The 114,659-nt window shown below is 64.3% G+C and carries 109 protein-coding genes (2 of these 109 running past the window's edge); 30 read left to right on the top strand and 79 right to left on the bottom strand.

The genetic code is table 11. From position 1 onward, the window contains the following. The 31 genes from QQS53_RS08275 to QQS53_RS08125 all read right to left on the bottom strand — a co-directional run. On the bottom strand, positions 1-365 hold the 5' portion of the coding sequence (locus QQS53_RS08275; RefSeq protein ID WP_472775383.1) for a hypothetical protein. The gene continues 316 nt to the left of window position 1, outside the view; only the first 365 of its 681 coding nucleotides appear in the window; the start codon lies at positions 363-365; its stop codon lies beyond the left edge, outside the window. After that, on the bottom strand, positions 365-829 hold the full coding sequence (locus QQS53_RS08270; protein WP_472775382.1) for a phage gene 29 protein family protein: 465 nt from the start codon (positions 827-829) through the stop codon (positions 365-367). Before QQS53_RS08270 ends, QQS53_RS08275 begins: the two co-directional genes overlap by 1 nt. Before the next feature lie 13 nt (positions 830-842). After that, a complete protein-coding gene (locus tag QQS53_RS08265; RefSeq protein ID WP_472775381.1) occupies positions 843-2,447 on the bottom strand; it encodes a Gp37-like protein in 1,605 nt (534 codons plus the stop codon). A gap of 16 nt (positions 2,448-2,463) precedes the next feature. Then, on the bottom strand, positions 2,464-3,246 hold the full coding sequence (locus QQS53_RS08260) for a hypothetical protein (protein ID WP_472775380.1): 783 nt from the start codon (positions 3,244-3,246) through the stop codon (positions 2,464-2,466). Between the two features lie 15 nt (positions 3,247-3,261). Further along, positions 3,262-7,926 (bottom strand): tape measure protein, encoded by a 4,665-nt coding sequence (locus QQS53_RS08255; RefSeq protein WP_472775379.1) that lies wholly within the window; start codon positions 7,924-7,926, stop codon positions 3,262-3,264. Positions 7,927-7,950: 24 nt separating this feature from the next. After that, positions 7,951-8,283: a hypothetical protein gene (locus tag QQS53_RS08250; RefSeq protein WP_472775378.1), complete on the bottom strand. Its 333-nt coding sequence runs from the start codon at positions 8,281-8,283 to the stop codon at positions 7,951-7,953. A 23-nt stretch (positions 8,284-8,306) separates the two neighbouring features. Next, positions 8,307-8,711: a hypothetical protein gene (locus QQS53_RS08245; RefSeq protein ID WP_472775377.1), complete on the bottom strand. Its 405-nt coding sequence runs from the start codon at positions 8,709-8,711 to the stop codon at positions 8,307-8,309. A gap of 86 nt (positions 8,712-8,797) precedes the next feature. Further along, positions 8,798-9,526 carry a phage tail tube protein gene (locus QQS53_RS08240; RefSeq protein WP_472775376.1) on the bottom strand — a complete coding sequence of 243 codons (729 nt, stop codon included), beginning with the start codon at positions 9,524-9,526 and terminating at the stop codon, positions 8,798-8,800. A gap of 681 nt (positions 9,527-10,207) precedes the next feature. Then, entirely contained in the window at positions 10,208-10,573 is a 366-nt protein-coding gene (locus QQS53_RS08235; RefSeq protein ID WP_472775375.1) for a hypothetical protein, read from the bottom strand. Continuing rightward, positions 10,570-11,076 (bottom strand): hypothetical protein, encoded by a 507-nt coding sequence (locus QQS53_RS08230; protein WP_472775374.1) that lies wholly within the window; start codon positions 11,074-11,076, stop codon positions 10,570-10,572. The genes QQS53_RS08235 and QQS53_RS08230 overlap by 4 nt, the downstream gene beginning before the upstream one ends. A 232-nt stretch (positions 11,077-11,308) precedes the next feature. Then, on the bottom strand, positions 11,309-12,577 hold the full coding sequence (locus QQS53_RS08225) for a phage major capsid protein (RefSeq protein ID WP_472775373.1): 1,269 nt from the start codon (positions 12,575-12,577) through the stop codon (positions 11,309-11,311). Positions 12,578-12,580: 3 nt separating this feature from the next. Continuing rightward, positions 12,581-13,801, bottom strand: coding sequence for an HK97 family phage prohead protease (locus tag QQS53_RS08220; protein ID WP_472775372.1), 1,221 nt, complete (start codon positions 13,799-13,801; stop codon positions 12,581-12,583). Positions 13,802-13,803: 2 nt separating this feature from the next. Further along, positions 13,804-14,157, bottom strand: coding sequence for a RapZ C-terminal domain-containing protein (locus QQS53_RS08215; protein WP_472775371.1), 354 nt, complete (start codon positions 14,155-14,157; stop codon positions 13,804-13,806). Beyond that, positions 14,154-15,410 (bottom strand): phage portal protein, encoded by a 1,257-nt coding sequence (locus QQS53_RS08210; protein WP_472775370.1) that lies wholly within the window; start codon positions 15,408-15,410, stop codon positions 14,154-14,156. Before QQS53_RS08210 ends, QQS53_RS08215 begins: the two co-directional genes overlap by 4 nt. Before the next feature lie 20 nt (positions 15,411-15,430). Continuing rightward, on the bottom strand, positions 15,431-17,083 hold the full coding sequence (locus QQS53_RS08205; RefSeq protein WP_472775369.1) for a terminase: 1,653 nt from the start codon (positions 17,081-17,083) through the stop codon (positions 15,431-15,433). Between the two features lie 37 nt (positions 17,084-17,120). Beyond that, complete coding sequence (locus tag QQS53_RS08200; protein WP_472775368.1) at positions 17,121-17,450, bottom strand: terminase small subunit; 330 nt, start codon at positions 17,448-17,450, stop codon at positions 17,121-17,123. Then, the gene (locus QQS53_RS08195; protein WP_472775367.1) at positions 17,450-17,827 is read right to left on the bottom strand and encodes a hypothetical protein; all 378 of its coding nucleotides are present in this window, start codon (positions 17,825-17,827) and stop codon (positions 17,450-17,452) included. The genes QQS53_RS08200 and QQS53_RS08195 overlap by 1 nt, the downstream gene beginning before the upstream one ends. Further along, complete coding sequence (locus tag QQS53_RS08190) at positions 17,817-19,190, bottom strand: DNA methyltransferase (protein ID WP_472775366.1); 1,374 nt, start codon at positions 19,188-19,190, stop codon at positions 17,817-17,819. The genes QQS53_RS08195 and QQS53_RS08190 overlap by 11 nt, the downstream gene beginning before the upstream one ends. A 216-nt stretch (positions 19,191-19,406) precedes the next feature. Next, positions 19,407-19,697 (bottom strand): HNH endonuclease, encoded by a 291-nt coding sequence (locus tag QQS53_RS08185; RefSeq protein ID WP_472775365.1) that lies wholly within the window; start codon positions 19,695-19,697, stop codon positions 19,407-19,409. An 81-nt stretch (positions 19,698-19,778) separates the two neighbouring features. After that, positions 19,779-20,363 (bottom strand): hypothetical protein, encoded by a 585-nt coding sequence (locus tag QQS53_RS08180; RefSeq protein WP_472775364.1) that lies wholly within the window; start codon positions 20,361-20,363, stop codon positions 19,779-19,781. A gap of 10 nt (positions 20,364-20,373) precedes the next feature. Next, positions 20,374-20,850 carry a RusA family crossover junction endodeoxyribonuclease gene (locus QQS53_RS08175; protein ID WP_472775363.1) on the bottom strand — a complete coding sequence of 159 codons (477 nt, stop codon included), beginning with the start codon at positions 20,848-20,850 and terminating at the stop codon, positions 20,374-20,376. 31 nt (positions 20,851-20,881) lie between these two features. Then, entirely contained in the window at positions 20,882-21,703 is an 822-nt protein-coding gene (locus tag QQS53_RS08170) for a hypothetical protein (protein ID WP_472775362.1), read from the bottom strand. Between the two features lie 177 nt (positions 21,704-21,880). Beyond that, positions 21,881-22,054 (bottom strand): hypothetical protein, encoded by a 174-nt coding sequence (locus tag QQS53_RS08165; protein ID WP_472775361.1) that lies wholly within the window; start codon positions 22,052-22,054, stop codon positions 21,881-21,883. Positions 22,055-22,443: 389 nt separating this feature from the next. Then, positions 22,444-22,722: a hypothetical protein gene (locus QQS53_RS08160; RefSeq protein ID WP_472775360.1), complete on the bottom strand. Its 279-nt coding sequence runs from the start codon at positions 22,720-22,722 to the stop codon at positions 22,444-22,446. Positions 22,723-22,848: 126 nt separating this feature from the next. Next, a complete protein-coding gene (locus tag QQS53_RS08155; RefSeq protein ID WP_472775359.1) occupies positions 22,849-23,091 on the bottom strand; it encodes a hypothetical protein in 243 nt (80 codons plus the stop codon). Between the two features lie 2 nt (positions 23,092-23,093). Next, complete coding sequence (locus QQS53_RS08150) at positions 23,094-23,228, bottom strand: hypothetical protein (protein WP_472775358.1); 135 nt, start codon at positions 23,226-23,228, stop codon at positions 23,094-23,096. A gap of 99 nt (positions 23,229-23,327) precedes the next feature. Then, a complete protein-coding gene (locus QQS53_RS08145) occupies positions 23,328-23,768 on the bottom strand; it encodes a single-stranded DNA-binding protein (RefSeq protein WP_472775357.1) in 441 nt (146 codons plus the stop codon). Positions 23,769-23,772: 4 nt separating this feature from the next. Beyond that, entirely contained in the window at positions 23,773-24,756 is a 984-nt protein-coding gene (locus QQS53_RS08140; protein ID WP_472775356.1) for a recombinase RecT, read from the bottom strand. After that, a complete protein-coding gene (locus QQS53_RS08135) occupies positions 24,753-25,685 on the bottom strand; it encodes a YqaJ viral recombinase family protein (protein ID WP_472775355.1) in 933 nt (310 codons plus the stop codon). Before QQS53_RS08135 ends, QQS53_RS08140 begins: the two co-directional genes overlap by 4 nt. Then, the gene (locus tag QQS53_RS08130; protein ID WP_472775354.1) at positions 25,666-25,920 is read right to left on the bottom strand and encodes a hypothetical protein; all 255 of its coding nucleotides are present in this window, start codon (positions 25,918-25,920) and stop codon (positions 25,666-25,668) included. The genes QQS53_RS08135 and QQS53_RS08130 overlap by 20 nt, the downstream gene beginning before the upstream one ends. A 964-nt stretch (positions 25,921-26,884) precedes the next feature. Beyond that, entirely contained in the window at positions 26,885-27,109 is a 225-nt protein-coding gene (locus QQS53_RS08125; RefSeq protein ID WP_472775353.1) for a helix-turn-helix domain-containing protein, read from the bottom strand. 162 nt (positions 27,110-27,271) lie between these two features. On the opposite strand from QQS53_RS08125, the gene QQS53_RS08120 reads away from it, so the two are divergent. From QQS53_RS08120 to QQS53_RS08105, 4 genes are all read left to right on the top strand, one after another. After that, complete coding sequence (locus QQS53_RS08120; protein ID WP_472775352.1) at positions 27,272-27,706, top strand: hypothetical protein; 435 nt, start codon at positions 27,272-27,274, stop codon at positions 27,704-27,706. Then, a complete protein-coding gene (locus QQS53_RS08115; protein WP_472775469.1) occupies positions 27,657-28,076 on the top strand; it encodes an ImmA/IrrE family metallo-endopeptidase in 420 nt (139 codons plus the stop codon). The genes QQS53_RS08120 and QQS53_RS08115 overlap by 50 nt, the downstream gene beginning before the upstream one ends. Continuing rightward, entirely contained in the window at positions 28,073-28,444 is a 372-nt protein-coding gene (locus tag QQS53_RS08110; protein WP_472775351.1) for a hypothetical protein, read from the top strand. Before QQS53_RS08115 ends, QQS53_RS08110 begins: the two co-directional genes overlap by 4 nt. 572 nt (positions 28,445-29,016) lie before the next feature. Next, a complete protein-coding gene (locus QQS53_RS08105) occupies positions 29,017-29,769 on the top strand; it encodes a tyrosine-type recombinase/integrase (protein ID WP_472775350.1) in 753 nt (250 codons plus the stop codon). Positions 29,770-29,789: 20 nt separating this feature from the next. Here the strand turns inward: QQS53_RS08105 and ilvC are convergent, their stop codons facing one another. From ilvC to QQS53_RS08090, 3 genes are all read right to left on the bottom strand, one after another. Then, positions 29,790-30,794: a ketol-acid reductoisomerase gene (gene ilvC / locus QQS53_RS08100; RefSeq protein WP_472775349.1), complete on the bottom strand. Its 1,005-nt coding sequence runs from the start codon at positions 30,792-30,794 to the stop codon at positions 29,790-29,792. 77 nt (positions 30,795-30,871) lie between these two features. Then, the gene (gene ilvN / locus QQS53_RS08095) at positions 30,872-31,387 is read right to left on the bottom strand and encodes an acetolactate synthase small subunit (RefSeq protein ID WP_070769661.1); all 516 of its coding nucleotides are present in this window, start codon (positions 31,385-31,387) and stop codon (positions 30,872-30,874) included. A gap of 2 nt (positions 31,388-31,389) precedes the next feature. Beyond that, the gene (locus QQS53_RS08090) at positions 31,390-33,225 is read right to left on the bottom strand and encodes an acetolactate synthase large subunit (RefSeq protein WP_472775348.1); all 1,836 of its coding nucleotides are present in this window, start codon (positions 33,223-33,225) and stop codon (positions 31,390-31,392) included. Positions 33,226-33,640: 415 nt separating this feature from the next. On the opposite strand from QQS53_RS08090, the gene QQS53_RS08085 reads away from it, so the two are divergent. From QQS53_RS08085 to QQS53_RS08070, 4 genes are all read left to right on the top strand, one after another. Further along, entirely contained in the window at positions 33,641-34,249 is a 609-nt protein-coding gene (locus tag QQS53_RS08085; RefSeq protein WP_472775347.1) for a PH domain-containing protein, read from the top strand. 96 nt (positions 34,250-34,345) lie between these two features. Beyond that, positions 34,346-36,199: a dihydroxy-acid dehydratase gene (ilvD, locus tag QQS53_RS08080; RefSeq protein ID WP_472775346.1), complete on the top strand. Its 1,854-nt coding sequence runs from the start codon at positions 34,346-34,348 to the stop codon at positions 36,197-36,199. Positions 36,200-36,248: 49 nt separating this feature from the next. Next, a complete protein-coding gene (locus tag QQS53_RS08075) occupies positions 36,249-37,535 on the top strand; it encodes a glycosyltransferase family 87 protein (RefSeq protein WP_472775345.1) in 1,287 nt (428 codons plus the stop codon). Between the two features lie 186 nt (positions 37,536-37,721). Further along, positions 37,722-38,723 (top strand): HNH endonuclease signature motif containing protein, encoded by a 1,002-nt coding sequence (locus QQS53_RS08070; RefSeq protein ID WP_472775344.1) that lies wholly within the window; start codon positions 37,722-37,724, stop codon positions 38,721-38,723. Between the two features lie 160 nt (positions 38,724-38,883). On the opposite strand, the gene QQS53_RS08065 is transcribed toward QQS53_RS08070, so the two are convergent. Then, entirely contained in the window at positions 38,884-40,101 is a 1,218-nt protein-coding gene (locus QQS53_RS08065; protein WP_472775343.1) for a DoxX family protein, read from the bottom strand. Between the two features lie 148 nt (positions 40,102-40,249). Between QQS53_RS08065 and QQS53_RS08060 the strand changes: the two genes are divergently transcribed. Continuing rightward, positions 40,250-41,332: a glutathione S-transferase family protein gene (locus QQS53_RS08060; protein WP_472775342.1), complete on the top strand. Its 1,083-nt coding sequence runs from the start codon at positions 40,250-40,252 to the stop codon at positions 41,330-41,332. 6 nt (positions 41,333-41,338) lie between these two features. On the opposite strand, the gene QQS53_RS08055 is transcribed toward QQS53_RS08060, so the two are convergent. Beyond that, entirely contained in the window at positions 41,339-42,214 is an 876-nt protein-coding gene (locus QQS53_RS08055; RefSeq protein ID WP_472775341.1) for a LysR family transcriptional regulator ArgP, read from the bottom strand. 69 nt (positions 42,215-42,283) lie between these two features. On the opposite strand from QQS53_RS08055, the gene QQS53_RS08050 reads away from it, so the two are divergent. Continuing rightward, entirely contained in the window at positions 42,284-42,994 is a 711-nt protein-coding gene (locus tag QQS53_RS08050) for a LysE/ArgO family amino acid transporter (protein ID WP_472775340.1), read from the top strand. A gap of 47 nt (positions 42,995-43,041) precedes the next feature. Here the strand turns inward: QQS53_RS08050 and QQS53_RS08045 are convergent, their stop codons facing one another. Together QQS53_RS08045 and gatB are read right to left on the bottom strand one after the other, a co-directional pair. Next, positions 43,042-44,466 (bottom strand): YkvI family membrane protein, encoded by a 1,425-nt coding sequence (locus QQS53_RS08045; RefSeq protein WP_472775339.1) that lies wholly within the window; start codon positions 44,464-44,466, stop codon positions 43,042-43,044. Between the two features lie 362 nt (positions 44,467-44,828). After that, entirely contained in the window at positions 44,829-46,334 is a 1,506-nt protein-coding gene (gatB, locus tag QQS53_RS08040; RefSeq protein ID WP_472775468.1) for an Asp-tRNA(Asn)/Glu-tRNA(Gln) amidotransferase subunit GatB, read from the bottom strand. A 65-nt stretch (positions 46,335-46,399) separates the two neighbouring features. Here gatB and QQS53_RS08035 point away from each other — a divergent pair, with 65 nt between their 5' ends. Then, positions 46,400-47,191 carry a DUF4261 domain-containing protein gene (locus tag QQS53_RS08035; protein ID WP_472775338.1) on the top strand — a complete coding sequence of 264 codons (792 nt, stop codon included), beginning with the start codon at positions 46,400-46,402 and terminating at the stop codon, positions 47,189-47,191. Between the two features lie 45 nt (positions 47,192-47,236). Here the strand turns inward: QQS53_RS08035 and QQS53_RS08030 are convergent, their stop codons facing one another. Both QQS53_RS08030 and QQS53_RS08025 read right to left on the bottom strand, forming a co-directional pair. Beyond that, on the bottom strand, positions 47,237-48,268 hold the full coding sequence (locus tag QQS53_RS08030) for an ATP-dependent 6-phosphofructokinase (protein ID WP_472775337.1): 1,032 nt from the start codon (positions 48,266-48,268) through the stop codon (positions 47,237-47,239). Positions 48,269-48,278: 10 nt separating this feature from the next. Continuing rightward, entirely contained in the window at positions 48,279-49,715 is a 1,437-nt protein-coding gene (locus QQS53_RS08025; RefSeq protein ID WP_472775336.1) for an MFS transporter, read from the bottom strand. Between the two features lie 94 nt (positions 49,716-49,809). Here QQS53_RS08025 and QQS53_RS08020 point away from each other — a divergent pair, with 94 nt between their 5' ends. Further along, on the top strand, positions 49,810-50,133 hold the full coding sequence (locus QQS53_RS08020) for a hypothetical protein (RefSeq protein ID WP_472775335.1): 324 nt from the start codon (positions 49,810-49,812) through the stop codon (positions 50,131-50,133). 75 nt (positions 50,134-50,208) lie between these two features. Here the strand turns inward: QQS53_RS08020 and QQS53_RS08015 are convergent, their stop codons facing one another. Further along, positions 50,209-51,276 carry a siderophore-interacting protein gene (locus QQS53_RS08015; RefSeq protein WP_472775334.1) on the bottom strand — a complete coding sequence of 356 codons (1,068 nt, stop codon included), beginning with the start codon at positions 51,274-51,276 and terminating at the stop codon, positions 50,209-50,211. A gap of 169 nt (positions 51,277-51,445) precedes the next feature. On the opposite strand from QQS53_RS08015, the gene QQS53_RS08010 reads away from it, so the two are divergent. Beyond that, positions 51,446-52,462, top strand: a complete 1,017-nt coding sequence (locus QQS53_RS08010) for a formamidase (protein WP_472775333.1) — start codon at positions 51,446-51,448, stop codon at positions 52,460-52,462. A 110-nt stretch (positions 52,463-52,572) separates the two neighbouring features. Here QQS53_RS08010 and QQS53_RS08005 read toward each other — a convergent pair whose 3' ends face one another. From QQS53_RS08005 to QQS53_RS07990, 4 genes are all read right to left on the bottom strand, one after another. Next, the gene (locus QQS53_RS08005) at positions 52,573-53,481 is read right to left on the bottom strand and encodes an META domain-containing protein (RefSeq protein ID WP_472775332.1); all 909 of its coding nucleotides are present in this window, start codon (positions 53,479-53,481) and stop codon (positions 52,573-52,575) included. Between the two features lie 102 nt (positions 53,482-53,583). Beyond that, entirely contained in the window at positions 53,584-55,077 is a 1,494-nt protein-coding gene (gatA, locus tag QQS53_RS08000) for an Asp-tRNA(Asn)/Glu-tRNA(Gln) amidotransferase subunit GatA (protein ID WP_472775331.1), read from the bottom strand. Then, complete coding sequence (gene gatC, locus QQS53_RS07995) at positions 55,078-55,374, bottom strand: Asp-tRNA(Asn)/Glu-tRNA(Gln) amidotransferase subunit GatC (protein ID WP_368519703.1); 297 nt, start codon at positions 55,372-55,374, stop codon at positions 55,078-55,080. It lies immediately after the preceding gene. 163 nt (positions 55,375-55,537) lie between these two features. Next, positions 55,538-56,347, bottom strand: a complete 810-nt coding sequence (locus tag QQS53_RS07990; RefSeq protein WP_472775330.1) for a sulfite exporter TauE/SafE family protein — start codon at positions 56,345-56,347, stop codon at positions 55,538-55,540. Between the two features lie 208 nt (positions 56,348-56,555). On the opposite strand from QQS53_RS07990, the gene QQS53_RS07985 reads away from it, so the two are divergent. After that, the gene (locus QQS53_RS07985; protein ID WP_472775329.1) at positions 56,556-57,242 is read left to right on the top strand and encodes an ACT domain-containing protein; all 687 of its coding nucleotides are present in this window, start codon (positions 56,556-56,558) and stop codon (positions 57,240-57,242) included. On the opposite strand, the gene QQS53_RS07980 is transcribed toward QQS53_RS07985, so the two are convergent. After that, positions 57,239-58,009 carry an HAD family hydrolase gene (locus QQS53_RS07980; protein ID WP_472775328.1) on the bottom strand — a complete coding sequence of 257 codons (771 nt, stop codon included), beginning with the start codon at positions 58,007-58,009 and terminating at the stop codon, positions 57,239-57,241. The two genes, QQS53_RS07985 and QQS53_RS07980, sit on opposite strands and share 4 nt — an antisense overlap. 62 nt (positions 58,010-58,071) lie before the next feature. Continuing rightward, complete coding sequence (gene ligA / locus QQS53_RS07975; protein ID WP_472775327.1) at positions 58,072-60,150, bottom strand: NAD-dependent DNA ligase LigA; 2,079 nt, start codon at positions 60,148-60,150, stop codon at positions 58,072-58,074. A gap of 107 nt (positions 60,151-60,257) precedes the next feature. Here ligA and QQS53_RS07970 point away from each other — a divergent pair, with 107 nt between their 5' ends. Next, positions 60,258-60,929, top strand: a complete 672-nt coding sequence (locus tag QQS53_RS07970; protein WP_472772059.1) for an exonuclease domain-containing protein — start codon at positions 60,258-60,260, stop codon at positions 60,927-60,929. A 147-nt stretch (positions 60,930-61,076) separates the two neighbouring features. Continuing rightward, entirely contained in the window at positions 61,077-62,231 is a 1,155-nt protein-coding gene (locus QQS53_RS07965) for an AAA family ATPase (RefSeq protein WP_472775326.1), read from the top strand. Here QQS53_RS07965 and QQS53_RS07960 read toward each other — a convergent pair. Together QQS53_RS07960 and mnmA are read right to left on the bottom strand one after the other, a co-directional pair. Further along, a complete protein-coding gene (locus tag QQS53_RS07960) occupies positions 62,228-63,172 on the bottom strand; it encodes a uroporphyrinogen decarboxylase/cobalamine-independent methonine synthase family protein (protein WP_472775325.1) in 945 nt (314 codons plus the stop codon). The two genes, QQS53_RS07965 and QQS53_RS07960, sit on opposite strands and share 4 nt — an antisense overlap. 62 nt (positions 63,173-63,234) lie before the next feature. Then, positions 63,235-64,320: a tRNA 2-thiouridine(34) synthase MnmA gene (mnmA, locus tag QQS53_RS07955; protein ID WP_472775324.1), complete on the bottom strand. Its 1,086-nt coding sequence runs from the start codon at positions 64,318-64,320 to the stop codon at positions 63,235-63,237. A 159-nt stretch (positions 64,321-64,479) separates the two neighbouring features. Between mnmA and QQS53_RS07950 the strand changes: the two genes are divergently transcribed. Next, the gene (locus QQS53_RS07950; protein ID WP_472775323.1) at positions 64,480-65,325 is read left to right on the top strand and encodes a spermidine synthase; all 846 of its coding nucleotides are present in this window, start codon (positions 64,480-64,482) and stop codon (positions 65,323-65,325) included. Here QQS53_RS07950 and QQS53_RS07945 read toward each other — a convergent pair. The 9 genes from QQS53_RS07945 to QQS53_RS07905 all read right to left on the bottom strand — a co-directional run bounded on the left by QQS53_RS07945 (position 65,306) and on the right by QQS53_RS07905 (position 76,231). Continuing rightward, entirely contained in the window at positions 65,306-66,460 is a 1,155-nt protein-coding gene (locus QQS53_RS07945; protein WP_472775322.1) for a glycoside hydrolase family 25 protein, read from the bottom strand. The genes QQS53_RS07950 and QQS53_RS07945 overlap by 20 nt on opposite strands. Before the next feature lie 56 nt (positions 66,461-66,516). Continuing rightward, entirely contained in the window at positions 66,517-68,877 is a 2,361-nt protein-coding gene (locus QQS53_RS07940; protein ID WP_472775321.1) for a bifunctional lysylphosphatidylglycerol flippase/synthetase MprF, read from the bottom strand. After that, a complete protein-coding gene (locus tag QQS53_RS07935) occupies positions 68,870-70,081 on the bottom strand; it encodes an alpha/beta hydrolase (protein ID WP_472775320.1) in 1,212 nt (403 codons plus the stop codon). Before QQS53_RS07935 ends, QQS53_RS07940 begins: the two co-directional genes overlap by 8 nt. 60 nt (positions 70,082-70,141) lie before the next feature. Then, positions 70,142-71,278, bottom strand: coding sequence for a cysteine desulfurase family protein (locus tag QQS53_RS07930; protein WP_472775319.1), 1,137 nt, complete (start codon positions 71,276-71,278; stop codon positions 70,142-70,144). A 1-nt stretch (position 71,279) separates the two neighbouring features. Continuing rightward, on the bottom strand, positions 71,280-72,227 hold the full coding sequence (locus QQS53_RS07925; RefSeq protein ID WP_472775318.1) for an electron transfer flavoprotein subunit alpha/FixB family protein: 948 nt from the start codon (positions 72,225-72,227) through the stop codon (positions 71,280-71,282). Positions 72,228-72,267: 40 nt separating this feature from the next. Next, positions 72,268-73,065, bottom strand: coding sequence for an electron transfer flavoprotein subunit beta/FixA family protein (locus QQS53_RS07920; protein WP_472775317.1), 798 nt, complete (start codon positions 73,063-73,065; stop codon positions 72,268-72,270). Between the two features lie 84 nt (positions 73,066-73,149). After that, the gene (locus tag QQS53_RS07915) at positions 73,150-74,337 is read right to left on the bottom strand and encodes a THUMP-like domain-containing protein (protein ID WP_472775316.1); all 1,188 of its coding nucleotides are present in this window, start codon (positions 74,335-74,337) and stop codon (positions 73,150-73,152) included. Between the two features lie 85 nt (positions 74,338-74,422). Beyond that, positions 74,423-75,250, bottom strand: a complete 828-nt coding sequence (locus QQS53_RS07910; protein ID WP_472775315.1) for an NUDIX hydrolase — start codon at positions 75,248-75,250, stop codon at positions 74,423-74,425. Between the two features lie 63 nt (positions 75,251-75,313). Further along, positions 75,314-76,231 carry an ABC transporter ATP-binding protein gene (locus QQS53_RS07905; protein ID WP_472775314.1) on the bottom strand — a complete coding sequence of 306 codons (918 nt, stop codon included), beginning with the start codon at positions 76,229-76,231 and terminating at the stop codon, positions 75,314-75,316. A 58-nt stretch (positions 76,232-76,289) separates the two neighbouring features. Between QQS53_RS07905 and QQS53_RS07900 the strand changes: the two genes are divergently transcribed. Both QQS53_RS07900 and glgB read left to right on the top strand, forming a co-directional pair. Then, positions 76,290-78,308: an alpha-1,4-glucan--maltose-1-phosphate maltosyltransferase gene (locus QQS53_RS07900; RefSeq protein ID WP_472775313.1), complete on the top strand. Its 2,019-nt coding sequence runs from the start codon at positions 76,290-76,292 to the stop codon at positions 78,306-78,308. Between the two features lie 77 nt (positions 78,309-78,385). Next, entirely contained in the window at positions 78,386-80,551 is a 2,166-nt protein-coding gene (gene glgB / locus QQS53_RS07895; protein WP_472775312.1) for a 1,4-alpha-glucan branching protein GlgB, read from the top strand. 36 nt (positions 80,552-80,587) lie between these two features. Here the strand turns inward: glgB and QQS53_RS07890 are convergent, their stop codons facing one another. From QQS53_RS07890 to rho, 19 genes are all read right to left on the bottom strand, one after another. Next, positions 80,588-81,571, bottom strand: a complete 984-nt coding sequence (locus QQS53_RS07890; protein ID WP_472775311.1) for a tetratricopeptide repeat protein — start codon at positions 81,569-81,571, stop codon at positions 80,588-80,590. A gap of 44 nt (positions 81,572-81,615) precedes the next feature. Beyond that, positions 81,616-81,921, bottom strand: coding sequence for a thiamine-binding protein (locus QQS53_RS07885; protein WP_472775310.1), 306 nt, complete (start codon positions 81,919-81,921; stop codon positions 81,616-81,618). Between the two features lie 39 nt (positions 81,922-81,960). Then, on the bottom strand, positions 81,961-82,245 hold the full coding sequence (locus QQS53_RS07880; RefSeq protein WP_472775309.1) for a hypothetical protein: 285 nt from the start codon (positions 82,243-82,245) through the stop codon (positions 81,961-81,963). Between the two features lie 48 nt (positions 82,246-82,293). Then, positions 82,294-82,986, bottom strand: coding sequence for an endonuclease NucS (gene nucS, locus QQS53_RS07875; protein ID WP_472775308.1), 693 nt, complete (start codon positions 82,984-82,986; stop codon positions 82,294-82,296). Between the two features lie 122 nt (positions 82,987-83,108). Further along, positions 83,109-83,627: a DUF2550 domain-containing protein gene (locus QQS53_RS07870; RefSeq protein WP_472775307.1), complete on the bottom strand. Its 519-nt coding sequence runs from the start codon at positions 83,625-83,627 to the stop codon at positions 83,109-83,111. Positions 83,628-83,849: 222 nt separating this feature from the next. Next, positions 83,850-84,221: a F0F1 ATP synthase subunit epsilon gene (locus QQS53_RS07865; RefSeq protein WP_472775306.1), complete on the bottom strand. Its 372-nt coding sequence runs from the start codon at positions 84,219-84,221 to the stop codon at positions 83,850-83,852. 10 nt (positions 84,222-84,231) lie between these two features. Beyond that, a complete protein-coding gene (atpD, locus tag QQS53_RS07860; RefSeq protein WP_070769004.1) occupies positions 84,232-85,677 on the bottom strand; it encodes a F0F1 ATP synthase subunit beta in 1,446 nt (481 codons plus the stop codon). A gap of 3 nt (positions 85,678-85,680) precedes the next feature. After that, the gene (locus tag QQS53_RS07855; protein ID WP_472775305.1) at positions 85,681-86,670 is read right to left on the bottom strand and encodes a F0F1 ATP synthase subunit gamma; all 990 of its coding nucleotides are present in this window, start codon (positions 86,668-86,670) and stop codon (positions 85,681-85,683) included. Positions 86,671-86,726: 56 nt separating this feature from the next. After that, positions 86,727-88,367, bottom strand: coding sequence for a F0F1 ATP synthase subunit alpha (gene atpA / locus QQS53_RS07850; RefSeq protein ID WP_472775467.1), 1,641 nt, complete (start codon positions 88,365-88,367; stop codon positions 86,727-86,729). 81 nt (positions 88,368-88,448) lie between these two features. Continuing rightward, positions 88,449-89,267: a F0F1 ATP synthase subunit delta gene (locus QQS53_RS07845; protein WP_472775304.1), complete on the bottom strand. Its 819-nt coding sequence runs from the start codon at positions 89,265-89,267 to the stop codon at positions 88,449-88,451. A gap of 6 nt (positions 89,268-89,273) precedes the next feature. Beyond that, positions 89,274-89,843, bottom strand: a complete 570-nt coding sequence (locus tag QQS53_RS07840; protein WP_368519677.1) for a F0F1 ATP synthase subunit B — start codon at positions 89,841-89,843, stop codon at positions 89,274-89,276. 44 nt (positions 89,844-89,887) lie between these two features. Beyond that, positions 89,888-90,127 carry an ATP synthase F0 subunit C gene (locus QQS53_RS07835; RefSeq protein WP_290225885.1) on the bottom strand — a complete coding sequence of 80 codons (240 nt, stop codon included), beginning with the start codon at positions 90,125-90,127 and terminating at the stop codon, positions 89,888-89,890. Between the two features lie 105 nt (positions 90,128-90,232). Further along, on the bottom strand, positions 90,233-91,021 hold the full coding sequence (atpB, locus tag QQS53_RS07830; protein ID WP_290225883.1) for a F0F1 ATP synthase subunit A: 789 nt from the start codon (positions 91,019-91,021) through the stop codon (positions 90,233-90,235). Between the two features lie 529 nt (positions 91,022-91,550). Continuing rightward, positions 91,551-91,928 carry a hypothetical protein gene (locus tag QQS53_RS07825; protein WP_472775466.1) on the bottom strand — a complete coding sequence of 126 codons (378 nt, stop codon included), beginning with the start codon at positions 91,926-91,928 and terminating at the stop codon, positions 91,551-91,553. Between the two features lie 116 nt (positions 91,929-92,044). Further along, positions 92,045-93,208 carry a glycosyltransferase family 4 protein gene (locus QQS53_RS07820; RefSeq protein ID WP_472775303.1) on the bottom strand — a complete coding sequence of 388 codons (1,164 nt, stop codon included), beginning with the start codon at positions 93,206-93,208 and terminating at the stop codon, positions 92,045-92,047. Further along, positions 93,208-93,876, bottom strand: coding sequence for an L-threonylcarbamoyladenylate synthase (locus QQS53_RS07815; protein WP_472775302.1), 669 nt, complete (start codon positions 93,874-93,876; stop codon positions 93,208-93,210). Before QQS53_RS07815 ends, QQS53_RS07820 begins: the two co-directional genes overlap by 1 nt. Before the next feature lie 52 nt (positions 93,877-93,928). Next, positions 93,929-94,801 carry a peptide chain release factor N(5)-glutamine methyltransferase gene (gene prmC, locus QQS53_RS07810; protein ID WP_472775301.1) on the bottom strand — a complete coding sequence of 291 codons (873 nt, stop codon included), beginning with the start codon at positions 94,799-94,801 and terminating at the stop codon, positions 93,929-93,931. A 2-nt stretch (positions 94,802-94,803) separates the two neighbouring features. Then, the gene (prfA, locus tag QQS53_RS07805; RefSeq protein WP_472775300.1) at positions 94,804-95,880 is read right to left on the bottom strand and encodes a peptide chain release factor 1; all 1,077 of its coding nucleotides are present in this window, start codon (positions 95,878-95,880) and stop codon (positions 94,804-94,806) included. Then, on the bottom strand, positions 95,880-97,745 hold the full coding sequence (gene rho / locus QQS53_RS07800) for a transcription termination factor Rho (protein WP_472775299.1): 1,866 nt from the start codon (positions 97,743-97,745) through the stop codon (positions 95,880-95,882). The genes prfA and rho overlap by 1 nt, the downstream gene beginning before the upstream one ends. A gap of 594 nt (positions 97,746-98,339) precedes the next feature. Here rho and QQS53_RS07795 point away from each other — a divergent pair. The 5 genes from QQS53_RS07795 (at position 98,340) to mobA (ending at position 103,755) form a co-directional block, all read left to right on the top strand. Continuing rightward, positions 98,340-100,124 carry a long-chain fatty-acid--CoA ligase gene (locus QQS53_RS07795; RefSeq protein WP_368534147.1) on the top strand — a complete coding sequence of 595 codons (1,785 nt, stop codon included), beginning with the start codon at positions 98,340-98,342 and terminating at the stop codon, positions 100,122-100,124. Positions 100,125-100,211: 87 nt separating this feature from the next. Beyond that, a complete protein-coding gene (moaA, locus tag QQS53_RS07790; protein WP_472775298.1) occupies positions 100,212-101,327 on the top strand; it encodes a GTP 3',8-cyclase MoaA in 1,116 nt (371 codons plus the stop codon). 22 nt (positions 101,328-101,349) lie between these two features. After that, the gene (locus QQS53_RS07785; protein ID WP_472775297.1) at positions 101,350-102,624 is read left to right on the top strand and encodes a molybdopterin molybdotransferase MoeA; all 1,275 of its coding nucleotides are present in this window, start codon (positions 101,350-101,352) and stop codon (positions 102,622-102,624) included. A 36-nt stretch (positions 102,625-102,660) separates the two neighbouring features. After that, entirely contained in the window at positions 102,661-103,140 is a 480-nt protein-coding gene (moaC, locus tag QQS53_RS07780; protein WP_472775296.1) for a cyclic pyranopterin monophosphate synthase MoaC, read from the top strand. A 3-nt stretch (positions 103,141-103,143) separates the two neighbouring features. Next, complete coding sequence (gene mobA / locus QQS53_RS07775; RefSeq protein WP_472775295.1) at positions 103,144-103,755, top strand: molybdenum cofactor guanylyltransferase; 612 nt, start codon at positions 103,144-103,146, stop codon at positions 103,753-103,755. Here mobA and QQS53_RS07770 read toward each other — a convergent pair. Continuing rightward, positions 103,705-104,181 (bottom strand): molybdopterin-binding protein, encoded by a 477-nt coding sequence (locus QQS53_RS07770; protein ID WP_472775294.1) that lies wholly within the window; start codon positions 104,179-104,181, stop codon positions 103,705-103,707. The two genes, mobA and QQS53_RS07770, sit on opposite strands and share 51 nt — an antisense overlap. Positions 104,182-104,429: 248 nt before the next feature. On the opposite strand from QQS53_RS07770, the gene QQS53_RS07765 reads away from it, so the two are divergent. The 6 genes from QQS53_RS07765 to QQS53_RS07740 all read left to right on the top strand — a co-directional run bounded on the left by QQS53_RS07765 (position 104,430) and on the right by QQS53_RS07740 (position 113,980). Further along, the gene (locus tag QQS53_RS07765; protein ID WP_472775293.1) at positions 104,430-105,764 is read left to right on the top strand and encodes an MFS transporter; all 1,335 of its coding nucleotides are present in this window, start codon (positions 104,430-104,432) and stop codon (positions 105,762-105,764) included. Positions 105,765-105,794: 30 nt separating this feature from the next. Further along, positions 105,795-109,535 (top strand): nitrate reductase subunit alpha, encoded by a 3,741-nt coding sequence (locus QQS53_RS07760; protein ID WP_472775292.1) that lies wholly within the window; start codon positions 105,795-105,797, stop codon positions 109,533-109,535. Then, the gene (gene narH / locus QQS53_RS07755; protein ID WP_472775291.1) at positions 109,535-111,127 is read left to right on the top strand and encodes a nitrate reductase subunit beta; all 1,593 of its coding nucleotides are present in this window, start codon (positions 109,535-109,537) and stop codon (positions 111,125-111,127) included. Before QQS53_RS07760 ends, narH begins: the two co-directional genes overlap by 1 nt. Positions 111,128-111,139: 12 nt before the next feature. After that, positions 111,140-111,943 carry a nitrate reductase molybdenum cofactor assembly chaperone gene (gene narJ / locus QQS53_RS07750; RefSeq protein WP_472775290.1) on the top strand — a complete coding sequence of 268 codons (804 nt, stop codon included), beginning with the start codon at positions 111,140-111,142 and terminating at the stop codon, positions 111,941-111,943. A 9-nt stretch (positions 111,944-111,952) separates the two neighbouring features. Next, positions 111,953-112,741: a respiratory nitrate reductase subunit gamma gene (gene narI, locus QQS53_RS07745; protein ID WP_472775289.1), complete on the top strand. Its 789-nt coding sequence runs from the start codon at positions 111,953-111,955 to the stop codon at positions 112,739-112,741. Positions 112,742-112,978: 237 nt separating this feature from the next. Beyond that, positions 112,979-113,980 (top strand): HNH endonuclease signature motif containing protein, encoded by a 1,002-nt coding sequence (locus tag QQS53_RS07740; RefSeq protein WP_472775288.1) that lies wholly within the window; start codon positions 112,979-112,981, stop codon positions 113,978-113,980. Between the two features lie 159 nt (positions 113,981-114,139). On the opposite strand, the gene QQS53_RS07735 is transcribed toward QQS53_RS07740, so the two are convergent. After that, on the bottom strand, positions 114,140-114,659 hold the final stretch of the coding sequence (locus QQS53_RS07735; RefSeq protein ID WP_472775287.1) for a multicopper oxidase domain-containing protein. It continues 884 nt past the right edge of the window; only the last 520 of its 1,404 coding nucleotides appear in the window; its start codon lies off the right edge, out of view — the gene reads right to left on this strand; its stop codon occupies positions 114,140-114,142.

Raw genomic sequence — 114,659 nt, 5'->3', positions numbered from 1 at the left:
TAGGAAACAATTTGGTGGAAACGCAGATCCCACAGCCCTTTATCTAGTAACTCAATTCCGAAACCAGATACACGACAACCGCGCATAGGACCTAGCTGAGTGGATAAATCCAACACGCCGGTACCGGTTTGCCGGCGAGAAAGATACGTAGAACCATAATCCAGTAGGGGGGAAAGAAGATCAGTACGATCCATCAAGTCCTTCTGGCCATCCCGGATTGGTTCAATCCGTTCACCAAAGAATTGCTCCAACAACTTCCCGAAGGAATCCCCGAGTCCTTGAGCGGATCCGCGGAGAGTATCCAGCCAACTAACCGGGGTGTTCGGGGTGGAGGTAGTTGAGCCGCCGGAAAGATCGACGCCCACTAGTGATCGCCCCCTCCGGCTTCACCGTTTTTATCGTCACTGTTACGTAACTCAGTGGTATGTGAGTAAGGGGCCATTTCGTCAATTTTACGTTTTTCGGCGGCCCGATCCGCGTCATTCGCGGCTTCCACCATAGAAGCCACTTCAGCGAGATACGCCGCGCGCTCTTCCGCCGACATCGACCGGATATCTTTTTCTTCCACGGTTACCGACACGGTCATCCGATCATCGCCGGCGGGAATCCAATCACCCGGCTCCCACGGCGCTCCGGACGTACCTAGAGCGTCGTACTTAATTTCTGGCTCCTTTACCGTCCCGGGCGTGCCCATACCTAGCTTTGAACAATGATCCGCTAGAAGTTCGGCAACATCAAGGTCGAAACGGGGCACGCCGGGAACGTTGAAGAATACGTAAGACAGCTGGTTGCGATCGGGGTCTTTGTGATACGGGTACGGGTCAACCATTGTTGGCACTCCTTTACATGATGAAAGTTTTGACGCGGTCCACCGCGTTAGAAATTGACTTCAGGGACCGGGAATAACCCCGGGCCCAGGATTCCCGCGCGCGGGGGTCGCCAAGTTGTACGTGTTCGTTCCAGCCGTCTCCCACGGACCACGACAGCGTGACTTCTTGCACGTAGGTGGCGAAGATGATCCCGCGGTGTTCCAGGCCTTGCTGGTCGCCGGCGCGGAAATCCCGCCCCCACCTGAAGGCCTTTTGAGAATCAATATTGAAACCAACTGAAATCTGGCCGGCGCCTTGGTGTAACATTTGGAAACCTTGTTGAAATGCCGATAGGGTCCAGCCGTCGCCGGAGCCGACTTGATCCAGGTAGGCAAACCGGCCGTGTTCCGCGCGGCGGACACTATTTTCAAATTCTTGCCACGCGAACAGTTTGTCTTTCGTCATATCTCCCACGGCTTCCCCTAGGAAAGTGCCGGCGGCGATTATCAGCGGCCCAAACACCGGGACAGCGCCGGCCAGCGCGTGCGCAAGTCCCTGAAAAACCGCCTTACTTGACGCGCCCAACAGCTTGTTGATCACTTCCGGGGACCGGCCGCCAACAATCACGTGCGAGTATTCAGACTTCACTACCGTAAATTCGCTCGTGACATTCGCCATGTGTTCTGGGCGCCACACAACCCACGGCAACACCCCGGCCGCCGTGGACTTGGTATCAGCAAGGCCAACATAGGGAGAATTCAGGGAACGGTCGAACTTCCGAACGAGACCGCGGAAGAAATCCAGCGCCCCACCGGTAGTAGACGTATCGAACTGACGCGGGACAACATCAATCCACAATGTAGGAAGCCGCAAAGTTACATGCTCCGGCGCGGGTTGCGGGTCCCCGGGAAGCCACATTTCCACCGTTAGCATTAGGCCGGCGGCGTCGAGAGTTTCAGCGAAAAAATCCGCCGCTAAATCAAAACGCGCGTCCAACACCGTGTTTTGCGTGGAAGTGGAAGCATGAACCGGGTTTACGATAGCCGCCCACTGAGAGGAGTTTACCCGGGCCCAGGACTTTCTAGACCACAGATCCCAACCAGTAATCGCCCGCGGCTGGAAAGCCCGCATAAGGTTAACCAGAAGGTACTCCTTGATAACGCGGAGCGAATCACCGGACCGGAAATCACGGTATTTCAGTTGCAGGGCCAGCGGCGTGTTCGGGTCTGCGCGACACGCGATTGATTCCACATACCGATAAAGGCTTTTTGCTTCCAGGGTTACGGTTCCGAATTTATCCGCGCCGGCGTCGTCGCTAATTCGCGCAACCCGATAGACTAGCCGCTCGGCCGGGCCGCCGGGCCCTTCCGCCACAATCCAATGAGACGTATCCACAAGACGGTTCCAGGTTTTTTCCGGCGCGTCCACATCAACATGAAGATTGAGGAGTTCATCCACAACATGATGATCTCCGCGGAAGGTGAACCGCGCAACGGACGTTTCATTCACCGCTTCAGTCAGTTCAATATCCAGCGCGCCGTGTAAGTCAACGATCGGGTCCATGTTCTTATCGCACAACCAAAACCCCCAACCGTCGCCTTGTTCGTGCGCAGAATCGCGGATGTTTTTCCAATCCATTCCGCCTCCCCTTTTCCTATGACCACGGGTTCAAAATTCGTTCTTCCCAATACAGCGTGACGCCGTCCCCGGGGGAAAAAATGGCCTCTTCGCCCGGGTCGACGCGCCCATAAACCGGCTGGCCGCGCATATTTTGACGCGCTTTAGTATCAATCCGCCCCGCGGAATCCCGCACCGGAAAACCGTAACCAGGATTAGTGGATAGTGTGTGAGTTCCAGACACGGCGGGAAGCGACACTTCAGAGCCGGACGGGAGACCGATCGTCCGTCCGGAGCCGGACCACATGACACGCGGAAACACAGGTAGGTCGCCCCGGTTACGGATGACTTCCCGCCGGCCCGATCTAGATTGGGTTTCACCCGTGTAGTACCCGTCAACACCTAAAAGGGAGATCGATTGGGTAAACCCGGAATTATGGGCGTACGGAGATTTTTCCGGCTCCCCCGGCGGGGTATCCAGTACCACGGGCAACGACCATTCGCGGTGGGTACCATCAGTGACCACTAGTCGGGCCGGCCGAGTGTAGGACAAAGACCGGAGGAACTGGTTATACCAGTGCCCCGGAGACCGGCCATTGTGCGAAAGGAAAATAAGGTCAAGGGAGCCGGCAATTTGCTTCAGCGCCACCCCGCCGACATCGACCCCGGCCCCGTCGGAGCGGCCCACCAAGTTTCGTTCGAAAGCGCCCACTAGGCCGCTGGGCGATTCCAGCACTACCGGGGCCGCGGAGCGATTCCCGGTAATTGTCCAGTGTGTGCCGTCGACGCCTTCCAGGCGGGCTATCACCATGGGGTCCACTAGCCTATTTCCTTTCTACACAATCCCAGACACGCCGGCGGTCACGCTGGCGGTCTTATCCTTTTCGAGCTTTTTCACACGAATATTTGTATCGCCCAATTCGGTAGACAACTTGCCCATGGCTTCATTGAGCTGCTCGGTCGTTAGCGATTCACCGGACACCTCGATAGTGATTTGCTTCCCCCCACTATCCGGCGGGGTTACGGCCATATCATCATCGCCTTCCGGGGTATCCGGAGCCTTGACCGGTTCAGCCGGGGCTTGGTTCTTCACCGGCTCTAGCTTCGAGCCAATGACACGGCCATCTTGGTCCAGGATTTCGTGATCCGGCAGGATCGTGGACGATACCGGAGCAATCCAGAAATCAACGTCCCGGCGCCGGAGCTCGGAATTCGCCATATCGCGGGAAATATCCAGCACGTCCCCAAGCGACTGCTTCAGATTGCCGCCGACAATCCCATCAAGGCCAACAAGGCCCAGGAAATCATCGGCGTAATCATTAATCGCCATTGAACCGTAGTGGCGGGCGAAGTCCTCCGGGGCCCCCATACGGCCGTGTTTTTCCGTGGCGCGGGCCCAATCCCAGAAACCCCGCTCGGCCCGGCCGACAGCAGCGGCCCCGGAAACCACGGCTTTAGCCCAATCTTCATTTCGAAGAACACGGGCCAACTCGCGGTATCCGTAATCGTGATTGCCGCGGCGGGCGGCATTAAGCTCGCCGGCGATCTTTTCCATGGATTCCACCGCCGGCCGGAGGTAGGCATTTTGCTTCAGATTTCCCTTGAGGATTTCCCACTGGGCCGAAGAAAAAACGGGTTCCGGTTTGCCGGACATGTTGTTCACGATCGTTTGACCGGGCCGGACCCAACCGCCGTTATCAAAAAGGGCGGATGGAAGATCCGCCGGCAACACGCCGCCGGACTTCCAACCGTGCCCCTGGCCTACAACGCCGGTATTCCAGCCGTGTTTATCGCGGAAATACCGGACAGCAAAATTCAAGTGGGCCCACGGGTCGCGGCGATCATCAGGAAGCCGTGGGTCCCGATAGGCTTGCCACGTTGTAGGAATCGCCTGCGTAAGTCCAACACCGGCGGCTTCACCGGTGCCATTAATATCGACGATTTGCTGTGCGATATTCGGATCGCCGCTCGATTCCGATCCGATTTGCCTAACAAGAGCGTCGACAAGTTCAGGCCTCGGTTCTTCACCTTGGTAGCGGAACGCCTCAATCAGCATACCGCGCCATTGTTCACCGCCGCCGCCACCGCCGCCGGTAAACGCCGAAAGAAACTTTTTAGCCTGTTCTTGAAGAAAACCAAGCATTTTCCCGCCGGCCGTCTTGAGGAATTCAGCCGGGATTTTACCCCACTTGCCGTGTGTATCCGATCCCCAAAATCCGGGGATTTTATCAACAACACGATCCCACATTCCCTTGACCATGGCGCCCGGGTCGAAGAAACCGCCGCCGCCGGACCCGTCAGATCCACCTTCGAAAACACCACCGCCAAACGGCATTGTCGGAGGTACGTTCATGGCCCAGTGAACGTGGTGGTGGTGGGGGCCGGCGTTACCCATGGTGTAGAACTGGCCGAAAGCGCCTACATTTTGGCCGTTTTTGATATTGCCGGCCCAACCCGGGGAATCATAAATCAGCTCCAACGAATTCGGGTAGGTTCGGGCAATATCACGGGCTAGCGCAAGCTGCGCCGGGGTGTTTCCACCGCCGTTTGAGAAATCCGCGGCCAGACCACGTCCATGGTTGCCAGGATCGCCCGGGCGTAGACCAGACGTCATTGTCAATTGTGGGTATTTTTGTTGCACAATTCGGGTCATTGCCCCAATGATTCCGCCGCCGGCGAACTTACCTAGGTCGACAATCCCGCCGCGGGCGAAGGCCGCCGAACGTTTATCGTGCTTTTCGACCGGGACAGCGTCCTCCCAATTGCCGGCTCGGGCGGCCCGGTTCATCCGGTTAATTTGCTTTTCGCCACCCATGGCGCGCGTCCACTCCGGAACCATGATGGACTCGCCACCGGACAGTTCGAGCGCGCCGCCGGTAGGAGACCAGAATTTATGTATATCCCGCCGCGGAGAATACCCCGGCGTGACACCACCACGGGCAAAACTAAGCGTGACCGGGCTAGCCTTCCATTCATCTTTGCCAATCAGGTCCGCAATCGAGTTCCACGCCTTCAGAAGGCCGTTGTTCCACACGGTTTCAACAACAAATTTTACCGGGGCGGAAGCAACGGATTTCAGCTTGTCCCAAATCACCTTGATTCCATCAACAGCGGTTTGGAACGCGGACTTCACCGCCTGCAAACCACGGTCGATCGCGGGGAACACGACACCGACGATCCAATCCTTAACGATCGTAATTTTGTCAGATAGCCAGTCCCACTTATCCCCAATCCAGGAGATAATCGGGGAAAACACGTTATCCCACAACCAGCGTAAAGCGGCTTCCAGGGCGGGCCAGACAACCTGGGTCACGAAGTCGACGCCGATCCGAATGACACCGACAACCCAGTTCCACTTGTCCCCGATCCACGTAAAGATTGGGGACAACACGTTGTCCCATAGCCACTGAGCCGCGGCCTGCAGGGCGGGCCACACAATCGTTGTCAGAATAGTCACGCCGGTTTGGATACCAAAGACGATCCAATCCCAACCGGTTTTGATTGCAGAAAACACCGGCTGCAGGACGGTTGTCCATAGCCACTGGGCGGCGGCGGCCAGCGCGCCCCACACCGGCTGGATAATATTTGTCCAACCAAATTGGAACGCGGCGCTAAGAATATTCCACGCCGTTAACAGGCCGCCGAACACCACAGTGCCCAGAACTGCGAACAGCACTTGGCCGGCTATGACTAGGGCGTCGAACACCGGCTTTATGATGTTAGACCACGCCCAACCGATACCCTCTACTAGGCCGTTCCACAAAGTGCCGATGAATTCCAGGGCTGGTTGGATTGCTTCCACTACCCAGTTCCAGCCGTCGACAAGGGAGTCCATTATTGCGGACCACCATTTTTGTCCCGTTTCGGTCTGAGTGAAAAACCACACTAGGGCGGCCACAACCGCGGTAATGGCGGTCACTATCTTCATCATCGGGTTAGCGCTAATGACGAGATTCAGCGCCTTTTGCGCCCCGGCCTGCAGTTTAGTTACGGTGGTCCAAATCTTCGTGGCCTTGACCATTTGGGAAATCCAGGCCACAAAACCGCCTGCCATGGCGATCTTCTGCTGCAGGACAAGGAGTTTGTAGGCGCCGGCCAGGACGCCGACACCAACCGCTAGGGGTTCAATCCAATCCCGGTTCCGCCGGCCCCAATCAACAAGTTTTTGGACCCAATCCACCACACCGGAGATTACGGGGACGAATTGCTGCTCGAAAACATCAATCGCAAGATAAACCCAATCGGTAATTACCCTCGCGGATTCACCAATATACGGGGCCAATTTTTCAAAAATAGCGCCCGCCGCATTATTAAAAGCGGCCTTCATGTTCGTAATCCGGCCAGACGTGGTCTCCGCCATCTCCCCCATAACGCCGGACATGGAAGCAACCTCGCCGGCAACGCCGCTTGAGCCTTCCAGGATCCCGGCAGTAAGGGTATCGATCGCGTCCTGGGCTTCAACGGAGCCGGAAGAAATCATTTTTTGCATTTCTTCCGCAGTCACGCCGTATTCATTCGCAAGAATCTTCAGGCCTTGAACGCCACCCTCGGACAGAGAGTTAATCGTTTCCATGGAAATTTTGCCGGAAGCCGCCGCCTTACCGAAAGCGGACGCCATCGAGTTAAGGGCGTCTTCACCCTTACCGGAAGCGGAAGCCGCTTCACCAAGCGCGGTCATAACATCCGAGACTTTATTGGCTTCCACGCCGAAAGCGATCAGGTTTTTGCCGGCGCCGGCCCATGAATCAAAAGAGTAAGGGGTTTTGAGGTTGGACTCAGTGAGTTCATCCATAACCGTTTTGGCGGAATCAGCGGACCCCATCAAAATACCTAAAGATTTCGTAGTGTCCTCGATCGAGGTGACCTTATCGAAACCGGCCTTGATAGTATCCCCAATTCCACGGATACCGACGAAAGCGCCGGCGACTAGGGTGGCCTTTTTCGCCAAATCGAACAGCCCGCCGGCCAGCCCCTTGCTTTTGCCCTCCGCGTCCGCCATACCATCACCGGCACGCCGCGCGGAATTCCCGGCGCCGTCGGCCTCGGTAGCGAAATCGCCCATAGCGTCAGCCCCAACACCGGTAGCCCGGGAAACTTCATCAGTTTTTTGCTTCAGTTCCCCCTGCGCCTTTTGGTGATTACGGGTAGCGGTTTCCGCGGCCTTGACAGCCCTTTCTTCATCGCGCTGCGCCTTTTCGTAATCCGCCGTGGCTTTCGCCACCTTCGACGCTTTAGCAGAAGAATCTTCTAAGACTTCCGCGAGTTTAGTTTGCGCAACGCGGGTTTTATCCGCAGCGTCCGCCGCCCGGTCATGGGCGCGCTCTTGAGCGCGAGCGGACGTTTCTACGGCCTTTTCCGCCCGCTTGACTTCCTTTTCCATTTGGTCCGCGTAGGACCGCCCCGCGGATTGGCCAGCGCGCGCGGAATTCTTCTTCGTTTCGGCAAAAAACTTGTCAAAACTAGGCAGGATAGGAACATAAACGGCGTCGCCAGTAGCCACGGTAAAACCCCTTTTCAGATTGCTTTATTGAGTAGGCGCGGACAGCTGAAGCAGATAATCGACCGCCGCGGATTCATCGCCGGAGTCCACCCGCCCAACACGGGTCGTGTTGTCATCCTCTTCCCACGGGGTTGCCGGCCATTTGAATTTATCCTGGTGCTTTTTAATACGCAGAGACGATCGCCAATATGAACCATGGTGGTATATTTCGCCCACCATGGCCCACAGAACGGCGTCGCGCTGGGTCCAGGTACGGCCGTTGTTCATTGCCCTATGAAGCGCGGAATCATCAGGAAGGCCAGACAACAGCACCGAAAGCCGGCGGGTTGTGATTTCCCCGCGGAACCATTCGCCCACGGGGTCCCCGCCGTAGGTGGCGCTTAGCGCCGCTTCGACCGCTTCCGGGTATTCTGCGAGTTCCGGCGGGTAGGGTTTTCCGAATTACCCTTGTTAATTTCACCAATGACCATTTCGATTAGGACTAGCGGGTCCTGGCCGGCCTTGTTACACGCGGCGATGAAGTCATCAGACTGCTCGCCTAGCACGAGATCGGCCATTTCCGCGCGAAGATCCGGAAGCGAAATCGCGTTGTTGTTAGCGTCCTCTTGCAAATCATTGAGGCGGTCATTCCAATCCGCGGACTGGAGCTGCGGAACGGCAATCTTCCAGTCCGTGCCGAAACCGGGAACAACGGTGTACGGGCCATCAACGCCAAGTGATTCTTCACGCTTGGCAATCAGCTGTTCAAAACTTCCAAAATCGCGAAGGTTCTTCTTCTCAGCCATGGTTTTAGGTTCCTTTCAAAAAGTGCTTAGGTTCAAGGGGTAGGGCCGCGGGCGAACCTAAGAAAATTCCCGCGGCCCATTATTTTTTACTCCTCTTCGCTACCGTCCGCGGATTCAATTCCCGCGCCGGGGCGGGGTTCCGGAGCAGCGGCACCGTCGACCGGATCGGACCAATCGCCCAGATCGTTTCGAGCGTTAGCGCCGGACAGCGTAGTACCGGCGGTCCCCGGCTTCCACCCCTCCTTGTACCGGCGAAGAATCGAGTAACCCAGCTCGTTATCGACGTTCGCGCGCCACGTCATCGGGTAGCCGGTGAGCTCTCCCTTTTGGTACGTGACATCAGAACGATCCGTGATGGACGCGTTAGGAAGCCAGAAACGGCGGTGCTTGTCGCCATCGAGAAGGTCGAAAGCGATACGGAAGCGGAAGTCCTTAGGCAGCTCGCCACCCTGTACGAATTCAACGAATTCTTCCGATTCATCGTAGGTCATATCTTCTTCGGGAACGCCGTACCGCATTGCCGTAGCAAGCCCTCCCACGGTCCACAGAGTTCCCTGGAACGTGAATTCCTGGGAAGTAATGGATTCACGGATTGGGGAATTGGTCTGCCACGGCGTGAACTGCGCGTTTTCTTCATTAATCGTCTCGGTCAGGCCTTCATCGGAAAGCCAACCCATATTGACATAAGGGGCGGAATAGGCGCCCATTCCTTCCGGCTGGTCGGTGCCAAGTGGCGCGTAGTGAACGGTTCCGGTGGCGCCCAGGAAGAGGAGCTGCTCGTTAAAATTGGGGTGAGTGAGATCGACCTTAAACATTGGTTTTCCTTTCGATTGGAAAGTGGGCGGCGCTAGGCCGGAACAATAAGTTCCACGGTCATGCCGTAGCGCCGGAGGTTGGGATTTCGATCCGGAAGGCGGATAGCACGGGAGACGTCCACCGCGCGCGCCATCCCCCGCCGGAATTGGTAGAGGTGATTACGCAAACCGCTAAGCACACTAGCGGCTTGCCCGTTGAGAGAATCGCCGGGGGAAAAATACACATCAACATCGACCCCTACCTGGTCTAGTCCAAGGTTTTGCATACTAGGGGCCCGGCCCGGGGGGCCGGCCGCGGAGAGGTGTACCGCTGGAAGCGGACCGGATTCAAACAAGTGCGGAAGTTCGATATCGACCGCGCCCACGGGCGTGAACGTGGCGATATAGGGCACTAATTCGCGGTAAATATCCACTGAAAATCAGTACCCCCTTGTTGTTCTTCGTAAAGCGTTTATCCGCGGGGTATCTTCATCCCCTCGTTCTTCCGCCCGGGACGAGGACACCACATCAGCGAAAAAACGGCCGCCCGGACGTGTCCCGGTACGCACCGAATAAGTGGCCTTGCCGCCTTCCGATCGGGAAAGGCGGGTAGCCTGTCCGGCGACTTCCCGGGCAACTTCCGTAACCCGTTCTTGAATCTTTTTCGCCTGGTTCAGCTGCCGGAAAAGCGGCGATGATTCCCTAGCCATGGATAGCCTCCAATTCCGCTTCCAAATGATGAACAGTCCCCGGCTTCCACGGGTCCGGCCACCGTTGCGGAGCCCCGGCCACTTGCAGAACAAGCGTGCCGCCGACCCGGACCTCGTCGGCGGCTTCCAGCCCGGGGATATCAGTACCCGGCGGAGTCACCAAAAACGCAGTTACCGTTACTTGGGGTCGTTCTACCCCGGCTTCCCGGGTGGAAGAATGTTGAACAGACACACCAAACGGGACCGGCTCCCATGAATCACGGGAAGGGTCGCGGACCGGGCGGGAAGAATACGGGGAGTCCACCCAACCCGGTTTCTTGATTTCCAGGCGTTGATTAAAAATCAGGCTGGTCATCATGGCCGCGGCCCCAACTTATAGGAATCAATGATCCTCCATTCCGCGGATTGCGGGGTCGCCGCCCCGGGCGCCCCTACCGAAATACGCCCAACCGAATACGACGATTGGGGCTGGGACGCCCGCCCGGCGATAGACCGGGCAATCCCGGTAATATCAGCCGGCGAATCAAAACCATGGAAGTACTCAACGTGAAGCCGCCGCGGACGATTATCCGCCCGCGGGCGTACCCCGCCGGCGAAAATCATTCCGGTTTCATCAAACGAGAAATCAGCGATTTCCCGCCCATCAACGACTAGACGGGACACATCGACCAACCGTTGAGTTGGCAGAATAATCAGCGGGTCGCCCGGGATGAATTCATCAAGGACGTCCTCCTTGACCGGCCAAATATGCCACCCGCACAAAGTGCGAATGACATTGACCGCTTGGTCTAGTGCCGATTGGGAGGGGCCGCCCTCGGCCGCAACAAGGCCGTGGTTTTCTACCCCGTGTTCGATTCCCATACGGGCCACCCCTTCCATGATTGTCACTTTTCTTCAGTAGTGGATTTCTTGCTAGCTCGCTTCCGCGGAGCCCGCCGGCGGGACGGAGCGGCGGTCTTAGTTTCCACCGCGGCCGGCTTCACTTCCACCGCGGTCGGGTATCGATCCGCCGCGGTATCCGGGTTCAGCATAAGGACTGTTTCTGCCCCGCCGGCTAGGACAACGCGGAACGGGCGAAGTTCGCGGCGCGCCATTAGGCCGCCTCTTCACCGGTATCGCCGGCGCCGGAACCGCCGAAGTCCAGGGTTCCGGTCACGAAAGCGGCCGGGCGCGGGACCATCAGGCCCAAGCGCTCCTCCGCACGGAGCGTAACCAGGTTCTTTTCGAAGTCATCCTGGTTAGAATCGCGGGCGTCGACGCGCAAGCCGCCCTTGCGAAGAACCGTGGCGCCCTGGCGGAAGGCGCCCAGAATGTAGTTTCCGCGTTCCACCGCGCGGGTTGCGACAGTGGTCAGGCCCCACACGGCCGGGTTCAGGGTAATTCCTCCCTGCCCGTATTGCCCCTGGAACGGACCGCCGGCCAGGTACTGGCCGTTGGCGTCCTTGGCCTTGCGAAGTTCCAGGTAATCCGCCGGGTGGACCAGGAGAGCATCGGCGTCGAGTGGGGTGGCGTCCGGGACCTTGGCCTGAGCTTCCAGGATTCCATCGAACACGTTGCCGGAAATATCCAGCTTTTGCACCCCTTCACGGTTAAACAGGCCCAGCAGGTTCGCGCCTTCACCGTCGCCGCGGAGCAGCTGCTCTTCTTCCTTGACTGAAAGATCGTAAACAAGCTGCTGGTTAATCCAATCGGCGATGAACCCGTAGTCAGCAAGCATTTCATCGGTGATCTTGGACAGAACCGCGACCTTGGAAACACCTTCAGTGACGAGCTCAAACGGGGAGTATCGAACGTAGGGCTTGCGGGCGCCTTCCGCCACCGCTTCCGGCCCGCCTTCAGCAATGCGCTCGGGGTTTTCAACAAGATAGGAAATCAGCGCGCCGGACAGAGACGCGGACCCCATCAGGTCGGCGGCAACGAGACGTTCACGCCGCTGGTTAACAATCGCGCGGGAATATTCGGTAGCGAAACCCGGCGCGCCTTCCGGGAGGCCGGACACCGCGGCCGGGTCGGCGGCAGCCTTGAACTCCGGCGTCTGGACGTTGATACGGCCAGAATTGCCGAAATCGCGGATGGCGTGGCCGGCGTGCTTGACGAAGAAGCCGCCAAGCGTACGGGCGTCCGGGCCGGCGGAATCGCCGGAGTCACCACGATCCGGGTCCAGTTCCGCAATCGCCTTAACCATACGGGCGGATTCATCAATCGACTTGATCTCCCGGTCGATTTCAGCAATTTCATCGTGCTTCGACTTCACGGCGTCCAGCTGCTTTTCTTCCAGACCTTCCGCGTTATCGGAAATGATCTTCTTAGCGCTAGCCAGCAGCTCCTCGCGGCGGGCCAGCAGATCGGACTTCTTGTTCATGTTTCAATTCCTTTCAGATAGGAGAACAACGGCGCGAGCAAGGCGCGCGCGCCGGACAGAATCGTCGGTATCTTCAGCCCCCGCGGACTTAGCCGATACCTGGGTCAGATTTTCAGCGGCGGCGGCCATCTTTTCCGCTACCGCCTTCCGGTCAAGCGCGGAAAGGTTCACGGCCTGCTTCTCAGCGGTCGCCAGCATTTCCGAAACCGACTTCACATCGAGAACTTCAGCTTGGTCGTTGGCGCCCACGGGCACCACGGAGCACTCGAATAAATCGAGGTTGGTAATTTCCCAACATTCTTGGCCGTTGACCGTTGCCGGACCGCCTTCCTTCACGCGGAAAGCAAACGACATTTCGCACAACCGCCGCTCCTTTAGTAGGCGGTAAACCTGGGCGGCTTTCGGGTTGTCCAGGTCCAGGGCGGCGGTTACGCGGAGACCGTGGGAATCTTCCACCGCGCTGGTAATCGTGCCGATATTTGAGAACGGATCTCCGAAATCATGTCCGTATAGCAAGGGTATTTTCCGCCCGGATGTTTCCCACTTTTCCAGCGTTTCAGAGAAGGCGCCGCGGCGGATCACGTCGCCGTAAGAATCCACGTTGTCAAAAACCGCGGCGTAGCCTTCCAAAGTTCCGGGGGCCGCCGGCTCGCCGGTATCGCCGGGGGTTTCTCCGCCGCCGGCGGGCTGGCTGGTATCGCCGGGATTCTCCGGCGGGGTTTCAGTATCCGGACCGGAGTCCGGGGCGCCTTCATCGCCCGGGGCCTTTACCCAGACTTTAAAATTTTTATGCATTGAATCGCCTTTCGTATCATCAGGAATCACCGGCGGGTTGGCGTACCAATTTTCAATTTGTTCCAGGGTGTAGTCCGGCCGGCCGTCGCGTATCGCGCGGGCTAGACATTCTTCCCGCCCCGGATCTATGAGATGAAGCTCGGCGCCTACCCCTAAGAAACGGCGGATTGTTTCTTCGGAAGGGGCGGAATTAATGACCCACAGATCGGATTGCACGGTTTCCGGGTCTAAAATCCAGCCGTACAGGCCGCGCCGCATTGCCAACACGACATCGATTACCGCCGGGGTGGAATCATGCGAACCAGGGTCTTTCCCGCCCACGGTGGAAGCGAGACGATCGAAATCGAACCGCGGCACGCCTTCCGCTGCGGAGTTCGCGACGAATGATGATTTGCCGGCACACGGCGGCCCCATTACGAGATGGATCATTGTTAGGCCTCCTCGACTAGATCACGGTGGATAATGTGGACATCAAGGCCGCGGGAGCGGAGTATTTCGCCTACGAATTCAGCGGAAAAAACCGAACGGTGCCGGCCGGCCGAACAAGCAAAAACAACATGAACACAGTCGGCGTCCCTCCCCATGATTTCGACCGCTACCGCCACCGCCGACAGAAACGGCTGGACTAGCGGGTTAGCCGAACAGATCAGCTCCCCTACTTCCGGCCGGGTTCCGGGCGTGCCGTGGCACACGGGGGACGGGTCCGGGAGCGGAAAGCAATCCACTAGGTAGTCCGAGGCCGGGGCGGGGCCGTTCGAAAGACCTACGGAGTTGAGGATTATCATTCTTCATCCCCCGCTTCCGACGGGGTGTTCCCGCCGAAGTCCGTGTTCAGCGGGCGGGCGAGTTCATCGCCGGCGTCCAGCTTAGGAAGATTGTTCTTTTCACGGGCCTCATTCACAGTCATCCAGGGCGCGCCCACGGCCTGGGAAGTGACCGCGGCCTGTTCTTCGAAACGGGCGCGGAGGCGTTCATCAAGGTTAAATTCAACATACGTTTCACCCGGATATTCACCCAACAGGGGGACCAGGTAAGCGTTAATCGATAATTCAATTCCCTTCATGATTTGAAGCAGACTATCCCCATATAGGGATTGCCGGAATTCCTTGACGTTCGAGTAATTCGCGTTATCCAGAATTCCCACCATGGTCGGGTTCACATGAAAAACTTGAGCCACCGTTTCCAGCGAAAGCTTCGTTTGTTCGACCACCTGCTCATCGGAAGCGGATAGGTGGTGGCCTTCGTACTTCATGCCATCTTCAAGTAGAGCGATACCGCCGGCGCCGGACCCGGCGGCGGCGAATTGGTGGCGAAGATCAGCTTTAAATTTCGCGCGCTCCTTCCTATCCCATTTGGCTTCCATGGGGCGAGTAATAAACCCGGACATTCGGGGGCCGCGCGCCCACAACTGCGATTGGTAGTCGGAACGGGCAACATTTTGCTTAAGAACGTCCTTCAGCGCGTGGATCGGGGACGATCCGGTTTTCAGCGATGAAGGGTTATACCCGTGATAGCGAATCAGGTTAGCCGCGGGGATGAAAACGGAATCTCCACGGTTGTGATCGTGGATTGAGATACCCGAAAAAGTCCACGGGTCCGAATAATGCCGCTTGGAAACCCAACGTGGTGGAATTGGCAAAATTTGGGTATCGCCGTTATCACCGGCAGCGACTAGCCAGATCCATTCATCATAAAGGCACAGGTCCATGACGGAACGGTGGATCAGGTTCATCATCAGACTGGTTTCAGATGAACGAATCATCAAACCGGCTAGCTCGGTATCGCGTACACGGACCCGGCCGCCATCCGCCTGCCGGCGGTACACATGAAGCCCAACCGTTGATACCTGCCGGGCGATATAATCAGTGACCGTCCGCAAATGGGGTTGCTCTTTGTAGAGCTGTTCGACCGGCATAGAATCAATCGTGAAATCGAAAACATCAAGGTATTCCAGCCCGCCGCCGGCCCGCACAGAGATATCTCGGTCCTCCGCCCGGGGCGTGTCCCGCCACGGCAAAAAACGATCCAAAATGCCCACGGGGGCTCCTTCCCTAACTATCAAATGATGAATGAATCATCATCGAAATCTTCGGAATCTTCGACATCATCGAAATCTTCCAATTCATCGAAATCATCTTCATCAAGGTCGAAATCATCGGAATACGCCGACACGAACTCTTCTTCCTTTTTGTGGCCTAGCCACCAAGCAATATTCGCGGCGATAAACGGCGCCGGGTTACCTACGGATTTTTCACGATCCCAGATGAACACGTCGCCTAACTTGCGGTCGCGCACACCAACCGCGGCCGCTTCCAGCCGGCTAGGCACCTCGGGGCTTTCCGGCGCCCGGCCGGAATGACCAACACGGCGCTCCCGGATAGCGGAAATGAAACCGAGTACGGATCCGGTCATATCAGCGCCCTGCCATTGTGCGATTTCGATATCCGCGTCCACCATCAACGGAACTAGCGCCGCTCCCGGACAACCGCGCACCTGCATACCAACCCGGCCGGAAAACCACGTTTCCCGCCGGGCGTTCAGCCAGCCGGGGACCCAATCGTAGCCAGCGCGGGCGGCAACAAGCTCGACGTTCCACCCGCCGTTGTCGGATTGCCACGCCACAGACACCGCCGCGCCCTTCCCCTCCGGGGCAACATCGACACCGGCGAATATTTCCGCACCTTCCGGCACCGAGATATTCGGATCGGAAAGTTCCTCCCACAAATCTTCAGTGATTTTACCGGGATCCAGGGATTCGACCCACTGACACAAATATTCAGTACGGAAATCATCAGGAGTTGAATCTTCGTCTTCAGGATCAACCGCCGCTTTCGCTAACGCGCGCATATCATCGCCCGTTCGGTTCCCGTACCCCAAGGACGGATTGGCTTGCGCCCAACCGCGCGGGTCGAAAATGCCAAGCCCGGGTTCCGCCGACCATTCAGCAAGCATTAACCGCTCGCCATCAGTATGCCCGCTTTCAATAGCCGCTAACGCGATATTTCGGAGACGGCGAAGAACAACAGACTCGGCGGATCCGGCGTTAGAAAAACACCAAATTTGGTTCCGCGGCCGTTCCGCAGTGGTAGGCTCCACCGCCGCCCACATCGAGTTGGATTTATGTTCGCGCAACTCGTCCATGAACACCGCGTCGGCCGAATAAGAACGGCCGCCGCCATTATTCGCCACCGTGTACCAAGCCGGCATAGTTCCGGCCACATCAAGGACATGTTCCAAATCTTCCGGCACGGAAGCCAACTCGATCTTGTTAGAACCGTTAGCCGTACGCATATACGGAACCCACTTACCGCGTTCCATCCGGTATGGCAAATAACGCGCCATGGACGGCACACGGCGCGCCATGTTGAACGCGTCCGCAAGGGTATCTTCCGCAACCGTTAAATTTTGTGCCGTTGAAATCATTTCCGCGGCCCCGTCGTAAAAAAGCCTCCACAATCCGAGGACGCACATCAACAGTGTTTTGCCGTTTTGCCGCGCAACAAGAACACAAATCTGGCGAAATCGGTAATCGTAGTAGCGGGCCGGCGGGGTATCAGGATCGAAATCCTTATGACCCGGAATAGTCTCCGGAATAAGTTCCAGAGCGTGGATAAACAACCACTTCTGCCACGGGCGGAGCTGTAGGCCAAGTTCTTCCTCAGCGAAAGCAATTACGGCGAAACCAAACGACGTTTCCGGGGTTAGTTCCACCCGCGACGGGGTGTATAGGCGCGGCTCGGTACAGCCTTTAAGCGCCTCGCCCACGGTACCGCCGCCGCGCTTCTAGCTCATTCTTGTATTCCTTTTCCACCTTCTTAGCCACCTTATCGTTTTCTTCACGAACCTCCGCGGATTCACGGGACGCCGGTGTGCAACGCAACTCCCCCATTGCCTTAAGCAAATGGGGGCCAAGGTATAAGGCTTTTGTCATGTCTTGGCCGCCAGCCTCGATCCCCTTGTCGATCGCGTGACCATACCGGAGCGCCAAGTCTACGGCAGCTTCATCGCAATCAAGGATCTTATCCCCACGGGCGGCCACGGACCGCGCGATCGACGCAGACAAACTAGAGTCATCCACTAGCGATCACCTTCCTTCTTTCGATATGCGTTTTTTACCGCGGCCAAATCGACCGCAACATCCTCCCCCGCCGGCGCCGGGCCGCCAAGCTGGCCTAGCAAATGGGCCCGTTGCCCCGTAATCTTCAGCGCCTGACCAACCGCGGTAGAATCACCGCGCGCCGCCATCTTCCACACCCCGGAAAGCAGCACATCAAGGCGGGCTAACTCCAAGCGTGTTTGAATATCCTGCGATTCAGACGTAGCCCGAACGAGATAGTCAGACACCGCCGCCTCGACTTCATCCACCGGGAGCTTCAAACGGCCGGCAATATCCGAATAGCTAACCCCCGCGGTCCGAAGCATTGCCGCGCGGTGCGATTGTTCATCATTCAGCACAGAAATCCACCTCTTGACCATCAAGGACCGGCAATTGGCCAGTGTGTTGCTGCCAGCGGCGGCAAATAACATCAACATACCGCGGGTCAATTTCCGATAGCCGCGCCCGGTAACCGCCATGATGGCACGCGATCAACGTTGAGCCAGAACCGCCGAACAAGTCCAGGACGACACCGCCGGGCCGGCACGAATTACGAACCATTTGAAGAACCAGATCAACCGGCTTCATGGTCGGGTGTTCCGAATTCTCGTTAGGCATGTCAACAAAAATCGTTGAGAACTGGGAATTATCCCCAAACCAACGATCCCCGCCCCGGCCCAAACGGCCCTCGCCACCCGGCACGAACCCGTACAACACCGGCTCATGATTCTTCCGGTAACCGGCGGCTACTTCACCTTCAGCTTCAGGCCCGGCCGGGTCTTCCCCTTCCTGGCCGGGCACGCTACCGAACATAACCGGTTCATGCTTGTATTGGTAGTCCGCCCACGACATCGAATGATTATTCTTCACCCAAATCAGGTTTTGCCGAAACAGGATACCTGCCCCGGTTAAAGCCAATTCGAAAGTGACGCGCTCGGTATCCGCGTGCGCGACATAAACCGGGGCCCCCGGTTTTGCAGACAACGCCAACGTAGCGAAAGAATCACGGAGCAGATCCGGTAAACCTTCCCGCCCATCATTCATAATCGTTTCATTAGCGCGACGCTTAGCCCGAGTGCCGTCGCCGGCGTGCCGCGCCGAAGAATCATACGAAACCCCGTACGGCGGGTCCGTCCACACACAATCAGCAAGACCATCAAACAACAAGTTTTCCGCCACCCCGGCGGAATCCGTTGAATCACCACACCACACACGATGTGGGCCCAACTCGAAAATATCGCCCGGACGTGAAATTGGTTCAGTAGACGGCACCGGCGGAGCTTCATCCCGATCCGTTAATTCTTCCGGGTCACACTGGCCAGCCACCAATTCATCTAAATCATCATCAGAAAACCCGGTACCTTCCAGCGATTCCAAATCAGACAACAAGTCAGCAAGCACTTTATCGTCGTATCCGCCCAAGTCAGCAAGGCGATTATCCGCAACAACGATCGCGTTAGCGGTGTCATCATCAACATCCACTACACCGCATTGCACCGTTTCCCAACCCAGGGAGCGGATAGCCGCCAAAGTATGATTGCCGGCCAACACTTCCATGGGGCGGCCCGTATACGCCCCGCGGTTTACCACAATTGGGCGGTATCGTCCGCGGGCCTTCAGCGATTCCGCAATACGGGCGGTATCGCCGCGGCGCGGGTTACGCACGAAAGGCGTTACTTCATCTACCGGAAGATCCGCGTATTCAATCCGTTCAACTTTCAAGATTTCACTTTCCTAGGTTCAGCGGTTACCGACCGCCGGCGCTACCGGCCACGGGCGTCGGGACGGCGGGGCCGGATTAATCAGCTGTGGATCTTAATTAACGCGCGCGCGATAGGGGCGGGCCTCGGCGCGCGGGGAGAGAGACCCTAGACGCCCCCCTCCCTATGGGGCCTGATTTGGATTTCGTGATTTTCAAGCCCCCTGCCCCCGGGGTGTTTACCAGTTGGCGCTGCGTTTTCCGAGCGGTAGCGGGGCGTCGCGTTTGCCGCGGGAGCGGTTACACGATGAATGGGCTGGGCGGAGGTTGTCCCAGTCTAGTGCTAGTTCGGGGTAGTCGGCGCGCGGGTAGAAGTGGTCTGGTTCGAATGAATCCCGATGGAGTGAGGGGGCTTCATAGTTGATTGGTTGTCCGCATAGCCAGCATGGGGCTTGTTGTTCGTGGCAGTGGTGCCGGTATTGCTTGCGGAGTTTTTTGCCGGCGCTGTGGTCCCAGCGGTCGCTTGCCATTAAGCGGCCCCTTTCTTGTTGGCATGGGGCGGCTGCGGTTGTGATTGTACCATGTTCCGTTACATCGTGTGTTGTTGCTGGTTAGCGTAGTTGGGGGCCTGGTTCTAGCTGGGTGAGGACTTCGTTTAGATTGTAGGTGTTGTGTCCTTGTTGGTTGGGGCGCCGGTTTATTTTTCCGCGGGCGGCCCATGTGCGTAGGAGGCTGGGTGTTATGTGGTAGCCGCGGGCGGCGGCGGCTGCGCAGATTACTTTTGCGCCTTGCCATGGCGTGTGTGTGTTGGTTGGTTGGTGGGGGTTGTGGTTGGTGGTGCGGTGGATTGTTGTGAGTTGGTAGTCGAGTTCTTCGTCCAGGACTTGGAGGTAGGAGTCATCTAGGTGTTGGATTTCTTGGTGGTGTGTGGTGAGCCATCCGAGCATGGCGGGCCATGTGCGGTTTAGGTTTTTCCCGGGGGTTATGAAGCGGCGGGCGTCGTCGACGTATTCGTATAGGCGTTGTTCTAGTTCTATGCAGGTTTCGATTGCGCGGGCGCGGCCGGGGGTTGCGGGGCCTAGTCGGCCGGTGGAGTTCATGGTTCGTTCGTCTCGGATTTTCCCGGTGGCGGTTTTGCAGGCTTCTAGGTGTCGGTAGGCGGTGTGGAGGTTGTGGAGTTTGTGGGCGAGTTCCATGTTTCCCTTTTTATTGGTTTTGGTGTTGGGTTGTTTTTTGTTCGACGTATATGTGTGCGCCGGTTTGTTCTCCGGGGGCGGCCCGCCGTTTTTGTAGGTACATTTCGTTGATTTGGTTGTCATCGGCGAGCAGGCCGGATTGAGTGAGGGCGTCGCCAACGGCGCGGATCAGCTTGTCCAGGTCTGGTTTTTGCACCATAGGTGGCGCCGGTTTTGCCCCCATGGCTTTTGTTCGTGGAAGCACGAATTCCACGGCTAGGCACACAGGGGTCCCGGTTGGGATTTTATATCGTTGTGCTGCGGCGACAAGGGCGATTGACTGTCGCCAGGCGGGTAGTTTTTTTGAGCTTTCGACCAGGACGGCGCGGCCGCCGCGCACGTAGGCGCGCTTGGATCCTTGGGCGGCGGGCACGCCGGGGACGAAGAAGTTAACGGCGTTGTGTGCCGTTTTAAGCGGTTGGGATTTCGTTTTGGGACTGGGACCCATGGGGTACCCCTTTCGTTGATTGGCGGGCGTGCTAGACGGCATGTCGGGTGTTGCCTGAGTCGAGCCACGGCGGCAATTCGTGCGAGCACCGGCGGGCAACGCCATCGTCGACGCGAATCCCGTTCGAATCGCAGACCGGGCACGAATCTATTTCCGCACGTCGGCGCGCCTTTTTATCGGCTTGAGCTGCGGCGGAAGAAGCTTCATCGGCTTCCCGGAGCGCCTGGCACGCCCGGCACGGCGGCACTTCACCGGCAGGCAACCCACGGTGGCGCGGGCACCGAAGGCGGTCGGCGTGAGCCGCCGCCAAGTCATCCAAATTTTTTGGGGAGGGCGCCGCCGGGGACGGCTCACCCCCGCGCGCACTATCGTGCTGGTACCTACCCCCCTCCTCTAAAGGTTCGGGTCGGGTCGGGTCGGGGTAATGCGAACAGGTCTGAGGCCGATCTATGCGAAGTTCGCGCGAACGTTCGCTATTTGTTCGCGCGAACATTTTTTCCTTTTCGCTGGTAGAACGTTTTTTATCCCTCGCGGCGGCCATTCTTTCGCGCGCCTCTTGACGTTTCGCCGCGACGTCGTCGCGCGTTGGTTGAAAGCGCCGCCAATTGACGAAGGCGTATCGGCGCGCGCTCGGCGGCGCGTCATCGGCGCGCCAAAGGCCCGCCGCCACCAACTTTTCGGCTTGCTTTCGAGTACCCCCGATCGCCCTGATTTGCTTATCCGTAATCACCCCATCAGTGAGGTACCGCGCGCAGTAGGACCCGGCCGATACCCACAAGCCGCGGGCCGCCATATCAAGCCCTAAAACTTTTGGGTGGCCGTAGAAATTGTCGTCGACCTTGAACCAAGTCATTTCGCTTCTCCTTCCAGTGAGGCAAATAGGCATATAAGTGCGTCAAGTAGTGCCGGGCTTAGGTGGTTTAATCCATTCATTCGCGCTACTTCATCCATTAGTTTGCGCTGTTTTATGGTGGTTCTAAATTTGTGCTTCATAGTAAAAAGGCCCCGGGGAGGGCCCCGGGGCATACAGCTAATCGTGAGGGAACATCTCATACAGGCGCTCGATATCCTTATCCAGTAGGCGGATACCGTAGGCGCGGAAGGCGTGGATCATTTCTTCAGCGGTTACCCCGGCGGTGATTTCACGGGCGGCACGATTGACCGCCTCGACCGGGGCGCCATGGACCTTTTCAGTCTCGTCCATCATTCCACCCCCAACGTAATACCGAGCGCGCGGCACCATCAGACACCGGGACAGCAGTGACAGGGTCACTCGGGTAGGCGCTTCCAGACGATAGGACATACCGTCGGCCGGTGGGGGCCAGCCCGACGGGGTGCACCCGCCAATTTCCGGATCCACGGAAATACACCAGCCACCGGCCGAGTTCATCCGGACCGTCGAGAACCACGCCCGTGGTGCAATCTGCAACGACGACTTCCAACAGGAAGTGAGAATCGAGCTCGTAGAGCTCACCCGGTAGGGATTCCAGGTCATTCGAGGGGGGCGGGAGCACATCAGAAATCGCGGCGTAGGCTTCCGGCGGGATATCCGCTGCATTCAGTGCCTCCCACGCCCGCTGGATACGGGAGGGACTAATCATCGCCAACCGCCTTTTCCAAAGAGTTACGTAGACGGGAGTATTCGTACCGGTCCGCAATAGCTTGGAGAACGTACTTTAGTAGCGGCCCGGACTCTTCATCGCCGGATTCCGCGCACACCATGGCCAGAAGATCGCCCAGCGAAATCGCGACTAGGGGCGCGACTTCGTGGATTGACATATCATCGACGGATAGGGACGCGGCCCCCTCTTCCCCATCAAAATGCAGCGTGAAGCTACCGGAAAAAAGTTCGTAATCGCAGAATTCACACATCGGGCTACACCCCTAAGATTTCACGGAGCAGGAATAGAGCGATATAAACCGGATGATCCGGGTCGGCTAGGCCGCCGTCTGGGGTAGATACGACAGAAAAAACAAGTTCCAACATTGGAGACTCCTTTAGACGTTGAGTTTTTTGACCAATCCGGCGCGAACCGCTTTGCCTTGCTTGGTCCATTGCCAGCCGGATTTAGAGATTTCAGACTTGACTAGGCAGTCGTGCTCCCACAACCAATCAGTGATTGACGGGTCCATTTCGCCCGGGCTGGCAGTGGCGTAGATTTCGTTTTTCACGCCGCGCGGCATAACCCGAAGCACTTGGTGAGTTCTAGGGGTTCCGGGAAGGTAGACCATTTTTGCCATGACTATCGCCCCTGTTCGAAATCTTCGATTACGTTTTTGAGCATGTCAGCGGAATCAAAAAACGCTTCTTTTTCATGCGAGGAGGACATTCCGCCCATGTTTTCGTAGTCCAGCTTGAGCTGGCGCAGACGTTCCATGAGGCGCGTGAAATCGGTTTTGTGTCGGTACATAGAAAAAGCGCCCCGGGCTAACCGGCCGGGGCACACGGGTAGTTGGGGACGGACAACTTCAGGTGTTTAGAACGGGGGTCCGGCGTTTTCCGCCGGCTTAGTTTCCGGCGGTATCGACCCGGACGCGGGAGACGGGGCGGAAACTAACTCTTCCAGAGAAAGGGCAACAAAATTTGCAACGAATTCCAGGCGGGAGCGCTGCTGGCCGTTGTGTTCGAACTTTCGGGTCACGAATTTTCCGCGCACGACAACGTTGGAACCGCGGGTTAGGGAATTTTCGATCCAGGTAGACCACTGGCGGGGCTTCCTCCCCCTATCGCCTGGGTCGTCCCACACGACTACATCAATGAAGTTTTGATTTGTCGTTGACCACTGGCGGGAGTCGGGGTCCCATTGTGAATTGCTTTGTGCCAGAGTGAAGTTCACAACCCGGGTTTCTGAATTCGGGATGAAGCGGATTTCCGGGTCCCGGACTAGCCGCCCGCCGCGGTATTCGATATCAATCACGGAGTTAGTCCTCCTCGTTGCAGTTTTGCCATTTTTCGCGCCCGATTTCAGACACGTAGGCGAATTCTTCGTCGTTGAGCGCGCCCTCGGACTTGAGTGATTGCATGAACTCGCCAATCGCCGCGCGCGTGTTCAGGCCGTTGAGCGATTCCAAGACCGCGGAAATGATTTCATTATCAGCGGATTCCGGGAGTTCGGGGCGACTACCCGACGCGCCGGTGCTGTCGCCTGTTTCTTCCGGGGCGGTTTCGGTTTTCCCGGCTTCCAGCGCTTGGGTCAGGCCGGCGGCCCCACGACCTGGGGTGTCCATCCGGCGGGCGGTGTGCTTTACCCGGTTGTCGGCCTGCCCCATTTCTTCATCGATATATAGGCCGGCGGCCTGGTCGGTTACATCTCGGATGGCTTGAGCTTTCGCGCACTTGGCCAGCATGTGCGGCCCGAGTTTTTCCCACATGGAATTGGGCTTACCGTTTGCCTTAGTCACGCAAAACTGATCCCACGTGGCGAGTCCGTATCCGGTGCGTCCGCCTAGTTTTACTTCGACTTTTGCCGCCGGGGGGTTGCCCCATTTTTTCAGCCAAAACGGGTGTTCTTTGCCATCTTCGGAATAGTAGACCGCTTCACCGATTGAGCAGTCGACGCCGGTGGCTTCAGCCGAGCGGAATAGGATTTTTCGCAGACCATCAATCGACGTTTGGACGGTCCATTTTGTCTCCCAACGTTCCGGCTCGCCGCGGTAGCCGCCCGTTTTTGTTTTACGCCCCACTAGGTAGATTTCCTTGAGAAATGGGTCCAGGCCGGAGCGGTCGGCCACGGCCTGCAGCATATCGATATCATGGTCTGAGGCTTCATCAAGGCCGCCTAGCGCGCGGAGCTGACCGCGCTCTTCATCAGTGTATTTCGAGATTTCGCCCGCGCGGTAGACACCGCGGTCGGCGCTGGTGCCTACCGTATCGCCGACGGCGGCGTGTTTTTCAACTTCAGTCATTGTTGGATTCCTTCCAGGTTGGCTTTCTTGTTGATTTGGACGTAGGGTGTTCCGCCGGTTTTCGCCCGCCGGTCGGCAATTTTTACCCCGCCGACAACAGCGCGCTGGGCGTTTCCCATACGGGAAGCGAGTTCGATTTTGGCGGCGCGGGCAGCTTTTTTCGCTTCATCTTCACCGACAGCGGAGTCCAGGACATGGACCGCAAAATCTGTATCCAGCTCGACTTCTTCACCACGTTCAATATCCGGGTGCAGCCCCCGGACCGTTTCGTAGCAGGAGGTTGAATCATCCAGCGGGGGCTCGTCCCCGGTTTTTGTGGATTCCCAAATTTCAGCTAGCCGGTCCACTACCCCGTTAAACAGATCTTCGTTCCAGGGGACGGGGTGAATTTCCGGTTTTTGAAACGGGCCTAGCACCACAATCGACGCGGAGTGAATTCCGGAAACGCCCATTTGGAACAGAACCTGGGTGTAGTAATCCGCCGGGATAGAGTCCGGCTCGCCCGGAGCGCCCCAATCATCAAGAGAATTAGCGGTTTTACATTCTACGATCCAGAATCGCTCCGGGCTTGTCGGGCCTTTTCTGCGGTTCAGGGCGCGGCGGTCTAGGGTAACCAGGTTGGGGAACGGAAGGTCTTTTCGCGTGTAGGCTATTTCGACTTTTCCGCCGGCGCGGCGTGAATTCAGTTGCCATCCGGGGTTGTTTGCTAGCCACCATTCAGCCAGTGACAGCTCCGCAACATGCCCCCATAGTGCGCGGTTTTCGTTCATTTCCGGCGGTGGCACATTTCCGGCTAGGGAGTGCCAGGCCGTGTATTCGGATTCAAAACGCGATACGCCCAGCAGGGCGGGCACTTTCGAGGCAGTGATTGTTTTTTGCCACTGTGTTGTTCCCGGGGCGGGCGGGCGCTTAACGATTTCTCCAAGCAATTTTTGGGTCCTTCTTTATGGCGTTGAGTAGGGACTTCGCTTTTTCGGGGTCTAGGCCCGGGCCGCCGGCGTCTGCGGCTTCATACACCGCGGAATAAAGTTGTGTGATAGCAAGCTCGCAAGCCTGAAGCCGGCGGGCGTGGACTTTTTTCCATTCCGAACGCAGTGCCAGCGCGGCGCCGAGTGCGATACCGGCAACGAGTAGGGCGACGACAGAAAAGGTAGTTGGTGTCATGAGGCTTCACCCGCGGCTTTCGCGACCCGGGCTCCTAGCGGGGTGAGCCGTACCGGTGTCCACTTGCTGGTTTTGAATTCGAGTTCGACCAAATCACGGGCCGATAATTCAAGTAGGCGTTGCTGGTTTGTTACGCGCCGGCCGGCGGCTACGTAAAGCAAGGTTGCGGCCATGATTGGGGATAGCTGGTTGGATATTTCTTGAGGGGTCATAGGGCGATCACTATTCCTAGTGCTAGGGCGCTGCCGAACACCGCTCCCAGAAGGTAGTCGTATTTATGCGGGTACATCGGGGTTTACCAATCGTTCGATTACAGATTTTGGGAATACGATCCGGCCGGCGCGGGCTTCCCGGCCGCCGATTGTGATGGGGTGGAGCTGGGAAACGCTCTCCGGGTTTTCGCGTACGGCCCGTGCCAGGGCGGTTTTTGACACGCCTAGGATGTTTGCCGTTTCCAGCAAGGAATATGTTTTGCTAGACTTCATCTGGGAAAATCATTTCCTTTCTTCTGTTGGTAGTTAAGAAACAAGCCCCGCGGCTCGGCGTAGTGCAGACACCGGCCGGCGGGGTTTCGTCATGTTCCAGTGGGAGGGACGGCGACAGCGCGCCAAGCGGATCGTGCGAATTCCGCCGTAGTGGTTTGCTTGCCGGTTGGACAAGGCGGGCCGGGTACCGGTTAGCCGCCGCCCCTGGTGCTTCCGCCGGGGATTGAACCCGGACCGTGGTGTAATACCCCCGATCGCGATAGACGATAAGGACTTCACGGGCGTGACCAACACGCGGAAGCTGGGATTTATTACGCGCGCCGCCGTTCCTGCCCTGAGGTGCCAGTCCAGGGCGTAAAAGCCGTTTTGGCCATATCACGGGCGCATTACACTATGAATTTTTCACACAACACGCGGATCCCCTTGGGGGTTCCGTAGTACCCGGCGCTGGAGTCGAACCAGCGTTGTTCCCTTCCGGGTTACGCTGCTTGTTTTTCGTTCAGCGCGTAAATCATGGAGTCCAGCGGGAGGCCGGTTAGGCTGCGGATTTTTATTAGCGTTGCGATTGACGGCGAGGTCCGACCCTTGCGGAGGTTGCGGATCGAGCTACCGGTCATTCCAAGCCGCGCGGCTAGCTTTTCATCGCTGGCTATACCGCAGATTTCACGCGCCTTATCTAAAATTTCAGGCTTTAAGCGGTACACGGCGTTTCCTTTCCTTTTTCGACGCGCCGTTTTGGCGCGATAACGCCATTATTGCACCGCTAGTGCATTAACGCAACCATAGACACGCGGATTATATAAACGCGCTGGTCACGTATGGCGCAAGATTTGCGCGTGCCGTGTCTATAGACTAGAATTTTTGGCATGGACCTACATGAATGGATTGACAAAATCACCGGCGGCGCCGCCGCCCAGGACATGGCCGGAAAAGCCGGCGTCCCCAAGCGGACCGTGCAAAATCAGCTAGCCGCGGGAAGCATGTCTATCGGGAATATCGTGAAAATCGCTGCGGCCTACGACTACAACCCCCTGCGCGCACTTATCGACTGGGACATCGTGGAGGAACACTGGGCCTACAGGCCGGATATCAAAGCTGCGTTGCGGGCCGCTAGCGAAGATGAACTGGCCGAAGAAATCCTTTCGCGCCTGTCCCGCCTGCCGAACGGCGGGGCGCTAGAGACCCCTCTTGACGAATTGGCTGCCCGCCGCGGTGACTACGACACCGAAGTTCCCATTGACGCGGTTGCAGATGAATCGAGAGAGGAAGGCGGCGGGATTCCCGATGATTACATTGAATAGGCTGCTCGATATCGCCGCCGGCGCCGGCCTTGAGGTCCGGGAGCACAACGGCGGCCCGAAGGGCTGGTTTTCGCCAAGCGCGCGGGCTATCAGTATCCGCCGGGGTCTTCCCGTCGCGCAGTACCGAAGCACTCTAGCCCACGAATTGGGGCACGCCCACTACCAGGATAGGAAAGTAGACGATCCGGTATTGGCAGCTCGGCAAGAAAAACGCGCGGATGAATACGCCGCCCGCCTACTTTTATCCGGCGTTGACGTGGAAGCCGCATTTCACCTACACGGCGGGCACCTATCCCCTGCCGCGTACGCACTTGAGGTATCCGAACACCTACTTACCGTCTTTCTAGAGAAAGAAAGGTTGGCGGCATGAACGAGAACGAGCATAGGCAGGCGGAGTGCTGGATACAGAATCAGATTCGCGGCCAATCCCGATATATGGAGATTGCCGGCGGCGGACTATCCGCCGTAGCGAGAATCCGTGAAATCCGGCTAGCGAAAAACGGCCGGTCTTTGGAAGTTGAGGTAACGATCCCTCCCACGGCGCCGCGGCACCGGGAGATCCTAGCCACCGTAGCGGATTGGGTAGGAACGTGGATTGCCGGCGGCGGGGATATCCCGCAGGTTGTACTTCAGCGCCTTTTGGTGATTTACCCGGTGGATCTACACGGCGGGATCGGAAGGTTTAAGGCCATGAACGAGATACCTATATGGCGCCGTCATAAGGCGGCCGCTAAATAGGAGAAAGGCCCCTACCCGGTGGAGTCTACCCAGGTAGGGGCCGATAGCGGAGTAAATGCCCAACAACCCCGCCGTTGTCCGCGGCAGCGGGGTACAAGCGCGTGAACCCTAACAGGATCACATGAACAAGGATACCAGAATTGGCAGTACAAAAAAGAACAACCGCTAGTGGGGCCGTCCGCTGGATTGCACGGTGGAGGGAGCCTAATGGAAAGCAGCGCTCGAAAAGTTTTGACACGCGGCGGGAAGCCAAAATTTATGTTGACGAACGGGAGCGGGAGCGCCGGCTGGGGCGGCTTTTGCCGGGAGATTTCGAAAAAATGACCGTTGGAGATATTTACCGGGGTTGGCTTTATTCCCGCCCGCTTAGGCCAGCCAGCCTACAGCTTTACCGCCATACGCTGACCCATAATTTGGTTCCGCTAGTGGATTGGCCGGCGCGGGAAATTACGGCGGCAGCGGTTACCCAGTGGCATTCCCAGCTCCTTTCCGGCCGGCCGTGGATTAGCCCCCGCGATACCGGTCTTGCGGAATCCACCGCGCGCAGGTGCGTCAGACACTTACGTACGGCGATGAAATGGGCGGTTGAATCCGGGTATATCACTAGCAACCCGGTTAAAGTTCCGCGTGGAAAAACAGGCGTTGAACCGGACGATATACCCACTATGGAAGAGATTAAAACCGTGATTGACCGGGTACGCGCCGGCGGGGCCAAGTACGACAATCCGCGGCGGCCCGGCGAGCGCGCCGTCCAGGAGCCGGACCCCGTTTTGGCCGATATGATGACGCTAGCCGCTTATACAGGTATGAGGATTTCAGAACTGGCCGGGTTGCAAGGCCGGGAAATTGACGTTGACCGCGGAGTTATCCGGGTACGGAAGCAACTGGGGAAAGAGCTGCCGCGCCGGCGCGTAGAGCTTAAAACGCCGGCGGGCCGCCGGGATATCCCGATAGCCGGGCCCGCGCGCGACTTATGTACGCGGCTCGTCGCCGACCGTGGCGGGGACGAACTGATTTTTCTTTCAAGCCTAGGGAATCCGGTGAGGACTGGAGCGCTAGCGGCGAAAGTAAAACGCGCCGCGGTGCATGAATCCGCGCCACGGGTCCACTTCCACGCCCTCCGGCATTTCTTCATTTCTTCATTAATTACCGCCGGGGTCCCAATCCAGGATGTTGCCCAGGTTGCCGGCCACGGCTCGCCCACGGAGACGCTAAAGACGTACACCCACGTTGTGGCGGGCGCGCGGGACCGGGTTAGCGCGGCGATTGAATCGACGATCGGAAGGGGGATCGGCGGGGGATCACCGCGGCTTAGGGCCGTGTGATACCCCGACTACCAGGGGGTTTAGTGCAGTTCGACCTTGACCCAGCTCATCAGGTCGCGCAGCTGCGCGCCGGTCTTTTCAATCTGGTGGTCGGCGAACTCCTGGCGCAGGCCCTCCAGCTCCTTGTTGCCGCCCTCGACGTTGGCGATCAGGCGCTTGGTAAAGGTTCCATCCTGGATATCGGACAGGATCTCGCGCATGCGCTGCTTGGTGCCCTCGTCGATGACGCGCGGGCCGGACAGGTAGCCGCCGAACTCCGCGGTATCAGAGACCGAGTAGTTCATGTTGGCGATGCCGCCCTCGAACATCAGGTCCACGATGAGCTTCATCTCGTGCAGGACCTCGAAGTAGGCCATCTCCGGCTCATAGCCGGCCTCCACCAGGACCTCGAAGCCGGTCTTGATGAGGAACTCCGCGCCGCCGCACAGGACGGCCTGCTCGCCGAAGAGGTCGGTGACGGTCTCGGCCTCGAAGGTGGTCGGGATGACGCCGGCGCGGGCGCCACCGATGGCGGCCGCGTAGGACAGGGCCAGATCCTGGCCGTTGCCCTTCGGGTCCTGCTCGACGGCGATCAGGCAGGGAACGCCCTTGCCGTCCAGGAACTGGCGGCGCACCAGGTGGCCCGGGCCCTTCGGGGCGACCATGCCGACGGTGATGTTGTCGGCCGGCTCGATCAGGTGGAAGTGGATGTTCAGGCCGTGGCCGAAGAAGAGGGCGTCGCCGTCCTGCAGGTGCGGCGCGATCTGGTTGTCGTAGATCTCCTTCTGGGAGGTATCCGGCGCCAGCAGCATGACCAGGTCGGCCCACTCGGCGGCCTCGGCGACGGAGGTGACCCGGAAACCGGCCTCCTCGGCCTTTTCCGCGGACTTGCTGCCGTCGCGCAGGCCGATGGTGACCTCGACGCCGGACTCGCGCAGGTTCTGGGCGTGGGCATGGCCCTGGGAGCCGTAGCCGATGACGGCTACCTTCCGGCCCTGGATGATGGACAGATCGGCATCGTCGTCGTAGAAGGTCTGGATTGCCATGAGGTATAAACCTACTTTCTTTCCTTATTGTTGGTGGGTGGAAAACGGTGGCCTAAACGGCCAAGGTGATTATTCGTTTATTTGGGTGGGGCCATCGCCTTGGGGCCGCGCGAGAGCGCCACGTGTCCAGATTGCACTAGCTCGCGCACGCCGAACGGTTCCAACACGTCCAGCAAGGCTTGGAGCTTGCCGGGGGTGCCGGTGGCCTCGACGACAACCGACTCGGGAGCCACATCGACCACGCGGGCGCGGAAGATGTTGACCGCGTCGACCACCTGGGGCCGGTTCGCATTGTCAGCCGCGACCTTGACCAGCATGATGGCCCGCGCGACCGAGGAATCCTCCTCCAGCTCGACGACCTTGATGACCGGGATGAGCTTGTTGAGCTGCTTAGTGATCTGCTCAATCACAATCTCGTTGGCATCCGCCACGATGGTCAGGCGGTTAATGCCTTCGGTCTCCGTGCGCGCCGAGACGAAAGAGATAATGGAATAGCCGCGGCGGGTAAACATCCCCGCCACGCGGGAGATGATCCCCTCCCCGTCTTGGACGAGCACCGACAGCGTGTGCCGGGTGACATCGGTTGCTGCCATGGTTAGCTCTCCTTTCCGGTCGCGTCCAAGTCCTTACTGGACTCTTCCGCGAACAGGGGCCGCAGCCCCTGGGCGTACTGGATTTCCTCGTTCGATGCCCCGCCGCCGACCATCGGCCAGACCTGGGCGTCCTCGCCGACAATGAAGTCGATGACGACCGGGCGGTCGTTGATAGCACGGGCCCGCTCGATGGCCGGGGCGACTTCCTCCTCGCAGGTAACCCGGATGGCCTCGCAACCCAGCGCCTGGGACAGCTGCACGAAGTCCGGCAGGAAGGTGGCTGCCTCGCGCAGCTTGGTGTGCGAGTAGTTGCCGCCGAAAAACAGCGTCTGCCACTGGCGCACCATGCCCAAGTTGCCGTTGTTGATGACCGCCACCTTGATGGGAAAGCCGTCAATAGCCGCGGTCGTCAGCTCCTGGTTGGTCATCTGGAAGCAGCCGTCGCCGTCGATGGCCCAGACCTCGCGGTCCGGGTTGGCGGCCTTGGCTCCCAGCGCGGCGGGCACCGCATAGCCCATCGTCCCGGCGCCGCCGGAGTTGATCCAGCTGCGCGGACGCTCGAAGTCGATGAACTGCGCGGCCCACATCTGGTGCTGGCCCACCCCGGAGCAATAGATAGCCTCCGGGCCGGCCAGCTTGCTCAACTGCTCCAGCACGAACTGCGGGTTGAGCAGGCCGTCCGTGGTCGGCTCCCACCCGCGCGGGTAGCGCTCGCACAGGTCGTCCAGGTAAGCCCGCCAGCGGTCCAGCTCGGGCAGCTGGGGCTGGCGCGGGCCCTGGAACCCCCGCAGCAGCTGGTGGAGGACCTCGCGGGCATCGCCCACGATGGGAATATCCACCTCGCGGTTCTTCCCGATCTCGGCCGGATCCACGTCCGCATGGATAACGCGGGCCCCAGGCGCGAACGATGCCGTATCGCCCGTCACCCGGTCATCGAACCGGGCGCCGATGGCGATCAGCAGGTCGGAGCGCTGCATGGCCGCGACCGCCGGCACCGTGCCGTGCATGCCGGGCATGCCCAGGTGCTGCGGGTGCGACTCCGGGAACGCGCCCAGCGCCATCAGCGTGGTCACCACGGGGATGCCGGTGAACTCGGCGAATTCCCGCAGCTCCTTTTCGGCGTTGGCCTTGATGACCCCGCCGCCGATGTAGAGCACCGGCTTGCGGGAGGCAGCAATCAGCTCGACCGCCTGGTTGATCTGGCGCGCGTGCGGACGCGTGACCGGCTTGTAGCCGGGCAGCTCCAGGCGCGTCGGGGCGGTGTAGTCCAGCGTGCCGTTTTGCACGTCCTTCGGGATGTCGACCAGCACGGGGCCCGGGCGACCCGTCGACGCCAAGTGGAAGGCGGCGGCGATAGCCCCGGGGATTTCCTCGGGCGTGGCGACGATGAAGTTGTGCTTAGTGATCGGCATCGTGATGCCGCGGATATCCGCCTCCTGGAAGGCGTCGGTGCCCAACAGGTTGGATCCGACCTGGCCGGTGATGGCGACCACCGGCACGGAGTCCAGCATGGCGTCGGCCAGCGGGGTGACCAGGTTGGTCGCGCCCGGGCCGGAGGTAGCGATGCACACCCCTACCTGCCCGGAGGCCTGGGCGAAGCCCTCGGCCGCATGCCCGGCGCCTTGCTCGTGCCGGGTGAGCACGTGGCGCAGGCGTGTCGAGTGGGCCAGCGCGTCGTACAACGGGAGCACAGCGCCACCCGGGATGCCGAAGACCAGCTCAGTTCCGAGATCCTCTAGCGTGCGGACAATAGCCTGGGCTCCGGTGAGCCTCTCACGAACAGGAGTGCCGGTTCGGGCGGCCACGGAAGCGGGCGTGGGAGTGGGTGAAGCTGCCACGGTAGATTCGCTCCTTCGATTTATGCGTTGTCTGTCGTTGTTCTTAGTGGTTGTTGTGGGTATTTCATGTCGGCTACCACCTCCTGGGTGCGAGGCGATGATCATTGCCGGCCAGGGTCTGCCGATACGACAAAGCCCCCGGCGGGAACCTGCCTCTGGTGGTTCCGCGTCGAGGGCGCTTGACGTATACGACAACAGTTAGCCGCTACGGCGAGCGCCGCTCGGGTACGAGTACTAGCTGAAGTCGAATAATGATCATGAACTGCATCATACACAGCCGGATTTTCGCCACAAGCCCTTTACCCCTAGCCGGGGTTATCTCATTGCCTGAAATTAAATCCGGGATATTTGACCATACAATGAAACGTGTCGGGAGTTTTCGCACGCTAAGCCCCGTCCACTAGCATGGATAGCCATGAGCACACCGCAGCGCCGACCCTCCCGCACCAACCGCCCGGCCCGCCCGGAGACGCCGAATAAAAATCGCGCCCGTACAGCCCCCAAATCCCCGGCCGGGCACACCACGGTCTTCCGGCCCGAGCGCACCAACCTGCTCGCCATCGTCCTGCTCACCGCCATCGCGGTACTCATCATCTCCTGGAAGCCGTTGGTTTTGGGCTGGCTGCTCATCATCCCCGCGCTGGCTTTGTGGTGGGTGCTGCGGGCGCGCACGACGGTGAGCGAGGACGGCATCGCCATCCGCTACGGCTTCCGCAGGGACGCCCACCTGCCGTGGGAGGACTTCGCGGGCATCGGATTCAAGTGGGCCCACACCTTCGCCGCCACCCGGCAGGGCAAGAAATTCAACCTTCCGGGGGTAACCTTTAATTCACTCCCCGACCTGGCGCGGGCCTCCCGCGGGCGCATCCCGGACGCGCTCAGCGCAGGTAAAAAGGCCGCCGACGACAAGGTCGTGGTCATCCACCGCGACGGGCAGCAGGTTCTCATGTCCAAGGAAGAGTATGCTGCCTACCAAGCCACCGAGGGCGACTCGGCCACCCATACCGACTCGAACCCCAACTAGGCGCGCGGCCACCCCATCCGCGCTGGCGGTACGGCTTTGCCTCTTCTTTCCTGATATCCCCGTGTGCCTGTAGAAAGGTCAAGGCTTTAGACCCCCATGTACCCGCTGCGCTCAAAAACCACCACCGTTGGCCGGCAAGCCGCCGGAGCCCGCGCCCTCTGGCGCGCGACCGGCACCGGCGAAAACGACTTCGGCAAGCCCATCGTGGCCATCGCCAACTCCTTCACCCAGTTCGTTCCCGGCCACGTGCACCTGAAAAACGTCGGTGACATCGTCGCCGAGTCCGTGCGCGCCGCCGGAGGCGTGCCCAAGGAATTCAACACCATCGCCGTCGACGACGGCATCGCCATGGGCCACTCCGGCATGCTCTACTCGCTGCCCAGCCGCGAGATCATCTCCGACTCCATCGAGTACATGGTCAACGCGCACACCGCCGACGCCCTGGTCTGCATCTCCAACTGCGACAAGATCACCCCGGGCATGCTCAACGCCGCGCTGCGCCTGAACATCCCCACCATCTTCGTCTCCGGCGGGCCGATGGAGGCCGGCAAGGCCGTGGTCGTCGACGGCGTGGCCCACCAGCCCACCGACCTCATCACCGCGATCACGGCCTCGGCCTCCGACGCGGTTTCCGACGCCGCCCTGACCACCGTCGAAGAATCCGCCTGCCCCACCTGTGGTTCCTGCTCCGGCATGTTCACGGCCAACTCCATGAACTGCCTGACCGAGGCCCTGGGCCTGGCCCTGCCCGGCAACGGCACCACCCTGGCCACCCACGCCCAGCGCCGGCGCCTGTTCGAGCAGGCCGGCGAGATAATCGTCGAGCTATGCCAGCGCTACTACGGGGAGGAAGACGACCGGATGCTGCCGCGGAGCATCGCTAGCAAGGCCGCATTCACCAACGCCCTGGCGCTGGACATGGCCATGGGCGGGTCCACCAACACGATCCTCCACACGCTGGCGGCCGCCCAGGAGGGCGACGTCGACTTCGACCTGCGCGACATCGAGGCCATCTCCGACCGCGTGCCCTGCCTGTCCAAGGTCGCGCCGAACGGCGTGTGGCACATCGAGGACGTCCACCGCGCCGGCGGCATCCCCGCCATCCTGGGCGAGCTGCGCCGCGCCGGCCACCTCGACACCTCCGTGCACACCGTCTGCTACGACGACGCCAACCAGTGGCTCGACGACTGGGACATCCGCGGCGGGGCCCATATCCCGGCCGCCGAGGACCTGTTCTACGCCGCGCCCGGCGGGGTGCGCACGACCGAGCCGTTTTCCACGTCGAACCGCTGGTCCTCACTGGATACCGATCAAAAGGACGGCTGCATCCACTCCGCCGAGCACGCCTACTCCGCCGACGGCGGACTCGTGGTCCTGCGCGGCAACCTGGCCCCCGACGGGGCCGTCATCAAGGCCGCCGGCGTCGAGGAGGAGCTGTGGACCTTCAGCGGCCCGGCCCGCGTGGTCGAGTCCCAGGAGCAGGCCGTTTCCGCCATCCTCAACAAGGAGGTCCAGGCCGGCGAGGTCCTGGTCATCCGCTACGAAGGACCCGCCGGCGGCCCCGGCATGCAGGAGATGCTCCACCCGACGTCCTTCCTCAAGGGCGCCGGGCTGGGCAAGAAGTGCGCGCTGATCACCGACGGGCGCTTCTCCGGCGGCACCTCGGGGCTGTCCATCGGGCACATCTCGCCCGAGGCCGCGCACGGCGGGCTCATCGGGCTCATCGAAAACGGCGACACCATCCACATCGACGTGCGCGCCCGCCGCCTGGATCTGGCCGTCGCCGACGACGAGCTGGCCCGCCGCCGCGCCGCCCAGCTGGAGCGCGAGCACCCGTTCACCCCGGTGGACCGCAACCGGCCGGTGACCAAGGCGCTGCGCGCGTACGCCGCCCTGGCGACCTCCGCCGACCGCGGCGCCGTGCGGGTGGTGGACGGCCACGTCCACTAGGCCACGTCGATCGCCCCGGGGCGCGGGCAAGTGGCCTAAACTCTCCGGGGTGACTACCCAACGCCGCGTCCCGCCGCTTCTGGCCTACCTGCTCATCGCCGCCGGTCTACTCGGCGGCGTGGGCAAAATGATCGCCCATACCCTGATCACCGACTTCCCCGTCGACATGATCATCTACCGCGAGGGGGTCAAGGCCTTCCTGTCCGGCGGCGAGGTCTATTCGGAGCCGATGTACGCCGGCGACATCGCCCTGCCGTTTATCTACCCGCCCTTCGGCGCCCTCGTAATGGCGCCGCTGGCCGCCTTCGACTGGATGAGCGACGACCTGGCCGGCGACATCATGATCGTGCTCTCCGACGTGCTGTTGCTCGCGTGTATCTTTTTCGTCGCCCGAGCCATCCTGCCGGCGATGGCGCGCCGCAACCTCCTGGCCATCGTCTGCGTGGTCTGGGCCGTGCTGCTGGGCTTCGAGCCCGTCGAGCTCAACAACGGCTTCGCGCAGGTGAACATGGTCGTCATGGCCTTGGTGGTTTTCGACCTCGTACCGCGCAAGCGCTACCTGCCGCAAGGCTGGCTCATCGGGCTCGCGGCCGCCATTAAACTGACCCCGGCCGCCATGTTGCTGTATTTCCTGGTGCGCAAAGAGGTCAGGCCGATTATCACCGCCGTCGTCTCCGGCGTCATCGCCACTGCCTTGGCCGCGGCCGTACGCTGGGACGTCTTCGTGGAGTTCTTCTTCGGCAAGATGCTGGCCATGGGCTCCGGCAATGATTTCGGTGTTGGCACCGCCTACCAGTCCAACAGCTCGTGGAAGGGCGTGCTCGAGCGCGCATTCAGCTCCGCCGAGGCCACCGAGGCCCACAGTACCCTCCTCAACGTGGCCTGGCTTATCGGGGTCCTGGTCATCGTCGGGGCTGGCGCCTGGCTCATGCGCGGTCTCTTCCGCCGCGGCCTGGACATCGATGCCGCCCTCACCGCCGCCGTCATTATGCTGCTCATCTCCCCGGTTTCCTGGTCGCACCACTGGGTCTGGCTGACGCTCATCCTGCCGGTGCTGGCCTACCGCGCGTGGTCGTGGCGGCACCAGACCTGGGTCGCCGGCAGCCTTATCGCCGTGGTAGCCGCTTGGATCTTCCTTATGCTGACTGTGCCACCCAAGTGGTGGTTCGGCGACGACATCGACGTCTACGGGCTCAACTCCATGCAGAAGTTCCTCGTCAGTGACTTCGTGTGGCTGATTGTCATCGCGGGCGCCCTGTACGCCTACTGCGCGCTGAAGCAGCCGCGGCGGGAGTTGTCCACAGATTCCCGCCCGCGGGGGCCTCTTTCTGCCTAAATTTGCCTAACGATGCCTACTTGGGCACGTTGCTCCATTTTTCGGCCTTTGGGCAGGTGGCGCCGCAAAAACGGGCATTTTCTCCTCTTTCGGGGCCCGTACAGGATGGTTAGATTGCCCCGAGTTATCCACAGATCGGGTTTTCGGCCCTTGTAGGGGTTGATCTGTGCTTCTAGCGTGTGAGTCATGACAACGACAGCCATGGACACACTCACAGCAGCGCACGCCATCTTCGCGGACGGGATCCAGTATTTGGACCTGTGCCGCCAGCTCAGCCTGCCCGCTTTGAAGGCTGTCATGTCCGACGTCGCCGCCGCCGCGCACTTTCGCGCGTGCCAAACCTTCTTCGGGAAAACGTCCTATACGCGCAAGCAAGCCGCCGCCCGCCGAGCCGCCGCCGAATCCGGACACCACCTCGACACCCTGCTAGTCCTGGACAACGCCTTCCGCCGGGTACGCCACCAGGGCGAGGCCTGGGCCATGCTCATCGAACTGTGCAACACCCCCGGCACCACCAAACAACTCCGCCGGCTTGCCAACCAAAAGGTCTTGGAACTCAACCGCCCGGCACCACCCGCCGAAGGCGTGCGCGTGACCCGCCGCAAAGACGGCCCCAGCACCTTCTCCATTACCGGGGACCCGCAGCTGGTAGAAAACCTCTGGGCATCAATCAAGACCATCCCCGACGTGGAAGCCTTGTTCAGCGGCGGGCTAGAAAAACAACCCAAGACCACGCACGTGGTGATCTCCCTTCCCGACTGGGTGCGCATCCTTGCCGGCGACGGGGAGGACATCACCGTGCAGCTAAGCAGCGGCACCACCATGACCGGTGCCGACTACGTCCGCCAATGCCTGCTAGATGCGGGCCTGGCCACCCTGGTGGACCCGAGGCGCGGGCCGGTCAACCAATACCGCTACCAACGGCATGCCTCACCGAAGCAGAAAGACATGGCCAAAGCCGAGACCACCACCTGCGCCTGGCCGAACTGTAGGAAACCGGCGGATGAGTGCCAGGTCCACCACATCCACCCCTGGGCAGGCGGTGGTGAAACCAACCAAGAAAACCTGACCTTGTTGTGCGAGTTCCACAACTCCTGGAACGACGACGACCCCGCCTACCCCAGACACGGGAGGGTCAACCGAAGACACGGCAAAGTCACCTGGGACCCACCCTGGAGCGGCGGCTGACACGGGGGCCAGCCGAGAGAGGCCGCCACAAGGAACAAGGCCAGCCGAACCCCACGACTGCCGGGCCACAAGGAGCAATCCCAGTCTAAACACGCGAAAAGGCGCCACGGAATCTACTCCGTAGCGCCTACTCGGCGTGCCTAATCGGCGTGCACTTAGGCTAGTTCAGCGGGTTTAGCCCTGCGCCGAACCACCAGATGGCCCCCAGGGCGACCAAGCCCAGAACGATGAAGACCCACGAGGACGCCAGCGGACGACGCGCCCACGAGCGGCCGAAGTCCAGCGAGATAACGCCCGGGCCGGTGAACTGGACACCCAGAGCGATAACGAACAACACGACCGACAGCCACACCGATTCCGGCCAGTTAAAGACGTTGAGCCCGGCCCCAGAGACGGCGAGGGCGTGCAGAGCGGTAAAGCCGGTGACGACGGTTGCGAGCATCGCGGCGACCGGCGTCAACAGGCCCAAGACCAGGAAGGCGCCAGCGACCAACTGCGCGACCGGGACGCCAACTCCCAGAATGTCAGCCCACGGGTAGCCGGCGAACTGCTCGGTGACCTCGCTCAGGCCGGCGGAATTGCCCAGCTGCAGCAGCGGACGCAGGCCCGCCAGAATGAGGTAGACACCCAAGCCGAGGCGGACCAGCAGCAGGCCAAAGTCTATGGTGCCGCGCTTGGCAGTAGCGGCGGTTTCGGAAGCCTCCGGGGCCTCGGCCGCGTCGGGAGCATAGGAGGCATCGGTGGTGCCGGCGTAGACGGGCTGGCCGTCGGCATCGTACTGCTCGCCGGCCGGGGCCTGGGAGGTCGCGGCGTAGCCCGAATCGTTCGGATCCAGCGCCATGGTCTCCTGCGGCGCGGCGGCCGGCTGGTACCGGGTGGCGGGTTCGTCGGCGCGGCGCTCGGCGAAGTCGCGATCGGCATAGGTCTCAGACTCGCGAGAGCCACGGGCGTCGCGAGGCTCGCGGGCCCCGCGGTCGAGCTGGACCGTCGGGTCCGCCGCGGCGGCCGGCGCACCCGAGGCGCTAAAGGCGGTGGTCTCGGCCTCGTTGCCTTCCGCCGAGACCCCGGCGGCGTCCTCTGCTTCCGGCTCGGCGGCGGCAGCGCGCGGCTCGATGTTCTGCGGCTGGGCGCGGCCGGCGCGCTCGAAGAGGGAGCTGCGCTTCGGCGCGGGCTTGCTCGGGGCGCCAGCCCCGGCGGACTCGGCCTTCTCGCCCGGCTTGGCGGCCTGGCCGAACTCGGTGGTCTCCGGGGCATCGTCGCGCTTTAGGGGACGCGCGGTGCCCTGGCCGGAAGACTGGGAGAGCCCAGTGTAGGTGGGAACGTCGTCAAAGTCATCGCCTAGGTCACGGGCGTTATCTGGCTTGTTGTTCTGGGTCATACCTGCCAACTTAGGCCAGCTGAGCGTCCGCGCGGACCACCGCCCTCGGCGCGCCGCAACATCGTGTGCAAATCGAGACCCTTCCACCTTTGTTGACGCGTCACGCTTTTGGGTACACTAGGGTGTTAGCCAAGACCTAGGAGGAACCATGACCGACAAGAACCAAGACTGGGCCGGCGACCCGCACAACGCCTCCCCCGACGGCGAATTCGTCCGCGACACCAACTACATCACCGACCGCTTCGTCGCCGGACTCACCGAGCGCCGCAACAACGACGACGGCACCGTCAGCTGGCCGATGGCCCCCGACCGCTACCGGCTCATCGCCGCCCGCGCCTGCCCGTGGGCACACCGCTCCGTCATCACGCGCCGCCTGATGGGCCTGGAAGACACCCTTTCGCTGGGCCTGGCGGGACCGACCCACGACGTGCGCTCCTGGACCTTCGACCTGGATCCCGACGGCGTCGACCCGGTCCTGCGTATCCCCCGCCTGCAGGACGCCTACTTCGCCCGCTTCCCCGATTACCCGCGCGGGATCACGGTGCCGGCCATCGTGGAGGTGGCCAGCGGCAAGGTCGTGACGAACGACTACAACTCCATCGTGCGCGACTTCATCACCGAGTGGACCGACTTCCACCGCGCCGGCGCCCCTAACCTCTACCCCGCCGAGCACGCCGCCGAAATCGACGAGCTCAACGATTACATCTTCCGCAACATCAACAACGGCGTCTACCGCTGCGGTTTCGCCGGCAGCCAGGAGGCCTACGAAAAGGCCTACGCGGACCTCTGGGAGGCCCTCGACTGGGTCGAAGAGCGCCTGGGCCAGCAGCGCTACCTGGTCGGCGAGCACCTCACCGAGACCGACATCCGCCTCTTCGTCTCGCTGGTGCGCTTCGATCCGGTCTACTACTCCCACTTCAAGTGTTCCCGCCACAAGACCTCCGAACTGCCGAACATCCGGGGCTACCTGCAGGAGCTTTTCCAGATCCCGGGCTTCGGCGACACCACCGACTTCACCGAGATCAAGCAGCACTATTTCATCGTGCACAAGGAAGTAAACCCCACCCAGGTCGTCCCGGTCGGCCCGGACATGTCCTGGCTGGCCCAGCCGCACGACCGCGACCGCTTCGGCGGCAGCCCCTTCGCCGAGGGCACCACGCTGCCCGGCGCCCTGCCGAAGGGCGAAGAGCTCAAGAACCCGGAGCCCTTCCAGGAAGAGCTCTTCGACTAAGCCGCGCTAGGCAACTAGCCCCTCCCCGGCGGCGCGCACGACGGAGTCCGTCAGCTCCTCGAGCACCTCGGATTCAAGCCGCCAGCGCTGCCAGTACAGATCGACGTCCAGCGGGTCGCCGTCGAGCAGCACGACTTGCCCGCTGTCGAGCAGCGGCCGCGCCTGGGCCTCGGCCACCAGACCCCAGCCCAGGCCCGCGCGGACGGCCTCGACGTAGCCCTCCGCCGACGGGATCTCCGAGATATTGGCCCGGATAACATGCGAGTCGATGAAGCGCTCTTGCATAGCGTCGTCGAGCACTTGGTCGTGCGGGCCGTACATCACCACCGGCATCTGCGTCCACGACATGCCCTCCGCCGTCCGATGCCGCCGCGCCAGCCCCGGCGCCGCCACCGCCACCAGCCTCTGCTTGCCCAGGTATGTCGACTCGCAGCCGCTGACCGGCAGCTCCTCGCGGGTTACCGCGCCGAGGACGTCGCCGCGCCTCAGCATCGCCAGCGTGCGGGCCTCGTCCTCGATGAGCAGGCGCAACGATGCCTTGCCCCCGTCAGCCACGTCCTCCAGCACTGGGCGGAACCAGGTCGCCAGGGAGTCGGCGTTGACGGCCACGGACAGGGGCACGCGGGCCAGCCGTTTTTGCAGGCGGGCGTTGGTCTCGGCCTGGACGAGGGCCATGCGGCGGGCGGCTTGGACGAGGACTTCGCCGGCATCGGTGGCCATCACGGGGGTCGAGCGGCGCAGCAGGACGCGGCCGGTGCTGGTCTCCAAGGCCTTGACGCGCTGGCTGACGGCGGAGGGTGATACCCCTAACACTCGGGCGGCGCCGTCGAAGCTGCCTTCGTCCACAATTGCCAGCATGGTTTCCAGATGAAGCGGGTTCATGAAGCATAGCTTAACTAGATTTAGTCTGATTAACTAGACTTCACTTGTTCCCGGCGGCACACTAGAGATATGTCGATCATCGTAGCCGGTTTTGCCCTGGGTATCTCCCTCATCGTCGCCATCGGACCCCAGAATGCCCTCCTGCTGAAACAGGGCATCCGCCGCCACGCTATCGGCGTGGTGATAGCTATCTGCGCGGCCAGCGACATCATCATGATCCTCGGCGGCACCGCCGGCGTCGGCTTCCTGGTCGACCGCTTCCCCTGGGCGCTGACCATCCTCAAATACGCGGGCGCGGCCTACCTGGCCTATTTCACGTTCCTGTGCTTCCGCGACGCCCTCACCCCCGACGGCAAGGCCCTGGACGCCGACGCGACACCCAACAAGACCGAGGAGATCGAATCCTTCGGCCAATCCCCCGATTCCCGTGGCGGCGTGGCCACCGTAGCGACGAAGACCCGCCGCGTCATCCGCCGCAAGATGGAGGAAAAGACCTGGCTCAAGCCCGCCCTGGCGGCCGTGGCCATCTGCTGGCTCAACCCGGCCGCCTACGTCGACGTGCTGGTCATGCTGGGCGGGGTCGCCAACCAGTACGGCCCCGACGACCGCTGGCTCTTCGCCGCCGGCGCCATCTGCGCCAGCCTGGTCTGGTTCCCCACCATCGGCTACGGCGCGGCCAAGTTCTCCGACGTTCTGGCGCAGCCGAAGGTCTGGCGGGTCATTAACTTCGCCATCGGTTGCATCATGATTGGCCTGACCATCAAGCTCCTGATGCACTAAAAGCCCCGCCGGAGAGTACGTCTCCGCGGGGCCAATAGGTCATCTAGCTAGTTCTTCTGCTCGCGAGCAGAAGCGTCGGTGCCGGTGGTCTCGGCATCGTCGGCCTCGGGGTCCCCGGAAGCGCCGGTTTCCTCGATCCACTGCTTGATTTCTTCCTCGGAGCGGCCTTCCTCAACGTTGTCGCGCTCGGTGTAGTAGCTGACGTCGTTGCGCTTTTCGTCGTAGTCCTCGAGGTCGAAGTCGACTTCCTCGTCGCTGTCGAGGTCGCCGGTGACCTCCTCGACGATGTCGTTGTAGAGCTCCTCGCGCTCCAGATTGGAGTCGACCAGCTGCTGGCCAATCTCGTCGTCGTAGCGCGCGGCGTCGTATTCCTTATCCGGGTGCAGCTTCAGGTGCAGCAGGGCACGGATGCGCTCGCGGCGCACGCCCTCGTCCTTGATCTGGGACTGGCTGCGGAACCAGGCGAAGACCAGGATGGCCACCATGACGATGCCCATGTAGCCGATGACCGGGTAGACGTAGTTCATCAGGGTCTTGAAGCCGGCAAACGAGACCGCGAAGCCGGCCAGGCAGCCCGCGACGAAGATGACGCGGTAGCGGCCCTCGTGGCCCGCGGACAGGCGCTTGCCCAGCGCGTAGAACATGCCGATGGCGGTGTTGAAAATCATCAGGTAGATGATGACGGCCATGATGCCGCCCAGCACGGAGCCCATCTCGTCGACGAGCATCAGCATCGGGATGTCGGAGTCACCGATCTTGTCGGCGTTCAACAGCAGGGAGAAGCCCGCCATGCCCATCATGATGAAGTAGATGACACCGCCGATGATGCCACCCAAGCCGGCCTCGCGCGGGCTGATGTTGTCGCCGCCGATAACCAGGGACATGGACACGGCCAGCATCAGGGCCAGGCCGTTGTAGTTGAGGGCGGAAACCAGCCAGTTGCCAATGGGAGAGTCAATCTGGGAGGAGTGCTCCATCGCCAAGCTGACGTTATCGGGCATGTTACACAGCGTGTAGATGAAAACCAGGATGACCGCGATGATGATGGTCGGGGTCAGCGCGCCGATGACCTTAGAGACCTTGTCGACGTCCAACATGCCGCAGACCAGCACGAGGACAAGCATCAGCAGGGAGCCGACCCAGGCCGGCCAGCCGAACTGCTGCTCCATGTTGGAGCCGGCGCCGGCGAGCATCACGAAGCCGATGGCGAACAGCGTGATGACCACGGCGATGTCTAGCAGCTTGGAGACAATCGGGTGGGTCACGCGGCGGAAGACGGTGTTGTGCTCCGCGGCGTGGAAGTAGCTGCCCAGCTGCAAGAAGACGGTGCCGGCCAGCGTCATGATGATGCCGGCGACGATGATGCCCCACACGCCGTTGGCGCCGAAGGAGGTGAAGTATTGCACGATCTCCTGGCCCGTCGCGAAGCCGGCGCCAACCAGCAGGCCGACGAAGGCCAAGGCGATGCTCATTGATTTGGTAATAGACACAACTTTCCTAGTTCTGCTAGACAATTCTCAAGTCTCAAGCGCGCACCGGCGGCTAGGGGCCCAGCCAAAGAACTTGGCGGGCCCGGCCAGCCTGTGCCCGCCGCGGCCCGAGGGAGCAAGCATGCAACTCGACCTCTGGCGCAGCGAAGTGGCGCGCGCTGTCGTTTAAAGAGCATAACGCACCAGCACCAACCACCCCGTGTGCGGTGCAGCCAGTTCACCCCTACCTGTGAGACACCTAACGTTTAGCCGGCCCTTTCGGCAGGAAAGGCCGCCAAATACGCCACAGACCCGCGGATATCATTTTAATAACATCCGCGGGTCCTGGCAGACCGCTGTGCGGTCTAGTTGAGCTTTTCGGCAATCAACTTGTTGACCTGGCCCGGGTCGGCCTTGCCCTGGGTGGCTTTCATGACCGCGCCCACGATGGCGCCGGTGACCTTCTTGTTGCCGGCGCGGTACTTCTCCACGATGTCCGGGTTGGCGGCCAGGGCGTCGTCGACGGCCTTCTCGATGGCGCCGTCGTCGCGGACGACCTCGAGGCCACGCGCGGCGACGACCTCGTCGACGTCACCCTCGCCGGCCAGCACGCCGTCGACGGCCTGGCGGGCCAGCTTGGTGGTCAGCTTGCCCTCGGCCACCAGGGCGCACACGCGGGCGACCTGCTGCGGGGTAATCGACAGCTCGGCCAGCGCCACGCCGGCCTCGTTGGCCTTGCCGGAGAGGTAGGCGACCCACCAGGAGCGGGCATCGGAAGCTGGGGCGCCGGCCTCGACGGTGTCCACGATGAGGTCGAGGGCGCCGGCGTTGACCAGGTCGCGCATCTCCTCGTCCGTCAGGCCCCACTCCTTCTGGATCCGGGCGCGGCGGACCCACGGCAGCTCCGGCAGCGTGGCGCGGATTTCTTCGACCCATTCGCGCGGGGCGATGACCGGCGGCAGGTCCGGGTCGTTGAAGTAGCGGTAGTCCTCCGCGGTCTCCTTGGGGCGGCCCTTAGAGGTGGTGCCGTCGGCTTCCTGGTAGTGGCGGGTCTCCTGGACGATCTCGCCGCCGTCCTCGATGACCTGGGCCTGGCGCTGCATTTCGAAACGCACGGCCTGCTCGACGGATTTCAGGGAGTTGATGTTCTTGGTCTCGGTGCGGGTGCCGAACTCCTCCTGGCCGATGGGGCGCAGGGACAGGTTGGAGTCCACGCGCATGGAGCCCTGGTCCATGCGGGCATCGGAAACCCCCAGGGCGGCCACCAGGTCGCGCAGGGCGGAGACGTAGGCCTTGGCGACCTCGGGGGCGCGCTCGCCGGCGCCGATGATCGGCTTGGTGACGATCTCAATCAGCGGGATGCCGGCGCGGTTGCAGTCCACCAGGGACTTCGTCGCGCCGTGGATGCGGCCGTCGGCGCCGCCCAGGTGGGTCAGCTTGCCGGTGTCTTCCTCCATGTGGGCGCGCTCGATCTCCACGCGCCACTCGGTGCCGTCCTCGAGCTGGACGTCCAGGTAGCCGTCGTAAGCGATGGGCTCGTCGTACTGGGAGATCTGGTAGTTCTTCGGCTGGTCCGGGTAGAAGTAGTTCTTCCGGGCGAACCGGGAGGACTCCGCGATGGAGCAGTTCAGCGCCAGCCCAATCTTGATGGCCCATTCCACGCCCTTGGCGTTGACGACCGGCAGCGCGCCCGGCAGCCCCAGGGACACCGGGTCCACGTTGCTGTTCGGGGCGGCGCTGAAATTGGTGGCCGAGGTGGAAAACATCTTGGTTTCGGTGTCCAACTCGACATGCACTTCCATGCCCATGACGGGTTCAAACTTTTCCAAGACCTCATCGAAGTCCATCAGGTCATACATCGCAGCAGTCATGCGTGCCATCTTAGTACGTTATTTTTCTTCGCCGGCAACTGGTCTTTTTTCCTATGCTGGGGCGCATGGATACCCCGAATAGCGTAGCCCCCGACCTTGTCAACGCCCCGTTGGTCAACGTCGTCTACTGCCGCACCTTACCCACCGAGAAAGAATTAGCCGCCGCCGTGCGCGACACCTTCGGCGACCAGCTCAGCCCGCTGGAACCCGGCCCCTCGCCGGAACTGCAGGTGGCCCAGGCCCGCGACTGCACCATTTCCTTCAAGCTTGTCGATGCCGCCCCAGATCTCAGCGAGGTCGAGCCCCACCCGGAGCTCAACGACGGCTCGGTCGACGTGGCCAGCGCCGCCAGCTACCTGCTGGTTACGGTCTTCCCCGACAACGCCCACCTAGAGCGCGGCACGAAGTACCGGGAGGACCGCCTGCGCCAGCTCAACATGCTGTCGGTGGCCACGCTGGCCGCGCTCAAGGCCCCGGGGGCACTGGCGGCCTTGGTGCCGCGGGCCGGGGTGACCATTAGCGCGCCGCGCTTTATCCAGCTAGCCGACAGCGGCGAACTGGCGATGACGGCCGCGGGCGTCTGGGTACGCCCCTCCGAGGGCGCCGACCGCTGGTACGCCTACTCCGTCGGGCTGATCCAGGCCGGGCACCCGGAGGTCCAGATCCGGAACGCGCCCGGGGATCCCAACGACTTCTACGCGGTGCTGCGCGGGCTCGTTTCCTATGTCCTAGACGGCAACACCGTCCGCGCGGGCGACTCCCTGACTATTGCCGAGGACCGGGCGGCCATCACCGTTGCCGAGGACAGCTGGGTGGTCGACCCGCAGCTGCCGGCGCTGCGCCTGGACGTCGCGTAGGCGCTGCCCGCGGCACGTGCCTGCCGCGGGCAGGGCAGCGCCACGCTAGCCGAAGAGCGCCTTGGCGGTGGCGTAGCGGGCGGGCGGGACGACCTTGAGCTCGCCGACGGCATCGGCAAGCGGGACCAGCTCAATCTTCTCGCCGTGCAGGGCCACGCACTGGCCGGACTTGCCGGCGTGGGCGGCCCGGGCCGCGTGGACGCCGTAGCGGGTGGCCAGCACGCGGTCGTAGGCGGTCGGGGTGCCGCCGCGCTGGATGTGGCCGAGCACCGTGGTGCGCACGTCGTAGCCGGTGCGGCGCTTGATCTCGTCGCCGATGACCTGGCCGATGCCGTTGAAGGTCTGGTGCCCGAACTGGTCGGTGTCGCCCTCGGTGAAGTCCATGGTCCCCTCCTTCGGGAGGGCGCCCTCGGCCACGCAGATGATGCCGTACTTCTCCCCCATCTGGAAGCGGCGCTCCATGGCCTTGGTGATTTCGGCGATGTCGAAGGGTTCTTCGGGGATGACGGTGTAGTGCGCGCCGCCGGCCATCCCGGCGTGCAGCGCGATCCAGCCGACGTGGCGGCCCATGACCTCCACGATGAGGATGCGGTTGTGGGACTCTGCGGTGGTGTGCAGGCGGTCGATGGCGTCGGTGGCCACGGAGACGGCCGTGTCGAAGCCGAAGGTAAAGTCGGTGGCGTTGACGTCGTTGTCGATGGTCTTCGGCACGCCGATGACCGGGACGCCGTTGTCCGCCAGCCACTGCGCACCCTTGAGGGTGCCCTCGCCGCCGATGGCGATGAGCGCGTCCACGCCGGCGTCGGACAGGTTCTCCTTAATCTGGTCCAGGCCGGCCTTGAACTTGTCCGGGTGCAGGCGGCCGGTGCCCAGGATGGTGCCGCCGCGCAGGAGGATGCGGTCGATCTCGGCATCGTCGTAGAGGTCGCGGCGGCGGTCTTCCATGAGCCCTACCCAGCCGTCTTCGTATCCGACCACCGTGTCGCCGAATTCGCTAGAGGCGGTGCGCACCACGGCGCGGATTACTGCATTCAGCCCGGGGCAGTCGCCGCCGGAGGTCAAGGTGGCAAGTCGCATGCTAACCAGCTTAACGCCTCTTGGCCTCCGCTGCCCCGCCGTGGAGAGTATCCCGGAAGAAGCTGACGGTTAGCAGGCCCACGGCCAGCGCCGCGACAATCGCCCAGAGGGAGTGCGCCAGCCCGGCTCCCAACCCGAAGGCGGACTGCCCGGCCTGCATGGCCGCCGAGACGACCGCCACACCTATCACCGAGCCGACTTGCCGGGCGGTGTTGTAGGCACCGGAGGCCGCGCCCATGAGCGAGGCCGGTAGGTCTCGCATGGAGGTTGCGGAGTTCGTGCCCCAGATAAACGACTGGCCCAGGCCTAACAGCCCCAGCGGCAGAGCCAACCACACCGGCGCCTGCCCGCTAAGCATCACCCACCACGCGAGGACGAAAGAACCGAGCGAAACCGCGAAGCCGAACTGCGACAGCGCCCGCGGGTGCAGCTTGTCTACCAAGATCCCGGCAAACGGGGTCACCAGCATGGAGACCACCGCCATGGGGACCACGATGAGTCCGGCCTGGTTGGCCGGCAGACCCTGCACGTCCTGCATCCACATCATCATCGGCAGCATCATCGCCGCGGCCATGAAGCCCATGGTGGAGATAGAAGCCACGCCCAGGCGGTAGTTGCGGTCGGCGAAAAGCTCGGGCGGGATGAGCGGCTCGGTGCCGCGCCGGCGGGCCGTGACTTGTAGGCGCGCGAAGATACCCAGCCCGACCACGCCGACGGCCAGCAGCGCCCAGATCCACCAGCGCCAGCCGAGCTCGGGGCCCTGCTGGATGGCGAAGACGATGGCGGCCATGGAAAGGAGGGAGACGGCGGCGGAGGTGGCATCGATAGCGCGGGCGACCGTGGGCAGCTTCGGCACCCAGCGGGTGGCCAGGATGATGGCGGCCGCGGCGAAGGGCAGGTGGAGCCAGAAGACGCCGTGCCAGCCGACCAGGCTGACCATGAGCCCGCCGGCCACGGGCCCGGTTAGGGAGGCTAGTGAGCCGACGATGCCCCACACCCCGAGCGCGCGGCCGCGGCGCTCTCGGGCGAAAACGCGGTTGATGACGGACATCGTCTGCGGCATCTGGATGGCAGCACCCAGGCCTTGGACGGCGCGGGCGGCGATGAGCCATTCGATGCTGGGAGACAGCGCGCACAAGAGCGCGCCCAGGGCGAATATCCCGACGCCAAGGCGGAACATCAGGCGCTGGCCGTAGATGTCGCCCAGGCGGCCGGTAAACAGCAGCGGGACCACCACGGCGAGCAGGTAGATGGACGAGACCCACATCGCTTGGTTGAGGGAAGCACCCATGTCTACGGCGATGGCGGGCAGAGCCACGGCCACCATGGTCTGGTCCAGCAAGGAGATGAAGAACCCGAGGCTCAGCGCGATCATCGCGCGCCACGCCTGCGGTTCGGGCAGAACCGTCGATGCCGCGGGCTGCGGCGGGGTCGTATCACGCGTCATGGTCAACGAGTCTAGCCGCCGCCGTCTTCGCTAAAACGCCGGACGCTGTCCGCGCCTGTTTACCGCGGGTCGGAAGCCGGACTAGTGTGGTGGCATGGGAATGATTGATATCAAGAAGCCAGAAAACGTCAGCACCGCCACGACCGTTGCCCTGGGGCTTATCGGCGGTTGGGTCACCGCCAAGGAGACGGGCATCCGCCCGCTGGGCGGCGTCATCCTGGGCGCCGCGGGCCTGTGGGCGGGTCGCTCCTGGGCCGCGAAGACGGATGCCACCACCACCGCCGGCCTGTCGGCGCTCTACCTGGGCGCGTTCGGCGCCTCGCACCCGCTGGCCAAGAAGATCGGCGCGTGGCCGTCCGTGCTGGCGGTGACCGCCGCGACCGCCGGGGCCGCCTACGCCCTCTCGGACGCCAAATAAGACAGCGCCCAGTAGCACGGCGCTAAGTAACAAGACGCTAAGTAATAAAAGGAAATCTGCGCGCGGCGGGATGAATTAATCCGCCGCGCCTTTTTCTTCGGCCTCCATGGCCGCGACGAATTCGCCCTTGGTGGACTGCCACAGGTCCTCGGTCATGCCCAGGCGCCAGTAGCCGGAGATGGAGGCATCGGCCTTGTCGACGCCGTTTTCCTTGAATAGGAAGCGGCGCAAGTCCTTGATCATCTCGGCCACACCGTGGATGAACCAGCTGGTGTGACCGGCCGGGATTCCGTTTTTGCGGACCGCGGCGGCCAGCGGTGCGCCCGGCGTGGCGCCGTTGCGGTAGACCCACTGGATGGTGGCGTTCGGGCGCTGGGGCATCTCGATTTCGTGGCCCGGGGCTTCGACCTCGACGAAGGCGGTTGCTTGCGCGCCCGGGGGCAGCTTCTCTAGGGCGGCGGCCACGGCTGGGGCGGCGGCCTCGTCGCCGGCTAGGACGAAGGTGTCGTAGCCGGGCTCGGGCTTGAACTTGCCGCCGGGGCCGGCGAAGCCGAATTCTTCGCCCACCTCGACGTCGCGGGCCCAGGGGCCGGCGAGGCCGGCATCGCCGTGCAGGACGAAGTCGACCTCGCACTCCCCCGTGTCCGTGTTGACGCTGCGCAAGGTGTAGGTGCGGGTGACCGGGCGCAGATGCCGCGGCTGGTTGGCGCGGGCCTCGGCCAGGTCGAAGGGCCAGGCGTAGTCCGCGCCCTCGGGCACGAAGAGGATCTTGATGTAGTGGTCCGTCTTGTCGAGCTCCTGGCCCACTAGGTCCGGCGCGGAGATGGTCAGCCGCACCATGTCGGGGGAAATCTGGCGCTTGGCGGTGACGGTGGCGCCGTGGGCCTTGCGCTTGGGTTTGCGCGGCGCCGGTGCCGGCGCTGGGCCGGCGGACGCGGCGGCCTTTTCCTCGCGCCGCCGCAGCTTCTCCGCCCGCTTTTCCTCCTTGCGGGCGCGGCGGGAATCATAGTGGGCTTGGGACTGCCCGGCCTGGAAACCGCGGTCGAAGCCGTTTTCAAAACCGGCGCCGAAGCCTTGGGTGAAGCCGGCCTGAAAACCGGCGCGGTACGGGTCATCAGGGGTGTATGCAGAATTCTCGGTCATCTCGGTAAGGCTACCCTACAGAAATTTTTCTCGCTAGGGGGTTTAGGCCCCGGAACTGGGCAGTCTGGAAACCCAGATGATTCCCCGCCCACAGGAACCACTGTGCCGGCGGTCACACCGTAGCTTGGGTGGTGCCCCCATTTTTCGATTTTTCACAGGAGAGATTCCCATGTCCAGCACCGGCAGCGTTAGCGCCTCCCCCAACGGCCTGCTGATGGCACTTATCCAGTACCCCGTCCCCGTGGTCAACCACCCCGACGACGTGCAGCGCAACGTCGACGAGATCTGCCGCATGGTCGCCAGCACCAAGGCCGGCTACCCGGACCTCGACCTGATTGTCTTCCCCGAGTATTCCTCCTCCGGGCTCAACACCAAGATCTGGTCCTACGACGAGTTCCTCATCGGGCTGGACGACCCCAAGGTCGAGCAGTACAAGGCCGCCTGCCGCGACAACGACGTCTGGGGCGTGTTCTCCATCATGGAGCCCAACCACGAGGAGGGCAAGCCGCCGTTCAACACCGCCATCATGATCGACAACACCGGCGACATTGCCCTGCACTACCGCAAGCTGCAGCCGTGGACCCCGATTGAGCCCTGGTACCCGGGCGATCTGGGCATGCCGGTGGCCGACGGCCCGAAGGGGTCCAAGATTGCCCTGAACATCTGCCACGACGGCATGTTCCCGGAGCTGGCGCGCGAGGCGGCCTACAAGGGCGCGAACGTCTACATCCGCATCTCCGGCTACTCCACCCAGACCCAGGACTCCTGGATCATGACCAACCGTTCCAACGCCTACCAGAACCTTATGTTCACCGCCTCGGTGAACCTGGCCGGCTACGACGGCACCTTCTACTACTTCGGCGAGGGCAACGTCTGCAACTACGACGGCGGCATGATCTCCGAGGGCCACCGCAACCCGGGCGAGATCGTCACCGCGGAGGTCTACCCCACGCTCGCCGATGACGCCCGCAAGAACTGGGCGTTGGAGAATAACATCTACAACCTGGGCAACCGCGGCTACGTCGGCTACCCCGGCGGCAAGACCGAGAACTACCTGACCTGGGTCCGCGACCTAGCCAACGGCGAGTACAAGCTGCCGTGGGACGACGAGGTCCGCATCAAGGACGGCTGGAAGTACTACCCGGACGGCCCGCAACTGGGCCCACTGCCGGACGAATACAAATAAGGGCTAGCCTTCCCCCAGAGACACACTTGACCCCTCCCACAAGCTTGCGGGAGGGGTCAAATTGAGGAATTACGCGGCGGGACTGTCAATATCCGCGTGCGAAGAACGCCTTAGGCCGTGGCACCTGCCGGACCGGTCTGGTCGGCGGTGGTGTCCGGCTGGACGACGCCTTCGTCGTCTACGTTAGCAGTCTCGGCACCGGTGTTCCCAGCCTGGGATGCATCCTGGTTCACTTCCGCCCCCGTGGCAGGGGTCTCGTCACTTGCCGCGCCGGCAGCCTCCGGCTCGGTGGCCGGGGCGCCGTCACCGCTCTCCTCGGCCTGGGCGGGCTTGAACTCGATGGCGTCGTCGCCGGCGGCCAGGGCCAGGGTGGAGTCGTCGAGCTGGTAGATGGCCGGCTTGGACTCGAGGATCTTGGTGATGGCGGCGGCATCGGCCATGGCGGCCGGCTCACAGGCCATCCGGGTCGAGGCGATGGAGCCGACCTCGAGGGCGCCCTCGGAGTCGAAGCTGTACTCGGCGGTGCCGCCGTTGCAGCCGTCCTCGAAGCTCAAGGTGCCGTCGTCCTGGAGGGTGATGCTGACAGCCTCCGGCTTGACGGTGGAGACCAGCTTGCCGGAGATGGTCTTGTTGCCTTCCTTCGGCTGCAGCTTGGTAGCACCCTCCGGCAGGGTGGTCACCAGCTCAGACTTTTCAGACTTTGCTGCCTCGCCGTCCGCGGACGGGGTGGCGGTCGCGGCAGAGTCAGTGGACGCTGCAGACTCAGCGGACGGTGCAGACTCAGTCGACTCGGTGCCGGCGTCAGCGGCGGTCGAGGCGGCCTCACTGTTGGAGCTCAGGCCCAGCAGCTGCTCGAGCAGCTCCGGGGTCACGACGCTGGACAGCTGGTCCACGGCGGACGTTTCCTGGGCAGGTTCTTGAGAATCGGCCGGCGCGGCCAGTGCTGCCGGGGCCGACAGGGCAAGGCCGGCGGCCACGGCGGTCGAAGCGGTCAGGGTCTTGATTTTCTTGGAAACCATGTGCCATAACCTACCGTCACATTCGTCACACGCAACCCATCCGATACAAAAAGAAGGTTCCCCGTATGGAAAAAACAGGGAACCTTCAGGAACCGGCGGTGGTTAGTCCGCGGAGTTGCGGCCGGCCTCGTAGGCGGCGCCCACCTTGTACAGGCGGTCATCAGCAAAGGCCGGGGCCATGATCTGCAGGCCGGTCGGCAGGCCGGAGTCGCTGGCCATGCCCGACGGCACGGACATGCCGCACAGGCCCGCCAGGTTCAGCGGCAGGGTGCACAGATCGAAGTTGTACATCGCCATCGGGTCTTCGACCTTCTCCCCCAGCTTAAACGCCGTGGTCGGGGTGGTCGGTGAGACCAGCACGTCGACCTGCTCGAAGGCCTTGGCGAAGTCCTGGGCAATCAGGGTGCGCACGCGCTGGGCCTGCAGGTAGTAGGCGTCGTAGTAACCCACGGACAGCGCGTAGGTCCCCAGCATGATGCGGCGCTTGACCTCGGGGCCGAAGCCCTCGGCGCGGGACATGCTCATGACCTGCTCGGCGGAGTGGCTGCCGTCGTCGCCGACGCGCAGGCCGTAGCGCATGCCGTCGAAGCGGGCCAGGTTAGACGAGACCTCGCAGGGCATGATCAGGTAGTAGGCGGCCAGGGCGTCGTCGAAGTGCGGGCAGTCGACCTCCACGGTTTCCGCACCCTGGGCGACCAGCTGGTCCACGGCCTGGTGATAGGCCTCCATCACGCCCGGCTGCCAGCCGTCACGTTCGAACTGCTTGATAAGTCCCACCTTGACGCCGCTGAGATCGCCCTGCGCGCCCTCGCGGGCCGCAGCCACGACGTCGGCGACCGGCTTGTCCACGCTGGTGGCATCGAAGGCGTCGTGTCCGGCGATGACCTCGTGCAGCAGCGCGGTGTCCAGGACGGTGCGCGCACACGGGCCGGCCTGGTCCAGGGAGGACGCCGCGGCGATGAGCCCGTAGCGGGAGACGGTGCCGTAGGTCGGCTTCACGCCCACGGTGTTGGTCAGGGCGGCCGGCTGGCGGATGGAGCCGCCGGTATCCGTGCCGATGCCCAGCGGGGCCTGGCCGGCGGCCAGCGCCGCGCTGGTGCCGCCGCCGGAACCGCCCGGGGTGCGCTCGGTGTCGTACGGGTTGTGCACCGGGCCAAAAGCGGAGTTCTCGCTGGACGAGCCCATGGCGAACTCATCCAGGTTGGTCTTGCCCAGGATCGGGATGCCGGCCTCGCGCAGCTTGGTGACCACGGTGGCATCGTAGGGCGAGATCCAGCCCTCGAGCATCTTGGAGGCGGCGGTGGTCGGGGCATCGGTAGTAGTCAGCAGGTCCTTGAGCGCCAGCGGGACGCCGGCCAGGGAGGAGGCCGGCTCCTCACCGGCGTCGAGGGCCTTATCGACGGCATCGGCGGCCGCCAGCGCTTCCTCCGCACCGACGTGGAGGAAGGCGTTGAGCTCGTCGTTGGTCTCCGCGATGCGATCGAGGAAGGCCTGGGTGACCTCGCGGGAGGTCAGCTCCCGGGAGTGGATCTTGTCCGCCAGCTCGGCGGCGCTCAGAGAGGTAATCCCCTCATTCGGGGCGATGAAAGTGCTCATTTATTCTCCTCCCAGAATCTGCGGAACCGCGAAACGATCGTCCTCTGCGGCCGGGGCCTGATCCAGCGCCTGCTCGGCGTTCAGGGTCCGGACCACCTTGTCTTCGCGCATGGTGGCGTTCAGCGAGTGCGGGTGGCTCATCGGCTCCACGCCGTCGGTGTCCACCTTGCCCACCGCAGAGACCGAGTCCACGATTTCATCAATCTGGCTAGCAAACTGTTCGAGCTCTTCCTCGCTCAAGGCCAAGCGGGAAAGCTTAGCCAAGTGCGCGACCTCGTCACGCGAAATCTCCGACACGCGAACTCCATCCCTTCTCTATGTGCGCCGCCCGCGCCGGCCCGTCCCACCCAGCGGGCAGGCGACCAGCGGACCGGGCAAGCGCACGGTAGTTTCTATTTCAAGCTTTTGCTCCTCACCATGCTACTGCACCGCCCGCGCCAGCCGCGTAGGTGGTCTCCGCCTAGACGAACTGCCGCACCAGCGCCACCAGCGCGACGACGACGATCACCGCGCGCAGCACCTGGTTCGGCAGGCGCTTGGCCACCTGGGCGCCGACCAAGCCGCCGACGAGTCCCCCGGCGGCCACCACGGCCACCCCGATCCACAGGATCTCGGCGCCGAAGAACGCCCAGGCTACAAGGTAGACCAGCGCGGCGGTGACGTTAACGAACAGGGACAGGAAGTTCTTCACCGGGTTGATGGCCTTGAGGCTGCGCCCAGTCATCACCGACAGGATGGCCATGTACAAAATCCCCTGGGCCGCGGTGAAGTAGCCGCCGTAGACCGCCGCCAGCCCCATGGGAGCTACCACCCGCGGCCGGCGGTAGGCCTGGCCCACCTCGGCGCCCGAGGCGACATCGTCAGCAGTTGCCTGCCCGGCCTGGGAACGCGCGGCGAGCCAGCGGGTCAGCCTGGGCTGGAAGGTCACCATCACCAGGGCCACCACGATGAGGATGGGGATGACGAAGTCGAGGGCGTGCGACGGCGAGGCCAGCAGCAACAGGGAGCCGGCGGCCGAGGCCACGATGGTCACCGCCACCAGCGGGCCCAGGTAGGGCAGTTCGCGCCGGATTTCCTTGCGGAAACCCCACGCCGAGCCGACCGAGGCGAACATCATGCCGGTGGTGTTGGTGCGCACCGCCACCCCGGGCGGCACGCCCAGGGCCAACAAGACCGGAAGGGTGAGCAAGGAGCCGGATCCCACCGCGGAGTTGATGATCCCGGCCAGCACGGCCATGGCAAAGAGCAAAGCTCCGCTGACAACGGACATGATGGGCTCCTCTCGCCGGGGTGCGTACGCACGCGATTTAACGTGCCTCACATAGTAGTGTGCACACGCTGCGTTTTCGCTACTAGTTTCCGCGTAGATAAATATATAAGGGTACAGGCTATTGAGACTTGCGACACCCGGCAGGTAGTATTTACGGGAAAACAACCCGTCTTCATCGCGCTAGCCACAGAAAGAATTGCCTACTGTCATGTCCTTCCTCATCCGCGTTCTTCTTCCCGACACCCCGGGCAGCTTGGGCCAATTGGCGGACGCGATCGGCATGGTAGACGGCAATATCCAGTCGGTGGACATCGTTGAGAACTTCCCCGACGGCACGGTCATGGACGACATCGTGGTCGAGCTGGCCGCCGGCGGGATGGCCGATTCGCTCATCACCGCCGCCAGCACCGTCGACGGCGTCGAGGTGGATTCCATCCGCCCGTTCTCGGGGCGCGTGGATCGCCGCGGCCAGATTGCGCTGCTCGCGCGCGTGGCCTCCCACCTGCACGACGTGCGCGCCGCGATGACCGAGGTGGTTGCCGCCATCCCGAAGGCGCTGACCTCAACGTGGGCCATCGTGATCGACAACAACGAGCCGATCCACCGTATCGCCAGCTCCGACGCCGCCCCGGAGGACGACGGGACCACCCCGCACGACATCGAGGTCACCCAGGCCCGCGCGCTCAACCCGGAGGTCGACTCCTGGATCCCGGCGTCCTGGTCCCTGCTGGACTCGGCACTCGCGGCCGCCCCGATCGGAGACACCGGCCTGGTCATGGCCATCGGCCGCACCGGTGGGCCGGACTACCTGGCCTCCGAGGTCGAGCACCTGGGCAACCTGGGCACCATCCTGGGCGCCTTCCTCAGCGACGGCCACGCGGGCACCGCGCACTAGGCCAGCAGCCGGCGCAGGCCCTCTGCCGCGCTGCCGACGACGGTCCCGGCGGCCTCCTGGACGTCCCGCGGGGCCCAGGGGAAGGAAAACGCCTGGCGGGAAAGCCGGAACATGGACAGATCGTTCCAGGAATCCCCGAAGCTGTAGATCTCCATCTCCTCCCGGTCCCAGCCGGCGTGCTGGGCCACCCATTCCACGCCGTTTCCTTTGGTGGTGCCGGCCGGCAGGATGTCCACGAAGCCCTGGTTCTTGGTGGACTCCACGGCGAAGTTCTCGCGCGCCCAGCGGTGGATTGCGTCCTGTACCTGCGGGTTATCCGGCGTCCAGGTCGCCACCGCCACGAAGTCTTGGTCCGGGATAGCCTCCGGGGAGGCGTAGGCGACCTCGGTGATGACGCCGGTATCTGCCGTGCTCACGCACTCGCGGAAGCAGTAGTCCAGCCCGGTAGAGGAAATGCCGTAGACGTTCGTGCCCGGGTTCCCGACCAACCCGTGGACCAGCTGGGCCACCGTTTCCCGGTCCAGGCCCGCGTGGTGGACTACCTGCCGGTTCTTGTCCGCGATGACCGCGCCGGTGGCCAAGATGGAATAGTCGAATTCCACGCCGGAGCCGGCCAGCGCCCGGTAGGCCTCGTTGTAGGACTTGCCCGTCGCCGCGACCGCGATATTGCCGGCCGCCTGCCACTCGGCGATGGCCTCGGCAATATCTGGGGCGATCCCGTCGGGGAAATAGATGGTTCCGTCGAAATCGAAAGCGGCAATCTTCATGCGGGGTAATCCTTCCTCGAGGCTTCGGCGGCGGCGCCCGGTAGGCGCTTCAAACCTCCAGCCTATCCGTCCGCGTCTTCGCCGGCTGGCGCGCCGTGGGCCAAAAGCTCCTCGAAGCCGGCCTCGTTAAGGATGGGCACGCCCAGGTCCTGGGCCTTCTGCTCCTTGGATCCGGCGTTGTCCCCGGCGACCAGGAAGTCGGTCTTCTTGGACACGGAGCCGGTGGCCTTCCCGCCGCGGCTGACGATGGCCTCCTTGGCCTCGTCGCGACTGTAGCCTTCCAGGGTGCCGGTGACCACGATGGTAAGCCCCTCGAGGGTCTGAGGGCGGCGGGACTCGGCCGCGACCTCCATGCGCACGCCCGCGGCGGCCCAGCGCTCCACGATGTTGACGTGCCAATCGACCTCGAACCAGGACTTGAAGGACTCGGCGATGATGGTGCCCACGCCCTCGGTCTCCGCCAGCTCCTCGACGTCGGCGGCGCGCAGCGCCTCCATCGAGCCGTAGCGGGTGGCAAGAGCCCGCGCCGCGATGGGACCGACGTGGCGGATGGACAGGGCTACCAGCACGCGCCAGAAGTCGCGCTCCTTGGCCTGGTCCAGGTTGTCCAGCAACGCGTGGCCGACGGTGTTGACCGCGATGTTGTCCGCGGACTTCGGCCCCTTTGCTTTCTTGTCCGCCTTGGAGGTGTAGACGTCGGAGGCTAACAGCTTGTCTTCGGTCAGCTCGAAAAGCTCTGCCTCGTCTTCCAGGATGCCCTGCTCGATGAGGTCCCAAGCGCCCTTCTCCCCCAGCGCCTCAATGTCGAGAGCCTTGCGGGAAGCCAAGTACTCCAGCCGCGCCGACAGCTGCGCCGGGCACGAGCGGGTGTTCGGGCAGCGCCAGTCCGCGTCGCCCTCCTTTTGCGGGGCGAGCGGGGTCCCGCAGGACGGGCAGTTGTCCGGGAAGGTCCACTCGACCTCGCTGCCGTCGCGGGCCTCGACGACCGGGCCTAAGACCTCGGGGATGATTTCGCCGGCCTTGCGGATGACCACGGTGTCCCCCACCAGCACGCCCTTGCGCTTGACCTCGGACTGGTTGTGCAGCGTGGCCATGGAGACCGTCGAGCCGGAGACGAAGACCGGGTCCATCACCGCGAACGGGGTCACGCGCCCGGTGCGGCCCACGCCGACCTGGATATCCCGCAGGACGGTGGTGACTTCCTCGGGCGGGTATTTGTAGGCGATCGCCCAGCGCGGCGCCCGGGAGGTAGCGCCCAGCTGCCGCTGGGAAGCCAGGTCATCGACCTTGACCACGAGGCCGTCCATCTCGAAGATGGCGTCGTGGCGGTGATCGGCCCAGTAGTTCACGCGCTCTATTACCTCTTCCGCCGAGTGCACCTGCTCGGTGTACGGCGAGACCGGCAGCCCCCAGGCCGCCAGGGCCTGGTAGGCGTGGTACTGCGAATCCGGGCTGAAGCCCTCGCGGGCGCCGATGCCGTGGCAGACCATCTTCAGCCGGCGCTTTTTCACCTCCGACGGGTCCTTCATCCGCAGCCCGCCGGCCGCGGAGTTACGCGGGTTGGCGAACGCGGGCTTGCCGTCCTCGACGCGCTCGGCGTTAATCTCGGCGAAGTCCTCCGGCCGCATGTAGACCTCGCCGCGGACCTCGACCAGCTCCGGTACCGGGAAGTCCGCGGTGCCCTGCAGCTGCTGCGGGATGTCCTCGATGACCCGGGCGTTGGCCGTGATGTCCTCGCCGACCTGGCCGTCGCCGCGGGTGGCCGCGGAGACCAAGCGCCCGGAACGGTAGACCAGGTCGATGGAGAGCCCGTCGATCTTCAACTCGGTCAGGTAGGTCTTGGCCGGGGTGCGGTTAAGCCAGTCGCGCATCTCCGCCTCGTTGAAGACGTTGTCCAGGCTCATCATGCGCTCGAGGTGTTCGACGTCGGCGAACGGCGAGGCCGCGCCCACCTCCCGCGTCGGCGAGTCCGGGACCGCCAACTCCGGGTGCTTTTCCTCCAGCTCCTGCAGGCGCCGGAAGAGCTTGTCAAAATCGGCATTCGGGATCACCGGCTGCTCGTTGTAATAGAGCTGGCGATGCCGCCGCACTTCCTGGGCGAGCTCGTTCCATTCGCGTTGCACATCTGCTGGATTAGTCACGGTGCCCCAGTCTAGTCGCCCGGCCGACGTTCCCTCCCCGGCGGGTAAAGCCGCCGCATTTGTCCAGCCAGCCTCGTGTGTCCGGGGTGGCGACTAAGGTGAAAGCCATGAACTTCGACGCGACCCGCATGCTCTCCTTTGACCTGGAAACCACCTCGACCGACCCCCGCTCCGCCCGCATTGTTACCTCCGCGCTGGTCACCATCGACGGCCGCCACGTGGACAAGAAGGAGATGCTGGCGGATCCCGGCGTCGAGATCCCCGAGGCCGCCGCCCAGGTCCACGGGATTACCACCGAAAAGGCCCGCGCGGAGGGCCGGCCGCACGACGAGGTCCTAGAAGAAACCGTAAGCGCCATCAAGCAGGCCTGGGACAACGGCCTGACCCTGGTGGTCTACAACGCGGCTTATGATCTCTCGGTCCTGCGCGCGTTAACCGGGGACTTTACTGTGACCGGCCCGGTCTACGATCCCTTCGTCATCGATCGGGTCATGGACAAGTGGCGCAAGGGCAAGCGCACCCTAGGCGCGGTCTGCGAGCACTACGGGGTCAGCCTGGACAACGCGCACGAGGCGACCGCCGACGCCCTGGCCGCCGCGCGCGTGGCCTGGAAGCAGGTGCGCCAAGTCTTCCCGGAGCTGGCTCAGAAGGACGTCAACGAACTGATGGAGTTCCAGGCCGTGCGCTGGTACCACGACCGGATGGATTTCAAGAAGTACCTGGAGGGCAAGGGCCGGGACGCCGAGAGCGTCTCCACTGCCTGGCCGATGATCAGCTAGGGCTCGACGCACCGCGCCGAAGGCCCCACGACTCCCCGAACTCTCCAGAGTCTACAGAGTCTCCAGAGTCTCCAAGACCTTCATAAGTCTCCCAAGTCTCCACTTTCTCCATAGTCTCCATAGTCTCCAGCTGATAGGATCCGGGCCATGTCTGCATCCTCCGTCCCGCGGGACAACCCGTTCCGCCCCACCTTCGGCGCCGCTCCCCTGTACTGGGTCGGCCGCGAGGTCATCCTCCGTTCCTTCGAACGCGCGCTGGTCGGCACCGCCGGCACTCCCGGGCGCTCCCTGGTCATCAGCGGATCCCGCGGAATCGGCAAGACGGTCCTGCTCAACGAGCTCGAGGATCGCGCCCGCACCCAAGGCTGGATCGTGCTGCGTTCCTCGGGCCGCAGCCCCATCGTGGACGACTTCGTCGAGACCACCATCCCCGCGGCCATCGAGGGCATCAGCCCGCGCCCGACCACGCGGGTCAAGCAGGTGGGCCTCGGCAAGGTGGCCAGCATCGGCTTCGACACCGACGACCAGGCGCCCTACAAGCACAACCTCAACACCCGGCTGCGCGAACTGTCCGGCCACCTCACCGGCACGGGCATCCTCATCAGCATCGACGAGGCCCAGGACGCCTCGCTGGAAGACCTCACCACCATTGCCGTCGCCTACCAGGACTTAATCCGCGACGACCTCAACGTCGCGCTGGTGGTGGCGGGCCTGCCCCAGGGCATCGACAAGCTGCTGAGCCTGCCGGGAGCTACCTTCCTGCGGCGGGCGGAGAAATACCTGCTGGGCCCGCTGAACCAGTCGCTGACGGCGGAGGCCTTCGAGCTGACTGCCCGGGATAGCGGGATCAGCTTCAGCCCGGACGGCATCCAGGCCGCGGTGGAGCTCTCCCACGGCTACCCCTACCTCGTGCAGCTGGTCGGCTCACTGTCCTGGCAGCAGGCGGCCCTCCGCGCGGGCGGTGAGGGCGGCGCCGCCATCACGGAGGCCGACGTCGCTGAGATAGCACCCCAGGCGATCTCCCTCATGGGCACCCAGGTCCACCAGCCGGCGGTCAAGGAGCTCTCCCCGGCGCTGCGGGAATTCTTGGAGGCCATGGCCCAGGCAGCGCCCGCCGACCCGGTGCCGGTGCACGATATCGCCGCGGCGCTGGGCCGGACCTTGCGTTCCCTCTCCGGCACGCGCCAGCGGCTCATCGACGCCGACATCATCGAATCGCCCCGCTACGGCGAGCTCAACTTCACCCTGCCCTACCTGCGCGAGTACCTGCTGGCGCGGGACTCCGGCGGGCGGGTGAGTTAAAGGTCGCCCGCGTCGCGCTCGAGCATTGCGGCGACTCGATGAGCAAGCCGGTAGTCCCTGGCGGGCTCGTTGGGCTGGGCCGGGTAGACGTCCACCGCGTGGGTCAGTAGCGTGCGCGGCAGGCCCAGCCGATCGAGCAGGCGCGCGATAGCGATCGCCACGCCGCGGGCGGCATCCGGCTGGCCGGCCACGGCATCCCCCGCGGTGATGCCCAGGCCCACGCGCGCGCCCGAATCCAGGTGTTGGCCCAGCCCATCCAGGTCTTTGGGGTTGTCCAGCCGCGGCAGGTCGAGCAGCACCGTTTGGGCGGTGCGTGCCAGCTCCCACTGCGGCCGGTCCAGGTGCAGGTACCGGGCCTGGAAGCCCGCCAGGGTGTCCGCAGCGACTTCGGCGGGCACCGCCGCGATGTCGTCGAAGTCGGTCACTCCCGGCAGCGTGCCGGCCAGGATTTGGTCCAGGTAGGGCTCGTCCAGCTGCAGCACGACCTGCGCGCCGAAACGGCGCGCCACGTCGGCGGCATGGCGGGAAATGCCCTCCTGCAGGCCGAGGAAGAGGTCGCGGCGCGCGCCGCTGTCGGTGATAACGCGGTGCCCGTTGGCCAGCTCGATGGCGGCGGATAGGCTCCACGGCCCGACGGCCTGGATCTTGACTTGGGGCACGCTTTCGCCCCAGACTGCCTGGATTTCGTCCAGGTCGCGCTCCATCCGGTCCCAGGCCCGGCGGGTAAGCAGCTGCGGGCGGTCGGTCATCTGCCAGGCGCGCGGCCCGCGGTCGACCGCCACGAATTCCACCAGTCCGGCGGTGCGGCCGATAGCGTCGGAGCCCAGCCCGCGGTCGGGCAGCTGCGGCAGGTGCGGCAGATCGCCGGTCTCCCCCAGCACGATATCGGCGGCCTCCGGCATGGAGGTGCCCGGCATGGGGCCTAGCCCGAATCCTGTCACGCTGTCACTATCTCCTTCGTTGGGTGCCTCGAGCCGAAGGCCCGCCGGCGCTCAAAGGGCGCCTAGGCCGTCTCGCAGATCGTGCCAGAGCCCAAGACGATATCGCCGAGCTCGTCCTCGGTCGGCAGGTAGAGCACGGCGGCCTGTCCCCGGGCTACGCCGGAGAGCTCCCCGTGCAGCTCCAGGCGCATCTGATCGGCCGCGCGGTCGATGTGCGCGGTGCACGGCACAACCGAGCCGTGGGCGCGCACCTGGACCTCGCACTCCAGTGTGCCGTCCATGGCCGGGTGCAGGTACTTTAGCCGGTCCGCGCCGATGGAGCTCACGGCCAGGTCCTCCCGGGCGCCGACGGTGACGGTGCCAGTGGCGGCGTCGATATCCGTGACATAGCGGGGGCGGCCGTCGGCGGCGGGCTGCTTGATGTCTAAGCCCTTGCGCTGGCCGACGGTGTAGTTCCAGGCGCCGTCGTGCTCCTTAAGCTCCTGACCTTCTTGGTCGACGATCATGCCCGGGCGCAGGCCGATCCGCGCGCCCAGGAAGGCCTGGGTGTTGCCGTCCGGGATGAAGCAGATGTCGTAGGAGTCCGGCTTCTTCGCGGTGGAGAAGCCGTGGGCCGCCGCCTCCTCACGGATCTGCGGCTTCGGGGTGTCCCCGATGGGGAAATAGCAGTGCTCCAGCTCGTCGGCGGAAATAACTCCCAGCACGTAGGACTGATCCTTGTTCTCGTCCTTGGAACGGCGCATGTAGCCGTACTGGTCCAGTGTCGCGTAGTGTCCGGTGGCCACCGCGTCGAAGCCTAGCGCCATGCCCTTTTGTAGCAGCGCGCGGAACTTGATCTTCTCGTTGCAACGCAGGCAGGGATTCGGGGTCTCGCCGCGGGCATAGGAGTCCACGAAGTCCCCGATGACCTCCTCCTTGAACTGCTCCGAGAAGTCCCAGACGTAGAACGGGATGCCCAGCTTGTCGCAGATGCGGCGGGCGTCGGCGGAGTCCTCCAGCGAGCAGCACCCGCGGGCCTTCTCCCGGGTCTGCTGCGCGTCCTTGTGCAGCGCCAGGTGCACGCCGACGACCTCGTGGCCCGCCTCGACCGCGCGGGCAGCCGCCACGGAGGAATCCACTCCGCCACTCATCGCCACCAGTACTCGCACGCCGCGCCACCTTTCTTCCCATCACTGCCGCCTGCCGGATTATCTAAAGCGGCTCAAAAGTCTACTCCCTTGGCCCAACGCAGGAATAATCATCGCCATTCCCGCCCGGATCGGGCCGGGCATTGGTCTGCCTCCCCTCGGTGTCTACAGTAAGGGGTCATGGGTAGGAAACGGAACCGGGACAGCCAGCCGGGCGAGGGCATCATCGGCGTCTACGACATCGACACGGGCCAGGCGGAGGTGGTCGCGGACGAGTTCCGCCGCGACGGCTATATCCTCAACGTCAATGGAGTGCCCAGCAGCCACATCGTGCTCGGTTCGCCGGGCGAGCTGGAATTCGAGTACATGCGGTGGATCGCCGCCGCCGTTGAGGTGCTCAACCCCGTCGACCCGGCGGCGCTGCGCGTTACCCACCTGGGCGGGGCGGGGTGCTCGCTGCCCCGCTACTTCGCCGACCTGTGGCCGCGCTCGCGCCACACCGTCGTGGAGCTAGACGCCAAGCTCGCGGAGCTGACCCGCACGCTTTTCGACGTGCCGCGTGCGCCCACGGTCAAGATTAGGGCGGGCGAGGCTCGCGCGGAGACGATGGCCTTCCAGCCGGCCAGCCGGGACATCATCATCCGCGATGTCTTCGCCGGGGCCACCACGCCGCGGCCGCTGACCACGGTGGAGTTCTTCGCCGCGTGCCGAAAGGCCCTGTCGGGCGCGGGGCTATACGTATCCAACTGCGGCGATCACTCGGATCTGCAGGGAGCCAAGGCGGAGCTGGCCGGCATGGCGGAAGTCTTCGACCACCTGGCCGTCATCGCGGACCCGCCCATGCTCAAGGGCCGCCGCTACGGCAACATCATCCTGATTGGCTCCGAGTCTCCCCTGCCCGCGGCCGGATCGGTCGAGGCCGCCGCCCTGGCCAAGCGGCTGCTGGGCGGGGCGGTGCCCGCCCACTACAAGGACGAGGCTTTTACTCGCAAATTTATCGGCGGGGCTAGCCCACGACGCGACTGACGATGCCCGCCAGCTGCTGCACGTCCAGCTGCCCGCCGTTGGCGCCTGCGGCCGTGGCGGCCTGGGTGGCGTCCGCGACCGTCTGCTCGTCGACCTCGATGCCGGCGGTGTGCCCGGCGTTTTCCAGCAGCAGCGCCAGGTCGCCGACGGAGTAGTCGCCCGCGGCCATGGCCTCGAGCTGCTCGACCGGCAGGGCGCCCTCGGCGTTGAGCTTTTCGACGTAGCCGATAAGGCCCTCGGCGGCGTCGCGGTCGATGCCTGCCTCACCGGCGGCATCGGCCAGCTGCGGGGCGGCGGCCACGCCGGCGGCGAGGGCCAGGATGGCGGCCACCAGGGCGGTCGAGTCCTTGCCGAGGTCCGGGGCGCCGGTCACCACGAGGTCCTCAAGGACCCCGCCGAAGTCGACGTAGTTGCCGGCGCTGAAGGAATCCAGCTGGGCGTGGGTGCCGTTGAACAGGTTCATGTCCACCTGGGTGGGGATCCCGGCGACCTTGCCGGAGCCCGAGCGCTGCCAGAAGGACAGCTTGTCCCAGCCACCGACGGGCTGCGGGGCGGCGTCCTGGTAGGCGGCCAGCCACAGCGGGTACTCCGAGAACTGGGTGGTATTGCCCATCTCCACTTCCCAGAAGTACTTGTAGGTGTAGATCATCGGGGTCCGCCCGGTCAGCTTTTTGAGCTCATCCGTGAACTCGCGGACCCAGGCCTGCATCTGCTGCGGGTTCTTGCCGTCGGTGACCTCGATGTCGAGCACCGGCGGCAGGGACTGGTCCGCTACCAGGGCCAGCTGGGAGGCGAAGTGCGCGGCCTGCTTCTTCGGGTCCGTGTTCGGGCGCCCGTAGTGGTAGGCGCCGACCTTCAGCCCGCTGGCGGCGGCCGCGTTGGCGTCGACGGCGAAGTGCGGGTTGCTACAGCCCTCGCCCTCGGAGGCCTTGACGAAGGCGAAGGACTGCCCGTCGGACTTCACCTGGCCCCAGTCGATGGGCACCCCGCCGGGGTGCTGGTGAGCGGCGACATCCACGCCCGCGGGCGCAGACGTGCTCAGCGGAGCGGCGTGCGCGGGGGCGGCGGCGGTGGCGACGAGGACGCTGGCGACGACGGCGGTCAGGGCGGACTTGAGCGACTTAGTGACGGTCATGCCGGCGAGTGTACCGACTAAACCACAACAGTCACACAAGTAACACGCGTTTCAGATCATTTTTCTTTCTCTGGCCGCCGCGCCTGGGTCCACGTCCGCACCGCGGACAGGGCCTGCCCAACATTGAGCTCAGGCAGGTAGGCGTTCGTCGCCGCTAGGCCGATGGCCGGCAGCTTCAGCTCGTCGTCGTAGCAGAGGAACCAGGGGTGCTCTTCCGGCAGGAACTTACGCTTGCTGGCCGCCAAAGAGCGGAAGCCGTAGAGCGGCTCCAGCTCCTGGCCCACCCGGGACAGCGCCTGATCCAGCCAGCTGGGGTCTTCGGCCGCGCCGGCCAGCGGCGCGCCGGATAGCGAAATCCACTCGCAGCCGCGATCCGCGGCGATAATGAGCGCCTCCGAAATCAAAAGCTCCATGACGCCCTTGAAGCCCTCCGCGGCCCGGCGCATCACGTCCAGGGTGTAGCCGACCACCTCCCCGTCGCGGCGCACCGGCAGCCAGCTGGTAACCCCGTGTAGCACACCTTCCGCGTCGATGGCGTAGAGAATCTGGGTGCCAGGCACCTGCATCTCCTTAAGGCCGCCCAGGGTAAAGCCCATCTCCGGCAGGGCCTTGTCCGAGACCCATTCCTCGCTCAGCGCCGTAATCTTCGCCGCCACCGCGAGGTCGAGGTCCTGCCAGGTGGTCCAGACGGTTTCCACCCCTTGCTTGGCCGCCTTGTTGCGCGCGGTGCGGATGTTCTGGAACTTCTTACCCTTGAACTCGGTGTTGGCGCAGCTGAGCACAGCCTCCTCCGCGACCTTGACGCGCTTGAGCCCCGGGCGGGCGTCGGCGAAGTCCGCGTCGACGGAGTACCAGGCAACGCTGAGTCCCTGGTGGTGGGCGAAGTCCTCAAAGCGCGCGGCGATATCCTCCCCCGCCGGGCCCACCTGCGACCCGACGGTCAGGGCAATCCCGCGCGCCGCGCGGTAGGCCACGTAAGACCCGCCGAAAAAGAAATAGCGGTTGCCTTCCCAGAGCGTCATGAACGACAGGTGGTCGCCGCTGGTAGAGCCAAGGATCTCCCGGGCACGGGCGCGATCGGCGGCGTTTTCCGGATCCGCCGGGCGCGCCAAGCAGATATACAGCTGCCAGGCCAGAGCCGCCCAGGCGAGGATGCCGACCCACTCGTAGACCAGCCAGCCAAACCACGTTGCCGGGACCACGTAGTGGGGCCCGATGAGTGAGACGACCGCCGGCAAAAAGCGCAGCGGCAGCTCCGCCAGCACGTCGCCTGCCGTGTTGATGGTGATAAATCCCTCCGGGTAGAGCAGCGTGACGGCCACCCAGGTCCCCGCCCCGGCGAGCACGACGCCGGCCACCAGCGCCCCGGCCCGCCGCAGCAGCGCCGGGTTGGTCGCAACGTGGAAGAGCGGACGGGTCGCGACCAACACGACCGCGGCCGTAATCCACGGCAGCAGCACCAGTGCGAGGTTGATGACCAGCAGGTCCACCTCGCCCGGCGCCCATAGCTGGGCCACCAGCACGCCCATCACGCAGAATTGGAAGGCCAGCGACAGCCACCAGGCCAGACGGCGTCCCCGGGCAAGCCCGAAGGCCAGCACGAGCTGGACGACAAAGGGCATCAGGTTCGCCACCACAGGGCCTATCCCGTGGGCCCGGGCGATGTCCAGGGCGTTCAAGCACTCGTCGCTCAACGGGCTGGCCGCACACAGCTCGGCCACCTCGATCCGGGACAGATCCGCCGACCACAGCAGCTGGGTAACCAGGCTAAAGGGGCCTTCGGCCAGCGGGTCCAGCGCCACGAAGAACGGGCCGACGGCCACCGAGAGCACCACGATCGCCACCAGCACGCGGCGCTCGGCCACCGAGGCCTCCACCCGGTGCGGCCGGTAGAGCGCCTGGCCGGCCGCCAGCCCCAGCGCCATGGCCACGACTGCCTGCACGTCCGCCAGGGTCCCCGAATACAACACGAAGGTCAGCGTCAGGGCAATGATGCTCAGGCGCAGCCGGCGGCGCCACAGGCGCGGCATCTGGGCGGAGGAAAACGCCCCCGCCCCCGCGATAAAGCCCACCGGGGTCAGGAAGCTGGCGTGCAGCAAGTCGTCGCCCCACTGGTTCAGCCCGGCCAGCTCCACCCCGCGGGCGGCGTAGACGGCCAGCGGCGTGGAGACCACTTGCGCGACCACCCCGACGGCGGCGTAGCGCAGCGAGCCCAGCTGCCATTCCGCCGGCACGCCCCAGGCCAGGGCCAGAATGGTCAGCACCACTGCCCCGCCGACGTGGCCGGCGGTCAAGCCGATGGTCTGGATTCCCGCGACGGGCCAGACCTGCAGGCCCCACATCACCGCCAGCACCACCAACGTCACCGGGAAGCGCGGCAGGGTCTTTAACACCCAGGCCAGTGCGTTATTAAGCACGGACATCCTGATCCTCAATTCCATCGAAGGGGTCTTTGTCGATTCTCATCCCGCCGCGCTGGGCGGCCCAGGCCAGCACTTCCCGCAAGGCCGGGCGCCACACCTGGAAGCTGTGCCCGCCCGGCCGGGTGCCGTTATAGGTACGCATCCCCGCCGCGCGGGCCTGCTGGGATAGGCAGCTGAGCGCCGCGACCGAGGCGCTATCGTCGTCGCCGGCGATGAAGACGGCCGCTAGCCCCGGGTAGCGGTTCTGCTTGAGCAGGTGGGCGGGGTCTTGGGCGTTGAAGGCTTTCTCGTCGCCGCCGAAGAACTTGTCCACGGTGGCCTGGTGGCTGCCGATGGTCGGCTCGGCCTCGCCGGAGATATCCACGATGGAGCCGTACGCGGTGGGCTGGTTGGTGGCGATCTGCAGCGCGCAGGTGCCGCCGTAGCTTAGGCCCGCGACGGTCCAGTGGGACTGGTCCTGGTCCACGCGGAAGGACTGCTTGATCCCGGCCGGCACGTCCTGGGACAGGTAGGTCATGACGTGGGCCTGGCTAGAATCCGCACAGATGGGGTTGGCGGTCTCCGAGCCGGTGGCATCGACGGCCACGATGATCGGGCTGCGGCCGTCGTTGGCGGCCTGGAACTGGTCGGCAGTCTGGGCGGCCTCGCCGGAGCCGAACCACTGGTCGGGACCGCCCGGGTTGCCGTGGAGGAGCACCACGACCGGGAGGTTCCCGCCGCGCCAGTAGGCCGGCGGGACGTAGGCGATGGCCTGGCGCGCCGCGAACTGCGAGCGCGTTCCGGGCAGATCCAGGTGCACGAGCGCGGCGTCTTGGAAGCCCTGAGCGGACTGGAACTCGGCCAGGCTCATCTCCTGGGCCACCGGCGTCGGGTCGAGCGAACCGACGTCCGGGTAGGTCTGGTATTCGATGTTGACCAGGCCGACGGTGGCCAGCAGGGAGAAAACGCCGGCGAGCACCGTGGGCACCTTCGGCTTGCGAATCAGGGCGGCCAGCGGGACGGCGGCGGCCGCCACGAGGTAGAAAGGCACGTCCCAGCGCTGGAGGAAAAACCCGGCGGCTATACAGATGACCGCGGCAACGGCCACCGGCCACCAGCGGCGCTGCCACACCACGACGCCGGCCGCGATGACCAGGATGCCGATGAAGATGGCGGCATCGACTGGCTCGGCCAGGGGCAGATCAGAAAGAAAGTTCACCCTCTCAACATAGGACCGCCCCGCCCCAGAATCACTGGGGCTTAGCTGGGAATATGATGTCTATACGCTCCGGGCCCGGCGGATGACCTCCGGCAGGTGCGCTAGGACGTAGTCCACGTCCTCGTCGCGGGTGTTGCGGCCCAGCGTGAAGCGCAGGGAGCCCATCCCCTCGCTTTCGGTCACGCCCATTGCCTCCAGCACATGCGACATGCGGTTGACGCCGGCCGAGCAGGCCGAGCCCGTCGAGGCCTCGATGCCCAGCTGGTCGAGCAGCATGATGAGGCTGTCGCCGTCGGTGCCCGGGAAGGACACGTGCAGGTGCGACGGCAAGGCGGGCTCGCTGGAGTTGACCACCACGTCCTCGATCTCGCGCAGGATGCCCTCGCGCAGCCGGTCCCGCAGGGGGCCCACGCGCGCGGACTCGGCGGGGATTTCGGCCACGGATTCTTCCAGGGCCGCGGCCAGGCCGGCCGCGCTGGCCACGTCGACGGTGCCGGGGCGAATGCCGCGTTCCTGGCCGCCGCCGTAGGCGATGGGCTGGGGCGCCGGGCTGCGGCGGGCCAGCAGCAGGCCGATGCCGCGCGGGCCGCCGAACTTGTGCGCGCTGGCCGCCAGGGTCGTCGCACCCAGTTCCGCGAAGTTGATGGGCAGCTTGCCGACCACCTGCACCGCGTCGATGTGGACCGGGGTCTCCTGGGCGCTCGCGCGCGCTACGATTTCCTCCACCGGCTGGAGGGCGCCGATCTCGTTGTTGGCCCACATGCAGGTGGCCAGGTCCGCCGGGGTGTCCAGGGCGCTCAAGTCACTGACCCGCGAGTGCCGGTCGACCGGCAGCAGCTCCACGGTCGCGCCCTGACGCTCCAGGGTGGCCACGGTGTCGCGCACCGCCGGGTGCTCGATCGGGGTGGAGATAATGCGCCGGGTGCGGCACTCCTCCGGCCCGCACTCGGCGGCCCGGTAGAGGCCCTGGACGGCGATGTTGTCCGCCTCGGTGCCGGAGGCGGTAAAGATTACCTCGATGGGCTCGCACCCCAGCAGCTCGGCGACCTTCTCGCGGGCGTCGTCGAGCACCGAACGGGACTTACGCCCGGAGGCGTACTGTGCGCCGGAGTTGACGCTGCCAGCGGCGGCAACCCAGGCGTCGATGGCAGCCTGCCGCATGGGCTGGGTGGCGGCGTAATCGAAATAGTGGGACATCTTAGGCGCGATTCTTCAGCTGTTCGGTCAGCGCCGGGGCGATCTCGTGCAGGTCCCCCACCACGCCCAGATCAGCGATCTGGAAGAAGGGCTCGTCCTGGTCCTGGTTGACCACGACGATATTCTTGGCCGTCTGCATGCCCGAGGTGTGCTGGATGGCGCCGGAGATACCCAGGCCGATGTAGAGGTCCGGGGTCACCGTCACGCCGGTCTGCCCGATCTGGTAGGCCGCGTCGTAGAAGCCCTCGTCGACGGCGTCGCGGGTAGCGCCCACGGCCGCGCCCAGGGCGTCGGCGAGCGGCTCGACGACGGCGGCGAACTCATCGCCCACCCCGCGGCCACCGGCGACCACGGTGGCCGCCGACGGCAGGTCCGGGCGGGCGGACTTCTCGGCCGGGGTAAAGGATTCGACCTTGACATCGCGGTCGGTGGCCGCCGGCAGTTGCATGGCGGCGACCTCGCCGACGCTGGCCTCGGCCTCGGCGGCCACGCTGCCCGGCAGCAGGGTGTAGATCGGGCAGGGGCCGGCCGCGGTGGCATAAGCGTCGTAGGAGCCGCCGAAGATGGCGTGCTGGGCCGCCCCGTCCGGGCGGATGCCGGAGACGTTCGACAGGACGCCGGAGGCCAGGCGCGCGGCCACGCGGCCGGCGATCTCGTTGCCGGTGGCGGATGCGGCAATCAGAATGGGGGCCGGGTTGGCCGCGCCCAGCCCGTGCAGGGCGTCGACCTCGGGGGTCAGCAGGCGGGAATCGTAGTCCGCGGCCTGGGCGTCCACGACCTGGGCCGCACCCCAGCGGGCCAGCTCCGGGGCCAGCTTCTCGCCGGTGCCGGCGGGGCCGACCACGACGGCGGAGACGGTGCCCAGCTGGCGGGCGGCGGTAATCAGCTCACCCGTGACCGGGCTCAGCTGGTCACCGGTGTGCTCGACCAAAACATAAACGTGAGACATGAAAAGAAAACTCCTTATAAGCGTTCGCGGCGAGCGGGTGTTAGAGCAGGTTCTTGGACTCGAGGAACTCGACGATCTTGGCGGCCTTGTCCTCGGCGGAGCCGGTCTCCACCAGCTCGCCGGCGGTGCGCGGCGGGCGCTGGGCGGCCTCGGTGACCTGGGTCGTCGCCGAGTTCAGGCCCACCTGCGCCGGGTCGACGCCGATAGCGGCCAGATCCAGCGTGGTGATCGGGTGCTTCTTGGCCGCCATGAGCCCCTTGAAGTTCGGGAAGCGCGGCTTGTCGGCCTTGTCGCCCACGGCGATAAGGGCCGGCAGCGGGGCGGACAGCTCCCAGGTGCCGCGGTGGTCCTCGCGGGTACCACGCACGGTGCCCTCAGCCAGGCTCACCGCGTGCAGCTGCGTGAGCGCCGGGATCTGACGGTACTCGGCCAGCAGGCCGGCCAGCAGGCCCGTCTGCGAGTCGGAGGCGTCCGTACCCATGGTGATAAGGGCAACGTCGTCCAGGGTGTTGATGGCGTTGCTCAGCGCCCAGGCGGTGCCGATGGCATCCGAGCCCGCCAGCGCCTCGTCGCTGAGCAGGACCGCGTCGTCGGCGCCCATGGCCAAGGCCTTGCGCAGGGCCTCCTCGGCGCCGGCCGGGCCCATCGTCAGGGCCACCACGCGGTAACCGGCCTCTGGGTTCGCGTCGCGCAGCCGCAGCGCCTGTTCCACCGAATACTCGTTGACCTCATCAATAATGTTGTCCACCGCGTCGCGGTTTAGCGTGTTGTCCTCTTCCAACGTCTTAGTGGACCACGTATCGGGTACGTACTTGACCAGAGCCACGATAGTGGGCATGGGTATTCGACCGACCTTTCCGTCAATTTGGTTGAAGCGTTCTAGAAACTTATTCTCCGCGCCATAGTAGTAGCGAAGGCGGGACTAATTCCATTGGCGTGGCTCACAGACCAGCGCCACGGCGCCGCGGCCCAGCCGCGTGACGACCACCGCCAGAGGGCGCGAGCCCCGCAGCTTCAGCTTCTTGCGCAGCTGGTCCGGGTCAATGTTGACACCACGGACGAGGATCTCCAGGCTGCCGGCGTCCAGGGACTTCAGGCACGAGCTCAAGCGCTTCAGGCTCACCTGCTCGATGAATGGAAATCCCGACCGGCCCGGTGGGATTGCCTCCCCCGTCAGGTAGGCGATTTTCTCGTCCAGCTGCCACAGGCCGTGGCGCGCCGCGTAGTGCTTGACGAGGCCCGCGCGCACCACCGCGCCGTCTGGGTCCACGAGGTAGCGGCCCACCTCCCCGGCCGCCGGCAGCTCGTCCGCGGCGAAATCGGCACTGCTGATGGTCTCGTCTCCGTTGTGGGAGTCGGCGCCGCCGCGAAGCAGCCACGCCGCGCGCACCGGCTGGCCGTCCGGGGCCGGACGCTGCTGCAAATCCGGGGTGTAGAGGCAGGCCTCCTTGACCGCGCCGTCGACGCTGGCCACCACCACCGGGCCCGCCCACTCACGGTAGTCCAGGCCGGGCGCGCACTTAACGGCCATGGGGCGGCCCGGGTAGGCGGCCAGCAGGTCCGGCAGGGACGGCAGCAGCTGTTCCGGCTTGGTGATGCGCTGCCCGCCTGCCCGCCGGGCCGGGTCCGCCACGACCACCCCGCGGGCGCTGACCGGCGCCAAGGCGTCGGCGACCACGAAGGGCACGCCGGGCACGTTGTGCCGGGCCATCGCCACGCGCGGCCTATCCAGGTCGCTGCCCAGGTAGCCGATGCCGGCGGCGCGCAGCGCCGGGGCCTCCGTACCCACCGAGCAGGTGACGTCGTGGACGAAGTCCACGCTCATACCGGCCAGGTGCCGGGCCCGAGCCCGGGCCACGGGCGCGGGCGTGGCCTGCTGGACGGCGTCGACGTCGCTTAACCAGGTGTCCGGGAACTTCGCGGTGCGCAGCGCGCGCCGGCGGGCGTCGGCCAGCTCCCCCACCGCGCGCCCGTGCTCGCCGAAGCGCTCGCGCAGGTACTCGGCCTCGGCCAGCGCCTTGGCCCGGGTTCCCTCCAGCTGCTGACTGGCCTGCCGGATGGCGGCGGCGTTGTCTTGGAAGAACCGGATGTCGGCTAGTTCGAATGCCACGGTGCAGCGGTGCCTTTCTCGACGGGTCGGGAGGAAAGAGGGGGTGAAGGAAAAATTAATTTGGGCGGCAGGCAGCTGGCTCGGCCTAGATGCGGTCGACGGGCCGGGTGGTGAAAAACTCGCGGTAGCGCGGGTCATCCACCGGGTCGCCCACCACCGGCCGCAGGTCGGAATAATCGACGTCGTCGAGGACCTCCTGCACGGTGCTTAACCGGCACAGGCGCTGCAAGTTCGCCCAGGTCGGCGCGACCAAGCGCACCAGCCCGGCGCGCCAGCCGTCGATGAGCAGCTGCGGAGAGAACCAGCCGGCATCGGCGGCCTCGCCCGTGTTGCCGTCGGGCTCCTGGCCGGGCGGCAGGGTGGCGACGAAGAAGAAGGTGTCGAACCAGTTGCCGGCCGGGGAATGGCCGACCCAGCGGCCCCAGGGAAGCAGGCGGTCAGAGTCCATGCGCAGCGACTCCTGGCTCAAGAAGTCGGAAAACGACAGCTCGTGGCCTTCCAGCTGGAGGCGTTCGGCGTGGAAGCGGGCGGCGTTGGACTCGACGCGGCCTTTCTCGTCGACGACCAGGAGCGTGCCGGTTTCCTCGAACAGTTCCCGGGCCGCCGCGAAGACCAGGGCGTGGGCCTTGTATTTGGTCACCCCCAGCCGGCGGGCCTTGGACACCAGGGAGGCGCCGGCCCAGAGCCTGCCGGAGTCCCAGCTGCGCGGCGGAAAGTCGCGGGGGTCTACCCCGCCGCCCGGGAAGACGGCGTGGCCCGGGTAGTTGCGCATGGTGGCCACGCGCTCTTGGACCCAGACCTTGAGCCCGTCGGGTTCGTCGCGAATGAGCAGCACTGACGCCGACAGCCGGCCGCCGTTGAAGCCGGTAGTGTCGGTCGCGTCAATGACATCTAAGGGGTTTATCTTGCTCATCTTCTCCACCGGGACTTGGGCGCGGCGACTTCTTCGTCCACCAGTTAGGGAGGTCGTGGCCTCCTAGCGTACCCGGCGCGCGAAGTAGCGCTCGCCGATCCGGTCGACCTGGATGGGCTGGCCGAATGCGCGGGTGAGGTTGTCGGAGGTGAGCACGCTGTTGATAAGCCCCTTGGCGACGACTTCGCCCTCGTCCAGGATCATCGCGTGGGTGAAGCCGTAAGGGATCTCCTCGACGTGGTGGGTGATCATGACGATGGCCGGGGCGTCGGCGTCCAAGGCCAAGTCCCCCAAGTAGCCCACCAGGTCCTCGCGGCCGCCCAGGTCCATGCCGGCGGTGGGCTCGTCCAGGATGAGCAGCTCCGGGTTGGGCATGAGCGCGCGGGCCAGGATGACGCGCTTCTTCTCACCTTCGGACAGGGTGCCCCAGGTGCGTTCGGCCAGGTGGGTGCAGCCGGTCTGTTCCATGATCCGGTTCGCGCGGCTAAAATCCATGTCCCCGTAGTCCTCGCGCCAGCGCCCCAGGACCGCGTATCCCGCGGAGACCACCAGGTCGTCGACGCGCTCGTTGTCCGGGATGCGGTGCTGCACGGCGGCCGAGGAGATGCCGATCATGGCGCGGAGATCGCGCATGTCTGTCTTGCCGAGCCGCTCGCCCATCACGAAGGCCGTACCCTTGGACGGGAATTCTTCGGCCGCGGCCATGCGCACCAGCGAGGTCTTGCCCGCGCCGTTAGGACCGATGATGACCCAGCGCTCGTCGAGCTCGACCTGCCAGTCGACTGGGCCGACGAGGGTCTTGCCGCCGCGGCGTAGCTCGACCCCGCGGAAGTCGATCAGCCAGTCCTGATCGGTTTCTGCGGCGGCCGTCTCTGCCGCCCCCGTCGCGGCAGAGACGGCGGTGCCGCGGGCGGACTGGGCGGCGGCGCGGGCGGCGGCAATTTGTTCTTGGCTAAACATCGAGGAACTCACGTGTCCCATTGTGGCCGATTTTCCAGTTGCCGGGCGACACTGAAACACCTCGACTACGCTAAATTCCATGACGACCCGCCTTGGTATTGACGACGTCCGGCCCGTAATCGATCACGGAAACCTACCCGCCAAAGGAGGAGTCGGTGAGGTCATTCCCGTCACCGCCTTAGTCTGGCGCGAAGGCCACGACGCGGTGGCCGCCAACCTCGTGGTGTACTCGCCTGACGATGCCACCCTGTCCACCCCCGCGTTCAACACCCGCCTGAGCGTCGATCCGGAAGACCAGGACCGCGTCCACGGCGTCTTCGTGCCCGACAGGCCGGGCACCTGGCGCTTCCAGATCCAGGCCTGGTCGGATCCGGTAGCCACCTGGACAAATGCCGTCACCAAGAAGCTGGCCGCGGGCCAGTCCGCCGCAGAGCTGGACAACGACCTGCGCCACGGCGCCGACCTCTTCGACCGCGCCGCCATGACCCGCAAGAATTCCGCCTCCCTCTACAAGGAGGCCGCCGAGTCCCTGCGGGATGCCACCCGGGACGTTAACGAACGGGTAGCGCCGGCCCTGTCCGCGGCCGTTGCCCAGGCCCTGGCCGAGCAGCCCCTGCGCGACTTGGTCGTCGAAGACACCGTGCGGGAGGTCTACGTGGAGCGCCAGGCCGCGCTGTACAACTCCTGGTACGAGCTCTTCCCGCGCTCGACCGGCGGCCGCGACGCTCACGGCGAGCCCGTCCACGGCACCTTCGCCACGACCGCTCAGGCCCTGGACCGTGTGGCGGCCATGGGCTTTGACACCGTCTACTTCCCTCCCATCCACCCCATCGGCCAGGTCCACCGCAAGGGCAAGAACAACACCCTGAACGCCGGGCCCGACGACGTGGGCTCGCCGTGGGCTATCGCCGACCACCGGGCCACCCACCCGCAGCTGGGCACCCTGGACGACTTCCGCGGCCTGGTACAGCGCGCCGAGCAGCTCGGCCTCGAGGTGGCCCTGGATCTGGCCCTGCAGTGCTCCCCCGACCACGTCTGGGCTAAAAAGCACCCGGAGTACTTCACGGTGCTAGCAGACGGCACCATCGCGTACGCGGAAAACCCGCCCAAGAAGTACCAGGACATCTACCCGCTCGACTTCGACAACGCCCCCGCGGCACTCTACGAAGAAATCCTGGACGTGGTCTTGTTCTGGGTCGCGGCGGGCGTGAAAACCTTCCGCGTGGATAACCCGCACACCAAGCCGGCCAATTTCTGGGCCTGGATCATCGCCGAGGTCCACCGCGACCACCCGGAGGTCATCTTCTTAGCGGAGGCGTTTACCCGCCCGGCGCGCCTGTTGGGCCTGGCCAAGCTGGGCTTTAGCCAGTCCTATACCTATTTCACGTGGAAGACCACCAAGGAAGAGCTCACCGAGTTCGCCCAGCTGCACGTGGAGCAGGCCGATATCTGCCGCCCCAACTTCTTTGTCAACACCCCGGACATCCTGCACGCCTCCCTGCAGACCGGCGGCCGTGCCATGTTCGCCATCCGCGCCAGCCTGGCGGCCACCCTGTCGCCGCTGTGGGGTGTCTACTCCGGCTACGAGCTCTACGAGCACCTGCCTGTAGCCCCGGGCAGCGAGGAATACCTCGACTCGGAGAAATACGAGCTGCGCCCCCGCGACTTCCAGGCCGCCGTCAACTCCGGGGATTCCCTGGAGGGTTATCTGCGCCTGCTCAACCAGATCCGGCGGGAGAACCCGGCGCTGCAGCAGCTGCGCACGCTGCACTTCCACGCCGCCGACAACCCGAACATCCTGGCCTACTCCAAGGCGGACGCGGTCACGGGCAACGTGGTGCTGGTGGTCATCAACCTGGATCCGCGCAACCCGCAGGAGGCCACCGTAGACCTGGACTTGGACCGCCTGGGGCGCAACCCCGGCGATGTCTTCACCGTCCAGGACATGGTCACCGGGGCCGCCTATAACTGGTCCGAGCGCAACTTCGTGCGGCTTGAGCCCATGCGGGACGTCGCCCACATCTTCCTGCTCCCACCCGCCGAGCCGGACCTGCGCGAGCAGCTGGCCTGGCGAGAAGTCACCGACTACCGCGCCTAGGCCCCGCGGTCTGCTCCCCGCCGCCCGGGTCCGCATTCACTCTCCGAAACCGAAGGAACTGACGTACAGTCTTAGCCATGGATACCAGCCCAGATTTCGAGCCCACCATCGCCGCCGAAGACCTCAGCCGGCTGGACCACTGCCAGCACCACGACCCCCACGCCTTCTACGGCTGGCACGACGGGACGGTGCGCACCCGCCAGCCCGGGGCCGAGTCCGTCGAGCTGCTCACCGCCGCCGGGGCTACCCCCATGCGCGCGGCCGGCCACGACATCTTCGAGGCCGACCTGCCCGAGCAGCAGGACTACCGCCTGCGGGTGGGCTACCCCGGGGGCGCTAACCGCACCGTGGCGGACGGCTATGCCTTCCTACCCACGCTGGGCACGCTGGACCTGCACCTGGTGGCCGAAGGCCGCCACGAGCGCCTCTGGGAGGTCTTGGGCGCCAACCTGAAAGAGTACGACACGCAGCTGGGCACCGTGACCGGCACGGCCTTTGCCGTGTGGGCGCCCAACGCGCTGGGCGTGGCCGTGGTGGGCGATTTCTGCGGCTGGAACCCCACCCAGTACCCCATGCGCAGCCTGGGCGCGACCGGCATCTGGGAGATCTTCATCCCGGGCGTGGGCGAAGGCGAGCGCTATAAGTTCGCCATCCAGTCCCGGGAGCACGGGCGCATCGACAAGGCCGATCCGCTGGCCAAGGCCACGCTCGCCCCGCCGGAGACCGCCAGCGTCGTGGCCAGCACCAGCTTCAACTGGACCGACGCCGAATGGCTGGCCGCCCGCGACGGCAACCTCGACAAGCCGATGAATATCTACGAGGTCCACGTCGGCTCCTGGAAGATTGGCTCTAACTACGCGACCCTGCAGGCCGAGCTCATCGACTACCTGCTGGAGCACAACTACACCCACGTCGAGTTCCTGCCCGTGGCCGAGCACCCCTTCGGCGGCTCCTGGGGATACCAGGTCTCCGGCTACTACGCCCCGTCGGCGCGCTGGGGCAGCCCGGACGAGCTGCGCGCGCTGATCGATGCCTGCCACCGCGCCGGCATCGGCGTCATCATCGACTGGGTGCCCGCCCACTTCCCCAAGGACGAATTTTCCCTCGGGCGCTTCGACGGTCGCCCCTGCTACGAGCACCCCGACCCGCGCCGCGGCGAACAGGCGGACTGGGGTACCTACGTCTTCGACTTCGGCCGCAACGAGGTCCGCAACTTCCTGGTGGCGAACGCCCTCTACTGGGCCGAGGAATTCCACGTCGACGGCCTGCGCGTCGACGCGGTGGCCTCCATGCTCTACCTGGACTATTCCCGCGACGATTGGCTGCCGAACATGCACGGCGGCCGGGAGAACCTGGAGGCCGTGCGCCTCCTGCAGGAAACCAACGCGACCGTCCACCGGGTCAGCCCCGGCATCCTCACCATCGCCGAGGAATCGACCTCCTGGCCGGGCGTGACCGCCCCCACCGAACACGGCGGGCTAGGCTTCGACCTGAAGTGGAACATGGGCTGGATGAACGACACCTTGGAGTATTTCAGCCGCGATCCCATCTACCGCAGCCACCACCATCACGAGATCACCTTCTCGATGGTCTACGCCTACTCCGAGCGCTACGTGCTGCCGCTTAGCCACGACGAGGTCGTCCACGGCAAGGGCACGCTGTGGACGCGGATGCCCGGCGACGACTGGAACAAGGCCGCCGGGGTGCGCACGCTCTTTGGCTACATGTACTCGCACCCAGGCAAGAACCTCTTGTTCATGGGCGACGAGTTCGGCCAAGTCACCGAGTGGTCGGAGGGCTCCTCCGTGGACTGGGCCAACCTGGAGGGCTGGGGGCACGAGTACCACCAGGGCATCAAGCGCCTGGCCCGCGACATCGGCGCGATCTACCGCGACACCCCGGCGCTGTGGGACCAGGACTTCGATCCGGCCGGCTTCCAGTGGGTGGTAGGCGACGACGCCGCCCGCAACGTGCTCGGCTACCTGCGCTACGCCCGCACCGGCCAAACGCTGCTGGCGGTGGTCAACCTCGCGGGCAACTCCCACCCGGACTACGAGGTCTGGGTGCCGCACGCGGGCGCCTGGGAGATGGTGCTCAACACCGACGACGGCGTCTACTCCGGCGCCGCCAACGACCTGCCGCGCCACGTGGAGACGGTCAGCCGCGACGGCAACAACTTCCTGCGGGTCCTGCTGCCGGCCAATTCGGTGCAGTGGTACCTCTACCGCGGCACCGAGTCTTAAACCCGGCCCCTCCCCCGGGCCCGGGTGCAGGGCGCCCTAGTACAGGGCGCTGGCCAGCTGGGTGCGGGCGGACAGTACGCGCGGATCCGCGGCGTCGAAGAGTCCGAAGAGCTCTAGGAGGCGCTCCTTCAAGCGGTCCTTGTCCGCACCGGCGGTACGCCGCATGCCCGCGATAAGCCGCTCGAAGGCGGCCTCTGGGCGGCCGGCGACAACGTCGGCGTCGGCGGCGTTGAGCTGGGCGTCGATATCATCCGGGTCTAACTCGGCCTGACCGATGTGGTCCACGCCCTGGCCGGCCGCGGACAGGCGCTTGAGCAGCAGCGTGGTATCCCGGGCCTGTTTGATTTCTTGGTTGCCCGGCTCCTCGGCCAGGATAGCCTCGTAGGTGGCAATCGCGCCGTCGAAGTCTTCGTTGCCAAGCTGCTCTTCCGCCTCGCTCAAACGGGAATCCTCCGCCGGGGCGGCCTCCTCCTCACCCGCCGGCGCCTGGCCGGCCTGGGCGGCCTGCAGCTCGGGGCCCGGGCCTTGCAGCTGCGGCGAGACCTGCTGGACCAGGGCGTCCACCCACTGCTCGAGGGCGTCCATAGGCTGGGAACCCTCGAAGTTGGTCAGCGGCTGGCCCGCGCCCAGCGCGATGGTGGTCGGCAGGTTACGCACGCCGAAGACCTGCGCGATCTGCGGGTGCTGGTCGGCGTCAATATAGCCCACCAGGAACTTAAACCCGCCGCGCTCGGCCAGCTGGCGCAGGGTGGACTTGAGCTCCTCCGACTGCGTGGAGCGCGCGGTGCCGATGAGCGCGACGACCGGCACCTCCAGGGAGCGGCGCACCAGGTCGGATTCAAAATTGGCTTCGGTGACCTCAAAGAAGGCGCGGAGGCCGGCACCTGCGCCGGACTGCTCCGCGCCCTGGGCGGGCGACTGGGCGCCCTGCTTTTCGGCCTGGGCGCGCGCCTCGGCACGCGCCTTGACCTCGCCCAGGTCCAGGGCGCCGGCCACCTGCGGTCCACGGGGGTTCGTCATACTAGTCCTTTCTTAGCTGATATCGACTTAAGTTGCGCCGGCTGCTAGTTCTGGTTCAGGCGGCGGTTGACGGACTCGACCTTCTGAGTCAGCTGCCCGGTGTGCCCTTCGCGGATGTCCGCCTTGATGACCAGCGAGGTGCGCGGGGAGACCCCGCGGACGGCATCGGTAGCACGCTTGATGACGTCGAAGACCTCGTCCCACTCGCCCTCGATGAGCGTGAACATCGCGTTCGTCTCGTTCGGCAGGCCAGACTCGCGCACCACGCGCACGGCCTCCGTGACGGCGTCGGCCATTTCGGCGTCCGGGGTATCAACAACTGCGGGGGCTACAGAAAAGGCAACAATCATGCCCGCCATCCTACTCGCCGGGCGCCGAGCAGTGGGCCGTTAGCGGCGGTCCCAACACCCGCGGTGCCAGTGCCGCCTATCGTCGGCCTGACCACCAGCGTCCTTCGGCCACGCCACCACGTGGGCGACCCCGGGGAAGATGGTGTGGTTGCAGCCCGGGCACACGTAATTCTTGACCGCCCGCGCCGCGCCAATCTGGCGCACGACGTAGGGCTGGCCGAAGCTCCAGCGCGGGCCCTCCTGGATCTGGGCGCCGTAGAAACCCGCGCCGTCAGCGGGCAGCTTGCGCGGGCTCGGGCGCTGCCGGCGGTTGCGTCGCGGCACGTCTACCTCCTTCGAGACTCATCGCAGTGGGGACCTGGATAAGGCAGGCTAAAACAGGCGCAGCTCGTTCGACTCGATGCCGCGCAGGTCCTGATAGTCCAGGACGACGCAGCGGATCCCGCGGTCCTCGGCCAGGGTCCGGGCCTGGGGCTTGATCTCCTGGGCGGCGAAAACGCCGTGCACCGGGGCGAGCAGGTCGTCGCGGTTGAGCAGGTCCAGGTACCGGGACAGCTGCTCCACGCCGTCGATGCCGCCGCGGCGCTTGACCTCGACCGCCACGTGCTCCCGGTTGTTATCGAGCGCCATGATATCGACCGGGCCGATGGCGGTCGGGTACTCGCGGCGCACCAGGCTGTAGCCCTGACCAAGCGTCGTGATGTGCTCGGCGAGCAGCTCCTGCAGGTGGGCCTCCACGCCGTCTTTGACCAGGCCCGGATCCTCGCCCAGCTCGACCTCGATGTCCTGGTGCACCTTCGCGATGGTGATGCGCAGCTGCTCCCCCTTCGGGTTTTCCACCAGCCACAGGGTGTCCCCGGTCGGCTCCCCATCAATGTCCTCGATGGCGGACTCGGTGACCGTGCACGGCGGGGTCATCCAGTTCAGGGGCTTGTAGGCGCGGTCGTCGGCGTGGATCGAGACCGAGCCGTCGGCCTTGAGCAACAGCAGGCGGTCTGCCAGCGGCAGGTGGGCATCGACGCGGCCGACGTAGTCGACGCTGCAGGAGGCGATTACTAAACGCATGGCTACCACCCTATCGCCTTAGCGCCACCCCACCGCACACCAGGCAGGCTGGAAAGCCCCCAGACGTACCAAAACCGCCCTAGCAGCGGGGCGGGAACGGCACGGTGGGCGGCATTTTTGGACTATTCGTAGTAGGACTGCCAGCTAGCTATGTCGTGCGGCAGGTTGGTGCGCATGGGGCGTTCCATCTTCTTGCGCATCTGGTGGAAGTCGCGGTGTTCCTGGCGCTGCGAGGGTGCGGCCTCCACCCAGGCGGAAAAGGCCATGTGCGCGTGCGGGGCCAGGGCCAATTCATACTGCTGGTTGCGCACGATGATATGGACGGCCTTCATGCCAGACGAAATAAAAACCGCCTCTTCATCGTCCAGGGCGCGGGTGCCCAAGATTTCGATGTCGCGGCGGTTAAAACGGCGGTCACAGCTGGGAGAGACAGAGCGCAGCTCGTAGTACTCAACAAATTCCCCGGCGTAAGAGATGACGCCATGGCGCCAACCCCGGGTGTCCTTGGCGGGCACCGAGCGCATCAACATCGGCGTGCCCTTGGAACGCAGGGTGAAAAAGCGCACCGCCGCCAGGAAGACCACGCAGACCACGAGGGCGAGAACGACCCAGAGGACGATAGAAACCACGGTCGAGCTCATAACCTCTCACCTTCCCTGCAAAACGTGTTTGGCGTGGGTGCCACAAGTGATGATCTGAGTCTAGTCGGTATTCCGCGGAAAGTGCTAATACGAAAGACCGCATAAAAACGACAAAGCGCCTGTAAGCCGTTCCTTTTGTCAAGGAACACTTACAGGCGCAAAGCCTAAATGACGAGAGTAGAAAGGCGGCAGTTGCTGCCCCTTACGTGCCCTTAGCGCACGCTACTTTTCCTGCGAGCGGCGCAGAGCACGAAGCCCGGCCTCGCCGCGGGACTGTACGATCTGGTCGCCAGACTTGGCATCTTCCTGAGCCTGCGAGCTATCGACCTCGTCAGCCCAGACGGCCCAGTCGGCCAAGACGGTCACCTTTTCATCAGTCACCGACAGGAAGCCACCCTGGACGGCGGCGAAGCGACGCTCCCCGTCCACCGGGCGGAAGGTCACGACGCCGTTCTCGACCAGCTGGCCGATCATAGCCTCGTGGCCCGGAAGCACGCCGATCTCACCCTCGGTCGTTTCCGCGGTCAGGATGCTTGCCTTACCGGTCCACAGCAACCGCTCCGGGGAAACGAGTTCTACGGTGATGTCAGCCATGTGCCTCTCCCTACTTCTCGGTCATCTTCTTGTACGCAGCCTCGACGTCGTCCAAGCCACCCAGGCCGTTGAAGGCCTGCTCCGGGTAGTGGTCGAATTCGCCGTTGCAGATGCGCTCGAAGGCGTCGATGGTCTCCGACAGCGGGACGTAGGAGCCCGGCAGGCCGGTGAACTTCTCTGCGACGAAGAAGTTCTGGCCCAGGAAGCGCTCCAGACGACGGGCACGCTGCACCGTCAGCTTGTCCTCTTCCGACAGCTCGTCCATACCCAGGATGGCGATGATGTCCTGCAGCTCCTTGTTCTTCTGCAGGATACCGATAACGCGCTGGGCGATGGCATAGTGGCGCTCGCCGACGATACCCGGCTCGAGAATACGAGAGGTAGAGGTCAGCGGGTTCACTGCCGGGTAGATACCCTTCGAGGCGATGGAGCGGTCCAGCTCGGTGGTCGCATCCAGGTGAGCGAAGGTGGTCGCCGGTGCCGGGTCGGTGTAGTCATCCGCCGGCACGTAGACGGCCTGCAGCGAGGTAATCGACTTACCCTTGGTGGAGGTAATGCGCTCCTGCAGCACGCCCATCTCGTCCGCCAGGGTGGGCTGGTAGCCCACGGCCGAAGGCATACGGCCCAGCAGGGTCGAAACCTCGGAACCAGCCTGGGTGAAACGGAAGATGTTGTCGATGAACAGCAGCACGTCCTGGTTCTGCACATCGCGGAAGTACTCCGCCATGGTCAGGCCGGACAGAGCCACGCGCATACGGACTCCCGGCGGCTCATCCATCTGGCCGAAGACGAGGGCGGTGTCTTGCAGCACGCCCATCTCTTCCATCTCCAGGAACAGGTCGGTGCCCTCACGGGTGCGCTCGCCGACGCCGGCGAACACGGAGGTACCGGAGAACTCGCGGGCAATACGAGTAATCATTTCCTGAATCAGAACGGTCTTGCCCACGCCGGCGCCGCCGAACAGGCCGATCTTGCCGCCCTTGACGTACGGGGTCAGCAGGTCGATGACCTTGATGCCGGTCTCGAGGATCTCAGTCTTGCCCTCGAGCTGGTCGAATGCCGGCGGTTCGCGGTGGATGCCCCACTGCTCGCCGTCGCGGCCCAGGCCCGGCTCGTCCAGGCAGTCGCCCAGAGCGTTGAAGACGTGGCCCTTGACGACGTCACCGACCGGCACCGAAATCGGGTTGCCGGAGTCGGTCACGGTAGCGCCGCGGACAAGGCCGTCCGTCGGAGCCATGGACACGGTACGGACAAGGTTGTCACCGAGGTGCTGAGCGACCTCCAGGGTGACGGTCTTAGCAACAGCCTCGAGCTCAATCTCGACGGTCAGTGCGTTATACAGTGCCGGCATTGCGCCGCGCGGGAATTCCACGTCGACGACCGGACCGATGACACGCACCACACGGCCGGCGGCAGCCGACGACTGTGTGTTCTGCTCTTGCAGAGCTGTAGTCATAATCTAGTCACTTTCTGCGCTTTCGGCGAGCGCGCCAGCGCCACCGACGATCTCTGTAATTTCCTGGGTAATCTGCGCCTGACGGGCCTGGTTGGCCACGCGGGACAGGTCCTTGACCAGGTCCGTCGCGTTGTCAGTTGCAGACTTCATGGCGGTACGACGAGCCGCGGACTCGGAAGCAGAAGCCTCCAAGAACATTGCGAACAGGGTGCGGGAGACATACTGCGGAAGCAGGGCTTCCAGCAGGCTGTCCGCGTCCGGTTCGAAATCGAAGTCCGAGCTCAGTTCCTCAGTGTTCCCGCTATCGGAGAGCGCCGACTCACCCTGGTTGAGTTCCACCGTATCAATGACCGGCTCGATGGGCAGCAGCTGCTGCGCGCGAGCGGTCTGCGTCAGCATGGACTCGAACTCGGTGTAGACGACGTGCACCTGGTCGAAGCCGCGGACCGGCTGGCCCTCGCCCTCGGCGTGCAGACCCTCGCGGGCCTTGGTGGTGCCTTCGGAACCAGCGATGAACCCTTCCACGATGTGGTGGCGGACGTCGTGCGTCTCGTCCCACGTCGGGTCCTGGGAAAAGCCGGACCAGCTGCCGACCACTTCTTCCTCACGGAACTGGTAGTAGCCAACGCCCTTGTTGCCAGTGACGTAGCGGGCTACCTCGTAGCCCTCCTTCTTGAGGAGAGCTTCCAGTTCGGCGGCCTTCTTAAACACGTTGTTGTTGTAGCCACCGCACATACCGCGGTCGGAAGAAACAACCAGCACGGCCGCGACCTTGGCGTTCTCGCGCTGTCGCAGCATCGGGTGATCCAGCGAGCTGGCGGCCGCCAGGCGGTTCATCACTGCGTTGAGCTCCTGAGCGTAGGGCACGGATGCCTCCACTCGGGCTTGCGCCTTGGTAATGCGCGAGGTAGCGATGAGCTCCTGAGCCTTGGTGATCTTCTTAGTGGAGTTGACGGACCGGATACGGTCGCGCAATTCACGAAGAGTTGCCATGGTTTACTTTCCTCCCTTCTTAATCAATCGACTTGTGTGTCCTCGTAAGCGCGAGCCTACTTGGAAGCCTTTCGGGAGACATTGAGCTCGGTCTTCTTAACCTCGTCGGCATCGAGCGGCTCAACCTCAGCCTCGGAGCCTAGGTTGTGGCCCTCGGTGGTGCGGAAGGTCGGGGTGAAGTCCTTAGCCGCGGAGACCAGAGCCTCCTTGGACTCGTCGGTGAACGGAACGCCGCCGGCGATCTGCTCGTAGACCTGCGGGGTGTTCGCCTGCAGGTACTCGTGCACCTCAGTCTCGAAGCGACGCACATCTTCGACGGGAACGACGTCGAAGATGCCCTGGTCTGCCAGGAAGATGGACACCATCTGGTATTCCACCGGCTGCGGGGAAGACTCGCTCTGCTTCAGCAGCTCGACCAGGCGCTGACCGCGCTCCAGCTGAGCCTTGGAAGCCGAGTCCAGATCGGAAGCGAACGCAGCGAACGCCTCCAGGTCACGGTACGCAGCCAGGTCCAGACGCAGGTTACCGGCAACCTTCTTCATACCCTTAGTCTGCGCAGCGCCACCGACACGGGAGACGGAGACACCGACGTTAATAGCCGGGCGCACACCTTGGTTGAACAGGTCGGACTCCAGGAAGACCTGGCCGTCGGTAATGGAAATGACGTTGGTCGGAATGAACGCGCCCACGTCGTTTGCCTTAGTCTCAATGATCGGCAGTGCGGTCATCGAGCCAGCGCCCATGTCGTCGGAGAGCTTAGCGGCACGCTCCAGCAGGCGGGAGTGCAGGTAGAACACATCGCCCGGATATGCCTCGCGTCCCGGCGGACGGCGCAGCAGCAGGGAGATGGCACGGTAGGCCTCGGCCTGCTTGGTCAGGTCATCGTAGATAACCAGGACGTGGTTGCCCTGGTACATCCAGTGCTGGCCCAGAGCGGCACCGGAGAACGGTGCCAGCCACTTGAAGCCGGCGGAATCAGAAGCAGGGGCAGCCACGATGGTGGTGTAGTCCAGCGCACCGTGGTCGGCCAGGGTCTGGCGCACACCAGCGATGGTGGAACCCTTCTGACCGATGGCCACGTAGATACAACGGACCTGCTTGTTCTTGTCGCCAGATTCCCAGTTGGCCTTCTGGTTCAGGATGGTGTCGATGCAAACCGCGGTCTTACCGGTCTTACGGTCACCAATGATCAGCTGACGCTGACCGCGACCGATCGGGGTCATGGCGTCAATAGCCTTGATACCCGTCTGCATCGGCTCTTCGACCGGCTGGCGCTGCAGCACGGACGGTGCCTGCAGCTCGAGGGCGCGGTCTTCTTCGCTCTCGATCGGGCCCATGCCGTCAATCGGCTGGCCCAGCGGGTTGATAACGCGGCCGAGGAAGCCCTCGCCCACGGGAATGGAGAGGACCTCTCCAGTTCGCGTAACCTCGTCGCCCTCCTTGAGGGCCTCAAAATTACCCAGCACCACAACGCCGATGGAATTGGTGTCCAGGTTCTGTGCAACGCCGATTACGCCGCCAGGGAACTCGAGCAGCTCATTCGCCATAACAGACGGCAGGCCAGAAACCTGTGCAATACCGTCAGCTGCCGAAATGACCACGCCGACCTCCTCACGGGAGGCCTCCGCGGAGTAGCTCGAGGTGTAGTTCGCAATCGCGCTACGGATCTCATCGGAGGAGATCGTCAGCTCCGCCATGTTCTTCCTACTCTCGGTAGTATCGTCCAGCAATTACTTAAAGTTTGTGTCGTAGTCTTCACGTAGTGACCGTCAACGACTTTACTTGGCCATCGCGGTGCGCAGGCGGGCAATCTTGCCCGCTGTGGAACCGTCGATGACCTCGTCGCCGACACGAATAGTCATGCCACCGAGGAGGCTGGTGTCAACCTCAGAGTGGATGGACATCGCACGACCATAAATCTTGCCCAGCTTCTCAGCGAGTACTGCCTGCTGGCCTTCGTTCAACTCACCCGCGCTGACCACGTGTGCGACCTCGCGTCCCTGCAGCTTGGCTGCGAGCGACGCCAGATTGGCAACGTCGTCGATCGGGTTCTGCTCCGGGCGTCCGATGGCCTGCAGCGCGAGCGCCTCAGTGAACATCGTGACCTTGCCGTAGAGCACGTTAGCCAACAGCCCGCGCTTCTTGGCGGACTTGGCAGTGCGGTCGGAAAGCAGCTGGGTCAGCTCGCCCTCGCGGTCCAGGATGCGCGACAGGCGGAAGAGCTCGTCTTCCACCTGGCCGAGCTTCCCCTCGGACTCTGCGCCGCGCAGAAGGGAACGCCGGCCCAGGGCCACCAGGCCCCGAACCAGGTCCCGGCCCGAAGACCACTTGGCGGAGGCAGCCGCTTCCAGCACCTGCTGGGTGCTGGGGGCCACCTTGCCGCCGAAGAGGTCAGCGACCAGCTTCTTGCGGGTGTCTTCCGAAGCCGCGGCGTCGGACAGGTCGGCGCGCAGTTCGCGCTCCCCGTCCAGCACGTCAACAACTTCGAAGAGTTCGAGGCCGGTTTGAGCGGCAACCGCTACGGCGGTGGACTCGCCCAGGATCTTGTCCAGGGTCGACTCCACACCGGCGAGTGCTTCGCGGCTAGCTGCCTTCATAGCCTCCTACTTTCCGGCCGGTGCCACAGTGTCGAGCTCGGACAAGAAGTTATCAATGGTGGAAGACTGCTTGGCGGAGTCAGAAAGCTCGCCGCCCAACAGCTTCTCAGCCAGGTTGATGGAGTTTTGTCCGATGTCGGAACGCAGATCGGAGATGACCTGGGTACGGGAAGCCTGCAGCTGCTTTTCGCCATTGGCGATAATGCGGCGGGACTCCTCCTCGGCCTTCTCCTTGGCTTCGGCCTCGATCTGCTTGCCGCGCTCGCGCGCCTGCTCGCGGATCTCGGCTGCCTCTGCACGGGCATCTGCCAACTGCGCGTTGTACTTCTCGAGGGCTGCCTTGGCCTCGGCCTGCTGGGCCTCGGCGCGCTTCAGGCCACCCTCAATCCGGTCCTCACGCTCTTGCAACAGCTCCTGGAACTTGGGAAGAACGAACTTCCAAAAGACCAAGAGGATGATGATGAACGGGATCAGAGACCAGACGATGTCATAGAGCTTGGGCAGGAGGATGGAGTTGCCGCCCTCCATAGGCAGCTCCTCGCCCTCCGCCGCAAGGTAGTAAAAGACGTTGTTCATAAGTCTCCAGTCTTAAAAGGGGTTTGTGTGTAAAACGCGCGCTTTTAGAACAGGAAGCCAGCGACGAGGCCGATCAGGGCCAGGGCCTCAACGAAGGCGATACCCAGGAACATGGTGGTACGCAGCTGGCCTGCCATCTCCGGCTGACGTGCCATGCCCTCGACGGTCTTGCCGACGAGGATGCCGATGCCCAGGCCCGGGCCGATGGTGGCGATGCCGTAGCCGATGGCGCCAAGACCGTGGATCGAGGACTCTGCTGCCTGAGCCAAGATGATGTCGTTCATGTGAAAGTCGTTCCCTTTCGAATGTTTCCCCGCCAGCGCTTTGCCGGCGAAGGCGGTGGTGGTTTGATGTGGGGTTATTCAGTTGGCCGCGTCGTTCGCGCGTGTTTAATGCGAGTCTGCGTGCAGTGACAGTTCGATGTATACGGCGGTCAGCAGGGCGAAGATGTACGCCTGCAGGAAGATGATGATGATCTCGTATACGGTGAACAAAACCGCTGCAATCAGAGTCACACCAGACATCGCGGTCCAGCCATTCAGCTGCCAGAAGAAGAAGTTGGTAGCGGAGTAAAGCAGGACCAAGATGATGTGGCCGGCCAGGAAGTTCGCCATAAGACGCAAGGCCAGCGTGACAGGACGCAAGATGAACGTCGAGAAGAACTCGATCGGCACAACCAGCAAGTGCAGAGCCGGCGGCAGGTTAGGAATAACCACCGACGACTTCAGGAACTTGCCGAAGCCATAGCGCTTCGCACCGGCGTAAATCATCGCGATATACGCCACGATGGCCAGCACGATGGGCATGCCGATACGGGCATTCGCCGAAATATTCAGGCCTGGGATGATTGTCGAGACGTTCCAAAACAGAATGCCGAAGAAGATGGAGGCCAAAATCGGCAGGAACCGACGGCCTTCCTTCTTCCCCAGGATGTCTTCTGCGATGTGAACGCGGACGAAATCCAGCCCGTATTCCGCAACGTTCTGCAAACCCTTCGGAACCAGCTTCGGGTTCCGGAAGGCGACTACAAACAGGATCACCAAGATGGCCGCCATGAGCAGGCGGACCAGCATCAAGCGATCCAGCGCGAACGGTGTATCCGCAAAAAGGATATGGCCGTAATATTGCCCCGGGAAAAATTCTGGATCCAGTTCGGGTGCGTGAAAGCTTCCCTTCATGGCCAATGTTGTAACGCTCAGCGTTCTCTCCCGTGTTCGGGCCGTATGAGTGTCGAATTCATACGGTGCGATGGACGTCTCAAACTCTCTGCCGCAACAACGGACTCCGTCGCACATCAGCGATGCTGCAGCAGGGATTCACCGCAACGGACTATAAGGCGTAGCAGTCCGTCACTCACAGACTGCGGACCCTAGATCCGCGGTAACCCGCAGGAAATTCTAGCAGCTTGTTACTGAAATTTCGCACGCGGGGGGCCAGTTTGTGCAAGTAGCTGGCAGGAAACCCGAACAATTGCTCCACTCTCGCCCCAAAACTGCCCGTTCCCACTGAAAACCCAGGCGGGTAAGGTTAATCACAGCCTTATGCTGTGATCCCCCGCGGGGGTGACAAATACCTGCTAAACACACCCCCGAAGCCCCGACACGGGCCCCTCTCGTTTGGCCCGGCACGACAAAGCGCCCGGGAAGCATTACTTCCCGGGCGCCAGATTCACAGACCCGCAAAGGCCGACGCATTGGCCCACGCGTTTTAAGACACGTAGGTCACCCGAGAGGTGATAATCCCCCACACCTCGGTGCCGAGCACGATGATGAGTGCCAAGATGACGGTCACGAAGAGCGCGACGTCGTCGTAGAAGTCCATGCCGCGGACGGCCAACAGGACAATAATCAAGAGAACAACCTTGACCAACCAGCCGCCGAGAACGACCGCCATGGTGGTCGACGGGCTGGAGTTGGCGGTCACGAGCACCGAAAACGCGGTCAGCAGGACGAAGCCTCCGCCGATGACCGCGCCGAGGAGCACGCCCCAGATGCCGGGCAGGTCCTTGGCCCAGCCCCAGCCGACCAGCGAGAGCACGGTCACGACCGCCAGCGCCATGGAGCCGAAACGCACCGCGCGCACCATCGGCCGGCGGTGGTCGTCGAACTCGGAGCGCGGCGCCCCGCCGTTCGGGTTAGTTTGCGTGGAATCAAAGCTTTCAGACACGAATACGGATCCTACAGGTTGTACGGGTGGAGCTACTAGCCCGGCTGATCTGCCGAGGCTGGCACGCGGCCGATCTTGCCGGCGCGCAGCGGGATGAGGGTCGCGACGGCGGCCATCACGATGGCCACGGCCGTGGCCCCAGCCGCCACGGGCACCGGCACGACCGAGAAACTCACCGCCCCGAAGGCGACGGCCGAGACCCACAGGTAGAGCACCAGCACGGTGCGGCGGTGCGTGTGCCCCAGCGACAGCAAGCGGTGGTGAATGTGGGCCTTGTCGGCCGAGAACGGCGAGCGCCCCTGCGACAGGCGGCGGATAACCGCCCAGACTAGGTCCAGCACCGGGATGAAGACCGCGGCGACGACCACGATGAGCGGCGAGAGGACCGCCACCATGTCGGCGCCGCCGTAGAGCGACATGTTGATCTTGCCCGAAACGGACGTCGAGGCCGCCGCCAGCAGCAGGCCGATGAGCATCGAACCGCTATCGCCCATGAAGATGCGGGAGGGCTCGAAGTTGTGCGGCAGGAAACCCGCGCACATGCCCACCAGGCCGGCCGCGATGATGGCCGGCGGGTACGCCGAGACCGCCCCACCCTGGTCGTGCAAGACGGTGAGCGAAAAGATCAGGATGGCCCCGCCGGCGATGAGGCCCAGCCCGGCGGCCAGGCCGTCCAGCCCGTCGACGAAGTTAATGGCGTTGACCAGCAGGACCGCGATGAAGATGGTCACCAACGAGGACTGGAACTGGTCCAGCAACAGCGTGGTGCCGCCGCCAAACGGGACGAACAGCAGCGACCAGGTCAGCCCCAACGCCGAGAGCAACGTGGCGGCCACCAACTGCCCGGCCAGCTTTACCAGCGCGGACAGCTCGACCAAGTCGTCGACGATCCCGACCAGGACGATGGCGGTGGAAGCCCAGATGACCGCGGTCATCTCCGGGGTCACCGGCATGAAGCCGCGGGTCAGGGCCGGCAGCTGGGCGGCGAAGAAGACCGCCGAGATAAACCCGGTGTACATGGCCAGCCCGCCCAGCTGGGGCGTGGGCTGGGAGTGGCTGTCGCGCAGGCGCACCTCGGCGACCTGGCCGCTGCGGACCAGCACCGAACGCACGATCCCGGTGGTCAGGTAGGTGATAATCGCCGCGACGAGGATAACGAGTCCGATTTCGCGCAGCGGCACCCCGGCTCCGCCTAGCATCAGGCTCCCGGGCGGGTCCGCAGCGCCTCGGCGGAGACGCCGATGACCTCGGAGATCTGCTCGGCCGAGATGGCGCCCTCCCGCAGCAGGTAGGGCTGCGGCGCGGCTAGATCAATGATGGTCGACGGCTTGCCGATGGCGGTTTCGCCGCCGTCCAGGTAGACCGAAACCGACTTGCCCAGCTGCTGCTTGGCGGCAATCGCCGTGGTCGGCGGCTGGTGGCCGGAGATATTGGCGCTGGATACCGCCATCGGGCCGACCGCGCGGAGCAGCTCGATGGCAATCGGGTGCAGCGGCATGCGCAGCATGACCGTGCCCCGGGTGTCCCCCAGGTTCCACGGCAGGCTCGGCGCCTGCGGCACGACGATGGACAGCCCGCCCGGCCAGAAGGCCTCGACCAGGAGCTTCGCCTGGTCGGAATACGTGGCAACGAGGCCCTGGATGGTGTCCCAGGAGCCGATGAGCACCGGCACCGGCATGTCCGGCCCGCGGTGCTTGGCGGCCAGCAGGTTGGCTACCGCGTCGTTGTCGAAGGCGTCGCAGCCGATGCCGTAGAGGGTATCCGTCGGCAGCACCACCAGGCGCCCGGACTTCGCAGCCCTAGTCGCCGCGGCGATACCATCCGCACGCCCCGCTTCATCAGCGCAACTATAGATTTTGCCTTGCATCAACTTCTCCCACGAAAAACGCTTAAGTTCTCTGGTTATTGGAGCTTTAACCCTACTCTTCCCGCTGCGCGCGCACGAAGCGGGCGGTGCCGGCGAGATCGAGCATTGGTTCTACTGTACTAAAGGCGCCGGTGCCCCGAAGGACGCTCTGCACGGCCGCGGAGGTTGCATCGTCGTGCTCGATACCGAGCCACGCGCCGGGTGCCAGCCAGCGCGTGAGGTTGCTTGCCATGGCCCGGATGACGTCCATGCCATCCGCTCCGGCGAAGACCGCCTCGGCCGGGTCGTGGTAGACCTCCGGGGCCAAGTCCGGCGACTCCGGCACGTAGGGCGGGTTGGTCACCAGCACGTCGACGCGCCCGTCCAGCTCCGGCAGGAGGCCCGGGTCGCAGGCGTCGCCCTCGACGAGTTCCACCTGCAGCCCCAAGTCGGCGAAGTTGCGCGCGGCATACTCCGCGGCCTTGGGCGACCTCTCCACCGCCACGACGCGGGCGGCGGGCGCAAGGTAAAAGGCCAGGTAGGCCGCCAGGGCGCCCGAGCCGGTGCACAGGTCGAGGATCGTTAGGCGGGAATTATTACCCCGCTTAATCAAGCCCTCAGCCTTGCCTTTGGCCCAGTCGGCCAGGACTTCCGTTTCCGGGCGCGGGATGAACACCCCCGGGCCCACCGCGAGATCGAGCGGGCCGAAAGGCGCGGTGCCCACGATGTGCTGCAAGGGCTCGCGCTGCTCCCGGCGGCGAACGAGCGGCTCGAGGGCGAGCTCGAAGCCGGGCATCGTCGGCTCATTAAGCGGGATATCCATGTGCCCGCATCCGATGAGGTGGCTCAGCAGCAGGCGGGCGTCGAACTCCGGGGAGGCCACGCCGGCCGCCGACAGCCGCCGGGTGGTTTCCCGGAGCAGGCGCGCGTACGTGCCGGGGGCCACTTCTAGCCTTCGGCCTCGAGGCGCATTGCGCGCTCCTGGTTCTGCAGGGCGGTGATAAGATCTCCCATATCGCCGTCCAACACGGAGTCCAGGTTGTTGGCCTTGTAGCCGATCCGGTGGTCCGTGATGCGGTTTTCCGGCCAGTTGTAGGTACGGATTCGCTCGGAACGGTCCATGGTGCGGACCTGGGAGGCGCGCTGCTCGGCGTCCTCGGCCTCGCGGGCCTCGCGCTCCATCTGATCCAGGCGGGCCTGCAGCACCTGCAGGGCGCGCGCCTTGTTCTGGATCTGGGAGCGTTCCTTCTGGCAGGTGACGATGAGCCCGGTGGGCAGGTGCGTGATGCGCACGGCGGAGTCCGTGGTGTTCACACCCTGACCGCCCTTACCGGAGGAACGGTAGACGTCGACGCGGATGTCCTTCTCATCGATGTTGACCGACTCGACCTCGTCCGGCTCCGGGTAGACCAGCACGCCGGCCGCCGAGGTCTGGATGCGGCCCTGGGACTCGGTCACCGGCACGCGCTGGACGCGGTGGACGCCGCCCTCGAACTTGAAGACGGACCACGCGCCGTCGCGGGACGGGTTCTTCGACTTGAAGGAGATGGTCATGTCCTTCACGCCACCCAGGTCGGACTCGTTGAGGCCGAGCACCTCCCAGCTAAAGCCCGTCTTGTCGGCGTAGCGCTCGTACATGCGGGCCAAGTCGCCGGCAAAAAGCGCGGCCTCTTCCCCGCCGGCGCCGGCCTTGATCTCCATGATGATGTCCTCGGCGTCGTGCTCGTCGCGCGGGGCCAACAGGTCAGCGAGCTTTTCTTCCAGCTCGACGACCTCGCCCTCCAAGCGATCGGCCTCGGCCTGGAAGTCGTGGTCCTCGTAGGCCATCTCCTTCGCGTCCTCGAGGTCAGCGCGAGCCTGGTTGAGCTCGTCGTTGACCTGGATGATGGGCCGCAGCTCGGCGTAGCGCTTGGACAACTTCCGGAACTGGTTCTGGTCGCCGGCCACCTCCGGGTCGGCCATCTGCATTTCCAGACCCTGGTACTCGGAGACGATGTCGTCGACCAGCGAAACTTGGCTAGCCATTACTTGTAATCCTCCTCGTCCTTGTCAGCGACCATCGGCGCGGACTGCGCCACGCCCATGAGGAATTCGCCGTTGGACTTGGTCTTCTTCAACTGCTTGATAAGCAAGTCGATGGCCTGGTGGGAGTCCAGGGCCGCGAGGATGCGCCGCAGCTTGGTCATGATGCGCAGCTCCTCCGGCACGAGCAGTAGCTCGTCCTTGCGGGTACCCGACGGGTTGACGTCGACGGCCGGGAAGACGCGGCGCTCGGAGATGGAGCGGTCCAGCTTCAGCTCGGCGTTGCCCGTGCCCTTGAATTCCTCGAAGATGACGTTGTCGCCGGTCGAGCCGGTTTCCACCATGGCCGTGGCGATAATGGTCAGCGAGCCGCCGTTTTCGATGTTGCGGGCCGCGCCCAGGAAGCGCTTCGGCGGGTAGAGAGCGTTGGAGTCAACACCGCCGGACAGGATGCGCCCGGAGGCCGGGGACGAGTTGTTGTACGCGCGGCCCAGGCGGGTGATGGAGTCCAGCAGCACGACGACGTCCTTGCCCTGCTCCACCAGGCGCTTGGCGCGCTCGATGGCCAGCTCGGCGACCGAGGTGTGTTCTGACGGCGGGCGGTCGAACGTGGAGGCAATCACCTCGCCGTTGACCGAGCGCTGCATGTCGGTGACCTCTTCGGGGCGCTCGTCGACGAGCACCACCATGAGGTAGCACTCCGGGTTGTTGATGGAGATCGCGTTGGCGATGTTCTGCAGGATGGTCGTCTTACCGGCCTTCGGCGGGGAGACGATCAGGGCGCGCTGGCCCTTACCGATCGGCATAATCAGGTCGATAACACGGGTGGTCAGGACCTTCGGGTCGGTCTCCAGGCGCAGCCGCTGATTCGGATACAGCGGGGTCAGCTTGGCAAAGTCCGGGCGCTGCTTGGCCTCTTCCGGGTCCATCCCGTTGACGGTATCGACCCGCACCAGCTGGTTGTACTTGCGGCGGTTGCGGCCGTTGCCGTGGGTGTGCGTGGCGCCGGCGACCTTGACCTGGCCGGTCACGGCGTCGCCGGAGCGCAGCCCCAGGCGGCGGACCAGGTTCTGGTTGACGAAGACGTCCGAGTTCGCAGCGCGGTAGCCGGTGGTGCGCAGGAAGGCGACGTTGTTGTCGACTACCTCGAGGATGCCGCCGACGGCCTGCAGCTCATCGCCCTCGCGAATCTGCAGGTCGTTGCCGCCCCCGCGGTTGTCGTTGCCGCCGCCACGGTTCCGGCGGTTGCGGCGGTTGCGACGCCCGCGGCGCCCGCCGCGCTCGTCATCGTCGCCGTTGTTCCGGCGGTTGTTGTTGCCGCCGTTGTTGTTGCCGTGGTTGTTTCCGTTACGGGACTCATCCTGGTTGTCGCGATTGTCGCGGTTATCGCGGTTGTCGCGGCCCTGGTCCTGGTTGTTGCCGTCGTGGTCGTCGCGCCCACCCCGGCGCGCGCGGTTGCGGCGGGCCCGGCGGGCCTGCGCGCGGGACTCGTAGCGCGGCTCGTCATTGCCGTTGTTGCCGTTGTGGCCGTTGTTCTTGTCGGCGTTCTTCTCGCCGTCGTCGTGCTTTTCGTCGCTCTGCTTGTCGTCGCGGCCCTGCGGGCGGCGACCGTCGCGCTGCGGGGCATCGTCAGCCTGCGCGGCCGGGGTTTGTTCCGGTGCCTGCTTAGCGGGCTTGTCCGCCTTGTCTGCCGACTTCGGCGCGGCCTTGGCGGCGGCCGGCTTCTTACCGGTGGTGATTGCCTCGATGAGAGCGCCCTTGCGGAGAGCGCTGATACCGCGCAGGCCCTTCTGGGCCGCAATTTCGCGCAGCTGCGGCAGCTTCAGGGATGCCAGTTCTTGAGGCGAGATATTCTCCGTATCGCTCACGGAAGTCCTTTCGTCGCTTTTCCCAGCGGATGATTCTGGGTGCCCAGCGTGCCCGGTCGGGCGGTCGTGCCGCGTGTTACCGGGCCGGTTTTCCCAAGTATTTGGGTCCGCCGGCTAGGCACTCTGGAAATGACTGTGTAATTAAAAGATAAAACTCTGGCTAGCCTACCTGGGTATCCCGCTGCTAACTGTCGTGGACCTCGAGCAACCTCGAGGGCGCGCAGCGCCGGTTGGGACCGGAAGGGAGCCCGAGTGGTCCGCGTGGGACCGAGTTTCCCTTCTTCGGCAGGAACCACGTCGTCCCCCTGCGGGCCGGCCTTAAACCTTGCGCGGTGTGCACGGCGTTTTGAGGTACTCACCCAGAAAGCGCGCGGGCTGTGGTTTGACCCATTCTGCGGGGTCAGGCCCAGGGACAACGCATCTCGACTGCACGAGCAGGCCCGAGCACATGTGCTTTACTGTTCAACTTAGGGCAGCTCACGTAGCTCAAACGCTCAAGCAGCTCAGCCAGTCCCAGACAGTATAGCGCAAGATTTCGGGTACTTCGGTACCGGGCCCGCCCCGGGGCGCAAGGAGGTGGCTATCATAGTGACCATGCACTCCACCATGCAGGAAGTCCCGCTCAATATCTCCCGTATCTTGGAGCAGGGCGCCACCGTCCACAGCCAGACCAAGGTCACCACGTGGCACGGCGAGCACGCCCCCGACGGCGCCGGGGCGGCCGAGGAATGCACCTTCGCGGACATCGGGGCGCGCGCGGCGGCCTTCGCCCACGTGCTACACGACGAGCTGGGGATTACCGGCGACGAGCGCGTCGGCTCTTTCCTGTGGAACTGCGCGGAGCACCTCGAGGTCATGTTCGCCGTGGCCTGCAAGGGCGCGGTCTTTACCCCGCTGAACAAGCAGCTGATGAACGACCAGATCCGGCACATTGTCAACCACGCGGAGATCGAGGTCATCGTCGCCGATCCGCGCTTGGCCCAGCAGCTGGGCGCGGTCCTGGCCGGGACCACCACCGTCCGCGCGGTCGTCTTCACGGGCCCGGGCCGGGTGAGCCACTTGAGCCCCTATTTCCCCCGCGGCGTGGAGGTCTATTCCTACGAGGCCCTGTTGGACGGGCAATCGACCCGCTATGACTGGCCGGTCCTAGACGAGTCCGCGGCCGCGGCGCTGTGTTATTCCACCGGCACGACCGGCGCGCCCAAGGGCGTGGTCTACTCGCACCGCTCCATCTACTTGGCCTCCATGCTGCTGCGCACCACGGACAGCCTGGCGATTACGCACGGCGAGTCCTTCCTGTGCTGCATTCCCATCTACCACGTGTTGTCCTGGGGCGTGCCTTTCGCCGCCTTCATGACGGGCACGCCGCTAATCCTGCCGGACTCGGATGTCTCCGCGCCCACCCTGGCCAAGCTCATTGCCTCCACCCACCCGCGCGTGGCGCACGGCGTGCCGACCATCTGGATCCAGCTCTTCGTCCACTACCTCCACCACCCGCCGGAGCGCATGTCGCTGACCGAGATTTACGCCGGCGGCTCCCCGGTCCCGCCGCAGGTGATCAAGGTCTGGGAGGAGCGCTTCGGCGTCGACGTGGTGCACGTGTGGGGCATGGTGGAAACCACCACTGTGGGCACCGTGGCGCGCCCGCCGCAGGGCGCTAGCGGCAATTCCCGCTGGGGCTACCGGATCTCCCAGGGCCGCTTCCCCACCAGCCTGGAATACCGCGTGGTCAACGACGGCCAGGTGGTCTCCAAGACCGACCGCAACGCCGGTGAGATCCAGGTCCGCGGCAACCTGGTTACGGAGTCCTACTACCACTCGCCCGCCGCGGAGGAAGGCGGGGCGGCCTCCCAGTTCCGCGGCAAGCGCACCGAGGACGCGGCCAGCAAGTTCACCGCCGACGGCTGGCTGCGCACCGGCGACGTGGGCTCGGTGACCAAGGACGGCTTCCTCACCATCGAAGACCGCGCCCGCGACGTCATCCGCTCCGGCGGCGAGTGGATCTACTCCGTCCAGCTGGAAAACCTCATCATGGCCGACGACCGGGTCATCGAGGCCGCGGTCATCGGCTACCCCGACAAGCAATGGGGCGAGCGCCCGCTGGCCGTGACCGTCCTCCAGCACGACATCGACCCGACCATCGAGACCGCCGAGAGCCTCCGGGAGAACCTGCGCTCCGAGCTACCCGGCTGGATGCTGCCGGAGTACTGGACCTTCATCAAGAGCATCGACAAGACGTCGGTGGGCAAGTTCGACAAAAAGGACCTGCGCTCCCACCTGGCCGAGGGCGAATACAACATCATCCGCCTGGCCGGCCCGGGCGAGGCCAACCAGATAGATGACAACGCCACCCTGGATCCGGACCAGCCGCTGACCTAGGCCCGCGCCCTCGGAAAGGAATAGCTGACCAGGCCGCGCCGTTGTGGTTAGTAGTCCTGTCCGCACAACGCATAGAGTTGGGAGAATATGACTGACCGTTCTTCCGCCCCGAAGGTGCTGCTACCCACCCCGCGCGTAGCCGGCCGCCCGCAGGCCGCCGCGGACCTGCCTGCCGCCGACGCCCACGGCAACCGGGCCTTGGTGGACAAATACGGTCGCGTCGCCCGAGACCTGCGGGTATCCCTGACCGACCGCTGCAACCTGCGGTGCACCTACTGCATGCCCGCCGAGGGCCTGGACTGGATGCCCAACCAGCACAAGCTCGACGACGCAGAAACCATCCGCCTTATCCGCCTGGCCGTCGAGCGCCTCGGCATCCGGCAGGTCCGTTTCACCGGCGGCGAGCCGCTGCTGCGCAAGTCCCTGGCAGAAATCATCGCGGCCACCAAAAAGCTGCGCACCGACGAAGGCCACGCCCCCAGCACGGCGCTGACGACGAATGGGCTGGGCCTGGACAAGCGCATCGGAAAGCTCAAGGCCGCCGGCCTGGACCGGGTCAACATCTCGCTGGACACCATCAACCACGCGGCTTACGCCGAGCTGACCCGCCGCGACCGGCTCGATTCCGTCTTCGCGGCCATCGATGCCACCCTGGCCGCCGGCCTCCACCCCGTCAAGATCAACGCCGTGGTCATGCCCGGCATCAACGACGGCGACATCGTCGAGCTGGCCGACTTCGCCCTGCACAAGGGCGCGCAGCTGCGCTTTATCGAGCAGATGCCGCTGGGCCCGCGCGAGCAGTGGGACCGCTCCACCATGGTCACCGCGGACGACATCCTCGACCGCCTGAAAGCCGCGTTCGACCTGCGCCCGGCCCGCGCCCCGCGCGGCTCGGCCCCCGCCGCGCTGTGGGAGGCGACCTGCCCGGACGGCACGCGCGGCAAGCTGGGGATCATCGCCTCGGTCAGCCACCCCTTCTGCGGCGACTGCGACCGCACCCGCCTGACCACCGACGGCGCGGTGCGCAACTGCCTCTTCGGCAACTCGGAGACCTCCCTGCGTGATCTGATGCGCCAGGGCGCTTCCGACGAGGAACTCATGGCCGCCTGGGCCGGCGAGATGTGGGCCAAGCTGCCCGGCCACGGCGTCAACGACGAGGGCTTCCTGCAGCCGGACCGGCCGATGTCCGCCATCGGCGGGTAGCCAGCTTAAGCTAGAACCCGTTATGCACCATTCTTCATCGTGCTCCGTCGCCGACCACCTCGCGCGCGTCCTCAGCCTCGTCCAGCCCCTCCCGGCCGTGGACACGCCGCTGAGCGAGCTGACCAGCGGCCAGTATTGCGCCGCCGATGCCACCTGCCGCATCCCCGTGCCCGCCTTCCACAACTCGGCCATGGACGGCTTCCTGGTCCACCGCGCCGACCTGGGCTCCGGCTCGGCCACGCTGCCGGTAGCAGGCGACGTGCCGGCCGGCAGCGCGCCCCAGGAGGTGCCCGCCGGTACGGCGGTGCGGATCATGACCGGCGCGCCCGTCGCCGATCCCCTCGATCCGGAGCTCGTGGTCGTGCCCGTGGAGCTGACCAATATCCCCGCCGGGCCGACCCCGCTGCCCGAAACCGTGACCATCCGCGGTGCCGATCCCGCCCGCGCCCACATCCGCCGGGCCGGCGATAACCTCGCCGTCGGGGACACGGCCGTCCGTGCCGGGTCCCGCGTGGATCCCGGGGTCATCGCCGCCTGCCACTCCGCGGGGCTGACCACACTGCCCGTGCACCGTACGCCGCGGGTGGCGGTGATTTCCACCGGCGACGAGCTCGTGAGCCTGGGCGACGGCGGTGCCCAGCCGCTGCAACCTGGCCAGATCCCGGATTCCAACCGGCCCATGCTGGCCCAGCTCGTGCGGGACTCCGGGCCCGTCGAGCTGACGCACCTGCACGCTGGGGACAGCGACGGCGCCGAAGGCCGTGCCGATTCCTTCGTCGCCCTGGCTCATCAGGCGGCACACACCCACGACCTCATCATCACCAGCGGCGGGGTCTCGGCCGGGGCCTTCGACATCGTCCACACCAGCGCCCAGGCCCACGCCCGCGATGCCTGGTTCGGCGACGTCGACCAAAAGCCCGGCGCCCCGCAGGGAATAAGCGTCTGGGGCTCGACGCCGATGGTTTCTCTTCCCGGCAACCCGGTGGCGACCTTCGTCTCCTTCCACCTCTACGTCGCCCCCGCGCTGCGCGCCCTGCGCGGCGATCCGCACCCGGGCCTTAGCCGCCGCGGGATAGTCCGGGCCGGCGAGGACTTCCCGGATACCCGGGACCGCCCCGTCTGGCTGCCGGTCCGGGTGGACTACGCGGACAACCCGCCCGCCGCCTTTCCCTTCAACGGGCGGCGGCTGGGCTCCCACATGGTGGCCAACCTGGCGGGTACTGCCGGGATGGTGGGCCTTGCCGCCCACGCCGCCGGGCCGAGGGCAGGCGATACAGTCGAGATCACCTGGTTTTAGACCCGTTTTTAGCAGCTTTTAAAGAAAGGACGAGCAATGGAGTTTACGCATCTCAACCACGCCGGCGAGGCCTACATGGTCGACGTGACCGAGAAGAAGCCGACGGTGCGCACCGCCACCGCCGAGGGCGAGGTGGCCTGCTCGCGGGAGGTCATGGACGCGCTGCGCGACGGCACCGTGCCCAAGGGCGATGTGCTGGCCGTGGCGCGCGTGGCCGGCATCGCGGCGGCCAAGAAGGTCCCGGAGCTGCTGCCGCTGGCGCACACCATCGGCGTGCACGGCTGCCGCGTCGACCTCGAGCTTAAAGACGACTGCGTGGCGATTTCGGCCACCGTGCGCACCGCGGACCGCACCGGCGTGGAGATGGAGGCCCTGACCGCGGTGAACGTCGCCGCGCTGGCGGTTATCGACATGGTCAAGGGCGTGGACCGTTCCGCCTTCATCCGCCGTGCCGGAATCGTCGCCAAGTCCGGCGGGCGCTCCGGCGACTGGTCCCGCACCCTGCCGGAGGCTTAGGCTATGGCCCAGCCTGCTTATCCCCTCCCCGGCCAGCTCGGCGCGCTCGTCTTGGCCGGCGGCCGCGGGCGTCGCATGGGCGGAGTCGACAAGGCGAGCCTGCGCGTTGCCGGCCAGCGCCTGGTCGACCGCGTGCTGGGCCAGCTGCCCTACCACTGCGAGCGCATAGTTGTCTCCCCCTACCCGCTGGGCCTGCCGCAGGTCTGCGAGAACCCGCTCTTCGGCGGCCCGGTCGCCGGCATCGCGCGCGGCGCACGGGCCCTGCACAGCGACTATATCGCCGTACTGAGCGTCGATGCCCCCGATTCCGCCCAGCTTCTCCCCGCCCTCTGGCAGGCACTCCATGCCAACGATGCCGACGCCGCCATCGTCCGCAGCGCCGACGGCTTCCTGCAGCCGCTGTGCTCGCTGTGGAAGGCCGACCACCTCCGCCGCGCGCTCGGCCAGCTGCCGAGCGTGCACAACGCCTCCGCCCGCCGGCTGCTGCGCCAGGCGCGCCGCGACTCCCGGCTTATCGAGGTCCCCGGCACCGGCGCCGAGCACGACTACGACACGCCCCAGGAGCTAGCGGCATTCGCGAAAAATGTCCTTCAGCAGGGGCAGCACCACCGCTAAGGTGTCCCCGACCGCCCCGACCGAGGAGGCGGAATTGACCAGCAAGGTCCCCGGCGGGCACGAGGTGACACCGATAATCCCGCGGCACAGGCCGGCCCTAGGTGAGTTCTTCAGGCCCTCCAGGAGCACCTGGGTCTCTAGGCCCCACATGCGGGCCGCGATGAATTCTTCCGTGACCTCCGGGGTGTCGTTGTCGCGGGAAATCCCCGTCGCGCCGATGACCAGCACCACGTCGGTGCCCGCCTCGATTACCTGGCTCAGCGCAGGCCGCAAATTCGCGGCGCCCTCGTTTAAGCACTGCTTTTGCGTGACCTCCACGCCGTGGTTGGTCAATAGCTCCACCGCACGCTGACCGGCCTTGTTGGGCTTGGTGCCCTCCTTGATGCGGTTTGACGCGACGATTACTGCGGCCTTCAACTCAGGCATTGGTGCCTCCTGGTGTCCCATTCGGCCACCTCCTCTACTACACCCGTGAGAAATATCACTGTGTGGTTTATTTTCCCTGCTTAGGCAACCCTCAGCGGCCTACGCAGCGCGAACCAGAGGGCAAGGAAATGCGCAACATTAACGTTCCCTAAATAAACCCAGAATTTTCCGTACAAATTACTCTTCTGAGTCTAATACTCGATAGATTGATATTCAGCTATTCCTTCGAGATGTTTTGAGGACACCCCATGACTCAGCTAGACACCTCAGGCAAAGTCATCCAGGGCTGGGATCCAGAAGATCCCGACCACTGGGACTCCAAGATTGCCTGGCGCACGCTCATTATTTCGACGACCACCCTGTTCATCGGCTTCGCCGCGTGGTACCTGGTCTCCGCCATCGCCCCCATCCTGAACGAGATCGGCTTCGACTTGAGCTCCGGACAGCTCTACGCGCTCACCGCGGTCTCGGGCCTGGCGTGCGGTCTTTTCCGCCTGGTCTTCATGTTCCTGCCGCCGGTGCTGGGCACCCGCAAGCTGGTCACCTTCTCCGCGCTGCTGTTCCTGCTGCCCATGTTCGGCTGGTTCTCGGTCGTCCAACGCCCCGACGCCTCCTTCGCTGAGCTGCTCGCCATCTCCTTCGCCTCCGGCATCGGCGGCGGCGTATTCTCCGGCCTCATGCCATCCACCGGCTACTTCTTCCCGAAGCGGATGTCCGGCACCGCGCTCGGCCTGCAGGCCGGCCTGGGCAACTTCGGTATCTCCTTCATCCAGCTGGTCGCCCCGTGGCTGATGGGCTTCAGCCTCATCGGCATCGGCTTCGTCGCCCCGCAGCGCCTGCCCGACCAGACCGCCATCTTCGTCCACTCCCCGGCCATCTTCTTCGTGCCGTGGACCATCGTCATGGCCGTGCTGGCCTGGACGCTGCTCAAGGACGTCCCGGTCAAGGCGAATTTCCGCCAGCAGATCGACATCTTCGGCAACATCAACACCTGGGTGCTGACCGTCGTCTACCTGATGAGCTTCGGCGCCTTCTCCGGCTTCGCCGCCCAGTTCGCCCTGATGATCAACGACCTGTACGGCCAGACCTCCAAGTTCGCCGAGGTCATGAACCCCGACGACCTGCCCCGCGGCGCGGCCTTCGCCTTCATCGGCCCCCTGCTCGGCGCCCTCGTGCGCGCGCTGTGGGGCCCGCTCTGCGACAAGTTCGGCGGCGCCATCTGGACCTTCATCGGCTGCCTGGGCATGACCATCTTCACCGCGTTCTCCGCGCTGTTTTTGAACCCGGATTCCCCGGACCAGTTCTGGTGGTTCTTGGCCGGCATGCTCATCATGTTCTTCTTCACCGGCCTGGCTAACGCCGGCACCTTCAAGCAGATGCCGATGATCCTCCCGCCGCGCCAGGCAGGCGGCGTGGTCGGCTGGACCGGCGCCATCGGCGCCTTCGGCCCGTTCGTCGTCGGCATGCTCCTGTCGGCTATGCCCATGGCCGCCTTCTTCTGGGGCTGTGTGGTCTACTTCGCCATCACCACGGTCCTGGTCTGGGTCTTCTATGCCCGCCCGAACGCCCCGTACCCCGGCTAAACCCCGCACCCAACAGAGAGTTTTACCCCCATGACTACTCAAGTCCCCGCTCCCGAAAACGGAAAGCTCAACCCTCTATTTAAACTGGGCGCCTACCTGCGCCGCGGCGAGGCCTCTGCCTCCGGCCAACAGGTCTTCTTGCAAGGCGGCCGGCAGGCCGACGTCTTCTACCGCAACCGCTGGGCCTTCGACAAGATGGTCCGCTCCACCCACGGTGTCAACTGCACCGGCTCCTGTTCCTGGAAGGTCTACGTCAAAGACGGCGTCATCACCTGGGAGTCCCAGGCCGTCGACTACCCCACCACGGGCCCCGACACCCCGGAGTACGAGCCCCGCGGCTGCCCCCGCGGCGCCTCCTTTTCCTGGTACACCTACTCCCCGACCCGCGTGCGCTACCCCTACGCCCGCGGCGTTTTGGTGGACATGTTCCGCGAGGAAAAGCACAAGCACGGCGACTCGGTGCTTGCTTGGAAGGCCATCCAGGAAGATCCGGACAAGCGACGGGCGTATATCTCCCAGCGCGGCAAGGGCGGACTAATCCGCATCTCCTACGAGGAAGCCATCGACATGGCCTCGGCCGCGCACGTCTACACCATCCGCAAGTACGGGCCCGACCGCATCAACGGCTTCACGGTCATCCCGGCGATGAGCCAGGTCTCCTACGGCGCCGGCAGCCGCTTCCTGCAGATGATCGGCGGCGTCGCTCTGTCCTTCTACGACTGGTACGCGGACCTGCCGCCGGCCTCCCCGCAGACCTTCGGCGACCAAACCGACGTCCCCGAGTCCGGCGACTGGTACAACTCCTCCTACCTGATGATGTGGGGTTCCAACATCCCCGTCACGCGCACCCCGGACGCCCACTTCATGGTCGAGGCCCGCTACAAGGGCACCAAGGTCGTCGTGGTCTCCCCCGACTTCGCCGACAACACCAAGTTCGCCGACGAATGGGCCCGCATCGAGCCCGGCACCGACGCTGCCTTGGCCTTTGCCATGGGCCACGTCATCCTCAAGACCTTCCACGTCGACCGTCAAGAGCCGTACTTCCTGAACTACATGCGCAAGTACACCGACGCGCCGTTCCTGGTCTCCCTCGACCAGCGCGAAGACGGGACCTACACCCCCGGAAAGTTCTTCACGGCCTCCCAGACTAACGATGCCTCCTTGGCCGACAGCCCCAACGCCACGCACCGTGGCCTCGTCATGGAAGAAAACGGCCGCGTGGTCGATCCGGGCGGCACCGTCGCCGACCGCTGGGACATGGATTCCGCCAAGTGGAACCTCTCCTTGGACGGCGTCGACCCCGTCATGTCGGTGGCGGAGACTGATTCCTTCTCCACCGCCGAGGTCCTCTTCCCGCGCTTCGACCTGGATACCGACCCGGCGGATATCGGCACCGGCAAGCCGGTCGGCGCCGGTGTGGTCCACCGCGGCGTGCCCGTGCGCGAGGTCAACGGCAAGCTGGTCACCACCGTCTTTGACATCATGCTCGCCCACTACGGCGTCCCGCGCGAGGACCTGAACCTGCCGGGTAGCTGGCCGACCGGCTTCGACGACGCCAGCGAGGTCGGCACCCCGGCCTGGCAGGAGGAACTTACCGGTGTCCCCGCCGCCGCGGCCACCCGCATCGGCCGGGAATTCGCCCAGAACGCCGCAGACTCGCAGGGCCGCTCCCAGATCATCATGGGCGCGGGCGTGAACCACTATTTCCACGCCGACAACATCTACCGCACCTTCCTGGCGCTGACCTCGATGTGCGGCACCCAGGGCGTCAACGGCGGCGGCTGGGCGCACTACGTCGGCCAGGAAAAGCTGCGCCCTGTCAACGGCTGGACCCAGTGGGCCATGGCCACCGACTGGCAGCGTCCCCCGCGCCACATGATTTCCACCGGCTTCTACTACTTCGCCACCGAGCAGTACCGCTACGACAACTCGCGCGCCTCCCAGCTGGGCTCCCCGCTGGCCAGCCGCGGGGCCATCGGCGACAAGATGGTCTCCGACACCATGTCCGAGGCCATGCGCCGCGGCTGGATGCCGGCGTACCCGCAGTTCAACCGCAATTGCCTGCTGCTAGCCGACGAGGCGGACGCCGCCGGCCTGGACATCAACGACTACGTGGTCCAGCAGCTGCACAAGGGCGACCTGGAGTTTGCCTACGACAACCCCTCGGCAGAAGAGAACTGGCCGCGCATCCTGCTCAACTGGCGCACCAACCTGCTGGGCTCCTCGGCTAAGGGCACGGAGTTTTTCCTCCGCCACCTGCTGGGCATCGACTCGGATGCCACCGCCGAAGAACTTTCCCCGGAGCAGCGCCCACGCACCATCAAATGGGTCGATAAGGCCCCCGAGGGGAAGCTCGACCTGATGCTGACCACGGACTTCCGCAACACCTCGACCACGCTGGTCTCCGACATCGTGCTGCCGGCCGCTACCTGGTACGAAAAGCACGACATGTCCTCGACCGACATGCACCCTTACCTGCACTCCTTCAACGCGGCCATCAACCCGCCGTGGGAGGCGCGCACCGACTTCGAGGTCTTCCAGGACTTGGCCGCCGCGCTGTCCGACAAGGCCGTCAAGTGGCTGGGCACCCAGCGCGACGTCATCACGCAGCCGAGCCACCATGACACCCCGGACGAGCTGGGCATGCCCAACGGAATCGTCCCGGACATCGACGAGGTCGGGCTGGTCCCGGGCGTGACGATGCCGAAGCTGCACGTCGTCGAGCGCGACTACACGCGCATCTACGAAAAGTGGGCGCACCTCGGCCCGCTGCCCGCTAAGGCCGGCACCGGCGTGCACGGCACCAAGTTCAACGTGGAAAAGCAGGTCAAGGAACTCGAGCTCATCTGCGGCACCTCGCAGACCTCCCAGGGCGAGCTCATCGATCTAACCAAGGACACCAAGGTCATCGACGCCATCCTGCACCTGTCCGGCGTCTCCAACGGCGAGTTGGCGCAGCAGGGCTTCGAGTTCCTGTCCTCGCGCACCGGCAAGGATCTCACCCCGCTGGGCGCGTCCGATGCCGATGTCCACATCACCTGGGACTCCATCAAGGAGCGCCCCACCGAGGTCATCACCTCACCGGAGTGGACCGCCGACAAGCGCAACAAGCGCCGGTACACGGCTTTTTCCATCAACGTCGAGTTCGACAAGCCCTGGCACACGCTCACGGGCCGGATGCACTACTACCTCGACCACGACTGGTTCATGGACTACGGCGAATCCCTGCCTGTGTTCCGCCCGCCGCTGGACCACGTCCACCTGCACGGCGAGCACGCCCCCGGCCAGACGCTGAGCAACGAGCGCGGCGAGGCAGAGGTCACCCTGCGCTACCTGACCACCCACAACAAGTGGTCCATCCACTCGCAGTACTTTGACAACCTGCACGTTTTGTCCATCTCCCGCGGTGGCCAGGTGGTCTGGATGTCCGACAAGGACGCCGAAAAGATTGGCGTTAAGGACAACGAGTGGGTCGAGGTCTACAACCGCAACGGCGTCGTCAGCGCCCGCGCCATCGTCTCCCACCGCATCCCGGAGGGCACCATGCTGTGCAACCACGCGCAGGAGCGCACCGTCGGCACCCCGCTCAACGAGCACACCGGCCGCCGCGGCGGCACCCACAACTCGCTGACACGCATTTCCATCAAACCGGTCCACATCGCGGGCGGCTACGGCCAACTTACCTACCACTTCAACTACATCGGGCCCACCGGCAATAACCGCGACGAGGTCACCCGCGTCCGCCGCCGTTCCCAGGAGGTGTCTTACTAATGAAGGTCATGGCTCAGATCTCAATGATCATGAACCTCGACAAGTGCATCGGCTGCCACACCTGTTCCGTGACCTGTAAGCAGGCATGGACCAACCGTGAAGGCACCGAGTACATCTGGTTCAACAACGTCGAAACCAAGCCCGGCGTCGGTTACCCGCGTGGCTGGGAGGACCAGGAGAAGTGGAAGGGCGGCTGGGAACGCACCAGTTCCGGCAAGCTCAAGCCCAAGGCCGGCGGCCGGCTCAAGAAGCTGGCGACCCTGTTCCACAACCCTAACCTGCCGACCATCCAGGACTACTACGAGCCGTGGAGCTACCAGTACGAGGACCTGATGGGCGCTAAGGCCGGGCAGAAGACCCAGCCGACGGCCAAGCCGGTCTCCCAGATCGACGGCCGCCCCATCGAGAAGGTCGAGTGGTCCTCCAACTGGGACGACAACCTGGGCGGGTCGACTGCCACCATGGACAACGACCCGGTCCTGCACGAGATGAACCTGGACGTGAAGAAAGAGATCGAAGACACGTTCATGTTCTACCTGCCGCGCATCTGCGAGCACTGCATGAACCCGACGTGCGTGTCCTCCTGCCCGTCCGGCGCGATGTACAAGCGCACCGAGGACGGCATCGTGCTGGTCGACCAAGACGCCTGCCGCGGCTGGCGCATGTGTGTCTCCGGCTGCCCTTACAAGAAGGTCTACTTCAACCACAAGACGGGCAAGGCCGAAAAGTGCACGCTGTGCTACCCGCGCATCGAGGTCGGCCAGCCCACGGTGTGCTCGGAGACCTGCGTGGGCCGCCTGCGTTACCTGGGCGTCATCCTCTACGACGCCGACCGCGTCGCCGAAGCCGCCGCCACCGAGGACCCGCAGGACCTCCTGGAGGCCCAGAAGTCGGTGATGCTCGACCCGCACGACCCCGAGGTCGTCAAGGCCGCCCAGCGCGAGGGCATCCCGCACTCCTGGATTGACGCGGCGCAGAACTCCCCCATCTACGACCTCATCTTCAAGTACGGGGTCGCGCTGCCGCTGCACCCGGAATACCGCACCCTGCCCATGGTCTGGTACATCCCGCCGCTTTCGCCCATCGTCGACCAGGTCACCGCCTCCGGCAACGACGGCGAGGACCACAAGATCCTGTTCACCGCCCTGTCGCGCATGCGCATCCCGCTGGACTACCTGGCGGGGCTGTTTACCGCCGGCGACCCGGTCCCGGTAGAAAAGGCTCTGCGCCGGCTGGTGGCCATGCGCTCGTATATGCGCGACATCAACCTGGGCAACGAGCCGCAGGAGGAAATCGCGCAGGCGGTCGGCATGGACGGGCGCACGATGCAGGAGATGTACCGCCTGCTCTCCATCGCCAAGTACGACGACCGCTACGTCATCCCCACCGCCTCCCCCGAGACCCCGCGCGGCATCAGCTCGCTGGATCCCTTCGGCGGCGTCGACCCGGCCCGCAACCTGAACGACACGTTCCAAGACCTGGGCATGGGGGCGCCGGAAGCCTGCACCCACGGCAGCGCGCCCAGCGGCAAGGTCTCCCTCCTGTCCTGGACCGGGGACCGTCCCGATTCCATGTTCCCGCCGAGGAATTAAGCGAGGCCAGCCATGAATATCTTTGAAAAACTCGCCCGCCGCACCCCCAGCCGGCCCCCGGCCGACGATGCCGTGGCCGGATTCGGCACCCCAGCCGGCATCGGTAGCGGCGGCGGCGCCAAGGACGTCGAGCGCGCCATCCGGACCCACACCGGCAAGCTCCCCGACGAGTTCATCGCCCCAGTGAAGGTCTCGGTCGACCAGCGCCGCATTATCGCCATGGCGGTCTCGGTGCTGCTCAACTACCCGCAGCCGGATTTCCTGCAGCGCCTCGAGACCGTCGAGGAGCAACTGGATCAGCTGCCGCTGGCCATCGCCACCGATTTCGTGGACTTCGCCACCTGGGCCCGTGCCGCCGGGCTGCGCGGGATGGAGGAGCACTACGTCGAGACCTTCGACCAGCGGCGCCGCTGCTCGCTTTTCCTGTCCTATTACGCGGTCGGCGACACCCGGCAGCGCGGCATGGCCATCCTGTCCTTCCGCCAGCAGCTTGAGGCCCTGGGCTTCGTCGTTAGCGACGAGGAGCTGCCCGACCACCTCTGCGTCGTCTTGGAAGCCCTCGCGCTGAGCGAGGACCACGACAGCGCCGTAGAGATGGTGGCCAGCTACCGGGAGGGCATCGAGGTGCTGCGCGCGGCCCTCAGCCACGTCAACTCGCCCTACCTAAGCCCGGTGACGGCCTTGTGCAAGTCCTTGCCCAAGGTCGACCCGGACACCGCCCAAAAGTACGTCGATCTCATTCGCACCGGCCCACCCGCTGAGATGGTCGGGATTGCGGATCTGCCCTTCCCTACCGCTCAGCCGAATACGGTCTAAGGACTTTCCATGGATACTTTCAACAACTTTCTTTGGGGAGCATTCCCCTGGCTCGCGATAGCCGCGTTCGTCGTCGGCATCTTCTGGCGTTGGCGCTCCGACCAGTTCGGGTGGACCACCCATTCCACCCAGATCTACGAGTCCAAGCTGCTGCGCCTGTCCTCTCCGCTGTTCCACTGGGGCATGGTCTTCGTCATCATCGGCCACCTTATGGGGCTAGCGATGCCCAAGTCCTGGACCCGCGCCGTCGGCATCAGCGACCACGTCTACCACTGGATCGCCACCATCCCCGGCTCGCTGGCCGCGGTCGCCGTTCTACTGGGGTTTGCTGGGCTGGTCTACCGCCGCGTGGTCAACCGTTCCGTCTTTCTGTCGACCTCCACGTCCGACAAGGTCATGTACGTCCTGTTGGGGCTGGCCCTGTTGTCCGGCTCCATCGCGACTTTTACGCTGCAGCTTTTCGACTTGGGCGGCACGCACGGCTACGACTACCGCGAGACCATCGCGCCCTGGCTGCGCAACCTTCTCATCTTTAACATCCAGCCCGAGCTGATGGCTGACGTGCCGTGGCAGTTCAAGGTTCACGTCTTGGCGGGCTTTACCATCATTGCCGTCTGGCCTTTTACCCGCCTGGTGCACGCCTTCTCCGCGCCCGTCGGTTATGTCACGCGCCCGTACGTGGTCTACCGGTCCCGCGACCAGCGCACAACCGACATGCGCCACCACGTCGCTTGGGAGCCGGTGCGTTCCCACCGCGCGCAGTTGGACACTAACGAAACGCCGTCCCACGGCGCCTAGACCGTAGTTTTCCACAGTCCCCGCCTGGTGCGGGGGCCTTTGTGTCCCTAATTATGCCTAACGATGCCTACTTGGGCACATTGCTCCATTTTTCGGCCTTTGGGCAGGTGGCGCCGCAAAAACGGCCGTTTTCGGCCTGTGGATAGTTTGCGCAGGGCGGTTATATTGCCCCGAGTTATCCACAGATCGGGTCTTCGGCCCTTGTAGGGGTTGTCAGGGGCTTCTAGCGTGTGAGTCATGACAACGACAGCCATGGACACACTCACAGCAGCGCACGCCATCTTCGCGGACGGGATCAGCTACCTGGACCTGTGCCGCCAGCTCAGCCTGCCCGCTTTGAAGGCTGTCATGTCCGACGTCGCCGCCGCCGCGCACTTTCGCGCGTGCCAAACCTTCTTCGGGAAAACGTCCTATACGCGCAAGCAAGCCGCCGCCCGCCGAGCCGCCGCCGAATCCGGCCACCACCTCGACACCCTCTTGGTACTGGACAACGCCTTCCGCCGGGTACGCCACCAGGGCGACGCCTGGGCCATGCTCATCGAACTGTGCAACACCCCCGGCACCACCAAACAACTCCGCCGCCTAGCCAACCAAAAAGTCCTGGAGCTCAACCGCCCGGCCCCACCCGCCGAAGGCGTGCGCGTGACCCGCCGCAAAGACGGACCCAGCACCTTCTCCATTACCGGGGACCCACAGCTGGTAGAAAACCTCTGGGCATCAATCAAGACCATCCCCGACGTCGAAGCCTTGTTCAGCGGCGGCCTAGAAAAACAACCCAAGACCACCCACGTGGTCATCTCCCTTCCCGACTGGGTGCGCATCCTAGCCGGCGACGGGGATGACATCACCTTGCAGCTGAGCAACGGCACCACCATGACCGGTGCCGACTACGTCCGCCAATGCCTGCTGGATGCCGGCCTGGCCACCCTGGTGGACCCGAGGCGTGGCCCGGTCAACCAATACCGCTACCAACGCCATGCCTCACCCAAACAGAAGGACATGGCCAAAGCCGAGACCACCCGGTGTGCCTGGCCGAACTGTAGGAAGCCGGCGGCTGAGTGCCAGGTCCACCACATCCACCCCTGGGCAGGCGGCGGAGAAACCAACCAAGAAAACCTGACACTGTTGTGCGAGTTCCACAACTCCTGGAACGACGACGACCCGGCCTACCCCAGACACGGAAGAGTCAACCGAAGACACGGCACAGTCACCTGGGACCCACCCTGGAGCAGCGGCTGACACGGGGGCCAGCCGAGAGAGCAAAGTCGCGAGAGCAAAGCCGCGAGAGGCCGCCACAAGGAACAAGGCCAGCCGAACCCCACGACTGCCGGGCAACAAGCAAAGGCACAAGAAAAGGCGCCACGGACCACGTCCGTAGCGCCTACTCGGCGTGCCCGCCTACTCCGTGACCACGATCTGCCCGCGCTGTCCCTTCTCCGCGTTGGTCAGGGCATGGTTGACGAACGTGTACGTCCCCGGCTCATCGAACGTCATCTCCACGAACCCGCCCTGGGCCGCGGCCAGGTCGACGGCCTGCGAGCCGGTGTCCTCGGCATCGCGGATGAGGTACTGCCCCTCCTTGAAGACGGTGTCGAAAACCTCGCCGACCACGTGGAAGCTCAGCGACTCGTCCGGGCCTACGTTCAGCACCCAGATACGGATGGTCTCACCGACCTTGGCGCGCAGGGGCCGCTGCTCATACTGGTTGGGATAGAAGTTGAACGCCGCCAGGTCGTAGTTGCCGGCGGCCACGCGCTTCTCGTCCGCGCCGACCTCGCGCTCGCCCAGGAAGAGCTGGCTGGCGACGAGGGCGTACTCGGCATCAACGTCCGACAAGGAATCCTGGGAATCCCCAGGCGGGTCGATGATGACCGCGCCCGTCATCCCGTTGGCGATGTGCAGCGTCATCGGCGCCGTC

Source organism: Corynebacterium sp. 2571A, assembly GCF_055700935.1.
Note: the sequence above shows the minus strand (reverse complement) of the source record. Positions and strands in the feature narration are given on the sequence as shown.

Bases quoted from the DNA above. Each gene is read 5' to 3' on its own strand.
- QQS53_RS08010 (WP_472775333.1), top strand. From the start codon at position 51,446: ATGTCCAGCACCGGCAGCGTTAGCGCCTCCCCCAACGGCCTGCTGATG.
- QQS53_RS07795 (WP_368534147.1), top strand. From the start codon at position 98,340: ATGCACTCCACCATGCAGGAAGTCCCGCTCAATATCTCCCGTATCTTG.
- QQS53_RS07825 (WP_472775466.1), bottom strand. From the start codon at position 91,928: ATGGTGCGCGCGGTGCGTTTCGGCTCCATGGCGCTGGCGGTCGTGACC.
- QQS53_RS08170 (WP_472775362.1), bottom strand. From the start codon at position 21,703: ATGACTTGGTTCAAGGTCGACGACAATTTCTACGGCCACCCAAAAGTT.
- QQS53_RS07855 (WP_472775305.1), bottom strand. From the start codon at position 86,670: ATGGCAACTCTTCGTGAATTGCGCGACCGTATCCGGTCCGTCAACTCC.
- QQS53_RS08235 (WP_472775375.1), bottom strand. From the start codon at position 10,573: ATGATGACCAGCCTGATTTTTAATCAACGCCTGGAAATCAAGAAACCG.
- prfA (WP_472775300.1), bottom strand. From the start codon at position 95,880: ATGGCTAGCCAAGTTTCGCTGGTCGACGACATCGTCTCCGAGTACCAG.
- QQS53_RS08035 (WP_472775338.1), top strand. From the start codon at position 46,400: ATGGATACCCCGAATAGCGTAGCCCCCGACCTTGTCAACGCCCCGTTG.
- QQS53_RS07835 (WP_290225885.1), bottom strand. From the start codon at position 90,127: ATGAACGACATCATCTTGGCTCAGGCAGCAGAGTCCTCGATCCACGGT.
- narI (WP_472775289.1), top strand. From the start codon at position 111,953: ATGGATACTTTCAACAACTTTCTTTGGGGAGCATTCCCCTGGCTCGCG.
- QQS53_RS08270 (WP_472775382.1), bottom strand. From the start codon at position 829: ATGGTTGACCCGTACCCGTATCACAAAGACCCCGATCGCAACCAGCTG.
- QQS53_RS08055 (WP_472775341.1), bottom strand. From the start codon at position 42,214: ATGAACCCGCTTCATCTGGAAACCATGCTGGCAATTGTGGACGAAGGC.
- QQS53_RS08005 (WP_472775332.1), bottom strand. From the start codon at position 53,481: ATGGTTTCCAAGAAAATCAAGACCCTGACCGCTTCGACCGCCGTGGCC.
- QQS53_RS07815 (WP_472775302.1), bottom strand. From the start codon at position 93,876: ATGCAAGGCAAAATCTATAGTTGCGCTGATGAAGCGGGGCGTGCGGAT.
- QQS53_RS08230 (WP_472775374.1), bottom strand. From the start codon at position 11,076: ATGGGAATCGAACACGGGGTAGAAAACCACGGCCTTGTTGCGGCCGAG.
- QQS53_RS08175 (WP_472775363.1), bottom strand. From the start codon at position 20,850: ATGGGTCCCAGTCCCAAAACGAAATCCCAACCGCTTAAAACGGCACAC.
- gatB (WP_472775468.1), bottom strand. From the start codon at position 46,334: ATGACTGCTGCGATGTATGACCTGATGGACTTCGATGAGGTCTTGGAA.
- QQS53_RS07950 (WP_472775323.1), top strand. From the start codon at position 64,480: ATGGGTAGGAAACGGAACCGGGACAGCCAGCCGGGCGAGGGCATCATC.
- QQS53_RS08240 (WP_472775376.1), bottom strand. From the start codon at position 9,526: ATGTTTAAGGTCGATCTCACTCACCCCAATTTTAACGAGCAGCTCCTC.
- moaC (WP_472775296.1), top strand. From the start codon at position 102,661: ATGGAGTTTACGCATCTCAACCACGCCGGCGAGGCCTACATGGTCGAC.
- QQS53_RS08105 (WP_472775350.1), top strand. From the start codon at position 29,017: ATGAAATGGGCGGTTGAATCCGGGTATATCACTAGCAACCCGGTTAAA.
- atpD (WP_070769004.1), bottom strand. From the start codon at position 85,677: ATGACTACAGCTCTGCAAGAGCAGAACACACAGTCGTCGGCTGCCGCC.
- QQS53_RS08115 (WP_472775469.1), top strand. From the start codon at position 27,657: ATGAATCGAGAGAGGAAGGCGGCGGGATTCCCGATGATTACATTGAAT.
- narJ (WP_472775290.1), top strand. From the start codon at position 111,140: ATGAATATCTTTGAAAAACTCGCCCGCCGCACCCCCAGCCGGCCCCCG.
- QQS53_RS08110 (WP_472775351.1), top strand. From the start codon at position 28,073: ATGAACGAGAACGAGCATAGGCAGGCGGAGTGCTGGATACAGAATCAG.
- QQS53_RS07870 (WP_472775307.1), bottom strand. From the start codon at position 83,627: ATGAGCTCGACCGTGGTTTCTATCGTCCTCTGGGTCGTTCTCGCCCTC.
- QQS53_RS08180 (WP_472775364.1), bottom strand. From the start codon at position 20,363: ATGGAACTCGCCCACAAACTCCACAACCTCCACACCGCCTACCGACAC.
- QQS53_RS08140 (WP_472775356.1), bottom strand. From the start codon at position 24,756: ATGACTGAAGTTGAAAAACACGCCGCCGTCGGCGATACGGTAGGCACC.
- QQS53_RS08060 (WP_472775342.1), top strand. From the start codon at position 40,250: ATGACCGACAAGAACCAAGACTGGGCCGGCGACCCGCACAACGCCTCC.
- QQS53_RS07740 (WP_472775288.1), top strand. From the start codon at position 112,979: ATGACAACGACAGCCATGGACACACTCACAGCAGCGCACGCCATCTTC.
- QQS53_RS08120 (WP_472775352.1), top strand. From the start codon at position 27,272: ATGGACCTACATGAATGGATTGACAAAATCACCGGCGGCGCCGCCGCC.
- QQS53_RS08165 (WP_472775361.1), bottom strand. From the start codon at position 22,054: ATGGACGAGACTGAAAAGGTCCATGGCGCCCCGGTCGAGGCGGTCAAT.
- atpA (WP_472775467.1), bottom strand. From the start codon at position 88,367: ATGGCGGAGCTGACGATCTCCTCCGATGAGATCCGTAGCGCGATTGCG.
- narH (WP_472775291.1), top strand. From the start codon at position 109,535: ATGAAGGTCATGGCTCAGATCTCAATGATCATGAACCTCGACAAGTGC.
- ilvN (WP_070769661.1), bottom strand. From the start codon at position 31,387: ATGGCAGCAACCGATGTCACCCGGCACACGCTGTCGGTGCTCGTCCAA.
- QQS53_RS07980 (WP_472775328.1), bottom strand. From the start codon at position 58,009: ATGAAGATTGCCGCTTTCGATTTCGACGGAACCATCTATTTCCCCGAC.
- QQS53_RS07820 (WP_472775303.1), bottom strand. From the start codon at position 93,208: ATGCTAGGCGGAGCCGGGGTGCCGCTGCGCGAAATCGGACTCGTTATC.
- QQS53_RS08215 (WP_472775371.1), bottom strand. From the start codon at position 14,157: ATGATAATCCTCAACTCCGTAGGTCTTTCGAACGGCCCCGCCCCGGCC.
- atpB (WP_290225883.1), bottom strand. From the start codon at position 91,021: ATGAAGGGAAGCTTTCACGCACCCGAACTGGATCCAGAATTTTTCCCG.
- QQS53_RS08185 (WP_472775365.1), bottom strand. From the start codon at position 19,697: ATGGCAAGCGACCGCTGGGACCACAGCGCCGGCAAAAAACTCCGCAAG.
- QQS53_RS08150 (WP_472775358.1), bottom strand. From the start codon at position 23,228: ATGGAACGTCTGCGCCAGCTCAAGCTGGACTACGAAAACATGGGCGGA.
- ilvD (WP_472775346.1), top strand. From the start codon at position 34,346: ATGTACCCGCTGCGCTCAAAAACCACCACCGTTGGCCGGCAAGCCGCC.
- QQS53_RS08160 (WP_472775360.1), bottom strand. From the start codon at position 22,722: ATGTGTGAATTCTGCGATTACGAACTTTTTTCCGGTAGCTTCACGCTG.
- QQS53_RS08015 (WP_472775334.1), bottom strand. From the start codon at position 51,276: ATGACCGAGAATTCTGCATACACCCCTGATGACCCGTACCGCGCCGGT.
- QQS53_RS08065 (WP_472775343.1), bottom strand. From the start codon at position 40,101: ATGACCCAGAACAACAAGCCAGATAACGCCCGTGACCTAGGCGATGAC.
- QQS53_RS07890 (WP_472775311.1), bottom strand. From the start codon at position 81,571: ATGACGAACCCCCGTGGACCGCAGGTGGCCGGCGCCCTGGACCTGGGC.
- QQS53_RS07840 (WP_368519677.1), bottom strand. From the start codon at position 89,843: ATGAACAACGTCTTTTACTACCTTGCGGCGGAGGGCGAGGAGCTGCCT.
- QQS53_RS07760 (WP_472775292.1), top strand. From the start codon at position 105,795: ATGACTACTCAAGTCCCCGCTCCCGAAAACGGAAAGCTCAACCCTCTA.
- QQS53_RS07900 (WP_472775313.1), top strand. From the start codon at position 76,290: ATGACGACCCGCCTTGGTATTGACGACGTCCGGCCCGTAATCGATCAC.
- QQS53_RS07920 (WP_472775317.1), bottom strand. From the start codon at position 73,065: ATGCCCACTATCGTGGCTCTGGTCAAGTACGTACCCGATACGTGGTCC.
- moaA (WP_472775298.1), top strand. From the start codon at position 100,212: ATGACTGACCGTTCTTCCGCCCCGAAGGTGCTGCTACCCACCCCGCGC.
- QQS53_RS08085 (WP_472775347.1), top strand. From the start codon at position 33,641: ATGAGCACACCGCAGCGCCGACCCTCCCGCACCAACCGCCCGGCCCGC.
- QQS53_RS08030 (WP_472775337.1), bottom strand. From the start codon at position 48,268: ATGCGACTTGCCACCTTGACCTCCGGCGGCGACTGCCCCGGGCTGAAT.
- QQS53_RS07770 (WP_472775294.1), bottom strand. From the start codon at position 104,181: ATGCCTGAGTTGAAGGCCGCAGTAATCGTCGCGTCAAACCGCATCAAG.
- QQS53_RS07985 (WP_472775329.1), top strand. From the start codon at position 56,556: ATGTCCTTCCTCATCCGCGTTCTTCTTCCCGACACCCCGGGCAGCTTG.
- QQS53_RS08265 (WP_472775381.1), bottom strand. From the start codon at position 2,447: ATGGATTGGAAAAACATCCGCGATTCTGCGCACGAACAAGGCGACGGT.
- QQS53_RS08070 (WP_472775344.1), top strand. From the start codon at position 37,722: ATGACAACGACAGCCATGGACACACTCACAGCAGCGCACGCCATCTTC.
- QQS53_RS07930 (WP_472775319.1), bottom strand. From the start codon at position 71,278: ATGTCCCACTATTTCGATTACGCCGCCACCCAGCCCATGCGGCAGGCT.
- QQS53_RS08130 (WP_472775354.1), bottom strand. From the start codon at position 25,920: ATGACACCAACTACCTTTTCTGTCGTCGCCCTACTCGTTGCCGGTATC.
- QQS53_RS08045 (WP_472775339.1), bottom strand. From the start codon at position 44,466: ATGAGCATCGCCTTGGCCTTCGTCGGCCTGCTGGTTGGCGCCGGCTTC.
- mobA (WP_472775295.1), top strand. From the start codon at position 103,144: ATGGCCCAGCCTGCTTATCCCCTCCCCGGCCAGCTCGGCGCGCTCGTC.
- QQS53_RS08020 (WP_472775335.1), top strand. From the start codon at position 49,810: ATGGGAATGATTGATATCAAGAAGCCAGAAAACGTCAGCACCGCCACG.
- QQS53_RS08155 (WP_472775359.1), bottom strand. From the start codon at position 23,091: ATGGCAAAAATGGTCTACCTTCCCGGAACCCCTAGAACTCACCAAGTG.
- QQS53_RS07990 (WP_472775330.1), bottom strand. From the start codon at position 56,347: ATGTCCGTTGTCAGCGGAGCTTTGCTCTTTGCCATGGCCGTGCTGGCC.
- QQS53_RS07965 (WP_472775326.1), top strand. From the start codon at position 61,077: ATGTCTGCATCCTCCGTCCCGCGGGACAACCCGTTCCGCCCCACCTTC.
- ilvC (WP_472775349.1), bottom strand. From the start codon at position 30,794: ATGGCAATCCAGACCTTCTACGACGACGATGCCGATCTGTCCATCATC.
- QQS53_RS08245 (WP_472775377.1), bottom strand. From the start codon at position 8,711: ATGGCTGAGAAGAAGAACCTTCGCGATTTTGGAAGTTTTGAACAGCTG.
- QQS53_RS08050 (WP_472775340.1), top strand. From the start codon at position 42,284: ATGTCGATCATCGTAGCCGGTTTTGCCCTGGGTATCTCCCTCATCGTC.
- QQS53_RS08025 (WP_472775336.1), bottom strand. From the start codon at position 49,715: ATGACGCGTGATACGACCCCGCCGCAGCCCGCGGCATCGACGGTTCTG.
- QQS53_RS07765 (WP_472775293.1), top strand. From the start codon at position 104,430: ATGACTCAGCTAGACACCTCAGGCAAAGTCATCCAGGGCTGGGATCCA.
- QQS53_RS07910 (WP_472775315.1), bottom strand. From the start codon at position 75,250: ATGAGCAAGATAAACCCCTTAGATGTCATTGACGCGACCGACACTACC.
- glgB (WP_472775312.1), top strand. From the start codon at position 78,386: ATGGATACCAGCCCAGATTTCGAGCCCACCATCGCCGCCGAAGACCTC.
- QQS53_RS07925 (WP_472775318.1), bottom strand. From the start codon at position 72,227: ATGTCTCACGTTTATGTTTTGGTCGAGCACACCGGTGACCAGCTGAGC.
- gatA (WP_472775331.1), bottom strand. From the start codon at position 55,077: ATGAGCACTTTCATCGCCCCGAATGAGGGGATTACCTCTCTGAGCGCC.
- QQS53_RS07865 (WP_472775306.1), bottom strand. From the start codon at position 84,221: ATGGCTGACATCACCGTAGAACTCGTTTCCCCGGAGCGGTTGCTGTGG.
- QQS53_RS07785 (WP_472775297.1), top strand. From the start codon at position 101,350: ATGCACCATTCTTCATCGTGCTCCGTCGCCGACCACCTCGCGCGCGTC.
- QQS53_RS07885 (WP_472775310.1), bottom strand. From the start codon at position 81,921: ATGATTGTTGCCTTTTCTGTAGCCCCCGCAGTTGTTGATACCCCGGAC.
- QQS53_RS07970 (WP_472772059.1), top strand. From the start codon at position 60,258: ATGAACTTCGACGCGACCCGCATGCTCTCCTTTGACCTGGAAACCACC.
- QQS53_RS08225 (WP_472775373.1), bottom strand. From the start codon at position 12,577: ATGAACAAGAAGTCCGATCTGCTGGCCCGCCGCGAGGAGCTGCTGGCT.
- QQS53_RS08220 (WP_472775372.1), bottom strand. From the start codon at position 13,801: ATGATCCATCTCGTAATGGGGCCGCCGTGTGCCGGCAAATCATCATTC.
- nucS (WP_472775308.1), bottom strand. From the start codon at position 82,986: ATGCGTTTAGTAATCGCCTCCTGCAGCGTCGACTACGTCGGCCGCGTC.
- QQS53_RS07945 (WP_472775322.1), bottom strand. From the start codon at position 66,460: ATGACCGTCACTAAGTCGCTCAAGTCCGCCCTGACCGCCGTCGTCGCC.
- QQS53_RS07845 (WP_472775304.1), bottom strand. From the start codon at position 89,267: ATGAAGGCAGCTAGCCGCGAAGCACTCGCCGGTGTGGAGTCGACCCTG.
- QQS53_RS07905 (WP_472775314.1), bottom strand. From the start codon at position 76,231: ATGGGACACGTGAGTTCCTCGATGTTTAGCCAAGAACAAATTGCCGCC.